112 protein-coding genes and 1 pseudogene (2 of these 113 running past the window's edge) are annotated in these 115,343 nt (G+C 49.5%); 97 read left to right on the forward strand and 16 right to left on the reverse strand.

Annotation, left to right across the window (positions count from 1 at the left end):
* From asd to helD, 20 genes are all read left to right on the forward strand, one after another.
* Positions 1-855 carry the 3' portion of an aspartate-semialdehyde dehydrogenase gene (gene asd / locus ACR9FF_RS14580; RefSeq protein ID WP_127492167.1) on the forward strand. It extends 231 nt beyond the left edge of the window, so the window shows 855 of its 1,086 coding nt (coding positions 232-1,086); the start codon falls outside the window, past its left edge; its stop codon occupies positions 853-855.
* A gap of 84 nt (positions 856-939) precedes the next feature.
* Positions 940-1,899: a D-2-hydroxyacid dehydrogenase family protein gene (locus ACR9FF_RS14585; RefSeq protein WP_435171877.1), complete on the forward strand. Its 960-nt coding sequence runs from the start codon at positions 940-942 to the stop codon at positions 1,897-1,899.
* A gap of 197 nt (positions 1,900-2,096) precedes the next feature.
* A complete protein-coding gene (locus ACR9FF_RS14590) occupies positions 2,097-2,870 on the forward strand; it encodes a gluconate 2-dehydrogenase subunit 3 family protein (protein WP_127492172.1) in 774 nt (257 codons plus the stop codon).
* A gap of 17 nt (positions 2,871-2,887) precedes the next feature.
* A complete protein-coding gene (locus ACR9FF_RS14595) occupies positions 2,888-4,609 on the forward strand; it encodes a GMC family oxidoreductase (protein WP_127492174.1) in 1,722 nt (573 codons plus the stop codon).
* The gene (tatC, locus tag ACR9FF_RS14600; protein ID WP_127492176.1) at positions 4,606-5,361 is read left to right on the forward strand and encodes a twin-arginine translocase subunit TatC; all 756 of its coding nucleotides are present in this window, start codon (positions 4,606-4,608) and stop codon (positions 5,359-5,361) included. Before ACR9FF_RS14595 ends, tatC begins: the two co-directional genes overlap by 4 nt.
* 15 nt (positions 5,362-5,376) lie before the next feature.
* Positions 5,377-5,577 carry a twin-arginine translocase TatA/TatE family subunit gene (gene tatA / locus ACR9FF_RS14605; protein WP_015844534.1) on the forward strand — a complete coding sequence of 67 codons (201 nt, stop codon included), beginning with the start codon at positions 5,377-5,379 and terminating at the stop codon, positions 5,575-5,577.
* Between the two features lie 26 nt (positions 5,578-5,603).
* Positions 5,604-6,053, forward strand: a complete 450-nt coding sequence (locus ACR9FF_RS14610) for a cupredoxin domain-containing protein (protein WP_127492178.1) — start codon at positions 5,604-5,606, stop codon at positions 6,051-6,053.
* A gap of 86 nt (positions 6,054-6,139) precedes the next feature.
* Positions 6,140-6,706 (forward strand): methylated-DNA--[protein]-cysteine S-methyltransferase, encoded by a 567-nt coding sequence (locus tag ACR9FF_RS14615; RefSeq protein ID WP_127492180.1) that lies wholly within the window; start codon positions 6,140-6,142, stop codon positions 6,704-6,706.
* Between the two features lie 32 nt (positions 6,707-6,738).
* On the forward strand, positions 6,739-7,464 hold the full coding sequence (locus tag ACR9FF_RS14620; protein ID WP_127492182.1) for a class I SAM-dependent methyltransferase: 726 nt from the start codon (positions 6,739-6,741) through the stop codon (positions 7,462-7,464).
* Positions 7,465-7,568: 104 nt separating this feature from the next.
* A complete protein-coding gene (locus tag ACR9FF_RS14625; protein WP_435171878.1) occupies positions 7,569-7,841 on the forward strand; it encodes a hypothetical protein in 273 nt (90 codons plus the stop codon).
* A 115-nt stretch (positions 7,842-7,956) separates the two neighbouring features.
* Positions 7,957-8,382 carry a DMT family transporter gene (locus tag ACR9FF_RS14630; RefSeq protein ID WP_435171879.1) on the forward strand — a complete coding sequence of 142 codons (426 nt, stop codon included), beginning with the start codon at positions 7,957-7,959 and terminating at the stop codon, positions 8,380-8,382.
* A 38-nt stretch (positions 8,383-8,420) separates the two neighbouring features.
* Complete coding sequence (locus tag ACR9FF_RS14635) at positions 8,421-9,125, forward strand: Crp/Fnr family transcriptional regulator (protein WP_435171880.1); 705 nt, start codon at positions 8,421-8,423, stop codon at positions 9,123-9,125.
* On the forward strand, positions 9,125-9,601 hold the full coding sequence (locus ACR9FF_RS14640) for a DMT family transporter (protein ID WP_435172117.1): 477 nt from the start codon (positions 9,125-9,127) through the stop codon (positions 9,599-9,601). Before ACR9FF_RS14635 ends, ACR9FF_RS14640 begins: the two co-directional genes overlap by 1 nt.
* Positions 9,588-10,043, forward strand: coding sequence for a GNAT family N-acetyltransferase (locus ACR9FF_RS14645; protein WP_435171881.1), 456 nt, complete (start codon positions 9,588-9,590; stop codon positions 10,041-10,043). Before ACR9FF_RS14640 ends, ACR9FF_RS14645 begins: the two co-directional genes overlap by 14 nt.
* A 72-nt stretch (positions 10,044-10,115) precedes the next feature.
* Positions 10,116-10,841 carry an AzlC family ABC transporter permease gene (locus ACR9FF_RS14650; RefSeq protein WP_127492191.1) on the forward strand — a complete coding sequence of 242 codons (726 nt, stop codon included), beginning with the start codon at positions 10,116-10,118 and terminating at the stop codon, positions 10,839-10,841.
* Positions 10,832-11,158 (forward strand): AzlD domain-containing protein, encoded by a 327-nt coding sequence (locus tag ACR9FF_RS14655; protein WP_127492193.1) that lies wholly within the window; start codon positions 10,832-10,834, stop codon positions 11,156-11,158. Before ACR9FF_RS14650 ends, ACR9FF_RS14655 begins: the two co-directional genes overlap by 10 nt.
* Before the next feature lie 133 nt (positions 11,159-11,291).
* Complete coding sequence (locus ACR9FF_RS14660) at positions 11,292-13,370, forward strand: transglycosylase domain-containing protein (RefSeq protein ID WP_435171882.1); 2,079 nt, start codon at positions 11,292-11,294, stop codon at positions 13,368-13,370.
* The gene (locus tag ACR9FF_RS14665; RefSeq protein ID WP_127492197.1) at positions 13,357-13,962 is read left to right on the forward strand and encodes a dienelactone hydrolase family protein; all 606 of its coding nucleotides are present in this window, start codon (positions 13,357-13,359) and stop codon (positions 13,960-13,962) included. Before ACR9FF_RS14660 ends, ACR9FF_RS14665 begins: the two co-directional genes overlap by 14 nt.
* A 285-nt stretch (positions 13,963-14,247) precedes the next feature.
* A complete protein-coding gene (locus ACR9FF_RS14670) occupies positions 14,248-15,726 on the forward strand; it encodes an Lsa family ABC-F type ribosomal protection protein (protein ID WP_435171883.1) in 1,479 nt (492 codons plus the stop codon).
* A gap of 280 nt (positions 15,727-16,006) precedes the next feature.
* Positions 16,007-18,445, forward strand: coding sequence for an RNA polymerase recycling motor HelD (gene helD / locus ACR9FF_RS14675; RefSeq protein ID WP_435171884.1), 2,439 nt, complete (start codon positions 16,007-16,009; stop codon positions 18,443-18,445).
* Here the strand turns inward: helD and ACR9FF_RS14680 are convergent.
* Complete coding sequence (locus tag ACR9FF_RS14680; RefSeq protein WP_435171885.1) at positions 18,430-19,320, reverse strand: LysR family transcriptional regulator; 891 nt, start codon at positions 19,318-19,320, stop codon at positions 18,430-18,432. The genes helD and ACR9FF_RS14680 overlap by 16 nt on opposite strands.
* A 122-nt stretch (positions 19,321-19,442) precedes the next feature.
* Between ACR9FF_RS14680 and ACR9FF_RS14685 the strand changes: the two genes are divergently transcribed.
* The 4 genes from ACR9FF_RS14685 (at position 19,443) to ACR9FF_RS14700 (ending at position 23,332) form a co-directional block, all read left to right on the forward strand.
* Positions 19,443-20,921, forward strand: coding sequence for a carboxylesterase/lipase family protein (locus tag ACR9FF_RS14685; RefSeq protein ID WP_435171886.1), 1,479 nt, complete (start codon positions 19,443-19,445; stop codon positions 20,919-20,921).
* A gap of 3 nt (positions 20,922-20,924) precedes the next feature.
* Positions 20,925-21,689, forward strand: a complete 765-nt coding sequence (locus ACR9FF_RS14690) for a sulfite exporter TauE/SafE family protein (protein ID WP_127492207.1) — start codon at positions 20,925-20,927, stop codon at positions 21,687-21,689.
* A gap of 63 nt (positions 21,690-21,752) precedes the next feature.
* Entirely contained in the window at positions 21,753-22,286 is a 534-nt protein-coding gene (locus ACR9FF_RS14695) for a cysteine hydrolase family protein (protein ID WP_435171887.1), read from the forward strand.
* Between the two features lie 80 nt (positions 22,287-22,366).
* Positions 22,367-23,332: an acetylxylan esterase gene (locus tag ACR9FF_RS14700; RefSeq protein ID WP_435171888.1), complete on the forward strand. Its 966-nt coding sequence runs from the start codon at positions 22,367-22,369 to the stop codon at positions 23,330-23,332.
* 59 nt (positions 23,333-23,391) lie between these two features.
* On the opposite strand, the gene ACR9FF_RS14705 is transcribed toward ACR9FF_RS14700, so the two are convergent.
* On the reverse strand, positions 23,392-25,143 hold the full coding sequence (locus tag ACR9FF_RS14705) for a fibronectin type III domain-containing protein (RefSeq protein WP_435171889.1): 1,752 nt from the start codon (positions 25,141-25,143) through the stop codon (positions 23,392-23,394).
* Positions 25,144-25,474: 331 nt separating this feature from the next.
* Here ACR9FF_RS14705 and ACR9FF_RS14710 point away from each other — a divergent pair, with 331 nt between their 5' ends.
* The 7 genes from ACR9FF_RS14710 (at position 25,475) to ACR9FF_RS14740 (ending at position 31,311) form a co-directional block, all read left to right on the forward strand.
* Positions 25,475-25,978: a TetR/AcrR family transcriptional regulator gene (locus ACR9FF_RS14710; RefSeq protein WP_307719630.1), complete on the forward strand. Its 504-nt coding sequence runs from the start codon at positions 25,475-25,477 to the stop codon at positions 25,976-25,978.
* Between the two features lie 138 nt (positions 25,979-26,116).
* Entirely contained in the window at positions 26,117-26,722 is a 606-nt protein-coding gene (locus tag ACR9FF_RS14715) for a pentapeptide repeat-containing protein (RefSeq protein ID WP_435171890.1), read from the forward strand.
* Between the two features lie 228 nt (positions 26,723-26,950).
* Positions 26,951-27,334 carry an Rrf2 family transcriptional regulator gene (locus ACR9FF_RS14720; protein WP_127492227.1) on the forward strand — a complete coding sequence of 128 codons (384 nt, stop codon included), beginning with the start codon at positions 26,951-26,953 and terminating at the stop codon, positions 27,332-27,334.
* A 111-nt stretch (positions 27,335-27,445) separates the two neighbouring features.
* Positions 27,446-28,357 (forward strand): NAD(P)/FAD-dependent oxidoreductase, encoded by a 912-nt coding sequence (locus ACR9FF_RS14725; protein ID WP_435172119.1) that lies wholly within the window; start codon positions 27,446-27,448, stop codon positions 28,355-28,357.
* Between the two features lie 72 nt (positions 28,358-28,429).
* Positions 28,430-29,446: an ion channel gene (locus ACR9FF_RS14730; protein ID WP_435171891.1), complete on the forward strand. Its 1,017-nt coding sequence runs from the start codon at positions 28,430-28,432 to the stop codon at positions 29,444-29,446.
* Positions 29,447-29,467: 21 nt separating this feature from the next.
* Entirely contained in the window at positions 29,468-30,094 is a 627-nt protein-coding gene (locus ACR9FF_RS14735) for a methyltransferase domain-containing protein (RefSeq protein ID WP_435171892.1), read from the forward strand.
* Between the two features lie 80 nt (positions 30,095-30,174).
* Complete coding sequence (locus tag ACR9FF_RS14740) at positions 30,175-31,311, forward strand: NAD(P)/FAD-dependent oxidoreductase (RefSeq protein WP_435171893.1); 1,137 nt, start codon at positions 30,175-30,177, stop codon at positions 31,309-31,311.
* A gap of 68 nt (positions 31,312-31,379) precedes the next feature.
* Here ACR9FF_RS14740 and ACR9FF_RS14745 read toward each other — a convergent pair whose 3' ends face one another.
* On the reverse strand, positions 31,380-32,159 hold the full coding sequence (locus ACR9FF_RS14745) for a phytanoyl-CoA dioxygenase family protein (RefSeq protein ID WP_127492235.1): 780 nt from the start codon (positions 32,157-32,159) through the stop codon (positions 31,380-31,382).
* Positions 32,160-32,287: 128 nt separating this feature from the next.
* On the opposite strand from ACR9FF_RS14745, the gene ACR9FF_RS14750 reads away from it, so the two are divergent.
* Together ACR9FF_RS14750 and ACR9FF_RS14755 are read left to right on the forward strand one after the other, a co-directional pair.
* Complete coding sequence (locus ACR9FF_RS14750; protein WP_435171894.1) at positions 32,288-33,175, forward strand: helix-turn-helix domain-containing protein; 888 nt, start codon at positions 32,288-32,290, stop codon at positions 33,173-33,175.
* A gap of 94 nt (positions 33,176-33,269) precedes the next feature.
* Complete coding sequence (locus ACR9FF_RS14755; protein WP_435171895.1) at positions 33,270-34,259, forward strand: glycoside hydrolase family 43 protein; 990 nt, start codon at positions 33,270-33,272, stop codon at positions 34,257-34,259.
* Here the strand turns inward: ACR9FF_RS14755 and ACR9FF_RS14760 are convergent.
* Positions 34,243-35,118 (reverse strand): helix-turn-helix domain-containing protein, encoded by an 876-nt coding sequence (locus ACR9FF_RS14760; protein WP_435171896.1) that lies wholly within the window; start codon positions 35,116-35,118, stop codon positions 34,243-34,245. The genes ACR9FF_RS14755 and ACR9FF_RS14760 overlap by 17 nt on opposite strands.
* Before the next feature lie 181 nt (positions 35,119-35,299).
* Between ACR9FF_RS14760 and ACR9FF_RS14765 the strand changes: the two genes are divergently transcribed.
* Positions 35,300-37,987: a family 78 glycoside hydrolase catalytic domain gene (locus ACR9FF_RS14765; RefSeq protein WP_435171897.1), complete on the forward strand. Its 2,688-nt coding sequence runs from the start codon at positions 35,300-35,302 to the stop codon at positions 37,985-37,987.
* 49 nt (positions 37,988-38,036) lie between these two features.
* Here ACR9FF_RS14765 and ACR9FF_RS14770 read toward each other — a convergent pair whose 3' ends face one another.
* Positions 38,037-39,422: a catalase gene (locus tag ACR9FF_RS14770; protein ID WP_244935521.1), complete on the reverse strand. Its 1,386-nt coding sequence runs from the start codon at positions 39,420-39,422 to the stop codon at positions 38,037-38,039.
* A gap of 247 nt (positions 39,423-39,669) precedes the next feature.
* On the opposite strand from ACR9FF_RS14770, the gene ACR9FF_RS14775 reads away from it, so the two are divergent.
* The 6 genes from ACR9FF_RS14775 (at position 39,670) to ACR9FF_RS14800 (ending at position 45,632) form a co-directional block, all read left to right on the forward strand.
* Positions 39,670-39,921 carry a YolD-like family protein gene (locus ACR9FF_RS14775; RefSeq protein WP_127492250.1) on the forward strand — a complete coding sequence of 84 codons (252 nt, stop codon included), beginning with the start codon at positions 39,670-39,672 and terminating at the stop codon, positions 39,919-39,921.
* An 18-nt stretch (positions 39,922-39,939) separates the two neighbouring features.
* Positions 39,940-40,833 carry a LysR family transcriptional regulator gene (locus ACR9FF_RS14780; RefSeq protein ID WP_127492252.1) on the forward strand — a complete coding sequence of 298 codons (894 nt, stop codon included), beginning with the start codon at positions 39,940-39,942 and terminating at the stop codon, positions 40,831-40,833.
* A gap of 166 nt (positions 40,834-40,999) precedes the next feature.
* On the forward strand, positions 41,000-42,190 hold the full coding sequence (locus ACR9FF_RS14785) for a M20 family metallopeptidase (RefSeq protein ID WP_435171898.1): 1,191 nt from the start codon (positions 41,000-41,002) through the stop codon (positions 42,188-42,190).
* The gene (locus ACR9FF_RS14790; RefSeq protein ID WP_435171899.1) at positions 42,180-43,604 is read left to right on the forward strand and encodes a YfcC family protein; all 1,425 of its coding nucleotides are present in this window, start codon (positions 42,180-42,182) and stop codon (positions 43,602-43,604) included. The genes ACR9FF_RS14785 and ACR9FF_RS14790 overlap by 11 nt, the downstream gene beginning before the upstream one ends.
* 165 nt (positions 43,605-43,769) lie before the next feature.
* On the forward strand, positions 43,770-44,918 hold the full coding sequence (dgoD, locus tag ACR9FF_RS14795) for a galactonate dehydratase (protein WP_201005308.1): 1,149 nt from the start codon (positions 43,770-43,772) through the stop codon (positions 44,916-44,918).
* Positions 44,919-44,933: 15 nt separating this feature from the next.
* Positions 44,934-45,632 (forward strand): YjjG family noncanonical pyrimidine nucleotidase, encoded by a 699-nt coding sequence (locus tag ACR9FF_RS14800; RefSeq protein WP_435171900.1) that lies wholly within the window; start codon positions 44,934-44,936, stop codon positions 45,630-45,632.
* Positions 45,633-45,691: 59 nt separating this feature from the next.
* Here ACR9FF_RS14800 and ACR9FF_RS14805 read toward each other — a convergent pair whose 3' ends face one another.
* Positions 45,692-47,410 (reverse strand): glycoside hydrolase family 2 TIM barrel-domain containing protein, encoded by a 1,719-nt coding sequence (locus tag ACR9FF_RS14805; RefSeq protein ID WP_435171901.1) that lies wholly within the window; start codon positions 47,408-47,410, stop codon positions 45,692-45,694.
* 165 nt (positions 47,411-47,575) lie between these two features.
* Between ACR9FF_RS14805 and ACR9FF_RS14810 the strand changes: the two genes are divergently transcribed.
* From ACR9FF_RS14810 to ACR9FF_RS14820, 3 genes are all read left to right on the forward strand, one after another.
* Positions 47,576-48,439, forward strand: a complete 864-nt coding sequence (locus ACR9FF_RS14810; RefSeq protein WP_127492265.1) for a helix-turn-helix transcriptional regulator — start codon at positions 47,576-47,578, stop codon at positions 48,437-48,439.
* Between the two features lie 180 nt (positions 48,440-48,619).
* Complete coding sequence (locus ACR9FF_RS14815) at positions 48,620-48,937, forward strand: transposase (protein WP_201004885.1); 318 nt, start codon at positions 48,620-48,622, stop codon at positions 48,935-48,937.
* Positions 48,934-49,812: an IS3 family transposase gene (locus tag ACR9FF_RS14820; protein WP_201005073.1), complete on the forward strand. Its 879-nt coding sequence runs from the start codon at positions 48,934-48,936 to the stop codon at positions 49,810-49,812. Before ACR9FF_RS14815 ends, ACR9FF_RS14820 begins: the two co-directional genes overlap by 4 nt.
* Positions 49,813-50,032: 220 nt before the next feature.
* Here the strand turns inward: ACR9FF_RS14820 and ACR9FF_RS14825 are convergent, their stop codons facing one another.
* Entirely contained in the window at positions 50,033-55,165 is a 5,133-nt protein-coding gene (locus ACR9FF_RS14825) for a DUF7507 domain-containing protein (RefSeq protein ID WP_435171902.1), read from the reverse strand.
* A 261-nt stretch (positions 55,166-55,426) separates the two neighbouring features.
* Between ACR9FF_RS14825 and ACR9FF_RS14830 the strand changes: the two genes are divergently transcribed.
* The 17 genes from ACR9FF_RS14830 to ACR9FF_RS14910 all read left to right on the forward strand — a co-directional run bounded on the left by ACR9FF_RS14830 (position 55,427) and on the right by ACR9FF_RS14910 (position 76,455).
* Positions 55,427-55,651 carry a hypothetical protein gene (locus ACR9FF_RS14830; protein ID WP_435171903.1) on the forward strand — a complete coding sequence of 75 codons (225 nt, stop codon included), beginning with the start codon at positions 55,427-55,429 and terminating at the stop codon, positions 55,649-55,651.
* Positions 55,652-55,786: 135 nt separating this feature from the next.
* Complete coding sequence (locus ACR9FF_RS14835) at positions 55,787-57,559, forward strand: ABC transporter substrate-binding protein (protein WP_435171904.1); 1,773 nt, start codon at positions 55,787-55,789, stop codon at positions 57,557-57,559.
* Between the two features lie 149 nt (positions 57,560-57,708).
* A complete protein-coding gene (locus ACR9FF_RS14840; RefSeq protein ID WP_435171905.1) occupies positions 57,709-58,572 on the forward strand; it encodes an imm11 family protein in 864 nt (287 codons plus the stop codon).
* A complete protein-coding gene (locus ACR9FF_RS14845; protein ID WP_435171906.1) occupies positions 58,562-59,485 on the forward strand; it encodes a YwqG family protein in 924 nt (307 codons plus the stop codon). The genes ACR9FF_RS14840 and ACR9FF_RS14845 overlap by 11 nt, the downstream gene beginning before the upstream one ends.
* Before the next feature lie 231 nt (positions 59,486-59,716).
* Positions 59,717-60,757, forward strand: a complete 1,041-nt coding sequence (locus ACR9FF_RS14850; RefSeq protein ID WP_435171907.1) for a phosphodiester glycosidase family protein — start codon at positions 59,717-59,719, stop codon at positions 60,755-60,757.
* Positions 60,758-60,911: 154 nt separating this feature from the next.
* On the forward strand, positions 60,912-61,391 hold the full coding sequence (locus tag ACR9FF_RS14855) for a DinB family protein (protein ID WP_435171908.1): 480 nt from the start codon (positions 60,912-60,914) through the stop codon (positions 61,389-61,391).
* Positions 61,392-61,606: 215 nt separating this feature from the next.
* Positions 61,607-62,713 carry a BMP family ABC transporter substrate-binding protein gene (locus ACR9FF_RS14860; protein WP_317979457.1) on the forward strand — a complete coding sequence of 369 codons (1,107 nt, stop codon included), beginning with the start codon at positions 61,607-61,609 and terminating at the stop codon, positions 62,711-62,713.
* A gap of 27 nt (positions 62,714-62,740) precedes the next feature.
* On the forward strand, positions 62,741-63,718 hold the full coding sequence (locus ACR9FF_RS14865) for a Rieske 2Fe-2S domain-containing protein (protein ID WP_435171909.1): 978 nt from the start codon (positions 62,741-62,743) through the stop codon (positions 63,716-63,718).
* Between the two features lie 138 nt (positions 63,719-63,856).
* Positions 63,857-64,885 (forward strand): ROK family protein, encoded by a 1,029-nt coding sequence (locus ACR9FF_RS14870; RefSeq protein ID WP_435171910.1) that lies wholly within the window; start codon positions 63,857-63,859, stop codon positions 64,883-64,885.
* 60 nt (positions 64,886-64,945) lie between these two features.
* Positions 64,946-66,145: an MFS transporter gene (locus tag ACR9FF_RS14875; protein ID WP_435172121.1), complete on the forward strand. Its 1,200-nt coding sequence runs from the start codon at positions 64,946-64,948 to the stop codon at positions 66,143-66,145.
* A 192-nt stretch (positions 66,146-66,337) separates the two neighbouring features.
* Entirely contained in the window at positions 66,338-67,090 is a 753-nt protein-coding gene (locus tag ACR9FF_RS14880) for a hypothetical protein (protein WP_435171911.1), read from the forward strand.
* Between the two features lie 55 nt (positions 67,091-67,145).
* Positions 67,146-68,417 (forward strand): metal-dependent hydrolase, encoded by a 1,272-nt coding sequence (locus tag ACR9FF_RS14885; RefSeq protein WP_435171912.1) that lies wholly within the window; start codon positions 67,146-67,148, stop codon positions 68,415-68,417.
* Between the two features lie 161 nt (positions 68,418-68,578).
* A complete protein-coding gene (locus tag ACR9FF_RS14890) occupies positions 68,579-70,027 on the forward strand; it encodes an SWIM zinc finger family protein (protein WP_435171913.1) in 1,449 nt (482 codons plus the stop codon).
* Positions 70,028-70,040: 13 nt separating this feature from the next.
* The gene (locus ACR9FF_RS14895) at positions 70,041-71,849 is read left to right on the forward strand and encodes a hypothetical protein (RefSeq protein ID WP_435171914.1); all 1,809 of its coding nucleotides are present in this window, start codon (positions 70,041-70,043) and stop codon (positions 71,847-71,849) included.
* Positions 71,825-72,919, forward strand: a complete 1,095-nt coding sequence (locus ACR9FF_RS14900; RefSeq protein ID WP_435171915.1) for an ATP-binding protein — start codon at positions 71,825-71,827, stop codon at positions 72,917-72,919. The genes ACR9FF_RS14895 and ACR9FF_RS14900 overlap by 25 nt, the downstream gene beginning before the upstream one ends.
* Complete coding sequence (locus ACR9FF_RS14905) at positions 72,877-75,216, forward strand: DUF5682 family protein (protein WP_435171916.1); 2,340 nt, start codon at positions 72,877-72,879, stop codon at positions 75,214-75,216. The genes ACR9FF_RS14900 and ACR9FF_RS14905 overlap by 43 nt, the downstream gene beginning before the upstream one ends.
* Positions 75,217-75,219: 3 nt before the next feature.
* Positions 75,220-76,455 carry a VWA domain-containing protein gene (locus ACR9FF_RS14910; RefSeq protein ID WP_435171917.1) on the forward strand — a complete coding sequence of 412 codons (1,236 nt, stop codon included), beginning with the start codon at positions 75,220-75,222 and terminating at the stop codon, positions 76,453-76,455.
* A gap of 91 nt (positions 76,456-76,546) precedes the next feature.
* On the opposite strand, the gene spoVB is transcribed toward ACR9FF_RS14910, so the two are convergent.
* Positions 76,547-78,094 carry a stage V sporulation protein B gene (gene spoVB / locus ACR9FF_RS14915; RefSeq protein WP_435171918.1) on the reverse strand — a complete coding sequence of 516 codons (1,548 nt, stop codon included), beginning with the start codon at positions 78,092-78,094 and terminating at the stop codon, positions 76,547-76,549.
* Between the two features lie 109 nt (positions 78,095-78,203).
* Here spoVB and ACR9FF_RS14920 point away from each other — a divergent pair, with 109 nt between their 5' ends.
* The 4 genes from ACR9FF_RS14920 to ACR9FF_RS14935 all read left to right on the forward strand — a co-directional run bounded on the left by ACR9FF_RS14920 (position 78,204) and on the right by ACR9FF_RS14935 (position 80,678).
* Positions 78,204-78,686, forward strand: coding sequence for a tetratricopeptide repeat protein (locus tag ACR9FF_RS14920; RefSeq protein ID WP_435171919.1), 483 nt, complete (start codon positions 78,204-78,206; stop codon positions 78,684-78,686).
* Between the two features lie 93 nt (positions 78,687-78,779).
* On the forward strand, positions 78,780-79,760 hold the full coding sequence (locus tag ACR9FF_RS14925) for an aldo/keto reductase (RefSeq protein WP_435171920.1): 981 nt from the start codon (positions 78,780-78,782) through the stop codon (positions 79,758-79,760).
* 125 nt (positions 79,761-79,885) lie between these two features.
* A complete protein-coding gene (locus ACR9FF_RS14930; protein WP_435171921.1) occupies positions 79,886-80,536 on the forward strand; it encodes a response regulator transcription factor in 651 nt (216 codons plus the stop codon).
* The gene (locus ACR9FF_RS14935) at positions 80,529-80,678 is read left to right on the forward strand and encodes a hypothetical protein (protein WP_435171922.1); all 150 of its coding nucleotides are present in this window, start codon (positions 80,529-80,531) and stop codon (positions 80,676-80,678) included. The genes ACR9FF_RS14930 and ACR9FF_RS14935 overlap by 8 nt, the downstream gene beginning before the upstream one ends.
* On the opposite strand, the gene ant(6) is transcribed toward ACR9FF_RS14935, so the two are convergent.
* The gene (gene ant(6) / locus ACR9FF_RS14940; RefSeq protein ID WP_435171923.1) at positions 80,648-81,514 is read right to left on the reverse strand and encodes an aminoglycoside 6-adenylyltransferase; all 867 of its coding nucleotides are present in this window, start codon (positions 81,512-81,514) and stop codon (positions 80,648-80,650) included. The genes ACR9FF_RS14935 and ant(6) overlap by 31 nt on opposite strands.
* Before the next feature lie 82 nt (positions 81,515-81,596).
* On the opposite strand from ant(6), the gene ACR9FF_RS14945 reads away from it, so the two are divergent.
* From ACR9FF_RS14945 to ACR9FF_RS14975, 7 genes and pseudogenes are all read left to right on the forward strand, one after another.
* Positions 81,597-82,379 (forward strand): hypothetical protein, encoded by a 783-nt coding sequence (locus ACR9FF_RS14945; RefSeq protein WP_435171924.1) that lies wholly within the window; start codon positions 81,597-81,599, stop codon positions 82,377-82,379.
* Positions 82,380-82,410: 31 nt separating this feature from the next.
* Positions 82,411-82,635 (forward strand): hypothetical protein, encoded by a 225-nt coding sequence (locus tag ACR9FF_RS14950; RefSeq protein ID WP_435171925.1) that lies wholly within the window; start codon positions 82,411-82,413, stop codon positions 82,633-82,635.
* A pseudogene (locus tag ACR9FF_RS14955) lies at positions 82,547-82,729 on the forward strand (SDR family oxidoreductase); the annotation flags it as partial. The gene ACR9FF_RS14950 and the pseudogene ACR9FF_RS14955, both read left to right, overlap by 89 nt.
* 297 nt (positions 82,730-83,026) lie before the next feature.
* Complete coding sequence (locus ACR9FF_RS14960; RefSeq protein WP_015844625.1) at positions 83,027-83,203, forward strand: hypothetical protein; 177 nt, start codon at positions 83,027-83,029, stop codon at positions 83,201-83,203.
* Positions 83,204-83,408: 205 nt separating this feature from the next.
* Positions 83,409-84,185 carry a DeoR/GlpR family DNA-binding transcription regulator gene (locus tag ACR9FF_RS14965; RefSeq protein WP_435171926.1) on the forward strand — a complete coding sequence of 259 codons (777 nt, stop codon included), beginning with the start codon at positions 83,409-83,411 and terminating at the stop codon, positions 84,183-84,185.
* Positions 84,178-84,987 (forward strand): Cof-type HAD-IIB family hydrolase, encoded by an 810-nt coding sequence (locus ACR9FF_RS14970; RefSeq protein WP_435171927.1) that lies wholly within the window; start codon positions 84,178-84,180, stop codon positions 84,985-84,987. The genes ACR9FF_RS14965 and ACR9FF_RS14970 overlap by 8 nt, the downstream gene beginning before the upstream one ends.
* 171 nt (positions 84,988-85,158) lie before the next feature.
* Entirely contained in the window at positions 85,159-85,527 is a 369-nt protein-coding gene (locus ACR9FF_RS14975) for a YrdB family protein (protein ID WP_435171928.1), read from the forward strand.
* 69 nt (positions 85,528-85,596) lie between these two features.
* On the opposite strand, the gene clpP is transcribed toward ACR9FF_RS14975, so the two are convergent.
* The gene (gene clpP / locus ACR9FF_RS14980) at positions 85,597-86,181 is read right to left on the reverse strand and encodes an ATP-dependent Clp endopeptidase proteolytic subunit ClpP (protein ID WP_015844630.1); all 585 of its coding nucleotides are present in this window, start codon (positions 86,179-86,181) and stop codon (positions 85,597-85,599) included.
* Positions 86,182-86,347: 166 nt separating this feature from the next.
* Here clpP and ACR9FF_RS14985 point away from each other — a divergent pair, with 166 nt between their 5' ends.
* The 4 genes from ACR9FF_RS14985 (at position 86,348) to ACR9FF_RS15000 (ending at position 90,841) form a co-directional block, all read left to right on the forward strand.
* Positions 86,348-87,067, forward strand: a complete 720-nt coding sequence (locus ACR9FF_RS14985) for an RNA polymerase sigma factor (protein WP_435171929.1) — start codon at positions 86,348-86,350, stop codon at positions 87,065-87,067.
* A 128-nt stretch (positions 87,068-87,195) separates the two neighbouring features.
* A complete protein-coding gene (locus ACR9FF_RS14990) occupies positions 87,196-88,593 on the forward strand; it encodes a spore germination protein (protein ID WP_435171930.1) in 1,398 nt (465 codons plus the stop codon).
* On the forward strand, positions 88,590-89,753 hold the full coding sequence (locus ACR9FF_RS14995) for a Ger(x)C family spore germination protein (protein WP_435171931.1): 1,164 nt from the start codon (positions 88,590-88,592) through the stop codon (positions 89,751-89,753). The genes ACR9FF_RS14990 and ACR9FF_RS14995 overlap by 4 nt, the downstream gene beginning before the upstream one ends.
* Positions 89,750-90,841, forward strand: coding sequence for a GerAB/ArcD/ProY family transporter (locus tag ACR9FF_RS15000; RefSeq protein ID WP_435171932.1), 1,092 nt, complete (start codon positions 89,750-89,752; stop codon positions 90,839-90,841). Before ACR9FF_RS14995 ends, ACR9FF_RS15000 begins: the two co-directional genes overlap by 4 nt.
* Here ACR9FF_RS15000 and ACR9FF_RS15005 read toward each other — a convergent pair whose 3' ends face one another.
* On the reverse strand, positions 90,842-91,384 hold the full coding sequence (locus tag ACR9FF_RS15005; RefSeq protein ID WP_435171933.1) for an NAD(P)H-dependent oxidoreductase: 543 nt from the start codon (positions 91,382-91,384) through the stop codon (positions 90,842-90,844). It abuts the gene before it with no gap.
* Positions 91,385-91,552: 168 nt separating this feature from the next.
* Between ACR9FF_RS15005 and ACR9FF_RS15010 the strand changes: the two genes are divergently transcribed.
* The 5 genes from ACR9FF_RS15010 to ACR9FF_RS15030 all read left to right on the forward strand — a co-directional run bounded on the left by ACR9FF_RS15010 (position 91,553) and on the right by ACR9FF_RS15030 (position 95,415).
* On the forward strand, positions 91,553-91,948 hold the full coding sequence (locus tag ACR9FF_RS15010; RefSeq protein ID WP_435171934.1) for a winged helix-turn-helix transcriptional regulator: 396 nt from the start codon (positions 91,553-91,555) through the stop codon (positions 91,946-91,948).
* A 107-nt stretch (positions 91,949-92,055) separates the two neighbouring features.
* Positions 92,056-92,529 carry a hypothetical protein gene (locus tag ACR9FF_RS15015; RefSeq protein ID WP_435171935.1) on the forward strand — a complete coding sequence of 158 codons (474 nt, stop codon included), beginning with the start codon at positions 92,056-92,058 and terminating at the stop codon, positions 92,527-92,529.
* 173 nt (positions 92,530-92,702) lie between these two features.
* A complete protein-coding gene (locus ACR9FF_RS15020; protein WP_435171936.1) occupies positions 92,703-93,401 on the forward strand; it encodes an FHA domain-containing protein in 699 nt (232 codons plus the stop codon).
* Positions 93,402-93,422: 21 nt separating this feature from the next.
* The gene (gene murA / locus ACR9FF_RS15025; RefSeq protein WP_435171937.1) at positions 93,423-94,712 is read left to right on the forward strand and encodes a UDP-N-acetylglucosamine 1-carboxyvinyltransferase; all 1,290 of its coding nucleotides are present in this window, start codon (positions 93,423-93,425) and stop codon (positions 94,710-94,712) included.
* An 82-nt stretch (positions 94,713-94,794) separates the two neighbouring features.
* The gene (locus tag ACR9FF_RS15030; RefSeq protein WP_435171938.1) at positions 94,795-95,415 is read left to right on the forward strand and encodes a hypothetical protein; all 621 of its coding nucleotides are present in this window, start codon (positions 94,795-94,797) and stop codon (positions 95,413-95,415) included.
* Between the two features lie 42 nt (positions 95,416-95,457).
* On the opposite strand, the gene ACR9FF_RS15035 is transcribed toward ACR9FF_RS15030, so the two are convergent.
* Genes ACR9FF_RS15035 through ACR9FF_RS15045 form a run of 3 tightly spaced genes read right to left on the reverse strand, consistent with a single transcriptional unit; the run spans position 95,458 to position 98,925 of the window.
* Positions 95,458-96,513 (reverse strand): Ger(x)C family spore germination protein, encoded by a 1,056-nt coding sequence (locus tag ACR9FF_RS15035; RefSeq protein WP_435171939.1) that lies wholly within the window; start codon positions 96,511-96,513, stop codon positions 95,458-95,460.
* Positions 96,510-97,604: a GerAB/ArcD/ProY family transporter gene (locus ACR9FF_RS15040; RefSeq protein WP_435171940.1), complete on the reverse strand. Its 1,095-nt coding sequence runs from the start codon at positions 97,602-97,604 to the stop codon at positions 96,510-96,512. The genes ACR9FF_RS15035 and ACR9FF_RS15040 overlap by 4 nt, the downstream gene beginning before the upstream one ends.
* Entirely contained in the window at positions 97,597-98,925 is a 1,329-nt protein-coding gene (locus tag ACR9FF_RS15045; protein ID WP_435171941.1) for a spore germination protein, read from the reverse strand. Before ACR9FF_RS15045 ends, ACR9FF_RS15040 begins: the two co-directional genes overlap by 8 nt.
* Before the next feature lie 132 nt (positions 98,926-99,057).
* On the opposite strand from ACR9FF_RS15045, the gene ACR9FF_RS15050 reads away from it, so the two are divergent.
* From ACR9FF_RS15050 to ACR9FF_RS15075, 6 genes are all read left to right on the forward strand, one after another.
* The gene (locus tag ACR9FF_RS15050; protein WP_127492349.1) at positions 99,058-99,621 is read left to right on the forward strand and encodes a TetR/AcrR family transcriptional regulator; all 564 of its coding nucleotides are present in this window, start codon (positions 99,058-99,060) and stop codon (positions 99,619-99,621) included.
* Between the two features lie 310 nt (positions 99,622-99,931).
* On the forward strand, positions 99,932-100,813 hold the full coding sequence (locus ACR9FF_RS15055) for an oxidoreductase (RefSeq protein ID WP_435171942.1): 882 nt from the start codon (positions 99,932-99,934) through the stop codon (positions 100,811-100,813).
* 50 nt (positions 100,814-100,863) lie between these two features.
* On the forward strand, positions 100,864-101,193 hold the full coding sequence (locus tag ACR9FF_RS15060) for an antibiotic biosynthesis monooxygenase family protein (RefSeq protein WP_127492353.1): 330 nt from the start codon (positions 100,864-100,866) through the stop codon (positions 101,191-101,193).
* A gap of 401 nt (positions 101,194-101,594) precedes the next feature.
* Complete coding sequence (locus tag ACR9FF_RS15065; RefSeq protein WP_201005410.1) at positions 101,595-103,133, forward strand: MDR family MFS transporter; 1,539 nt, start codon at positions 101,595-101,597, stop codon at positions 103,131-103,133.
* A 294-nt stretch (positions 103,134-103,427) separates the two neighbouring features.
* Complete coding sequence (locus ACR9FF_RS15070; RefSeq protein ID WP_435171943.1) at positions 103,428-103,568, forward strand: hypothetical protein; 141 nt, start codon at positions 103,428-103,430, stop codon at positions 103,566-103,568.
* Positions 103,569-103,695: 127 nt separating this feature from the next.
* Positions 103,696-104,613 carry a tyrosine-type recombinase/integrase gene (locus tag ACR9FF_RS15075; RefSeq protein WP_435171944.1) on the forward strand — a complete coding sequence of 306 codons (918 nt, stop codon included), beginning with the start codon at positions 103,696-103,698 and terminating at the stop codon, positions 104,611-104,613.
* Here ACR9FF_RS15075 and ACR9FF_RS15080 read toward each other — a convergent pair.
* Positions 104,610-105,251 carry a cysteine hydrolase family protein gene (locus ACR9FF_RS15080; RefSeq protein WP_435171945.1) on the reverse strand — a complete coding sequence of 214 codons (642 nt, stop codon included), beginning with the start codon at positions 105,249-105,251 and terminating at the stop codon, positions 104,610-104,612. The genes ACR9FF_RS15075 and ACR9FF_RS15080 overlap by 4 nt on opposite strands.
* A gap of 178 nt (positions 105,252-105,429) precedes the next feature.
* On the opposite strand from ACR9FF_RS15080, the gene ACR9FF_RS15085 reads away from it, so the two are divergent.
* From ACR9FF_RS15085 to ACR9FF_RS15125, 9 genes are all read left to right on the forward strand, one after another.
* Positions 105,430-106,650, forward strand: coding sequence for an NAD(P)/FAD-dependent oxidoreductase (locus tag ACR9FF_RS15085; RefSeq protein WP_435171946.1), 1,221 nt, complete (start codon positions 105,430-105,432; stop codon positions 106,648-106,650).
* 189 nt (positions 106,651-106,839) lie between these two features.
* Positions 106,840-107,559: a metal ABC transporter ATP-binding protein gene (locus tag ACR9FF_RS15090; protein WP_317979493.1), complete on the forward strand. Its 720-nt coding sequence runs from the start codon at positions 106,840-106,842 to the stop codon at positions 107,557-107,559.
* The gene (locus ACR9FF_RS15095) at positions 107,496-108,392 is read left to right on the forward strand and encodes a metal ABC transporter permease (protein WP_435172123.1); all 897 of its coding nucleotides are present in this window, start codon (positions 107,496-107,498) and stop codon (positions 108,390-108,392) included. Before ACR9FF_RS15090 ends, ACR9FF_RS15095 begins: the two co-directional genes overlap by 64 nt.
* 53 nt (positions 108,393-108,445) lie before the next feature.
* The gene (locus ACR9FF_RS15100) at positions 108,446-109,420 is read left to right on the forward strand and encodes a metal ABC transporter substrate-binding protein (RefSeq protein WP_435171947.1); all 975 of its coding nucleotides are present in this window, start codon (positions 108,446-108,448) and stop codon (positions 109,418-109,420) included.
* Positions 109,421-109,507: 87 nt separating this feature from the next.
* Positions 109,508-110,689, forward strand: a complete 1,182-nt coding sequence (locus ACR9FF_RS15105; RefSeq protein WP_127492368.1) for a GTP-binding protein — start codon at positions 109,508-109,510, stop codon at positions 110,687-110,689.
* A 129-nt stretch (positions 110,690-110,818) separates the two neighbouring features.
* Entirely contained in the window at positions 110,819-111,328 is a 510-nt protein-coding gene (locus tag ACR9FF_RS15110; RefSeq protein WP_435171948.1) for a GNAT family N-acetyltransferase, read from the forward strand.
* Positions 111,329-111,344: 16 nt separating this feature from the next.
* Positions 111,345-111,815: an SRPBCC family protein gene (locus ACR9FF_RS15115; RefSeq protein ID WP_435171949.1), complete on the forward strand. Its 471-nt coding sequence runs from the start codon at positions 111,345-111,347 to the stop codon at positions 111,813-111,815.
* An 81-nt stretch (positions 111,816-111,896) separates the two neighbouring features.
* Positions 111,897-112,919 (forward strand): AraC family transcriptional regulator ligand-binding domain-containing protein, encoded by a 1,023-nt coding sequence (locus ACR9FF_RS15120; RefSeq protein WP_435171950.1) that lies wholly within the window; start codon positions 111,897-111,899, stop codon positions 112,917-112,919.
* Between the two features lie 89 nt (positions 112,920-113,008).
* Complete coding sequence (locus tag ACR9FF_RS15125) at positions 113,009-113,803, forward strand: SDR family NAD(P)-dependent oxidoreductase (protein WP_435171951.1); 795 nt, start codon at positions 113,009-113,011, stop codon at positions 113,801-113,803.
* A 52-nt stretch (positions 113,804-113,855) separates the two neighbouring features.
* On the opposite strand, the gene ACR9FF_RS15130 is transcribed toward ACR9FF_RS15125, so the two are convergent.
* On the reverse strand, positions 113,856-114,113 hold the full coding sequence (locus ACR9FF_RS15130) for a hypothetical protein (RefSeq protein ID WP_127498925.1): 258 nt from the start codon (positions 114,111-114,113) through the stop codon (positions 113,856-113,858).
* Positions 114,114-114,365: 252 nt separating this feature from the next.
* Between ACR9FF_RS15130 and ACR9FF_RS15135 the strand changes: the two genes are divergently transcribed.
* Both ACR9FF_RS15135 and ACR9FF_RS15140 read left to right on the forward strand, forming a co-directional pair.
* Positions 114,366-114,575 (forward strand): hypothetical protein, encoded by a 210-nt coding sequence (locus ACR9FF_RS15135; RefSeq protein WP_435171952.1) that lies wholly within the window; start codon positions 114,366-114,368, stop codon positions 114,573-114,575.
* A 172-nt stretch (positions 114,576-114,747) separates the two neighbouring features.
* Positions 114,748-115,343 carry the 5' portion of a DUF4062 domain-containing protein gene (locus tag ACR9FF_RS15140; protein WP_435171953.1) on the forward strand. Its footprint extends 589 nt past the window's final position, so the window shows 596 of its 1,185 coding nt (coding positions 1-596); it begins with the start codon at positions 114,748-114,750; its stop codon lies beyond the right edge, outside the window.

The following is a 115,343-nucleotide window of genomic DNA, read 5'->3' on the forward strand; positions in this document are numbered from 1 at the left end:
GTTGCTGCTGGCGTTGATTTTGTATTCTGCGCGGTGGATATGCCTAAGAAAGAAATTCAGGCGCTCGAAGAGGCTTACGCAAAAACAGGCACGCCGGTCGTGTCCAACAACTCGGCGCATCGCTGGACGGCGGACGTTCCTATGGTTATTCCCGAGATCAATCCGGAGCATCTTGAAGTTATTGAGGCTCAAAGAAAACGTCTGGGTACAACAACCGGCTTTATCGCGGTAAAACCGAACTGCTCGATTCAAAGCTATGTACCTGCTCTTCATGCTTTGCGCGATTTCAAACCTACGACGGTTGTAGCTTCGACGTATCAAGCGATCTCCGGTGCCGGCAAGAACTTTACGGACTGGCCGGATATGCTGGATAACGTTATTCCTTACATCGGCGGCGAAGAAGAGAAGAGCGAGCAGGAGCCGCTCCGCATCTGGGGCAGCGTTGAGAACGGCGAAGTCGTGAAAGCAAGCGCTCCGCTGATCACAACGCAATGTATCCGCGTTCCCGTAACGGACGGACACCTTGCAACGGTGTTCGTGAACTTCGAGAACAAACCTTCGAAGGAAGAGATTCTTGCGCGCTGGTCCGAATACAAAGGCCGTCCGCAAGAGCTGGGTCTGCCAAGCGCGCCTAAACAATTCATTACGTACTTCGAAGAAGAGAACAGACCGCAAACGAAGCTCGACCGCGACATTGAAAAAGGCATGGGCGTATCGGCTGGCCGTCTGCGCGAAGATTCCCTGTACGATTTCAAATTCGTTGGCCTGTCGCATAACACGCTTCGCGGCGCAGCCGGCGGTGCCGTATTGATCGCCGAACTGCTCAAAGCGGAAGGCTATATTCAACCGAAATAATTGAGATGTTTGCAGCAAGCTCCCCCAGAATAGCGGGTAAGGAGCTTGCTGTTTTGCTTTCTAAGACAAGGAGGAGAACAGCAAATGAAATGTGCCGTATTGGATGATTATCAGAATGTTGCCTTGAGCATGGCCGACTGGTCGTCTGTTCAGGAGCGTGTTGAGCTGCAAGTATACAACCATCATTTCGAGGATCGGGACGAGCTTGTCTCTGCCTTGCAGGATTGCGAGATTATTGTCATCATGCGAGAAAGAACGCCATTTCGGAAGGAGCTTCTGCAGCGTCTGCCTAACCTGAAGCTTCTTGTTACCAGCGGAATGCGCAATGCATCCATTGATCTGGCCGCAGCTGCGGAACAGGGGATTACGGTATGCGGCACGAAAGGCGGAGGCGAGGGGACTACCGAACTGACCTGGGCGCTGATTCTGGGTTTAGCCAGAAAGCTGGTACTCGAGAATGAAGCGGTCCGAGACGGCGGCTGGCAGAGCACGATCGGAGTGGACCTTCATGGCAAGAGGCTCGGATTGTTGGGGCTTGGCCATATCGGAACCAACGTGGCAAGAATCGGACAAGCCTTCGGTATGGAAGTGATGGCGTGGAGCCAGAACCTGACCGCCGAGAAAGCGGCAGCAGCCGGCGTTACGCTGGCGAGCTCCAAGGAAGAGCTGCTGGAGAGCAGCGATATCGTATCCGTACACTTGGTGCTCGGAGATCGTACTCGGGGCTTGATTGGCGCGCGAGAGCTAGAGAGGATGCGGCCGACCGCTTTTCTCATTAACACCTCGCGAGGCCCTATTGTTGATCGCGATGCCTTGCTGGAAGCTCTTCGCAGCGGCACAATCGCCGGAGCCGGAATTGACGTATTCGAGCAGGAACCGCTGCCTCAAGATGATCCTTTCCGCTTGCTCCCGAACGTCCTAGCAACCCCGCATATCGGTTACGTAACGGAAGCGGCGTACCGGGGATTTTACAAAGGGATTGTAGAGGATATAGAAGCTTATTTGGCCGGCTCGCCGGTGAACGTTCTTGTACCTCGTATTTAGTGTATTTGAATATCTGTTATCTCATTAAAGCCTATCCTGTTTATCGGATAGGCTTTTTTGGTTCCCAAATAGGTTAAGGCAACCGGAGCATTCGAATGATTCTGTAGAAGCGAAGCGTTCGCTTCATGAATAATATTTCACCTATTGGAAGAAAATTAGAAAACCTACTAAATCGGGGTAGCAAGGAGAGAATGATAATGGCGAATGACAAACCGAATCAGCCGCAGGACGAATCGCGCAGAAGGTTCCTTAAATATTCCGGTACGGCTCTTGGCGGGGTCGTACTAGGCGGGGTCATCGGAGGACTTGTAGGCTCGAATCTGAAACAGACGGAGAAGGAAACAGCTCCGGAACCCGGCAAGTCGGGGACCGCACCGGAGAATAAAGACTATAACCAAGCGTTGATGTTCTTCAACCAAGATCAATTCCTCACGGCGGAAGCTGCTGCCGAAAGGCTGTTTCCAAAGGATGATCTGGGACCCGGCGCGAAAGAGCTGGGGGTTGCCTTTTTTATCGACCATCAGATGGCAAGCGCTTTTGGCACCAATGCCCGGGACTATATGCAGCCGCCCTATTACAAAGCGGAAGCCACGCAGGGCTATCAGTTGGTTTTCAAACGCAGAGAACTTATTGCGCTTGGGCTTGACGCCATGAATCAATACAGCAACACGAAATATCAGAAGCCTTTCGTGGAAATCGCGCCGGAAGAGCAGGATGCGGTATTGACCGCATTTGAGACGGATAAGACGGAGATCAAGGATGTGCCTTCCTCCAACTTTTTCGCCATGTTCCTTAATCTGACGCTTGAGGGAGCTTACGCTGACCCGCTGTACGGCGGCAACCGGAATATGGCGGGCTGGAAGATGAGGAATTTCCCTGGCAATCAAATGAGCTATACCGATTACATCGAGAAAGAAGAGTTCGTAAAACTAGAACCATTAAGCTTGCATGATCATCTTGAGCTTGGGTAGATAAGGGGTGAAGCAAAATGGCAACTAAACTTCCAAAGGTTCCCGTTGTAATTGTCGGGATGGGCTGGGTTGGCGGCATTATCGCTTCCGAGCTGACGAAAGCCGGTATTTCCGTTGTAGGTCTGGAGCGGGGCAAAAGCAGGGATACGCAGGATTATTACCATGTTCACGACGAGCTCCGCTATGCATCCCGCTATGAGCTGATGCAGGACTTGTCCAAAGAAACGGTTTCCTTCCGCAACACGATGAAAATGAGAGCATTGCCGATGCGGACGTACGGGTCGTTCTTGCTGGGCGAAGGCTTGGGCGGCGCGGGGGTTCACTGGAACGGTCAATATTACCGGTTCCTTCCATATGATTTTGAGATTTACAGCAAGACGGTTGAACGTTACGGCAAGAAGAAGATTCCGGAGAACATGACGATTCGGGACTGGGGCATCACGTATGAGGAGCTAGAACCGTATTTCGTGAAGTATGAGCAGATGGCGGGTATTTCCGGCGAAACCGAGCTGCCTCCGAATATTGGCAAAATGTCCAAGCCGTTTGCAACGGGGCCGATGAAAAAGTCTCCGGGCATGAAGCTGTTTGAGGATGCTGCCAAAAAACTGGGTTACCATCCTTACGTTATTCCTTCGGCCAATTTGTCCGAGCCATACAAAAATCCGGACGGTGTCGAAAGAGCGCCATGTCAATATTGCGGTTACTGCGAGCGGTTCGGCTGCGAATACGGTGCCAAAGCGGATCCGGTCGTTACCGTCCTGCCGGTTGCGAAGCAAACGGGCAAGCTTGATCTTCGGATGCATTCCAACGTGACCCAAATCATTCATGACGGCAAGAAAGCAACCGGCGTCACCTATGTACATACGCCAACCGGAGAAGAATACACGCAGCCTGCCGATATCGTTATTCTTGCAGGTTATCTGTTCACCAATGTCAGGCTTCTGCTGCTCTCCAAGCTAGGCAAGCCTTATAATCCAGAGACCGATACCGGCGCGGTTGGCCGGAATTATGCATATCAGGTGAACGGTGCCAGCACCAGCGCCTTCTACGAGGACCGCGAATTCAACCTGGCAATGGGGGCGGGGGCACTCGGCAGCAGCATCGATGATTTTAACGGCGATAACTTTGACCATAGCGATCTGAAGTTTTTGCACGGCGCGAATATCCGGTTCACGCAGACGGGGCTCCGGCCGATTCAGTATCAGCCGGTTCCGGCAGGTACGCCGAAGTGGGGCGCGGAGTTCAAGAAAGCGACGATCCATAATTCGAACCGCGTATTATCCGTTGCCGGACAAGGAGCAAGCATGCCGAACCGGTATCATTATCTCGATCTTGATCCGGAGTACAAGGACGCGTTCGGACAGCCGCTTATCCGAATGACCTTTGACTTCGAAGACCAGGATCGCGAGCTCGTGAAGTTTATTGCCCAGAAGACGAAGGAAATCGCGGATCAGATGGGCGGAACCAAGACGGAGATCCATGATTCGATCAAGCAATACAACATCGTTCCTTATCAGTCTACCCATAACACGGGCGGGACGATTATGGGATCCGATCCCAAGACCTCCGTCGTTAACAACTATCTGCAAATGTGGGACGCGGAAAACGTATTCATCTGCGGCGCGTCCAACTTCCCGCATAACAGCGGATACAATCCGACGGCCACCGTTGGCGCATTGGCATACCGGACGGCTGAAGGCGTGCAGAAATATTTGGATAAAGGCGGTTCACTCGTGTGAGCAATCAGAATGGCGAAGCGGCTGAGACTGTCGGCAGCGATCTGATCAGTCATCTGACCGAGCTCCGCAAACGCCTCATTTATGTGGCGGGCTGGTTCCTGGCCTCCTTGTGCGTTGGCCTCTATGCAGCGCCTAAAATTTTGACCTTCGTCAAAGGACATCTGGGTGCCATTGAAGTAGAGTGGAGCGTGTTTGCGCTTTCGGACGGAATAGCAGTGTATATGAAATGCGCGCTGCTCGTCGGGATTATACTGACGCTTCCGTTCCTCATGTACCATCTGTGGGCATTTGCAAGACCGGGCATGACGGATGCCGAAGCAAAAAGCACCCTGGTCTATGTGCCGACCTCGTCCCTGCTGTTCGTAAGCGGAGTGTTATTCGGTTATACCGTAGCTCTGCCGATGATGATCCGGTTCATGATTAAGCTGAATCAATCGATGGGAGCCCAAGAGGTATACGGGATCCAGCATTACATGTCATTTCTGATCAGCTTCCTGCTGCCTATGGGGGTTGCTTTTGAAATGCCGCTGGCAATGACTTTTCTGACCCGAATCGGGATGCTGACTCCAGGCAAAATGAAGCAGGTTCGAAAATTTGCGTATGTAGGTCTGGCGGTTGTGGGAACACTTATCTCACCTCCGGATTTTGTATCCCATTTGTCCGTGACCGTTCCACTCATTCTGCTCTTCGAGATCAGCGCATTTATCTCGGCGCGTTACTATAGGCGGAAGTTTGCCGTACAAACGACTTAATTGTGGAGGGATAACATGTTTAACAACGTAGGAATATCAGGGCTGATCATTATTCTGGCTATCGCTTTGATTGTATTTGGACCGGCAAAGCTGCCTCAGCTGGGACGTGCCTTTGGCGATACGCTGCGCGAGTTCCGGAATTCAACAAAAGGCATTGCCGATGATGAACCGGAAGTTAAATCGAACATTATCGAACTGGAACAAACTAAAAATTAATTGAAGATCAAAAGGAGACAGCTGCTATGAAGATCAATAAGCTGCTTATGATCGCTGCCCTGGCCGTAACCGTAATGGGGACGACTGCAGGCTGCGGATCAAGCTCGAAGAACAACAATAATGCCAATACAGGAGCAACCAATAACGCGGGTACAAACGCAGGTACAAACGCTGGGACCAATGCTGGCAATAATGCTGCAGGCGGCGGCGGATCTAAGGCAATTACAATCAAAGCGAAAAACTTTGAATTCGATCAGCCGGAAATTCGTGTTAAGCAAGGCGATAAAGTGACCATTACATTAAATAACGCAGAGGGCTTCCATGGCTTCGCGATTCCGGATTATAACGTCGATATCAAGGAAAATAACGGAACTGCGACATTTACAGCCGATAAAGCCGGCGAGCATGAATTCCATTGCTCGGTGGTGTGCGGCGCAGGCCACAGCAAGATGGTAGGCAAGATCATTGTTGAATAAAGGTATTGACCGAAAGCCGCGATTTCGCGGCTTTTTGTTTTGTTTGAGGAATGGTAAGATTGTTTTATTTGAATGAGGTGAATGAAATGAAGGCTTTGCAAACTACAATGGTTTATTGGGATACGCTGGTTCATCCCGTGTTACATAATCGGCCTATTTATCTGGTTGCAACGGACAACGGATTAGCGCAAGTTACTTTGCCCCATGAGTCTACAATGGAAAGAGTTGAGGCATGGGTGAAGAAAAAAATACCGAATGCGATATTGGTGCGGGATTTGGCTCAAGTAGCTCCGTACAAGCAGCAGCTTCAGGAATATTTGGACGGCAGTCGAAGGAGCTTTACGTTCGCTTTGGATTTTCGCGGCACCGCTTTTCAAAACTCCGTCTGGCAGGCTTTGTTTGAAATTCCATACGGAGAAATGAGAAGCTATGCGGAAATCGCGGAACGAGTAGGGAATCCGAAGGCTGTTCGAGCGGTAGGCACGGCAAACGGCATGAATCCCATTCCGATCGTTGTCCCCTGTCACCGGGTAATCGGCAAGAATAATACGCTAACCGGCTTCAGAGGCGGACTTCAATTGAAAGAGGAGCTGCTCCATCTGGAAGGCGTTCAAGCTTTTGTGAATAAAGGACACGAGAAATACCGCTTTTAAGAAAGCAAGGTCCAAGAGAGGATGCGTCACAAATGAATGAAAGAGTCTCGAAGGCGTTCGATCGACTGGCCATCGCGTATGAGCAATCCGTTGATCATAACAGCGGGCATAACGCCTTTTATGAACGGCCGGCGATGATGAAGCTGCTGCCGGAAGAGATGTCCGGAATGGCTGTTCTGGATGCGGGCTGTGCCGCAGGCTGGTATACATCGCAATTCGCCGAACGGGGAGCGCAAGTGACGGCTATAGATCTCAGCCCGGAGATGGTGGCGGCTTGCAGAAGAAGAGTAGGGGATAAAGCAAATGTATTGGTCTGTGAGCTTGGCAAGACGCTGCCGTTTGAGGACGAATCGTTTGACCTTATCGTCAGCTCGCTTACCCTGCATTACGTTGAAGATTGGGGAACCGTGTTCCGCGAGCTGCGGCGCGTGCTGAAGCCGGGCGGTACGTTGCAATTCTCCGTACATCATCCGTTCATGGTGTTCCGGCAGTATGATCGTACGGATTATTTCGCCCGCGAATTATTGACGGATGTATGGAATAAGAAGGAAACAGGTCCCGTAGAGGTAACCTTTTATCATAAATCGATGATGGATATTGTTAACGCAACGACGGAATATTTTACACTTGATCAAATGATCGAGCCGCAGCCGGCTAAGGAATATAGGGAGCTTCCCGGAGCCGGCGACTGGTATAAGCGCTGGTACGAACGATTAATGACTAATCCATGGTTCTTGATTATAAAAGCACGGAAATAACATTCGGTTCAAAAATTAATGTTAATCTAACATTCGATAAATACATCCTTAATACAGCTCCTTTATTATTACCGTAGTACAAAGATAAAGGAGCCGATAAAGCAATGAAAGCACAAAAAACAGAACCGGCGAGAATGCCTGAATACCGGATCAGCGAAAGCGAATCGATGCAATACAAGCTGCTTTACCAGATCCGAATGGGCAATATGAGCACAAGCGAACTGGATAAGCTGCAATTCCTTTGCAAAAGCGAGCTTCATCAGCTGCGCAGCGAACTTGATGCGATGCTGCAGGAGCTTCGCGACATGAACAAGCAAATGCAGCAGGGCAAGAATGAAAATCATAAGGAAAAAGATAAGGAAAGCATCGCTGCTTAAGAGGCAATGATGCTTTTTTTATTTGTATGGATAGATTCAGGACATATGTCCTTTTTGTTTTTACCCTCCTGTCGTTTAATTAGAAGAGCGAAATGAACGAGGAGGATGACGAGGAATGAAAGGCATATTCTATGCGGTGCTGGGCGGAGTATTTCTGACCTTGCAAGGTACGGCAAACGCAGCGATTGGCGAGCATCTTGGAACCTGGCAGGCCGCCGTGCTGACGCAAGGGACGGGTTTTGCAGCCGCTCTGCTAATCGTATGGCTGACGGGCGACCGATCGTGGAAACAGCTCAAACAGGTGAAGCTGCGCTACCGGTTTGGCGGAGCGTTTGCAGCGTTTATCATATTCAGCAATATTACGGCTTTTCATCATAACGGAGCAGCCATTACGGTATCGTCCGTGCTGATCGCCCAGATCCTCGTTACTTTGGGAATGGAGAAAGCCGGTTGGTTCGGGAATGCGGCAATCCGGTTAAGAGCGCCGCAATGGATCGGCATAGCCCTGATGATAACCGGGATCTTATGTTTATCGTTCTGACAGGATAAAATATCCATTAGAAAGGGGATGCCGTCAAGTTGAAAGAAATTTTGGATGATGCCCGGATTGATCAATATCTGGCCCAATACGCGTTAGACGATGTATTCCCAAGCTCGCTGCGGCAGCACTTGGCGTTATATCGGTTCGAACCTGGCGATACGTTATGCAAGCAAGGCGAAATACCGGAATATATCTTCTTTCTCATGCGCGGAAAAGTGAAGGTATATACCGCCTCGGCGGACGGGAAGACGCTGCTTGTTAATTTTACGTCCCCGCTTGGCGTGCTGGGCGAGATCGAGTGCCTGAATGAGCTGGAGAATTTGAATACCGTTTCGGCCGTTACGCCGGTCGAGACGGTTGCTTTTCACAAGCGTTGGCTGAAGCTGTATCGGGAAGAAGTGCCGTTCCTGCAATTTATGCTGCATCTTGTCACCGAAAAGTTTTATAACAAATCGGTGTCGCTCAGCTTCAATCTCTTATACCCGGTCGAAATCAGGCTTGCCAGTTATTTGCTGTCCGTAACGACCCCGGAGGATGCAAGGGTCAGCTCGGTTCATTTGAAGGATATGGCGAATCTCATCGGCACAAGCTACCGGCATCTGAACCGGATTATTCTTAGCTTTACCGGTGCGAACTTGATCGAGCGCAGCCGGGGCACGCTTGTCGTGAAAGACCGCAAGGGGCTTGAAGAAGCAGCCGGAAGAAATATTTACGAGAATGGAGACCGGAAGGAGCAAAAATGATGTTAACAGGCATATTACTGGCATTGATGGCGGGCTCGCTTGTCAGCGTACAGAACTTGTTTAACAATAAAGTCAATGCGGCTGCGAACTCGCATACCACGACAGCTCTGGTGCTTGGTATGGGCTTTATGGCTTCGTTAGGCATGGGGCTGATGTTTGAGGGAGCGGATCTGCTCAGCTGGAAGCCGATGCCCGTCTGGTTCTGGTTCAGCGGCTTGCTTGGGATCGGCGTTGTCACTTGCGTCGTGAAAGGGGTACGGCTCTTAGGCCCGAGCTATGGGACAACCATCGTAATGGCTTCCCAGCTGCTCTGCGCATTATGGTGGGATTCGACAGGTTGGTTTGGACTCGAGCAAGTGACCTTCACGCCACAGAAGGCAATTGGAGTTGCGGCGCTTCTGGCGGGAATTCTTTTGTTCAAGTCGAAGCCTAAAGAGAATAAACAGCTTAGAGAGGTGCGGCATGAACTATCGTAAAGCAGAGATTGAGGATATTGAGGCATTAATGTCATTGAGAAAGCAACAACTTATTGATGAAGGAATTGCTCCAGACCAAGATATCGATGAGGAGCTCCGAACTTTTTTCGCAAACAAGTTAACGGACGGTTCGCTTATGGAATGGGTTGTAGAAGCTGACTCGGAGATAGTCGCAACCGCGGCCGTGATCTTTTATGATTTTCCTCCGTCATTTACGAATAAAAGCGGTAAAAAAGCTTATATCACAAATATGTATACGGATATTCGTTATCGTGGGCACGGTATCGCAACCCAGTTGCTGAACCGTTTAGTTGAAGAAGTTAAGTCAGCAGGAGTACAGACCGTTTGGCTTGCGGCTTCACAGCTTGGAAAACCGGTTTATAAGAAATTTGGATTTCAGGAAGCTAACGATTGGATGGAAATGCATCTCAAGGAGGATTAGTGAAGCCGCGTTCCGCGGCTTCTTTTTATGCTAAGATAAGAGGATAGCTTTAATGGTAGGAGAGGGAAGTATATGCAGCAAGAGAACGTACAGCTTAGAATGGAAAGTGATGAGAACAGCTTCCTTCAAGGGGTGAAGGACTGCGTACCAACGTTATTGGGTTATTTAAGCATCGGGTTCGCGGCGGGAGTGGTTGGTCATACCTCGGGGTTAAGCGTGCTGGAGATTACCTTGATGTCGATTCTTATTTACGCAGGCTCCGCACAGTTTATCATCGCGGGAATGGTAGCCGCGCAGGGCTCCATAGCAGCAATCGTGTTTACCGTATTTATCGTTAATCTAAGGCATCTGCTGCTTAGCGCGGCATTGTCCCCCTATTTCCGTCATTTGACGGCTTTTAAGACCATGATGATAGGCACGCTCCTGACGGATGAGACGTTTGGAGTGGCGATTAACAGAGCGGCCAATACAAAAGCACTCAGCGAATCATGGATGAACGGACTAAACATAACGGCGTATCTTAATTGGATTCTTGCTACGATGGCGGGTGCATTTCTGGGGCAATGGATCACGAATCCGGAAAGGTTTGGTCTCGATTTCGCGTTGTCCGCCATGTTTATTGGACTGCTTGTTTTGCAATTATTAGGTCGTCAGAAGCTGTTCAGAGATTTAGTCGTAGTCGTAAGCGCGGTGATTATCGTTGTGGGTGCAAGCATGGTCACTTCGGGAAGCATGGCGGTTATTATCGCAACCGTAAGTGCGGCAACAATAGGAGTGTTGATTGAACGATGGAAATAAGATGGGATATTCTTGCAATTATAATAGGTGCTTCAATCGTTACTTTTCTTCCGCGGGTCCTGCCGCTTGTTGTGCTCAGTCGCTTGCAAATTCCCGATCTGGCGATGCGTTGGCTAAGCTATATCCCCGTTGCGGTTATGGCAGCCTTGTTAGGCAACGAACTGCTGATGACCGATGGCAAACTAACTTCATTGAAGGAAAACATCGAGTTATTTGCCGCTCTGCCTACCTTCCTGGTAGCCATCTTTACGCGCAGTCTTCTCGGCACAATCATCACGGGCGTAATAAGCGTTATGCTGCTTCGATTGATTATGTAGGTCTGCGTAAATCGCAGACCTTATTGCTTATTATCGTAAAATTAGGTCCTACGTACAGAAAACGGGTCTTCTCTACGAATGATTATCCAAGACAAAAGTAACGGGTTGTTGCACCAAGCTTGGAGGAATTTGTATGAGATCAGCAATTCACCATCAGAAAGCAAAAAAGCGGGGACTTTGGATGAAGCTTGTCCTTTTTATTATGATTACCGGCGTAATTATCGCTGTCATTGGAGTGGTTGCTTTTAAATTAATGGTTGCTCGGCAGGATGTATCCTTGCTGGAGGAGCCGCTGCCGGCGGCTACGATCATTTACGATCAGAACAAGGAAGAAGCGCTTCGCATTTCGCCGAAAAAAGCCGAGGCCGTCAGCTATGACAGCTTGCCGGAGGAACTGATCGAAGCGGTAGTTGCCGTAGAGGACAAACGTTTCTTCGAGCATAAAGGCACGGATTTGCAAGGGATTGGCCGGGCGATGGTAACCAATCTGACAAACGGCAAGACGGTGCAGGGGGCAAGTACCATTACCCAGCAGCTGGCGAAAAACGTTTTTCTCAGCCAGGAACGGACATGGACCCGGAAGTGGAAGGAGCTTCTGCTCGCCGAGAAAATCGAGAAGAATTACGATAAGCAGCAGATCCTAACCTTTTATTTGAACCAAATCTATTTCGGCGAAGGGGCTTGGGGGATCAAGAAGGCTTCCGAGCTGTACTTTGGCGTTCCGGTGAACGAGCTGTCGCTTACGCAATCGGCACTGCTTGCCGGGATTATCAAGGCGCCTTCGGCACTCTCGCCTTACAGCCATCCGGAGGAAGCGAAAGCGAGAAGGAACGTGGTGCTGAAGCTTATGAAGGATCAAGGCAAGATTGATCAGGCTGCATACGAGGCTTCGGTGAAGGAGCCGCTTCATATTCAAAGCTCAAAGCCAAGCAGCAGCGATGCCATTAAGTACCCTTATTTCATCGATCAGGTCATTCGCGAGGCAAGCCAGAAGTACGGACTAACGGAAAATGAAGTGCTTCACGGTGGATTCCGGATCTACACGACCATGGATACGAAGATGCAGGAAGCTGCCGAGGACGTTTATTCGCAGGACAGCCTCTTTCCGGCGAGCAGTTCGGATCAATTGATACAAAGCGGGGCCGTGCTTGTAGATCCTAAGGACGGAGGGATCCGGGCTCTTATCGGAGGCCGAGGCGAGCAGCCGTTCCGCGGCTTTAACCGTGCGGTGCAGCTGAAACGCCAGCCTGGCTCTACTATGAAGCCGATTTCGGTGTATACGCCGGCTTTGGAGCGGGGTTATACTCCGGATAGCACCTTAATGGACGAACCGGTCAATTTCGGAGGCTATCAGCCTAAAAATGCGGGCGGCAGCTATCATGGCGAAGTATCCATTTACGAAGCTTTGATTCATTCGTATAACGTGCCTGCGGTATCGCTGCTTAACGAGATGGGGATTGATGCAGGAATGGAAGCCGCCAAGCGGTTCGGCATTGAGCTTACGGATACGGACCGGACGCTGGGGCTTGCTTTAGGCGGCTTGCAGGAAGGAGTCTCGCCGCTCGCTATGGCTGAAGCTTTTGGCGTATTCGCAAATGACGGAACACGGATCCCGGCACATTCCATTTCACGGATCGATTCGGCTGAAGGGGAGACCATTGCCGAGTTCGATTCCAACGTCAGCGTGAAAGTGACGGAGCCTGCGGTTGCACGGACGATGACGGCGATGCTTGAAGGTGTCGTCAAGGAAGGCACAGGCGATGCTGCATCCCTAGGTGATCGGCCGGTAGCCGGTAAGACGGGCACAACCGAGATGCCTGGAACCGGCGGAGAAGGGATGAAGGACAATTGGTTTGTGGGGTATACGCCGCAGCTGGTTGGAGCGGTATGGCTTGGCTATGACCATACGGATACCAGCCATTACTTGACGACAACCTCGAAGGCCGCAGCAGCCGTATTCCAGAAGCTGATGAGCGAAGCTCTTCAAGACGAACCGGTCATGGCATTCGCTAACATGCCGGCGATTGCCAAGAAACCAAAAGAGACCGGAAAAGCTAAGGAAGAGAAAGAAGAGAAGAAGGACAAGGACAAAGACAAGCCAAAGCACGAAAAACCCGGGAAGGATAAGCACAAAGAGGACAAGAAAAAGGGACCGGGAGAAGAGCATCGAGGTAAGGGGAAAGGGAAAAAAGATAAAAATGACGATGATTGAGATCAAGCAGCATTCGGATAAGGCGATTATCGTAGCCCATGAAATCTACGGTTTGAACCGTCATATCTTGGCGTTGTGTGCGTCAATTGCGGCGCAGGGCTATGACGTGTATGCACCGGATTTGCTCAATCGACAGGAGCCTTATGGTTATGAGCAAGAGCAAGAGGCTTACGGATATTTTATGGAACATGTCGGATTCGATCAAGCATCCGCAGCCATACTAAGATTAGCGGGAGAGCTCAAATCGCAATATCGCCAAATATTCCTGATTGGATTCAGTATTGGTGCAACGGCATCCTGGATGTGCTGCGCCAGTCCGGACATTTCGGCAGTGGTGGGTTATTATGGCTCCAGAATTCGCAGCTATACAGAGCTCAATCCTTCCTGTCCGGTGTTGTTATTTTACCCGGAGGCCGAGCCGTCGTTTGACGTGGACCAATTAATGGCTGTTTTACGAGTTAAACCGCAGGTTCACATTCGCAAATTCAGCGGAAACCATGGCTTTGGCGATCCTTATTCGAAGCGTTACGTCCAAGCGTCGGCAGATGAAGCTTTTGGTCAAATGGTGGATTTTCTCAAATCCATTGGTTGAAAATCAAAATTGGCTATGTTAAGATACCTGTAATTTAAGGATTGGGGATGAAAAAGATATGTAGGATTTTCTTGCGACGGTATACGAGAATAAAACGAGCGATAACGATCTGTTTCGATTGTTTTATTTTTCTATGCGCAAGAGAGTTACTGCATCTTTTTCACTCAGGCGAATATTCTTGTCCACCCGTTAGATGGTAATCCAAGGGCTGGATTTGCCGTATTCATTTGAGCTGTGGGAAAGGTAACTTTCTTGCAGCTCTTTTTGATTACGGGGGGAATTCATATGTCACTGATTAATGTATCGAACCTTACGTTTGCCCATGAGGGCAGCTACGATAATATATTCGAGAATGTAAGCTTTCAGCTTGATACGAGCTGGAAGCTGGGCTTTACCGGACGAAACGGCCGGGGAAAAACGACCTTTATGAACCTGCTGCTAGGGAAATACGAATACAGCGGACATATTTCGGCCAACGTAACGTTCGAGTATTTCCCGTTCCGTGTAGAGCATCCGGAATATCTGACGACGGATGTCGTCGAGGAGATTTATCCGGATTACCAGCAATGGGAGCTTGTGCGCGAATTGACGCTGCTGCAGGTATCCGATGATGTCCTCTACCGGCCGTTTGATACGTTGTCGAACGGGGAACAGACGAAGGTGCTGCTTGCCGCCTTATTTCTGAAAGAGGATAGCTTCCTGCTGATCGACGAGCCGACCAACCATCTGGATATGAACGCGCGGAAGCTGGTCAGCCAATATCTGAACAGCAAGAGCGGATTTATTCTAGTCTCCCATGACCGCACCTTCCTTGACCATTGCGTTGACCATATTCTCTCCATCAACCGAACGAATATCGAAATTCAGAAGGGCAATTTCTCTGACTGGTGGGAGAACAAAGAACGGCAGGACCAATACGAGCTGGCGGAGAATGATAAGCTGAAGAAAGACATTAAGCGGTTGTCCGAGGCGGCGAAACGCACGAATAACTGGTCCCATGAAGTCGAGAAGACGAAGAACGGCACGAGAAATTCCGGCTCCAAGGTAGACAAAGGTTATATCGGACATAAAGCAGCCAAAATGATGAAGCGTTCTAAGTCGATGGAGCAGCGTCAACAATCGGCAATCGAAGAGAAATCCACGCTGCTGAAAAACATTGAGTCTTCCGACAGCCTGAAGCTGGAGCAGCTCGTTTACCATAAGCCTCAGCTTGTGGAGCTGGAGCGGGTCTCGGTGTACTACGGCGATAAGCAAGTATGCACGGATGTCAGCTTTACGATCGAGCAGGGGGAACGGATCGCGCTATCCGGCCGTAACGGCTCCGGCAAATCCAGTCTTCTTAAGCTGATCATCGGAGAAGACCTGTCCTATACCGGGACCTTCCGCAAGGGAAGCAACCTCAAGATTTCTTATGTCTCCCAGGATACCTCCCACTTGCGGGGCAACCTGACGGATTACGCGAGAGAGCACGGAATTGACGAAAGTCTCTTTAAGGCTATTCTGCGCAAGCTGGATTTCTCCAGAATTCAGTTCGAGAAGGATATTTCCTCCTTCAGCGGAGGCCAGAAGAAGAAGGTTTTGATTGCGAAAAGCTTAAGCGAAAAAGCTCATCTTCATATTTGGGATGAACCGCTGAACTTCATCGATGTCATCTCCCGCATGCAGATCGAAGAGCTGCTGCTGGAGCATTCGCCAACTATTTTGTTTGTCGAGCATGACCGGGCTTTCTGCGAAAATATCGCGACCAAATTCGTTGAGCTGTAATGAAAAAGAAAAGGCCGTCCTTCGGTTTCGAAGGGCGGCCTTGTTTGATGACGGATAAAAAAAAAAAGCCCCGTATGGACAACGGGACGTAATTTACGATTGCGTATCAAAAAAAATCATGCTATAGTAATAAAACCTGTGCACGATGATTTTATGTAAGGACATAGTTAGAACATCTTATCTACACTTATATAATATCATGCGGCGCATGCGGTTGTCAAATGTCAAACGTTTATTTTCGAGATTTTTTTAAAAATCGAGAAGGAGTGTGTTTATATTTATGAAACAGAATGAATGGAACCAGGAGCAAAACCGTCTAGATGAAGTGAAGGTTAAGCTTAAAGAAAAGATTGCAGAGCTCGAACCGGAAGTGGATACGCTGTACGGTCAAGCTTCGAATATACGCAGGCACTTCTGGGAGGAAGTAACCGTCAACACAAGCTCGGATGAGGATTTCGAAGAAACGTTCTTCAGCATCAATCAGCAGGCCGCGCTGTTATCGGAGCGGGAGCGAACTCACGAGAAACGGCGCCAGCAATGGAAAAGCCTGAAACGGCTTCAACAGTCTCCCTATTTCGGACGTATTGATTTTAAAGAGGACGGCTTGAATGAGGCAGAACAGGTCTATATCGGCTTGTCGTCGTTCTTGGCTTCGGACGGAATGAACTTCCTGGTCTACGATTGGCGGACGCCGATCGCCAGCCTTTATTACGATTATTCTCCGGGACCGGCTTCCTACGCTACGCCAGGCGGACAGATTAAAGGAAATATGGAGCTTAAACGGCAGTATCAGATTAAAGACGGCGAGCTGCTTAATTTCTTCGATGCCAGCGTCACGATAGGCGATTCGATGCTGCAGCAGGTGCTTGGCCAAGGCGCCAATAACCAGATGAAAAGCATCGTGGCGACGATTCAGAAGGAGCAAAACGCGATTATCCGTAATGATACCAGCCGAATGCTGATCGTGCAGGGAGTCGCCGGAAGCGGGAAAACCTCGGCAGCTCTTCAGCGGGCCGCGTATTTGCTCTATAAACATAGGGAGCGTCTGACGGCTGACCAGATCGTTCTTTTTTCGCCGAATCCAATGTTCAACAGTTACGTTTCTACCGTTCTTCCCGAGCTTGGCGAGGAAAACATGCAGCAGACGACCTTCCAGGAATATTTGGACTACTGGCTCGGAGCGGCCATGAAGCTGGAAGATCCGTTCGAGCAAATCGAATATGTGCTGACGCAGGAGTCGGCGGTCGGATACGAAGCGCGGGTTGACGGTATCCGGTACAAAGCATCCGAAGCTTTCCTGATTGCGCTGCAGAAATACGCGGGATGGTTAAGCAAGGAAGGCATGTTGTTTAAGAGTATACGTTTCCGGGACCGCGAACTGATTACCTCGAAGCAATTATACGAGCAATTTTACGGTTATGACGCGTCTGTCCGCCTGGCTAACCGGATTATCTTGCTGCAGGAATGGGTATTGAAGGAGCTGCGTAAATTCGCGCGCAACGAGCTGTCCGCGGAATGGGTCGATAAAGAGCTTGATTACCTTGATAACGAGCAATACGTGGAGGCTTACAGCGAGATCTTGAAGAAGTTCCAGCGGGACGAAGAGCTGTTTGACGTGTCCGAGCGTTATGCGAAAGCGCTGGACCGCGCCAACAAGTTTACGAATCAAGGCGAGGATCAAATCTTCGACTTCTCCGAGCAGCAGGAAGACCTGCTGCGCCAGATGATCGTGAAGGAGCATTTCAAGCCTTTGCGCCGGATGGTGAAGAAAATGAAGTTCGTGGATGTGAACGGTCTTTACGCGCAGCTGTTTGACGAAGAGGGATCGGCCTACAGCCGAATGACCGAAGGTGCCGATGTGCCTGCTAACTGGCCGGAGATTTGCAGGCAGACGAAGGAGAAGCTGGGCAACCAAGAGTTGTTTTACGAAGACGCAACCCCTTATCTGTTCTTGAAGGAATTAATTGAAGGCTCCCGGATGAATACGATTGTCCGCCATATCTTCGTGGATGAAGGCCAGGATTATTCGCCATTCCAGTATGCGTTCCTTAAGAAGCTTTTCCCGAATGCCCGCATGACCGTGCTTGGTGATTTCGGCCAGGCGATCTTTACTCAATCTTCCAAGCTGGGCGGAGGAGATTCTCCGCTGCTTAAGCTGTACGGGGAAGAGAACACCACTCTCATTCCGCTCTTGCAAAGCTACCGGTCGACGAAAGAGATCGTGGAGTTCACGCGGCTGATGCTCCCTGGCGGCGAAGAGATTATTCCGTTCGAGCGTCATGGCAAAAAGCCGTTGATTACAACGGCTGGGAGCCGCGAAGCGCTGCTTCGCCAGCTTGTTCATGATCTGGAATCGCTCAAGGCGGAAGGGAACCGTTCAATCGCCGTTATCGCGAAGAATGCAGCCGAGAGCAAGGAAGCTTACGAGGCATTAACCTCAAGCGGAATGGAAGCTATTCGCCTGGTAACGACGGAAACCTTGACCTTCGAGTCCGGAATTATGGTTATCCCGGCTTATTTGGCCAAAGGAGTGGAATTCGACGCCGTCTCAATCTACGACGCATCGTCGGAGTCTTATAACCGCGAAAGCGAAAGAAAGCTGTTCTATACGGCATGTACTCGCGCGATGCATCAGCTCCAGCTCTATATTTGCGGGGAATGGGCGCCATATCTGAATGCCGTGAGCAGAGAGCTGTATGAACTTCAGGCTTTGGAATAAGCCTCGAACAGTTCCGAGAAGTACCGGATGGTACAATCCCGAAACGATGCGGCCGCTTGAGTCAGGTACCGTCCCTTGGGCCAATGAAGCGAGATGGATCGTTCGCAGTACCCTTCCTTCAAAGGGATGGTGACCACATCGGGTCCGGTCGAACCTCCCCAGGTGATGGCCGGAAGAAAAGCAAGGCCTTGACCAGCCCGTATGAGACCGCGGACAGTAGCCGGATCGTCGCTTTCGAACTGGATGCGCGGCGTAAATCCGGTAAGCCGACAGAAGGCATCCGTTGTCTCGCGCAGCGATTTGCCGGGAGGAAGGCTGATGAATCGTTCCTCTTTCAATTCCTCCAGGCTGATCCGGTCGCACCTCGCAAGAGGATGCTCGGAAGGCAGCGCGACGACAATCTTCTCCCGCAGCAAAGCGACCGAATGGCAGCCGGGAGGAGGAACGGCGCCGTCTGACAGGCATAAATCAAAGTCAAAAGCGTGTTCGCTTGGCAACGCGTGCTGAAGCAAATGGAATTGCGTATCCGGCTTGCTTTTGCGGAATTCGGCAAGGAGACCCGGCAGGAGATGAGAGGAGACGCGTACATCCAGCGTGATGTATTCGGAAGGAGATTCAACTAGATCCTGCAGCTCCCGCTTTCCATCCTCCAAAGCTTGAAGCGCGATATCCACCTTGCTCAGAAAATGAATGCCATGCTCATTTAGCCGGATTGATTTGTTGGTGCGCTCGAACAGCTTAACTCCCAGCTCCGCTTCGAGGGAAGCGATCGTTTTGCTAAGAGCAGGCTGGGAAATATGCAAATGCCGTGCAGCTTGCGTCATATGCTGCAAACGCGCGGTTGTCTGAAAATATTTTAATTGCAGGAGCTCCATTTGACTCACCTTGTCTTTCTTATTCGTTATAACCTGTAGATTATGGTTGCTATGCCTAAATATATATTAGAGTTCATGGATTCTCAAGACTATAATGGTCACATCACAATACGGATGGGAGAATGGCTCTAGTGATTATTCAAACGTCATCTGGACACGTAAAAGGCGTTCAATTAAACGGATGTTATGTATATAGAGGAATTCCGTATGCGCAAGCTCCGGTCGGGGAGCTGAGGTTCAAGCCGCCTCAAGCCCCTCCGGCATGGGAGGGAGTTCGGGACTGCCGCTCTTTTGGGCCAATCGCCTATCAGAATGTTGACCCTAACCGTACTTTCCCGGAGCTTGCGTACTCCGAGGACTGTCTGAATCTGAATGTCTGGACGTCCGGTCCTGCGGGGCAGCTTCGTCCTGTTCTTGTTTATATCCATGGCGGGGGATTTATAGGCGGGAAGGGTGCGGACTGTGACGGCAGCCGTTATGCCGCGGAAGAAGATTTCGTATTCGTCTCGCTGAACTACCGGCTTGGAGCGCTAGGCTTTCTTGCCTTGGAAGAGATTCTTGGCGAGGAATACGTGACATCCGGAAATAACGGCATGCTGGACATTATCGCGGCGCTGCGCTGGGTGCAGAACAATATCGCTGCCTTTGGCGGCGATCCCTCCAACGTGACCGTGATGGGGAACTCCGCCGGCGCCAAGTGTACGGCAACCTTGTATACGATGAAGGCTGCCGAAGGACTGTTCCAGCGGGCGGTAGCCCAGAGCGGGGCAACTCAATCCATAAGAGACAAGAAGACGGCTGCTTTAACAGCAAGCCGACTTCTTAAGGCATTGGGGTTGAAGCCGGAAGATGCGAGGCGGCTTCTCGAATTGCCCGCAGAGCAGCTCATCCAGGCTCAAATGAAGGTAGGACCGGACACGGCGGGAAATCTTCATATGTTTGGCCCCGTTGCGGACGGGGTTCTTATTCCAATTGATCCGATCCATTATCTCCAAGAAGCAGAGAAGCTGCCGCCGCTCTTGATCGGATCAAACGAAGACGAAGCGGCAATGTTTATCTATTATGATCCGGGCTTACAGAAGCCTGATGCAGACACGTTAAGTAGACTGTTTGGCGAGAATCAGCAGGAAGTATGGCATTCCTTCTTCCGTCATTCCGAGACGTTACCCGTGGAAAAGGCATGGAGCAAAGCGTTGACCGAGCATTTGTACGCGATTGGCTGCATGCAGCTCGCGCAGGCGGTTGCGGCTTCGGGTGCTCCGGTATGGAAGTACAGGCTAACGTACGGAGGCTGGCTTGGGGCTATTCACGGTTACGAAGGCAGCTTGATTAACTATGCGGAAAACAAAGCGCGAGATCTCTCCAATGATGCAAACGATCCTTATTTCATTGCGGATGAAGCCGCAGGTCTAGCTTCCGGCATGCGCTCAGCGTGGAACGCGTTCATCCGCTGCGGTGACCCTAACACCCCTGAGCTGCCTGCGTGGCCGGAATATGGTCCTAATCAATCCGTCATGATGCTTCAACCGGATAGCTTTGTTCAAGAAAACTTAACGCCGCCAATCGGGATTTCCGTGCAGCATCAGGTTTGGAGGACGTAAGAAATGATATTTGTTGAAGTAACAGCCGCAATGCTGCTTCTGGGGTTATTGCTTGGATTCGTTGGGGCAGGTGGATCGGGTTTTATTATTGCGATATTAACGGTTGCATTCGGTTATCCGATTCATACGGCGCTTGGCACGGCTCTTGCGGCTATGTTCTTTTCTTCGTTATCCGGGTCTGTCAGCCATTATCGCGAAGGCAATATGATTCTGAAGACCGGCGCCATCGTTGGCTTGGCAGGCGCGGCAGGCGCCTGGGTCAGCTCGGGCTGGTCTTCCTTTATTCCGGAGGACAAGTTAGGCTGGATGACTTCGGGCATGCTGTTCAGCTCCGGTCTGGCTCTCTGGTTCAGAATGGTCTATCAGGCTAAGCATGGCGGGAAAAGCTCGTCCGCACAAATGAAAACCAGCGGCATGAAGTACTATGCATCTGCTGTCTCAATCGGATTAGTTACAGGGGCATTGTCCGGACTGTTCGGGATTGGCTCAACGCCCTTTATCCAGCTTGGGCTTATGCTCCTTCTTGGCATGTCCATGCGTTTCGCGGCAGGAACGACAATGCTCGTTATTATGCCAATCGCATTAGCGGGGGGAGCCGGATATTACTCTGTCGGTTATCTGGACATTCAACTGCTTATCGCCGTTGTGATCGGCACGATGCTTGGCTCTTATACCGGAGCGAAATTCACCAAACGCGTGCCGGCGGTTATGCTCAAAACCTGCATGGTGCTGACGCCAATGCTTGGCGCTGCGATTTTGCTCCTTTAAAAAGGACTCCGGAAGGGTTGCAGCGAACTCCTTATTATCCTAATGCGATTAAAGGGGGCTGAAATGCAAGTGAGCAAGGATACTGCGTTAATGGTTATCGATGTTCAGAACGGCATGTTTCTGGAGGAGTATCCCATCCACGAAGAGGAAAGGCTGTTAAACCGTATTAACCTGCTTCTCGCCAAAGCGCGGGAAAGTCAGATTCCGGTTATCTATGTGCAGCATAACGAGGAACTGGGAACACCGCTGGAGACTCATTCACCGGGATGGGAGATTCACTCCGCGGTCGCGCCGGCTTCTCAAGATCTTGTTATTCAGAAATACGTGCCGGATTCTTTCCACGAGACTAATCTTCAGGAGGAACTGACCACCAGAGGGATTAATAAGCTGGTTCTGTCCGGTCTGCAGACGGATTGTTGCATTGATGCGACATCCCGGCGAGCGGTTGAACTGGGCTACGACGTGACGGTAGTAAAGGATGCTCACAGCACATGCGGACAAGGCTCCCGCACTGCGGCGCAGATCGTTGACGAGTATAACCAGTCATTTGCCGAACGAGTAAATCTCATCGAAGCATCAGAGATTGAATTTAATTAACTCCATTAATTATAGGTTAAATTTTTAATTAACGAAGTTAATTGTTAATCACACGAATAACGAAGGAGTTTGCCGAAGAGATGGGTTATATCGAAGAAGTAACCAAGGACTTATATCATTACCTTCCTCCATTAACGGGCAAGGATGACCTCGATTCGTTCTGGAGCGCGACGGTTGAACAGGCAAAGTCAGTGCCGCTTCAGCCGGAACGGACAGAGATTAATTATTCTAGCAAGCATGTCAAGGTATATGATATCGCGTTTAACGGCTTGGATGAGACGAGAATCCGCGGCTGGCTTATTGTCCCCGCCTTTCTGAAGCAAGAAAAATATCCGTGCCTTATCCATTACCATGGCTTCTCGGGAAGCCGGGGAGAGCCTGCCGGCCATATGCATTGGGTGATGATGGGCATGGCTGTTCTTGCGGTGGACTGCAGGGACCAGGGAGGCCAGACGGGCAACAGCGCGAGCTATACGCATGGCTTCCTCTCGAATGTCGCCAGCAAAGGCGTACATAACAAATGGGAATATTATTACCGGTATGCTTATATGGACTGTCTGAAAGCTATCGATTTTGCATGCGCGCAGGCGGATATTGATGCCGACAAATTGATCATCGAAGGCGGAAGCCAAGGCGGGGCTCTCGGCATGGCAGTTGTTGCGCTGGACAACCGTCCGAAGCTCGCCATGGTGGATGTTCCGAGCAACAGCAATCTGGTAGCCCGCATTGAAGGGAATCACGGGGCGTTTGGCGCGGTAGCCGAATATTTGAAACGGCATCCGGAACAAACCGATCTTGTCATGGACAACTTAAGCTATTTCGATACGATGAATCTGGCTCATCGGATTGCTTGCCCGGTGCTGGCATCGGTTGCGTTAAAGGACGAAATCTGCCCGGCCCAAATGTATTTTGCCACCTACAATCGCATTCAAACGGAGAAAGAGATCGTCATTTATCCGTTTAACGGGCATGAAGGCGGAGGCGGCAGGCAGACCGAGGTGAAACTGGCCTATCTAGCCGAGCATTTCAGCGAATGGTTTGAATAGGGGAAAGCAAAAGGAGCTTATGACCGACGATATCTCGTTGGCATAAGTTCCTTTATGGTTTATGGCAAAGTTGCGAGATACGGCTTCACGGTTCTGGCCAATAAATAACTGCTTGATGCGTCCCAGTTAATCGACCAGGTCATCGCGCCGCGGAAATCCGGATATTTCGCAACCGGCTTATACGTGCCGCAGTCGCTTCCGGTAGCCAGACATTTAACCGCCTGGTTCACAACCGCGGGAGCGACGTAACCGCCGCCTGCCGCCGATGTCGTAGCCGGTACGCCTATACCTAGCTGCGATGGGGCAACCCATTGCAGCGTAAGGTCGGAAAGGGCGGTCAGGAAATCAACGGTGCCTTGGGAATAACATTTGCCGTCACGGCCCAGCATGCAGCCGGAGTTATAGTACTGAACATTAATGACCGAAGTGATATCCTTCAGGTTGTTATAAAGCTGCATATAAGAGGTATTCGCATTTTGCATGTCAATGGTTTGCGGCGCCATGGTCAGAACAAAGCCGGAGCCGACCTTTTGCTGAAGCTGGCGGACCGCGGAGGTGAGATTCGCTACATTCATGCCGTTCTCCAGATCGATATCGATGCCGTCGAAACCAAACTGGGTAATGAGACCGTACATGCTGTCGACAAAGTTAGTTACGTTAGGCGAAGCGTTATTCAAATTAATGTTGCCTTTCTCGCCGCCAACGGACAAAATGACTTTTTTTCCTTGCGCATGCTTTTGGCTGATATCGTTAATAAGATTGGCGTTGGTATAGCCGCCAAGCGCCGAGGACAAGCCGGAATCCACGCTGAACGTGACTCCGCCGGGTTTGGCTGAGTCCATTTCGGCAAAGGACACAACGATAATATCGTATTCGCTTGGGACATCGCCAAGCTTTACGTTAGTAGCTCCATTCACGAAGTTCTGCCAGTAGCCGGTCAAGGTATGCTTAGGCAGGCTGCCGCCGCCCGTACTGGCTGGACTTGTAGTAACGCTTAACGTGTTGCTTGCCGCGGATACATTGCCGGCCGCGTCTTTTGCTTTGACCGTAAAGCTATATGCCGTAGAAGCGGTGAGACCCGTAACCGTAGCGGCTGTGCCTGTAACGGAAAGGGCGAGCGTCGTTCCTCTATAGACATCATAGCCGGTTACGCCAACGTTATCGGTGGCAGCATTCCATGCAAGCGATACGCTGGTTGAAGAGGTTGCCGTTGAACGCAAGCTGGCAGGGGCCGAAGGGGCCGTCTGGTCGGCCGCCGGGGCTGAGGTTGTGGCACTGACCGCCGTGCTGGCTGCCGAGGCGTTGCCGGCCGCATCCTTTGCTTTTACGGTATAGGAGTAGGAAGTATTGGCGTTAAGTCCCGTATTGGTAAATGTAAGAGTGCTGCCGTTCGTGCTGCCCGCAAGGGCGGATCCGCGGTAGACATCGTAGCCTGTTACTCCGACGTTATCGGTGGATGCATTCCAGGCGATCGTAACGCTGGATGAAGTAGTCGAAGTAACCCTGACATTGCCAGGTACGGTTGGTGCAGAGGTGTCTCCACCGCCTCCGCCCTGCACAGGGCTCCATAAGGCAGGAACAACGGGCGGTTCCCAACCGGTGAGGGAGGTGTGGCTCTGAATGCATTTGTAGGTGGTGCCGTTGTATGTAACGGTGTCGTTAACGGCATAGGACACATTCGGAGCCCAGGTACCGCGGTCTGCGGCGGTTGCCGCCGCTGGAATAAACGTCAGCAGCAGGGAGAGAGCCAAAACTAAGAATAGTAGTCTGCGGGTGAAGGCTTGATGAGGGGAGCTAGCATGTTTCATCATGAATTCCTCCTATTCAAACTGAACTATCTTGCAGGACTATTATGAAATGGCAAAAGGTTTCTCTCAAGGAGGAAAAATCTGTGATCGCGGGATACAATTTCATTCGCGGAGTGACGCGATATGCTTACCCCGTATTAGCGTCAGCTCTAATTATTTGACAAGCTGTCTATTATCCGTTAGGTTTGCAACTTTTTTTCTGCCGAGATGATGCTATACTAATAGGACTGGAACTTGCGATAAACCGATAGTCATGAGGTGTAGTAGGACAATGAACGAGAATGATCTTAGAATAATAAAGACGAAGAGGGCTTTGCACGAGGGTTTGCTAGCCTTGCTTAAAAAGCAGACATTGGAGTCCATCTCCGTCTCCGTGCTGTGCCGCGAAGCCAGCGTGAATCGGGGGACCTTTTATTTGCATTACAACGATGTAGGCGCATTATTCGACGAGCATCTGAATAGCTTGCTCAAGGATCTGGAGGAGTCTTATTACGAGCCTTACCGGCATGTGAGCGAACTCAATCACAGCATGATCGATCCTGGAACCATCCGGATTTTCCACCATGTGAAGAAGTACCAGCCCTTCTATGAAATCGTGTTTGACAAAAGATCTTCCATTTCCTACTACTACTCCTTATTCGAGAAGATCAAGGCACTTATCGTTGAAAGTACGGGGCTTAGCGGACAGAGCAATGCGTTTATCGTTGCCTATCAGGTAAATGCAATCATGGGACTGCTAATTCAATGGAATGAAGAAGGCTTCAGCCAGACGCCCGAGCATATGAGCGAGCAGTTGAGTTATATTTTCAGAACGCTGTATCAAGCCCCAACCCATTAAAAAGAAACCGCGCATGCGGTTTTTTTGTTTTGCTCCGCATAGAAAAATAAATCGCTTGACTTACCGCCGCGTTCATACGGGGGCTTGACAACCGTGTGCTATAGTAAGAAGCGAATGAACGTTTCATGGGAGGAAAAAATGTTCCAATATAATGATCAAACCTATACAAGCGTTAATTTTGGCACGCAAGATTTAAGATTCGGCGAGTTGATCAATTGTACGTTCGTCCGCTGCTCGTTCGCAAGCGGTTCGCTGGAAGAACTGAGCTCCGTAAACTGCAGGTTCGTCGAATGCGATTTCCGCGGCGCTATGCTAAACGGGTCGATTCATAAGGAATCCGCGTTCGAGAATTGCAATTTCAGCGGGGCAAATCTGTTTGTCGTGAAATTTGACGCCTGCAAAATGACGGGCTCGGATTTCACCAACTCCACGATGGACGGGATCAGCATCATCCAAGGCGATTGGTCATACACCAATCTGCGTCATGTTCGGCTGGTGAAGCAGGATCTGAGGGGAATCAAGTTTCATGAGGCCGATCTGTCCGGCGCGAATTTGGAGAAAGCCGATCTTCGGGACTCCGATCTGTCGATGGCCGTGCTGGCCAAAGCGAAGCTGCAAGATACCGACGTAAGAGGGGCAAAGATGGAGGGTGTGGATTTCAAATCACTCTCGGTTGCCGGCTTGCGAATGGACCGTGAGCAAACCGTCTTATTCGCAATGTCGCATGGGGCGAAGGTAAAGTGAGGCAATTTTAGCGGGGAGAGGTAGAGATGAAGAGAACAACCATTTCAAAAATGCTCGTTATCGCCCTTGCGCTTAGTATGGCGGCCATCCTGCTAAGCGTATTTGGTTTGGGTTATTTACTCCGTACGGTTTGAAATTTGTTTGCGGGCGAATAAAAAACCGCTTGACGGTTCATTCTAATCAAAGCTATTATAGACACATTAAGTCTGTGATTAGGAGCTCATCAGCATGAAATATTCAAAAGCGACGAACTACGCCTTGCACACCATGGCCTTTCTCATTGCCGCTGCACCGGACAGACCGGTTGGGGTTCAACAGCTTGCGGATAAGCAAGGCGTATCGCCTACGTACCTTTCGAAGATTCTGACCAAGCTTGTCAAAGCGGGGTTGATTGAGTCGGCTTCCGGAGCAAATGGCGGTTACCGCGCGAGAGGGAGAAAGGAAGACATTTCTTTTCTGGACGTTATTCAAGCGATTGAAGGGACCACTTCGATCTTTGAATGCTCCCACAACGAGAATCCGGAATGCCGTATCCATCAGGTGATGCTGTCGGCTGAGGATGCCATGGATCAGCATTTGAGAAATACGAAGCTTGTGGATCTGATGAAATAAAGCCGCATTGCCTTGGCTTTTATCGAGGCAATGTCCTTTATTTATTTTAATTACGGATATTAAGAGTCTATAAAGTCTGTGAAAATCGTTAACAAGGAGGATTATTCAATGATGAGATACGATGTTGCCATTATCGGAGGCGGGCCGGCTGGCCTGAACGCGGCACTGGTGCTGGGCAGGGCAAGAAAGACGGTTGCTCTATTTGACAACGCGCAGCCAAGGAATAGAGTAACGCATGCTTCCCATGGATTTATTACGAGGGACGGGGTTAAACCTGCGGAATTCCGCCGCATTGCGTATGAAGAAGTACTTGGTTATCCGACTGTTAAGCATTGGGAGATTGCTGTGACGGATATCCGGAGGACGGAAGATGGATTCGTCATTGACACTCCGACAGGAGAAGAGGTTCAAGCGGGCAAAATTATTTTGTCGGGAGGACTAAGAGAAGAACTGCCCGAGATTAAAGATATCAAGGATTATTACGGGAAAAGCTTATTCGCTTGCCCCTTCTGCGACGGCTGGGAGTTAAGAGATCAAGCGCTGGTTATCATTTCGGATCAACCGCATGCCTTCCATAAAGTCAAGCTGCTTCAGAACTGGAGCCGCGATTGTATCATATGCACGAATGGAACAGCAGCAGCCCTGGATGCTGAACAGCGTGAGCAGCTTGCAGCCAGAGGCATCTCCGTAATCGATACGCCAATCTCGACTTTGTCCGGTAACAACGGCATGCTGGAGCGGGTTCATTTTACGGATGGTACGTCGATTAAACGCAGCGGAGGCTTCATTGATCCGGCCCAGATTCCAAACCTCGACTTTAAAAAGGCATTGGGTTACGAAACGAATGACACCGGGGCGATTATTACGAATGAGATGGGGAAAACGACTGCTGAAGACGTGTATGCCGCGGGGGATACCGCTTATGTGATGCCTTCGCAATTGATTTATGCCGCAGCTTCGGGCAGCAAGGCGGCCATGGCCGTAATGGCGGATCTCACGGAAGAGAATTGGAAGCGACTGTAAAGGTTTTTTTGTCGTCCTTGCCGAATACATTCGGGATAACAATTCCCAATTTATTCGGAGGAGGACTGCGATTTGCCTTTCTTTTTGAGGACAATGATGAAGGTGCTGCGGGTACCCAAACGAACCATCTTTATCGTGGTCATCGCCTTTGTACTCGGCAGCGCCAGCATTGCATTTGCCATAGAGCCAACAACCTTTCATACTTGGTTTAACGCGCTATATTGGGTCATGACCACGATGGCGACGGTAGGGTATGGCGATTATTTCGCCAAAACCGTATGGGGCAAAATTTTTACTTTGTTTATTTACGTGTTCGGCATCGGTCTGCTCAGCTTGGTTATCGGCAAAATTATCGATCTTTTATCAACGGTATACAAACATTGGGAGGCAGGGAAATTGAATTTTCACGGAAAAGATCACATCATCCTTATCAATTGGAGCAAGAAAGCCCAATATGCGATTGAAGAAATTTTGTCCTTCTCGCCATCCTCCCATATCGTTGTAATCGATGAATCCGACAAGCACCCGGTTATCGATCGTCAGGAGATTCATTTTATAAGCGGAGACCCTTCCTCGGAAGAGATCCTGGAGAAGGCGATGCTCAAACAGGCGAAAGCCGTTATTATATTTGCGGATACAAGGATCGACGAGCCGGCGCTTGCGGACGGCAAGACGCTCTTGATCGCTTCCAGCATTGAACGGCTCCATCCCGCCATCCATACAACGGTGGAGATTACGCAAGAGAAGAATACGAAAAATTTCCGGCATGTTCATGTCAATGATTTTGTCCTATCCTACGATGCCGTCTCCAGGCTGGCGGTCCGGGCAGCTCTTCAGCAAGGAAGCTCGGAAATTATTAACCAGTTAATCCGGCGTGAAGTGGGAGACGATATTTATGAAATTCCAGTCAGGCCGGAATGGAAAACCTATAAGGATGCCTTCCAGGGGGCATTGGAGTATGGAGCAACGCTCTTGTCCGATCGGGGGGATCTTGGCATAAACCGTAAACTAAACGATCCGATTCCGGAGGATGCCAGATTATTTGTCGTATCGGATGAGCAGACTTACCGGAGGCTGCTGGCAATCTAGAAGCTATAAGGAGATCGAGGAATGACCGAATTTTGGGAAGCAAGCTTTATGGAGAATCAGGCGATGTGGGGCTATGAGCCTTCCGACTCGTCTATCCTGACCAAGGACTTTTTCCTTGAAAAGAACGTAAAGGATATCTTGATACCCGGTATCGGGTATGGGAGAAACGCAAAAATATTTATAGACAACGGCATTCAGGTAACGGGGATCGAGATTTCCGAAACGGCCATTAACCTTGCAAAAGAAGCCGGGCTGCCCGTTCCCGTCTATCACGGTTCGGTAGAGGAAATGCCTTATGATAACCGGCTGTATGACGGGATATACAGCTACGCGCTTATTCATCTGCTAAGTCCGGAAGCGAGAGAAAAGTTTATCAAGGACTGCTATAACCAGTTAAAACCGGGCGGTTATATGGTTTTCACTACCATATCCAAGGATGCTCCGATGTACGGAAAGGGCAAGCAGCTGGATAAGGACTATTACGAGATCATGGGAGGTCTCAGGATGTTCTTTTACGATGCTGATTCGATTCGGCAAGAGTTCGGGCATTACGGGCTGTTCGAAATAACCGAAATTGGAGAGCCCAACAAACACGCTCCCGATAAACCTTCCTTCCATTTTCTAATGGTAAAATGTCAAAAACGATAATTGACGTGCGAAACGGCAGCCTTTGCTGTCGTTTTTGCGTTGCGGACCGTTATAATAGATAAGGTGGAAGGAGTGTTTTTGTGAAGGTTATCGTTATTGGAGCAGGGATTCTTGGGGCATCGACGGCTTACCAATTGGCGAAGTCCGGCGCCGAGGTTCTGATTATAGATCGCAAAGACAAAGGACAAGCTACGGATGCCGCGGCCGGCATTATCTGTCCATGGCTGTCGCAAAGACGGAATAAAGCGTGGTACGAGCTGGTCAAAGGCGGGGCGCGTTATTACCCGGCGTTAATTGCGGAATTGGAAGCAGAAGGGGAAACGGATACCGGCTACGCCCGGGTTGGGGCTCTCAGCATACATACGGATCCGGATAAAATCGAAAAAATGTCGGAGCGGGCTTACGCCAAGCGGCAAGACGCGCCTGAAATCGGCAGTATCGCTACCCTTGACGAGAAAGCAACAAGGGAACGGTTCCCGCTGCTGGCGGAAGGCTATTCTTCCGTTCACATTGGCGGAGCTGCGCGGGTGGACGGCCGGGCGCTTCGCGATGCGCTTATCCGGTCGGCGATTCGGAACGGGGCGGAATTTATTGTCGGTGACGCCAGAATGGAATACGAGATGAACAGGGTTACAGGCGTAACGATAGGATCGACTTTCTACCCGGCAGACAAGATTGTCGTTTGCGCCGGAGCTTGGGCGGGGGCTTTGCTGCAGCCTCTTGGCCTGAATTTCCAAGTCAGCTATCAAAAAGCACAAATCATGCATGTAGAGCTGCAGAACAAAGAGAATCAGACCGGAAGCTGGCCAGTTATTATGCCGCCGACGGATCAGTATCTTCTGGCCTTTGAGGAGCAAAGGATCGTCATTGGAGCGACTCACGAAAACGACATTTCCGGTTATGATACGCGGGTAACGCCCGGAGGTATGCAAGAGATATTAGATAAGGGACTTACTCTTGCCCCGGAGCTTGCAAACAGTACATTCCTGGAGATGCGCGTGGGCTTCCGGCCTTTTACGGCAGATTTTCTGCCGGTGTTTGGTGCCGTTCCGGGTTGGGATAATCTACTGACGGGCAACGGATTAGGCGCTTCCGGCCTAACGGCAGGCCCGTTTATCGGCAGCCAGCTTGCGAAGCTCGCTTTAGGGATGGAACTAGAAATTGATCCGGCTCTTTATGAGGTGCGTAAAGCATTGGGACAGCCTAGCGCTGAATAGAGGAATAGAGAAATTGAGGAATAGAGGAAAGGCAGTCCGATGGACTGCCTTTTTTTGCGATTTTATTTTTATTTCGCTTGAAGGGTATGGTTCGCGTGATATTCACGGTAGATCGGATTTTCGCCGCATATCATAAGACCTTGTCCCCAGTTGACATGCGTGTCTAAAGTTGGGACATCCATCGGATCGCGGTATTGGAACAGAACGTTGCGGCGGTTGCGGGTACTGCGGTTAACGTCCGAGCCGTGAACCGTCAAATAGTTGAAGAACAGAACGTCGCCGGCTTTGGCAGGGCAAGGCGTCGCCATCGAGATCGGATATTCCCGGTGATCGAGGTAATGGCGTCCGACATGCGGCATCATGCCGTTCTTATGCGTGCCCGGAATAACGCAGAGACAGCCGTTCTCCATATCGGCGTCATCCAGGTGAACGCTTGCCGCCAGCATGGTGTGGCTTGCATGCGGGAAGTATGGCGCGTCCTGATGCAAAGGGAAAGCGGCGCCGTTTTCAGGCGGCTTAACAAGCATTTTGCTATGGTGAAGCTGAACGTTAGGGCCAATCAATTGGGACAAAACAGCAGCCATATTCGGATGAATAGCCGCGCGCATGAATGCCGCATCATGGTATTGAACGTCATGGAAGCCTTTCAAGACAAGCTTTTTCAGCTGCTCCGGCGGAAGGTAGTCACCTTGCCAGGCTGCGTTAGAGTCAAACTTCGATTGTGCGGCACGGCTCAGAATGCCGTCAATGGCTATTCTCATGTCTTCAACCTCTTGCTGCGAGAATAAGCCTTGGACTAACAGATAGCCATTTTCTTTGTAAAATTCTACATCGTTTTGAGTAATCAATTTTATTCGCTCCTCTGCTTGATGGATTGGTAAGCGATTACTTATACTCTGATTATAGGATTGCTGGCATCGGGTGTATTTAGCTAAAAAAGCCATCCTTTTAAGAATTTACGCCAGGATGTGACAAGATGAACATAGAGGCCATTGAAAACGGCAGCCGTTTTTTGAATGAAATGCTTACGAAATGCAAGGCAAGCGGACTTGCCTTTAAAGTCCACTACTGGGACTTGCGCCCGCAGCATTACAGCAATCACATCCATAAGCATTCTTACTACGAAGTTTGCTACGTGTTGTCGGGCGTAGGCGAATACCAGGATGAGGATACCGTTTACGGACTTGAGGCGGGGACATTGTTCGTATCCCGGCCCGGTGTCTGGCATCAGATCCGAAGCGAGAACGGAATGGGGCTCATGTATGTAGCTTACGAGCTTGATCCGGAGAGTTCGCGCGAAGAAGATTTCCGCCGCTATGGCCGTAATCTGGAGACGGGCAATGTGGTATTTAAAAATGCGGACTATACAAGGTCTATCCATTACTGGCTTGGGTTGTACCATCATGCCTCATGCCAGCCATACAATGAAATCGAGGATCTGACCATGATGGCAGGCATCCTGCTCACGAGTCTGGTCCAGCCGTTTGGTCAGGAGGGCAATGTCTCCGCGCCGAGCCCAGCCAGGTCGACAGATTCAACCCGTTATGCGGTTCTGCGCCAGTCTAAGCAATACATTAGAGATAACCTCTCCCGGCCGCTTAAGATTGAGGAGGTTGCGGATTATATGAATCTGTCGACCAGGCAGTTATCCCGCTTGTTTCAGATGGACGGTGGAGATACGTTCCTGTCATATTTGCGTAATGAACGGTTAAAGCATGCGGAGATTCTATTAAAAACCTCTATTGCTTCGCTGAAGGAAATAGCGGCGGATTCCGGGTTTCAATCCGTTCATTATTTTACGAACGTATTTACGGAGCAGATGGGGATGCCGCCCGGCGAATACAGGAGACGGCATCTGGACTAAAAGTTCGAGTTAAACTTGGGTACCTTTAGAGGAATAGCCGGCATGATACAGAAATGTTCAGAGGGATTACAACCAATAGGAAGGGATTGTTGATATGAACGCGTATAACACGGCTTCAGATGTTGCAAACCCGAGTACAGGCCATTCGCTTGCCGATATTCCGGCGCATGACCCGTTTATAGTAGCGGATAAGACTACGGAAACCTATTATTTGTATACGGGCGGCGGCCCGAGAATCCATGGAATGGACCGTTATGGCGTTCTCGCATATAAAAGCAAGGATCTCTCCAAGTGGGAAGGACCATATGTGGTCTTCGCGATTCCCGAAGGAATATGGGCGAATCCGAAGCATGGCGCATGGGCGCCGGAGGTTCATGCCTATAACGGCCGATATTATCTCTTTGTTACGTTACATAATAACGACAAGAAGCTGGAAGGAGAGGGGAACGGCGGTTATCCGCTTCAATGGCGCGGCTCCGTTATCGCTGTTTCCGATTCCTTGGAGGGGCCATTCGAGATCATCAAGCGGGATGCTCCGGTTCCGCCAGAAGAGCATATGACGCTGGACGGCTCCTTGTATATAGACGAAGAAGGGAAGCCCTGGATGGTGTATTGCCATGAGTGGGTGCAGACGGCGGATGGAACCGTTGAGGCCGTGCGGTTAACCGATGATCTATCCGATCGGGCATCGGATCCAATCCATCTGTTTAACGGCTCGGACGCTCCGTGGGATAATGGCGAGCATAAGGATGGCGGGGCGCCGTCTGTTTATGTGACCGACGGCTGCCAGCTGTACCGGACGAAGGAGAACCGGCTCGTCATGTTATGGTCGACTTACGATAAAGGCAGCTATGTCCAGACGATTGCAAGATCGGCAACCGGCAAGCTGGAAGGACCGTGGGAGCAGCTGGAGCCGCTTGTTTTCGACGACAGCGGACATGGCATGTTCTTCCAGACCTTTGACGGGGAATGGAAGCTGATCCTTCACTCTCCGTTCAAGATGCCCGATTCCCGCTGCAAGCTGTATGATGCGGTGGATGATGGGGATACGTTCCGGATTAAGCAGCTTACTTATTCAACATAGCATCGCGATACTGCCGGGGGGTAACCCCGGTTTTTTTCTTGAACAAACGGTAGAAGAACTTTAGGTCCGCATAACCGACGATACCCGCGATCTCTTCAACGCTGCCGTGACCGGCGGTTAAGAGGCGGCATGCGGCATCCATGCGGATGCTCTGCACGTATTCGATCAGGCTCATCCCGGTATGGCGGCGGAACAGGCGGCTGAACTGCCTTTCGCTAAGCCTGGCTTGGGCCGCGAGTTCGCCTAGCTTAAGCTCAGACGAATAATTCCGGTCAATATAAGCGATGGCTTCGTCCACGCTTAACCATTGCGGCCGGTCGCCGGCCGGGGCAATGATATGCTGCTTATGCCGATAGAGTCCCGTTAATATCCGCATAACGAGAGAGGCAAGCACAACCATATATGCCGGCGGCTTGGCGGCAAACTCCTGATAGAGCTCGCGGAACATCGCATGATACTCTCCCGTGGAATCCTTGACCGAGAACCAGGATAGACTCTCATCCGAGAAACAGTCTAAAATTTCAGCGGCATAAGGGAAGCCATCCCGCAATTCGCTCATGAAAGATGCCGGCAGCAAACAGTTGTAGACGATTAGAGGCCGGTCTTTTTTAGGCGTTTTCGGCCGGAAGACATGGCTTTGCCCGACGGGGATAAAGAACAATGTTCCATGCTCAACCGGAACGGCTTCGCCGGCAATATAATGAACGCCGGCACCTTCGCTGACGTACGTAATCTCGACAAATTCATGCGAATGCTCATCCATGTCAAAGCTTTCGTAGGCGCGGTTTACGTAGAGCGGTACGCCGGGCTCGAAAAAAGACGCGGCTGACATCACATAGGAGCTTCGTTTGATGCTCATCGTCCATACTCCTTTCAGCGACTAAAGCTATTTGTCTCTATCGTACGAAACCGTTTGCAAGATGTCCAGATCCACCCATGAAATTGTCCGGATCATCCCCTGAATGTGGATCTCTCTTGCCATACAATCAAGTTAATGATGCTGCATGGCATACAAGATTGCCGGAAGGGGAAATTCGTATATGACTTTGTTGCAAGTAAACCATTTGCGTTGTGAATATCAGCATAATCCAATCGGACTCGGAGCGATATCGCCGCGCCTCAGCTGGCAGCTTCAATCCGCTGACGTCCATGTGATGCAGGTCGCTTATCAGATTCAGGTATCCTGCGGTTTGGTAGGATTTGATGAGCTGGAGCTGGTCTGGGACACAGGCCGCGTGGAATCGGAGCAATCGACGCTGATCGAATACGGCGGGCATTCGCTGCAGGCTAGAGGCCGTTACTATTACCGGGTGAAGGTATGGGATAACAAAGGCAACGAATCGGAATGGAGCGACACTGCATATTGGGAAATGGGCCTTCTCCAAACCTCGGATTGGGAGGCGTCCTGGATTACGCCAGATGCGACGGCTATCGATCCGCAGTCGGAGGAGATTTTTATGCTCCGCAAAAGCTTTGCGGCACGCCATAACATCAGCCGCGCAACCTTGTACGCGACTTCGCTTGGACTATACGAATTGGAGCTGAACGGCAACCGAGTTGGCGATTGGGAATATACGCCGGGGTGGACGAGTTACTCCAGCAGACTCCAAGTACAGGCTTATGATGTGACGCAGCAGCTTGCGGCAGGGAGCAATGCAATCGGTGCTTCACTCGCGAACGGATGGTACAAAGGCGACTTGGCTTGGAACAATCAGAAAAGCATTTACGGCAACATTCGCGCTTTGCTCCTTCAGCTTCATATCGACTATGACGATGGAACGGCGGAAGTAGTCGCCAGCGACGCGTCTTGGCACGCGGCTACCGGTCCGATCCTCATGTCAGAGCTGTATCATGGCGAAACCTACGATGCCCGGTTGGAAATTCAGGGCTGGTCGGAGCCAGACTTCGATGATCATTCCTGGGCTGGCGTAACGGAGCTTGCCCAATCGAAGGATATCCTGGTCATGCAGGAAAACGAACCCGTCCGCATAACCGAGAAGCTAAAGCCTATCGCGCTTATTCATACCCCTTCCGGCGAAACGGTGCTGGATATGGGCCAAAACATGGTCGGACGCCTGCATTTCCGCATCGAGCTGCCGGCAGGTACGGAGCTGTCGATTCAGCATGCCGAGGTGCTGGACCGGGAGGGCAACTTCTATATCGGCAATTTGCGCAAAGCGAAGCAGACGGTTCGATATATTTGCAAAGGCGGAGAAGAGGAATACGAGCCGCATTTCTCGTTCCAAGGCTTCCGTTACGTGAAAATTATGGGCTGGCCGAAGGATGCCGCGCTGAACCTGGATCAATTCACCGGACATGTCCTTCATACGGATATGGAGGCTTCGGGTGCTTTCGAGTGCTCTCATCCTCTGTTAAACAAGCTTCAGCAAAATATTATCTGGGGACAACGCGGCAATTTCCTCGATGTTCCGACGGACTGCCCGCAGCGCGATGAACGGCTTGGCTGGACGGGCGACGCTCAAGTCTTTATCCGTACGGCCGCATTCAATTATGGCGTGGCTCCGTTTTTCGCCAAATGGCTTCGCGACCTGAAGGCAGACCAGCGCAGTGACGGGGGAGTGCCGTTCGTTATCCCTCATGTGCTGGACGAGAATTCTCATTCTTCCGCAGCTTGGGGCGATGCCGCGGTGATCTGTCCATGGACGGTGTACCTCAGTTACGGAGACAAGCGCGTGCTTGAAGAGCAATATGACAGCATGAAGGCGTGGGTCGAGTACATTCGCAAGCAAGGCAGCGACGAATACCTCTGGAATACCGGCTTCCACTTCGGAGATTGGCTGGGCTTGGACGCCAAGGAAGGGGATTATGTCGGAGCAACGCCTAGAGATCTGATTGCAACCTGCTATTATGCCTACTCTACGGAACTCTTCGTCAAAACCGCCGAAGTGCTCGGCCGCACGGACGATGCGGAGCATTACCGCGAGCTGTACAACCAGATTGTATCAGCCTTCGAGCGTGAATTCCTTACGCCTAACGGAAGGCTTGCCGCTCATACGCAGACCGCTCACGTTCTGCCGTTGATGTTTGGACTTGTCAAAGGCTCGGTGCGAGATCGGCTGGCCAAAACGCTGGCGGACTACGTAACGGAGCAAAAGTTCCATCTAACGACCGGTTTTGTAGGAACGCCTTACTTAAGTCATGTTCTGTCGGAGAACGGCTATCACGATGTGGCGGTTAAGCTGGTGCAGCAGGAGGACTATCCGTCCTGGCTCTATTCCATTCACCAAGGGGCAACTACGATTTGGGAGCATTGGGATGGCATTAAAGCGGACGGTTCCTTCTGGAGTGACGATATGAACTCCTATAACCATTATGCTTACGGCTCTATCGGCGAATGGCTGTACAGGGTTGTAGCCGGACTTGATCTGGATGAATCTCAGCCGGGCTATAAGCGCATTATTTTCCGTCCGCGCACGGATTCTGGCCTTACTTACGCCAAAGCCTCCTATAAATCCGTTTATGGATTGATCCGTAGCGGATGGAGTACGGGCGTGGACGGGGCTGTGAGCTACGAGTTTGAGCTTCCTCCCAACACGACGGCGGAAGTGAGATTGCAAGGTGCGCTGCCTGATGCCATCTCGGTTAATGGCGCCGATCTTAGCTTGGCTCCCGGCGTTATCGGTTTCCGGGAGGAAGGCGGATTGCTAGTGCTTTCCCTTGGGTCAGGAACCTACCGTATTTATGCCTCAGCCAAAGTAACCGCGTGAAAAACAAAACCGTTCCCTTTTTCCGGGAACGGTTTTTTGCATGTAAACGTCAGCTTTTCTGAGCGTGAATTTGCTTGGCGACGCGTTCACCTAATTCGGTTGAAGCTTTGCTTAAATAACCGAGTACAATGGCTTGGGTTTCCTCGCATGCCGCGGAGAGATCGCCGGCCAGATTTTTGACGAGATGATCCTTCTGTACAGGCTGCAGACGATCGTAATATTGACCCGCTTGCGTGAAATCATCGGACTTTGGAATGTCGGACCTCACAAGATGCCCTTCCACGTACCGTCCGTTGCCGCTAGTCTGCATGGAGCCCGGAGTCCAGTTCGCCTGATGATTGACCGGCACCTTGCGGAAGTCCGGCCCGATCCGGTGACGCTGCGAATCTGCGTATATATTCGAACGTCCTTGCAGCATTTTATCATCCGACAGCTCGGCGCCATCCAGCAGATTGGATGGAGAGAAGGCAAGCTTCTCCACCTGCTCCTGATAATCGTCCGGATTCTGGTTGAGGACAAGCTTGCCGACCGGCAGAAGCGGGAACTGATCCTCATCCCAAATTTTCGTATCGTCGAGCGGATCATAAGGAAGGCTCCCCTCATCCGAAGGATCCATCAGCTGGACGTATAAGCCGTACTCTACCGTTTTTCCGCAAGCAAGCGTATCGTACAGATCCTGACCGGCGTAATCGGGATTCTTGCAGCTTAGTTCCGCAGATTCCTCGGCGTCTATGGTCTCGACACCGGCATAAGGAATCCAGTGGTATTTAACATAGGTTCGGACGCCCTGCGCATTCCTCCAGACGTACGTATTAACGCTATGCCCGGGAATATGGCGGAGACTCTTGACCGTTCCGGCATCGGAATACAGCCATACGATAAAATGAGTGGATTCCGGCGCTCTTGCGATAAAGCTCCAGAACCTCTCTGGGTCAATTAAATTATTGATAGGCGAAGGCAAGAAAGCCTGTATGGATTCCGGAAAACGAATAGGGTCTCTGATCAGAAAGACGGGAATATGATTGAAAACCAGGTCGAAGACACCTTCGTCCGTATAAAATTTGGTCGCGAATCCGCGTACATTGCGGGATGTATCCGGGGTTCCCTTATTGCTGACTGCAAGGGAGAACCTGACCGTAACGGGGACCTGATGGCCAGGCCTTTGCAAGAAACACAGCTTCGTATGGGCGGCCATGGAATTTACGGTCTGAAAGTAGCCAAAAGCGCCCCAGCCTTTGACATGTACGGGTCTTTCGAGAATTTTGTTATGTATAAAGGTCTCCATTGTCTCATGCAGCACGCTGTCTTGTTCGAGAATGGGGCCGCGAGCGCCTACGGTTTGCGAATGGAGAGCGGCCGGACTGTCAATCGCGCTCCATTGCGATGGCGATAAACCATGGTGATGCTCTTTTTTAGCTGATTTCTGCTTAGGCATCGGGGCATTATTCTCCGGAAAACCTTGATTATTGTCCATCTATATACCTCCTTCATCAATCTCTTGCCACCTTTATGTCTATTCTCGCGAGCGAAGTAAAATGCGTTTGGAATATGGCCTATTATTCAATCCTATCGGACGGAGGCCGGATGGAAGATTTTTTTCACCCCAATCGGACATTAAATCTTCCGGGATATGTTATGATTGGACAACAAGAGGAAAGGCTTAATGGAGGTAATAGACAAATATGGCGAAAGCAAAAGTGCCAAAGCGTCCAACGAGGGACGAGTTTGTACTGGAAGAGATAGGGAATCAGTTAAGCGAAGCTTTCTATGAAACGTCCACGATCGTCCTTACCGTATGGGGCAGGGAAGAACCTGTTCAAGGCGTTATTACGGCGATGGATTCAAGGACGGGCAAAGTCCATATCGAGACGTCATCGGGATTGGATAAAGTCCCGTTTATGGATATTATGAATGTCAGCTATCCGAGGAATTAAAAAGGAGCTCGTTAAGGATTGGACGATAAAGACACGGTTATTCTGCAATACGTAGCCGAGGAACAAAGCTTGACGAAAGCGGCGGAAAAGCTCTATATGACGCAGCCTGCCTTAACGTACCGGATTCAGCAGATGGAGCGGGAATTCGGCGTTCCGCTTATTGTCAAGCATACAAAAGGAACGTATTTGACGCCGGAAGGCGAGGCTCTGGCCTCCTTTGCCAAGAAGATGCGCGACGAGATGGCAGCGATGAAAGATTATCTTCTTAACATGAGGAGTCACGTAAAAGGCACGCTTCGTCTCGGAGTAGCCAGTTATTACGGCTTATACAAGCTGCCGCCTCTGCTTAGGATGTTCAAGGATCTGTACCCCGAAGTGCAATTCCACGTCACCTGCGCTTTAAGCTCGGAGATTCTCGATTTGTTAACCGAGCAGGAGATTCATATAGGAATCGTGCGCGGAAATTACCAGTGGCAGGAAGCGAAGGAGCTGCTTCATGACGAGCCCATCTGCCTGATTTCCCGTGAGCCTATCCATCTTGACCGGCTTCCGGAGCTGCCTCATATCCATTACAGCGAACCCAAGTCCAAGACGGTGCGCGCATCCGCGTCCACATTGGGCAATACCATTCGGGAATGGTGGCATGAGCATTATCAGGTTCCTCCGAACATAGCCATGCAGGTCGATGCCTACGAGACTTGCAAGGAAATGGTCAAGCAAGGGCTTGGCTATTCCATTGTACCCGGCGTATTCGTTTCACCGGAGGATGGTTTATATTCGCTGGAATTAAAGCAGAAGAACGGAGAGCCGATCCGCAGAAACACATGGATGTTATACCGGAATCAGACGCGCGAGCTGGCAATCGTGGATAGATTCGTTGATTTTATGACAAGCGAGCATACACGCACATGAGGTCCTGCATGAGAGCATGCAGGGCTTTTTCATGTTCCCATGACCCATAAAAAAAGTTATGCGCTTCCCCAAAAAACAATTAATTGTACTTATCTGGCCGGTTTCCTTATTATTTGATACATATTGATGCATAAATATACGGCATTTTAGGATAGGTGGGAACTTGATGGGCAACAAAGATTCCAAACGACGGATTGCGCAGGCGGTAGATTCGCTTGACGCGCAGCTGCGTGAGCTGTCTCTTCGCATTCATGCGAATCCGGAACTTAGCTTCCACGAGCATAAAGCGCAGCAATGGCTCACGGAGCCGCTGATGGAAGCGGGCTTTGCGGTGGAAAAAGGGATTTCGGGTCTTGAGACTTCGTTCCGCGCAACTTGGGAAGGGGCAGCAGGCGGACCAACAATAGCGCTGCTGGCCGAATACGATGCGCTTCCGGGACTTGGCCATGGCTGCGGCCATAGCTTGATCGGAACGGCTGCGGTTGGCGCCGCCCTCGCGCTTAAACGTACTTTCCCGGAGCTGCCCGGCAAAATCATCGTGCTTGGCACGCCTGCCGAAGAGGAAGGCGGCGGCAAAATCATCATGTGCAACGACGGAGTATTTGATGAAGTTGACGCGGCGATGATGGTTCATCCGCAGAACAAAACGATGGTGCTTCGAGGCGCGCTTGCGTGCGTGGATGCCACGTTTACGTTCCACGGAAAACAGGCCCATGCCTCCTCCTCGCCGGAAAAAGGAATCAGCGCGCTTGACGCTCTAGTGAACGCCTATGTGGCAATCAATTCCTTGCGCCAGTTTATGAAGGAGGATGTCCGGATTCACGGCATTATAACGAAGGGCGGGGACGCGCCTAACGTTGTGCCCGAGCTGACCGAAATGGTGTTTATTTTGCGGGCATCCACCGTGCAGGAGCTGGAGACGGTCCGGGAAAAGGTATACCGCGCCGTCCGCTGCGCGGCTGAAGGCGTAGGGGCAACGGTCGACATTAAGGAAGGTCTGATTTATGCGGAGCGGAACAATAATAAAGAATTGGCAGGCTTATTCGCACGCAATCTGGAGGAAGAGCTTGGCCTTGAGGTAAACGATCCCCCGCAGAAGGGCGGCGTTGGTTCCTCGGACATTGGCAATGTCAGTCAAATGACCGCTGTTATCCATCCTTATATCCGGCTTGGAGAAGCAACGACGCATACGCCGGAATTCGCGCGTCTCGCCGGCTCGGAGGAAGGAATGATTCAGCTGAACCAATCGGCGAAAGCTCTGGCTATGACCGCTTACGATCTTTGTTCGGACCGTGATGCATTAAGGCTTGTCCGCAAAGAGTTCGAGGAATGGAGCAATTCTAAAAATGGGGGATAAGACAATGAAAGACCCGACTAAACCGGCATCCCGGCTATGGTTTAAAATGCCTCATACGTATGTCATTCTTATTTTTCTCGTATTTGTCGCTGCCGCTTTGACTTACGTGGTTCCGTCAGGCGAGTTCGAACGGGCCGAAGATCAGGCAACGGGCAAAACGCTTGTTGTGCCGAATTCCTATCACGAAGTCGATGCCAGCCCCGTAAGCTTGGTAAGCATCCCGAAAGCCATCGTTCACGGACTAGTGGATTCCGCTGACGTCGTCTTTTTCATCCTTATTATTGGCGGCACGTTCGAGATCATCTCTTCTACGGGGACAATCGAAGCCATTACGGGCAGGGTTGCCAAAAACTTCGCCAATAAAGGCAGATGGGTTATCCCGATCTTAATTATGCTGTTCTCGGTTGCCGGATTTACGATGGGCATGTCGACGGAAGTTATGGTCTTCGTGCCAATCGGTATTGCCGTTGCAAGAGCGCTTGGGTTTGATGCGCTTACCGGGACGGCGATGGTCTCGCTTGGTGCCGCGAGCGGGTTTACCGCAGGCATTCTGAATCCGTTTAACGTGGGACTGGCGCAAGCCATTGCCGAGGTTCCGTTATTCTCCGGGGCATGGCTGCGGATTATCCTTCTCCTCTGCCTCATTACGGTAACAAGCTTGTATATTGTCCGTTATGCGGGCAAGGTTCGTTCGAATCCGGAGAAAAGCCTCGTTCGCGATCTCGAAAAGGAAGTCGTGACGAAAGAGCTTGATCTGAACAAGCTTCCCTGCATGCAGCTTAAGCATTATCTGACATTGGCAGTTGTCATCATTGGTTTCGCTACTCTGATCTGGGGAGTATCGAAGAAGGACTGGTGGATGGAGGAGCTTGCCGCCTTGTTCTTGACGATGGGGGTCGTGAGCGGATTTTGCGCGGGATACGGACCAAGCCGGGTTGCTTCTGAATTCGTAAAAGGCGCGAAGGCGATCACATACGGAGCGTTAATTATCGGTTTTGCCCGGGGCATTATGGTTGTATTGGATCAAGGCAGCGTTATCGATTCCATTGTATACGGCTTATCCACTCTGGTTGGCGAGCTGCCGGGTCCGGTGCAGGTGCTGGGCATGTACTTGTTCCAGAACGTTATGAACATCTTTATTACATCGGGCACCGGGATGGCCGTAACTACGATGCCTATCATGGTGCCGCTGGCGGATCTCATCGGAGTAACGCGTCAGACGACCGTGCTTGCCTTCCAGCTTGGCGACGGATTCTCGAATATGATCCTGCCAACCTCTTCGGCACTCATGGGGAGTCTGGCGGTGTCCGGCATTCCGTATCAGAAGTGGGTAAAATTCTTCTGGCCGCTGATGTGCATGTGGATCGTAATCGGAGCGGTTCTGATGGTTATTGCCCATATGATTCATTATTAAACGTGAAACGTGCCGTCCTCTTGGACGAGCACGTTTTTCTTTTTGGCTCAGGGGGGAAATGCCGTACCGGCGAAGAATAAGTTACGGGAATTGTTTTTTTGATTCATGTGACCGCTTTCAGAACTGCTTTATTTCAATCACTCACTCACTTTCCGGGAGGACATTATGAAAATCCAAAGCTATGAATTGTTCCAAGTTCCGCCGCGTTGGCTGTTCCTGAAGATTGAAACGGATGAAGGCATTACGGGATGGGGCGAACCTATCGTGGAAGGACGCGCCGAAACGGTAAAAGCTTGCGTTCACGAGCTGATGGAATATTTGATCGGCAAGGATCCGATGCGAATTGAAGATCATTGGTCGATGATGTATCGTTCGGGATTTTACCGGGGAGGCCCAATTCTGATGAGCGCGATCTCGGGAATTGACCAAGCCCTGTGGGATATAAAAGGGAAATTCTATAACGCTCCAATCTATCAGCTGCTGGGCGGCGCCTGCCGCGATACCATGCGCGTATATTCCTGGATTGGCGGAGACCGTCCGGCCGAGGTGGCCGAGGAAGCGAGAAGAATCGTTGCCGCCGGATTTACCGCAGTGAAGATGAATGGCACGGAAGAGCTTCAATACATTGATTCTTACGACAAAATCGATGAGGCCGTTGCCCGAATCGCAGCCGTACGCGATGCGGTAGGGTCATCCATTGGGATCGGAATCGACTTCCATGGGCGCGTCCATAAGCCAATGGCCAAGATTTTGGCCAAAGAACTTGAGCCTTATCGCCCGATGTTTATAGAGGAGCCGGTATTGCCGGAAAATAACGAAGCTCTTAAGGAGCTAACCAAGCATACGTCTATTCCGATTGCGACCGGCGAGCGGATGTTCTCGCGCTGGGACTTCAAGCAACTGCTCAGCGATGGGGCGGTGGATATTATCCAGCCGGATTTGTCGCATGCAGGCGGAATTACCGAATGCAAAAAGATCGCCTCGATGGCGGAGGCCTACGATGTGGCGCTCGCGCCGCACTGTCCGCTTGGACCAATCGCTCTGGCCGCTTGCCTGCAGGTGGATGCGACCTCCCATAACGCTTTTATTCAAGAGCAAAGCCTTGGCATTCATTATAACGAGACCGGAGATTTGCTGGATTATCTGAAGGATCCTGCCGTATTCGACTATCAAGATGGGCATGTGACCATCCCGCAAGGCCCGGGCCTCGGAATCGAAATTAACGAGGAGCATGTCAGACAAATGGCTGCGGTCGGGCATAACTGGAGAAATCCGGTGTGGCGCCACCGTGACGGCAGTATTGCGGAATGGTAGAATGGGGAACCCGTTATGTATAAAGCGATTATTTTCGATCTGGACAACACCTTGCTGGACTATACGTATAGCGAAGCGGAATGCATGAGACGAACGGTCCGCGAACATAACCTGAACCTGGATAATGAAGCGAGCTGGAATGCATTCTGGCCAGCGTACCTCGGACATAACTTCAAGCATTGGATGGATTTTGTTCATAAGCGCGGGTCTCATCAAACCATTGAGGATGTTCTTATTCATTCGTTCCGAGATACGATTAGTCTTCAAGATTCTGCCTATGAGAAGCTGTCTGCTACCTATTGGCATCATTTTTGCAATACTTGCTATTTTGAGCCTGGAGCCGAAGAACTGCTTCAACAGGTTCAGGCGACGCATAAGCTGGGCATTATCTCCAATGGATTAGGCCTGGCGCAACGCAAGAGACTTGCCGCCGGTCAAATCTACGAGAAATTTCATTCCATCATCGTATCGGATGAAGCGGGCGTACGGAAACCTGGAAAAGAAATCTTTGATCTGTCTCTTGAGGAGCTAAAGCTGTCAAACAGCGAGGTTCTCTTTGTGGGAGATTCGTTAAGCGATGATTATCACGGAGCCCAAAACGCTGGAATCGACTTCTGCTTCTACAATCGCAGGGCAGTATCCGTTTCGGACGAGATTAAACCCACCTATGCCATTGAGTCGCTTAAGGAGCTTATTTCGGTGATTCAAAGCTAAGAAGGAGTATGGCATAATAGACAGCAAAAGAGACAGCTCCGGCTGTCTCTTTTTGCTGTCTATTGATCCTGCTCACTCCAAGCCCGGTAGATGCGGCGCACTTCGCGGAAGGACTGCTTCGGCTTGCGGTATTCGTTAACCAGCCCTTTGTTATTGAAGCTGCGTGCCCGGTCGCGGAAATGTCTGCCGCTGCTCTTCAGATCACCGCGGATATCCGCAAACTGCCAGATATAAGTGCCTCCTATGCGAGGATCCTCTCTGAAAATGCCTAGCGCCTCGGTGACGATATGCGCCTGGTAATCCTCGCTGAACAGCCTTGGCTCCCAGCCGACATCACCAAATATCCCGGCTCCGCCGAATTCGGTCATCAGGATCGGCTTATCTCCCGCACCCAACTGTTCCGCCCGTTTATGGAATTGTTGAAGCATCTCCCTAAAGCCTTCAACTTGGCCTTCATACCAGCCGTAATATTTGTTGATGCCAATGACGTCAAACAGCGGAAGCAGGACATCCTCGAGCGGATGCATGGTGGCATAGGTCACAAGCCTGCTGGAATCCAGCTTCCTCACGAGCTCGACCATCCTCTTCGTCAACTCGTAAGCGTCTTGCGTTCTTGTATCAATCTCGTTATGAACGGACCAGAATACAACCGAAGGGTGATGGATATGCATATGGACCATCTCTTCCAACATCGACAACGCACGCTCCTGAAAGAGAGGTTCGCAGACGGTCTCATTGGGAAGAGCAGCTCCCCAGATCGGAATCTCGCTCCAGAAAACAATCCCGTTCTCGTCCAATAAGTCCAACCAATATGGGCTTTGAGGATAATGGGAGCCGCGTACCGTATTGCAGCCAAGCTCAATAATGATATCCAGATCCTTCTGCATGAGCTTGGGAGGGAAGGCGAAGCCCCATTCCGGATGCTCCTCATGCCGGTTAACGCCTCTAAGGTAGACGGGAGAGCCATTGATTAGTACGCGGTGATCCTTTGTTTCGATTTTGCGGAAGCCGATCCGTTCATATTTGTCGTCATGTTCAATGGCAGCCCGGAAAAGATAGAGCTCCGGCTGACCAGGGTTCCACAACCGGACGTCATTCCATCGGAATTCGAATTGAAGCTCTTTCGTTTGACCGGCTCCCACATGTACTTGTTCAGAACGGATGACTTGATCGTCTACGGATAGGGTGAAAAGTGCGGCTCCATCGGCTTGCGAGAGCGAATTAAAACGCACTTGAAACTTAACGTCTGCTGCAGCCCCATCCAGCTCATAGTTAATTGCGAATTTATCGATATAAATATCCGGTAAGGTCTGAAGCTCAACCGAGCGGATAATACCGCCGTAATGGAACCAGTCCACCACTTCGGTCGGAATAGTCAGGCGGTCGAGCGTGCTGTCTGCCCGGACAATCAGCTCATGCTCTCCGGCAGGAAGGGAAGGGAGGATAAATTCGAACGGCGTATACCCGCCATAATGGTAACCAAGATGTTGTCCATCGAGATAGACATCGGCATGGCCTAATACGGCATGGAAAATAAGCCGGACATGCCGGGTATCTTCGGTCCGCAGCTTTTTCCTGTACCAGGCGATGCCCTCGTAATCATACAAATGAAGTTCGTTATTCCAGCAGGAAGGCACATAGAGAGATTTCTCGGCATGTGGAAATCGCTCGAACCACTTCTCTTGCCGTCCCTTATTTTCAGGATCTCTTATAAAGTCCCAAGGCCCGTCTAACAGCTTGGTTTTACGAATATGATGCTCCGGAAAAGTACGAATCAATGCGGATCCTCCTTAAGCTTCAGCTATTCATAGCCGGCGTGGTAATCGTCTGATAATATGGTTAATATAGCATGACGGCCCGGGCAGCTGAATGGAAGAAACCGATATTCGCATGTCATTTTCGAGCCTGTTTATTTACTGAACGATTCCAGGAGGTAATGCAAGATGGCAGACCTTAGCCAAGCTACCAAACATCTTGTTGTCCATATTCATCTCATTCTCGATAAATCAACGTATCCCGGCTGGAAGGATATTCGCAACCTTGTGAATGTCCATAGCTTCTATTGGATTCATGAGGGGAGAGGGACCTTCCTGACGAACATCGAGCATCAGGTGGAGGCAGGCATGCTAGCGTACTTGAGACCGGGATTGGAAATGTCCATGCGTTCGGATCCGGAGGCGCCGCTTCGCATGACCATGGTGTTGTTCGATTGCGCGGAGCTAGTCTACGAGGCGGTATGGAAGAATGCGATGCCGGTTGGCAAACTGAGCCTCCCTTTTCTAAGTCGATACGGAGATCCGCAAGCCGAAGAGCTTGGCGCGTGTTTCCGTGAAATCAATCGGAGCTGGACTGCCCGAGTAACAGACGGCTCTAGCGTTCCTGAATCTCGGCTGCTTCTGTTACTGAACAAATTGCAGCACAGCAAGGCGCCGGATTGGAATATCGAAGAGTCGGGCGTATTTGCTTCGTATGAGAAGATAAAACAAACCTTGGAGAGCAGCTACAAAGAAAATTTGCGAATTGAACAATTGGCCCACACGCACAGCATTTCTCCTTCGTATCTTCGCAAGATGTTCCTGAAGCATACGGGTATGGGACCCAAACAATATTTGGATCATATACGCAACCGTCAGGCATGCGGCTATCTCGTCTTTACCGATTATCCCGTCAATCAAGTGGCAAAGCTGTGCGGGTATTACGAGGAATATCATTTCAGCAAAATGTTCAAACAGCATAATGGCATGTCGCCCAGCAAATATCGGATAACGAAGAGGGCGGAGACCGGTACGAACAATGAAGAAACGTAACCGGTAGTTTGTGTTTGGAAAGTCATCCAATTAGCGGCGTTATGATCTCTAACGAAACTGGATATCCTTATTTGCTCAAATGCGGCCGCCTCTGGAATCTAACGAAACGTCTGCAACTAGAATGGAAAGTGGACACCCGTTAAGAGAATTACCATAATGGTCTTAACAGGAGGTGTTCACATGGGTGAGCAACGGCAAAGGTACACAGAGGAGTTCAAGCGTGAGACCGTAAAGTTTGTCCAGGAACAGACGAAATCAATTGGGGATATTGCTCTAGATCTCAACATTCCATCGAGTACACTTCACCAGTGGATGGGAAAGTATCGTACTTTCGAGAACGAGCCAATTGGGAACATGGATAAGATACGGCAACTTGAACAGCAACTCCGTGAAAAGGAACGAGAGCTCGTGGAGAAAGATCGCCGCATTGCTGACGTTGAAGAGGAGTTAGCTATTGTAAAAAAGGCAGTGCACATCTTCAGCAAGCCAAAGAATTGAGATTCCAGTTCGTTGAAGACAATCGCTCGGAGTTTTCTGTGGAGAAGATGTGCAAAGTTATGGGTATTTCGACGAGCGGGTACTACAAATGGAGAACAGCAGAACCAAGTCCACAGCAGCTTGAAAAGGTAAAAATCCAAGAGCGTATCCTCTTTCACTTCCATGACAGCAATGAGCGCTATGGAAGTCCCAAAATCACTCATTTACTTCACCAAGAAAAGCTATTGCCAACAGAGCGTACAGTGAGCAAGTACATGGCTGAGCTGGGGCTTCGTTCTTGTGTCTCCAAAAAGTATAAGGTGCAAACGACAGACTCTAATCACGATTATGCCGTGGCACCAAATACGCTCAATCAACAGTTTGAGACGCCAAAGCCTAATCAGGTTTGGGTAGCAGACATTACGTATATCGCTTGCAGGGAAGGGCGTCTGTACTTGGCAAGTATCATGGATCTCTGTACGCGAGAAATTGTAGGATGGCGCCTAGGAAGCCGTATGCAAACGGAGTTGGTTTTAGGTGCCCTCGAAGATGCAGAACAAGCGAAGAAGCCGAAAAAAGACCTTATCCATCACTCTGATCGTGGCTCCCAATATGCTTCAAAAGAGTATCGTGACAAGCTAGTAGAGTACGGGATGCAAGCAAGTATGAGCCGGAGAGGTAACTGCTACGACAATGCCAGCATGGAGTCCTTTCACAGCATTCTGAAAAAGGAACTGATCTACTGCAATCCAACCTTTAGAACGAAACAACAAGCACACCAAGAAATTTACCGCTACATTGAGTTCTTCTACAATCGCAAACGAATTCACGGCTCGCTTGGTTACATGTCGCCAGTTCGTTTTGCAGCTCAATTCAAGCAAGCAGAGGCAGCATAATTACACTAACTCAGTGTCCACTTTCTTGACAGAGGTCCAGTCATATCGTTATTTGCCCTTTTTCAGGCATTATCATGCTGATAATCGGTAAATAGCGCTACCAGGTTTCGTTATAATTTCCACACCGCCTATTTCAAGTAAATAGCGATATGTAGTTTCGTTAGCCGTTGTTCAAAAAAAGAACGCCATCAGTATTATGACCTGACGGCGCCACAGACTCTTACTCTTCCTCTTGCTCCACGCGCAGAACAAGCAGATTGGAACGAATGGTAAGCCTCTTCAATAAATCATCGATTCTAAAGCTGACGGAGGCTTGGTTCTCGACCTGCTCATCCGGCGGCAGAAGGGACTGCTCGGCTATGAATCTGACGGTCAGCGACTGGCCGGGAGACAGATTGCCAAGCGGTATGCCTTGTGCCGGATCCGCTCCGCTTACGTTCCTGCCGTTAATATCCACGCTGCCCGGAACAAATAAGGTTCCCGCTTGCAGCACATCGTGAAGGACCGCATCATTAATCGGCAGATCGCTCACATTAGCCACAGTTATTGTAAATCTAACCTTATCGCCTACAAAAATCGTAGGAGAATCGGCGCTTTTCGTTACGACAAGCGGTGGTCCGATGACCCGAAGGACCGCGTCGGCGCGTACCAGGCCGATTTGGGACGATTCCGCCAGTATCGTATTCACAATCGGCGTGCCCGGCACCGCGTTGTCCGGAACGGTGAACGGGATAATAAGCGACAATGCTTCGCCAACGTCCTGCGAGACGACGGTAGCAAAGATGCCAAGCAACGGATCGGAAACACGGATGTTCGTTAGCGGAACGTTACCCGTGTTTTGACCGCGCATTCGGAAGAAGACGGTTTCTCCAGGCAACGCGATTGGTGGAAATACGGTCTTCGTGACCTCCAGTCTTGGATCCGCCGGGATGGTCACATTGGCGGATGCGTTAACGGGAGGTGTCTCATTCGAACTTAGAACGGCCGTGTTGGCTAGAACGGTTCCGCCGCGAGTACCTGCAGGAATGGTAAATGTCCGGGATAGCTGAATAGTGAATCCGGGCGGAATTGTATCCGCAGTCTCGTCAATTCCCAGTAATTCATCCATGAACCGCAAATTAGTAAGCGAAGTGTTTGAATTGTTTTGGATAAGGAAGGTGAAGGTTACCGTATCTCCGGCTAAAGCGACAGAGGGCTCGACGTTTTTGGTCAGGTTAAGAACAAATTCAGGCTGCACGGTAAGTGTTGCGGTCGACGAAGTCTCTCCCGTCTCTGTTGACGTCGCGGTTGCCGTATTGGTAAGAATGGTTCCCGCCTGGACGATAGGCACGATAAACGGAAGCGGAATGGTATAGACCGAGCCAACGGGCAAAGCTGGAATAACCGAATTTAGTCCAAGAGCAGCATCCGTCACGATGACGTTGGTTAATTCCACATTTCCCGTATTCTGAACGCGAATGATGGCTGTTACTGTCTGACCCGGGGGTGCCTCGGCCGGCTCAAAAACTTTGCTGATTTGAAGCAATGCGGTTGGATCTACAGTTACCGTAGAAGTGCCTTCTTCAGGATTGGACTGATCGGAGGTGGCAACGGCGGTATTCACAATAACTGTACCCGGCAGGATGCTTGACGGCACAACGTAAAGGAACACAAGCGTCCGGCTCTCGCCGGGGTTAAGCGTACCGATATCGCTGGCCACGCCAATGGTATCATCCCTGAGTTCAACACCCGTCAATACAACCGTCCCCGCATTAGCAACCGTAATCGTATAGGTAACGGTGCCGCCGGGAGCAACAATTTCCCTGTCCGGTGTTTTGGTAACGGTCATAACCGGAGGCAACGGGTCTACAAGCACATTTGCTGTGGTATCTATCGTATCGGTCTGATCGGAAGCGGCTGTGCTTCGATTTTGAATAACCGTTCCTATTGGCGTGCCAACCGGAATGACGAAGGATGGCGTAAACGATTGAGAGGCTCCTATTCCGAGAGTTGGAATAACCGAACTTAAGCCCAGCAAAGCATCCTGAACAATAACGTTGGTGAGCGGAACATTGCCGGTATTCGTAACCGTAATGGTGTAGGTGACAGTAGCACCTGGCAGCGCGTTTTCCACGCTTGGCGTCTTCGTAATCGAGAGCTCGGGAACTCCCACTACCGTTACGATGACCGATTCTTCCTGAGGAGGGGTTTCCGTTGAAGTAACAATAACCGTGTTATTAATGATTGTTCCGGCTGCGGCAGTAGGAGGTATCGTGAACGGGACATTCTCGATGACGGATACGCCAGGCTCAAGTGCGGCAATCGTATTGATGTAGCCAAGAAGAGGATCGTTAATAACGACATTGGTCAGCGCTGTATTTCCGGTATTGGTCACGGTGAACGTAAAAAAGACCGTACTGCCAGCAATTGCTTGGGTCTGGTCAACTGATTTATTAATTGCGATAGAAGGCTCAGGAATTAATATATCCAAAGAAGCTTCATCGATGTCCGTTACCGTTAATGTCTCAAATGTACCCGATACGGCAGCTGTATTTACGATTGGATTTACGGACAAATCCGGGACGATAAACGGGAAGCTGACCGTTCTTTGCTCTCCAATCGCCAAAGTGCCGATCACTTCGTCTAGTCCAATCAAAGGATCTGTTAACCGAACATCGGAAAGAACCGTATTTCCATTATTTGCAATGACCAAAGTGTACGTAACTTGATCCCCTCGCGCAGCCTGCGGAGGTGAAACCGATTTGGTGAGAGAGATAGCGGGCTGTCCCAGCACTTTTACAACGGCATCCGACTGGGCGGGTCCAATCTGGTCCGTCGTAACGGATGCGACATTCACTATGGTCTCGCCCTGCAGGGCATTAGCCGGAATGACAAAAGGAACAGTAACGATGATCGAGTCTCCGGGATCTATCGCCTCGTAGATCTGGTCAACATTCAGTACGGGATCGGTGATGCGGATATTCGTGAGTCTATCATTCCCCGCATTCGTTACGTTTATCGTATAGAGTACGGTTTCTCCCGGAGCCGCAACCTGAGGATTAACCGATTTGACCAGATAAATTTCCAGAATCGGAGGAACGACGATCGTTGCGGTATCGGATACAGGTGGCGCTTCATTGGAAGTAGCAACCGTCAGGTTGTTGAAGACGGTGCCTGCTAAAGTGCCGGCAGGAACAAGGAACGGTACATTATAGGAGCGGGATTCCCCGGCAGCAAGCGATGGGATTACATCCGTAAAGCCAACAAGATCATCCTTAACGATAACATTGGTTACGGGAGCATTGGATAAGTTGGCGACGGTAATCCGATAGGTAACCGTGTCGCCGGGAGGAACGGTAAGACGGTCAGGCGATTTAGTAATAGATAACTGGTAATCAGGCAGCACGATCACTTCGGCTTGATCCTGAACCGGGAGGGTTTGATCCGATATCGCAAATACCGTGTTCACGATAACGGAGCCCGCTGGCGTTCCGGGCGGAACAACGTATGTGGCATGCAGCTCCACGGTCGATTCGGGAGGAAGGAAAGAGATGATATCGACCAGGCCAAGAAGCGAGTCTTCAATACGAACGTTTGTTAGCGGAAACGGCGCCGGATTTTTGATCGAGAAGGTATAGGTGATGACCTGCCCCGGTAATGCTTCCGTAGGCTCAGCGGTTTTGTTAATAAAGATTTCAATAGCTTTCTGGACAAAAACAATATAGTCCTCTACTTCCCCGTCGGTTGCCGGCCCTAAGCTTCTGGTGTCCGCAAGCTGTCCCGGCGGATTCGCATTCACCAGCGTATCGGTTGTTAAACGCAGTCTAACAAAAGTATGGTCCAGGAAGGGCGTCACGCCAAAGGCAGGAAAGAAATGAAGCTCATAGGTTTGAGTGCCGGGAATCGAAGGAATCGTCAATACGGGAGAAGCCTCATCTACTTGGAAAATGCCATCGCCGTTAAAATCTACCCACGCATACAGATTTGCCGATGTACCTGTCGTATTCGTCACGGTCACCGGAAAGGAATAAAATCCTATATTTACAATCAATGGCGGCAGGGGAATGGCGAGACCATCGTCTTGGATGCCTTGCGTCAAGTCATCCCCGGTTGCGTCAAAATTCTGATGAGCATCGGTCTCCGCCGTAACTCTCGTGCCAAGAAACAGATTATTAACGAGACCGTGGCGGGGGCCATCGGAGGAAAGCAGCGTAGAATAATTGTCCGGCCCATTGCCCGAAGCAACATCCGGCGCATCGCCAAAGTCCAGATTAATAGTTGCTAGAGCGCACATCGTGGCATCGTTTAAGGAGGAAGAGACCGTTGAAGAAAAGCGGCTTGCGGCAGCTGTATTCCCCGATATGGTGTAACGGTATATAGTGCCGTCGTTATTCGAAATGGCATAAATTGTGCCTGTTGCATCTAGAGCAACCGCACCAAAAGGTCCCGTATTTAAAGGAGTAGTTGTAATATTCGTGATTGTGCCCGTATTGGGAACAATCCGCTGCATGAGCCCGGTTGGCGTAATAGCGTACAGGTTACCGTCCTGCTGCCGATATACCCAGTCGCTGGAGTTGAGCGCACGGCTTAAGGCAACTCCAAAGTTGCTGGTCTGCTCCAAAAAGCCGTTAGCCGGATTGACCAGCTTCATGAACGTCGAGGAATTCGGGCGAAGATCAATGACATAAAATCTCGTTTCATTATTAACAAACAAATAAAGGAATCCATTCAGGTCAAATGTTCCGACATTGTAAGTGTCTGCCGGTAGGCCAGGCGGAAGGGGAGACAGGGTGATGACATTTCCGTTGTTGTCTACGCGGAGGATACGGTTATTTAATTGATCATAGCCATAGATGTAATTATCAATCGTATTATAGCCAATGCCGTTAATATCGACAGGCGGACTGACGGTTCCTTGGACGACGGCTGTGCCCGTAACGATATTAATGTTGTACCAGACAGAAGGACGGCCGGAGAATTGAATCATGCTTGTGGTGCAACCCAGCGGGTTATTAATCGTGTCATGACTGAAATTGTTGCCGCTAAGTACGGCGTTTCCCGTAACCTGTGCCGCCGTAACGGTTAACGTTATTTTGCGTGGTCCATTGGACATGGTAAAACCTGCAGGCTGGGAAAAAGCAACCGGGGGACAGGTGGCCCCGGGATTGCCGACGGTCTCATACACCGTATACGTACCCGCTGCCAAGATCGAAAAGCTGTAGTTCCCGGCCGCATCGGTTTGAACGGAAGTGCAAGTGCTGCCGGTACTGCTGAACAGCACGACAAATGCACCCGGTATTCCGGGCTCTCCAGCAGTAAATACTCCGTCATGGTTCACATCGTTAAAAACGATTCCCGTAATTGTAGCTGGCATTGCGAGTGTGGATACCTCCTTTTTTGGGGGATGGCAAGTTATCTTTCAAGCAGCATTGTATATAAATATTCTTTAAGCCTGACCGATAGAAGAATTTCCGACAGGGATCTTGCTTGTCCGATTGCAGTCGACTTTCGAGGATCATAATGTGGAAATTAAAGGAAGTTGATTGCCGATTGCCGAATATAGTGTGAAGAGAGTAAGCCGGAGGGCAGGCGTTTATAGAGGTGCTGCATTTACCAATGAAGGGGATGATCAAAGATGAAGGAGAAGGAAGAAAGGGAGAAAGAGGAATCATCTGCTTCTTCCACCGTAGTAAATTTTAATGAAGCTACGGATCATTATCAGAAGATTATGGGGGTTCCGAGCCAACGGGCGGACTTAAAAAGCATGCCAAAGGCATTGCGGTGGTTCTCTTATTTTTTCTACACGGTTATTGTTCTTGGCGCCATACTTTTTCTAGTATCCTGGTTCATTCATAGGTAATTATTTTAAGCGGAGCTGCGAGGCTCCTCTTTTTTATGTAAGAGGTGTAAATTTTCATGCTACCCAAACGCATGGAAGAAGTGTATACTTGCCCCAACTTCTTATCCTGGATAAAAGCTAGGGAGGACTGCAGACATGTTGCTGGATGAGAGATATCTTACGTTATATGAACGCTTTGGAGGCGGGGCGGGGCCTATCGAGGTTACTCTTGAGGAATTATCCGAATTGTTATACTGCACGCCGCGCAATGCCAAGCTTATTCTGAAAAAGCTGCAAAGCGAACAGCTGATTGAGTGGCTTCCGGGAGTCGGCAGAGGCCACCGGTCCAGAATCGCATTTCATGCCGCCAAAGAACCTTATTTATTGGAGTTTGCCGCCCATACAGCGGAACAAGGAGATTACAAGCGGGCTTTCGATCTAATTACACAATACGGCAACGGTACGAATGCCCGAAACAAGTTTTTGGAATGGTTAGACAATCAGTTCGGCTACAAAAAAGAAGAGACCGGTGAAGGGGAGCAATGTCGGGATTCACTAATCTTCCCCGTTTTAAAAGCACCCGTGACGCTTGATCCGGCCGATCTGCTTTATTCCTTTGATTCCCACCTGACTCGCCAGATTTTTGACCGGCTGTTAAGGTTTGACGAGCAATTGGAGAAGATTGTGCCGATGCTTGCCCATTCGTGGAGTTCAAATCCGGATGCCACGGAGTGGACGTTTTATCTCCGTAAAGGCGTTCGCTTCCATAACGGCCAGGAGCTTACCTCCAGGGACGTACAGTTTACTATGCAGCGACTTCAGGGGGAAACGGCGAACAGCTGGTTGTTGCGCGAGGTTAAAAGCATAGAGGCAATTGGTTCTCGCGTGCTGCGGATTAAGCTGAACCGGGTGAACCGGATCTTCGACCGATTTATGTGTTCGGCAGCCGCAGGTATTCTTCCGTTCGAATTTGCGGGCATGGATGAGGAGAAGTTTTGGGATCAACCGGTTGGGACGGGGCCTTTCCAGCTTGCGAAGTGGATGAACGGTCGAATTAGGCTGAATGCCTATGATGCTTACTTTCAAGGCAGACCTTATCTGGATGAAGTGGAAGTCGTTATCATGCCGGAGGACTGCAGTCAAGAGCTTGATAAGCTTGCGAAGGTGCATCATAGTCTGGATACGATGAGGATGGACCGGGAAAGCACGCAGGAAGAGTGGCAGGAGCTCGAGAAGATCTGCCAGGGCTGCGTTCTTCTGAATTGGAACGTTGCTGCCCAAGGGCCGCAGCAGTCCGAGTCCTTCCGCCAGGCCGTACGCCGGATGTTGCACCCGCAGGAGATGATCGATGAGCTCGGCGGCGAAAGGGCGTTCCCCGCGTTTGGCTTTAGGCCGCAGCAGAATGATTCGCTGGAGCTTGAGCCAATCCAGCCTGAGCGGATTCGCACTCTTTTGCGTGAATCGGGTTACGGCGGAGACATGTTACGCTTTGCTTTTCATCCGAAGTACGAGGAGGACGGCGCTTGGGTCATGAACCGTTTGGCCGATTGGGGAATTCAGACGGAGAAGCTGCCTTACGATTGTTTAATGCAAGCCGACTTCTGTATTACCGGGCTCGTATTTCCGGAGGATGAAGTTTGCGAAATCGAGGCTTACGAGCATCGAGATTGTGTGATGAAGAACTTTTTTGACTCGGAGAGGACAGAGTGGATAATCGGCCGGATCGATCTGGCTGTAGCAGTCGATTCCTTGAATGAACGACGCCGTGTGCTCAAAGAAATAGAAGAGCGACTCCGTGAGGAAGCGGTGGTATCCTTCCTGCACCACAGACGATTAAGCACGTATTTGCATCCTTCCGTACGAGGTGTGAACCTGAACCCATTGGGCTGGATTGACTTCAAAGATGTTTGGCTGGAGGAGCATGACTAATAGATTTTGGATAACGGCAGCCGGCAAGCTGCCGTTTCGCGTTATTCCAGCATTCACAACTGCTGATTCCGGCAGGGATATAATGTTAAACATTCCATCATCCGATACTAATTAGAGTGTTTGATTAAATAATCGGGAGTGTTTTAACTTTGAAGATTTGGCTGTTAGATTATCATCCATCCTATAATCACTTTAGAATTAACAACATGGATGATTATGATCGATTAACATTTAATGGAACACCATTAAGCGAGCAATGGAAAGCTCCGGAAGTTATTTTCCATGAAAATGGGAAACCAAGTGACATTATGGGTTGTCATAAGGGGGCTCTCCTTATAAATCAACGAGCAAAGAACGTATTCAAATCAACCACTCATTCCGGAGAAATAGAGTTCCTTCCTTTTGAATTTGATGGAGTTACTTATTACTTCATGCACGTACTTAATCACGTATCCTGCATTGACGCCGAAAATAGTCTGATTAAGAGGTTAAACGGAAGCAACATTATTTCGGAATACACGGAGTATGCCTTTTACGAGGAGCTTGTTAAGCCGCATCACATTATGCGCGTGAAATTCCACGAGGGAGATAGAGTCGTCAATTATCCTTTTGTGAGCGACCATATTTATGATGCTATTATCAATTCGGAGCTGAAAGGTTATCAGCTTATCGAGATTTGGGACTCTGCCTTCAGTTGGCAGGACAAACAGAAGAAGTTTGAAGCGATGGTCCAGCAAAGCAATCTGGAACGTATAAAGACGTTTAATTATTCAACAGCCAGAAAATATGCGGAGAAAAGAAAAATTACCGCATATAGTGATCGATGGGCAATAAAATTGGATGATCAAGGGCGTTTTCAACTTGGCGAGCTTCTCCTTGACGGAACCTACTCATGGATATATCCGGTCTTTATTCCCCCTGTGTTGCTTGGGCAGGTATGGGGAATCAAAGAGCCAATTCAGAGTGGGATATTGAATAGGTTTGTGAGGACGATATTTAAAAATGAAAAATAAGGCTATGAGGTTTTTCGCCATTGTTGTTATAGGAACGATCATGATTTTTTCAGTGGCATCATGTTCAAAGGGAGATGCAGAGAGTGACTCCAGCTATATGACTCAAAACGATGAGAAGTTCAAACCAACTTTAGATGAAATTGGCTTATTGGCAGACCAAGCGGGTTTAGGTTCATACTGGGATACCATTAAGCAACAAATTAGACCAGGGTTTTATATGGTACCTAAAATTGTAGATGAAGAACAGATCGGTATCGGCACCAGTAAAATCGGCGGGCATCCGGATGTGCCGGCTTCATTCATTTGGCCTTCTTGGAAAGGGCATCCCATGTCCTTTTTGGCACAAATCAATTTGGAAGAGTTTCCTATGGCATCCGTGAATCCAGAATATCCCGTAAGCGGAATTCTGTATTTCTTTTACGTCTATGATTATGAATTGTGGTATGATAACCCGAAATTTGATTCTCAAAAAAAGAAAAACAATCTGGTTTTTTATACTGCGGATACTTCGCAATTAATAAGAATGAATCCACCTGATGCATTAACGGATGAACAGGTATTCAAGTCGGGAATTATCGAGAAAAAACTAGAATTAACGATCCCGGATGGGGATTACTTGCAACAAAATAAGATTCTTAAAAAGAAAGATGTTCTGGACAAGTATTCGCTTATTTTTAAGTCTAAGTTTCAAGAAACGTATGATGTCGGAATTGGTTATCGTTTTTTAGGGCATATGACAGCCCTGCAATACGGAGGTTATCCTAAGAAGGATATTTTATTATTTCAGGCGGATTCGAACCAAGATGTCGGAATGGAATGGGACTTGTCCGGACTTCTATACTTCTTTATTAATGAGGATGACTTCAAAAAATTGTCATTCAAAAACGTCTATACGGAACGGGTAGGAACATAAAGCTGTTACGCTAAGCAGTCTCGAAACGCGAGGCCGCTTTTTTTATGGGAAAATTTACAACAAAAAAATTGCAAAAAACTGCACTTATTTATCGATTTGTTACGTCTGATAGATGTGGATGTCATCGTCATGGTTGTACTGATAATATTTACTTCTAGTATTTACGCTGCTGTTGCATTTATAATGGGCTATCATCGATAGGGTGAAGTCCGCAAAGAAAGGATGGAACTTGTGAAGAAATTTTTTGGTATTGTAGGTGTCTTTATTCTCGTTTGGGCGATTATCTCGGGTATCTTTATGTTCTTTACAGATTCCGGATATCGTCTTCGGGCGATGGCGGCGGAGACCATTTTATCGTCACAACACCGGCAGTGGGCGAAGTACACTTTTTTACCCCAAAGTGACTTGGACGCTATGCTGGAAAATATAAATAATCCGAATTACGTAAACAGCGCGTCGGGATCGGGCAATTTAGGCGGCATGGTGAACGTTAAGTCCGATAAGGATTTGTATGTGCACGTGGAGTCGATTGAGAGTTACACTAATCCCACGCATTATTACAAAGGAAAAGTCATTACGATCTCCAATCCGAATCGGGTAAAGCTCGTTAGCTCAAAGCTGAGTGACCATGGCGAACAAATCTTTGTTATCGCGAAGCGGGCCAAAGCCCTTGCCGCCATTAACGCGAGTGGTTTTGTCGACTTGGATGGGCATGGCAACGGCGGAGCTTCTACCGGTGTCGTTATTGAAGACGGCGTTATCAAAAGCCAGAATAAGAATACAAAAGAATTTGTTGCCGGCATAACGAAAGATGGCGTCATGATTACGGGCAAGTACAGCGCGAATGAGCTGGTTAACCTAGGGGTACAATATGCAGCAGGCTTCAAGCCGCAGCTTATCGTAAACGGCCAAAAAATGGTTGAAGGCGACGGCGGATGGGGCTGGGGGCCGCGTACGGCGATTGGACAAAAAGCCGACGGCAGCATCATCTTTGTCGTGATTGACGGCCGTCAAACCCGTTCCGTTGGCGCTAGCATCAAAGAAGTACAGGATTTGCTCTACGAGCGTGGAGCGGTAAATGCCATGTGCATGGATGGCGGTTCTTCCTCTTCGATGTATTTTAACGGCGATAACATTACGATTCCTTCTTCCCGCAATAATATTCCCCGTTATCTGCCGAATATCTGGGCTTTGATTCCGCAAGCCGGCGATACTCTTCACGTTGACGTGGATGGTAAAGACGTCTCTTCGCTTGAAGGACTGGGCTTGTAAGGTATAGCGTAAAACCTCTTGATGGAATGGCGACATTCCTTCGGGAGGTTTTTTTATTATCAAAATTCTTGAAGTTAACCATCGAATACTCTCCATAATGCTCTTGAGCGATAGTTGATATAATGGAGCAACTACGGAAAAAGGGGCGATATAGATGATAACGAAAACCGCCGCGAAACTTGAAAGATACGTGGAATCGGTACCCTTGCAATTAAGAGCATGGTCTGAGGAGAGAATGGCAACGTCGCGAGCCCTTGGCAAATGGTCCAGTCTGCAAATTCTCGGACATCTGTGCGATTCGGCGTTCAACAACTGCAGAAGGATCGTTGAGGCTCCGACTGCCGCAGGACTATACGTTATTACTCCATATAACCAGGACAAATGGGTTGAAGCGCAGCAGTATGCATCGGCGCCGGCAGAAGAAATTATCGCCTTATGGGAAAGCCTGAACAGATCGATGGTGAGAGTGATTTCGGCAGTCCCCGTTGATACGTTAACTACATGCCATATCCAACTGCCTAACGGCGAGAAGCATACGCTGGAATGGCTGATAAAAGATTACTTAGAGCATTTAGAGCATCATCTCAAGCAAATCTCTCCGATTTTATTGTTAGGGGAACTCCTCATACCATGAGGAGTTTTTTTATGCAAACCAAGAGAGTTATCGTACATAACCTGACGTGGATTTTATGGGAATGTGCACCAAGCACAATTTAACGAACCTCTTTTAGTATCTCAACTATATTTGATGTCAGTAATATTGACGTGGATATAACGATGACCTATATTACCTCTAAGCTTTCCGAAATTAGGTTGCATTCGTTCGGCAAATTGGGGGAGGGTCTTGGCATGAAGAAGCTCATTATGGTGGCAGCGGCAGCATTGCTTGTCTTTACGGCTGCTTGCTCGAAGGAAACAAAGACGAATTCAACGGACGCGGGTGCTGTCGCAAGCGGTGACCAGACTAAGCCTAGAGTCGCTTTTGTCTACCTTGGCGTTCCGGGGGACGGAGGCTGGACTTACGAGCATGATCAAGGCCGCAAGATGATGGAGAAAGAGCTTGGCCTTACGGCAACTACGGTTGAGAACGTACCGGAAGGGGCAGACGCGGAGCGCGTATTCGAAGAGCTTGCCGAGAAGAACGATATTATTTTTGGCACAAGCTTTGGCTACATGGATGCGATGGTTGCCGTAGCCAAGAAGCATCCCAATGTGAAATTTCTTCACGCAAGCGGCTACAAAACAGCCGACAATCTTGGCACCTACCTGGGCAAGGAATACCAAAGCGCTTATCTCGTTGGGATGGCGGCAGGCAAAATGACGAAAAACAATCATCTCGGCTATGTCGGGGCTTACCCGATTCCGGAGGTCATCTATACGATCAACGCGTTTGCGCTAGGCGTACAAAGCGTTAACCCGGAAGCGAAGGTAGATGTCGTGTGGAGCAATACTTGGTTTGATCCAACAGCCGAGCGTCAGGCGGCAACAAGCTTGCTCGACAAAGGCGTAGACGTCTTGGCCGCTTACCAGGATTCGCCGGCAAGCATTCAAGCTGCTGCCGAACGCGGGGTATGGGGAATCGGCAATGACTCGGATATGAGCAAATACGCGCCGGATTATTATATATCCAATCCGAAGTGGAACTGGGGCCCTTATTACGTGCAGACGGTAAAAGCCATTATGGATGGCACTTGGAAGTCCGAAAGCTATTTCGGTTCCATGAAGGACGGCATTACGGATATCGCGCCGTTCGGCAAGAACGTGCCGCAGGATGTCAAAGATCTGGTCGAAGCGAAGAAAAAAGAGATTCTGGAAGGAAGCTTCGATGTATTTAACGGACCTATCGCCGATCAGAGCGGAACGGAGAAAGTGCCGCAAGGCAAAGAGATGACCGTAGACGAGATTTTGAACATGAATTGGTTCGTCAAAGGCATTGAAGGGACCATACCGCAATAGTCCAAGACAGAAGGGGAAGTGGCCGGCATGATTAGAAAAGATCCTGTACTCGAGCATGAATGGCATCCTGTAGCGATTGCCGCCGATGTCAGCGACACTCCCAAGCAGGTCATTGTTCTGGGAGAGAAGGTTGTCATTTTCCGCACGAAGCAAGGCGTTAAAGCCATGAAAGACCTTTGTATTCACCGCGGTGTCCCGCTGTCGCTTGGCCGCGTGGATAATGACGAGATCGTCTGCGCTTACCATGGGTGGCGGTATGACGGCGAAGGGCGATGCGTCTGCATCCCGGCCCTGCCTAAGTCGCAGTCGATCCCGCTCAAAGCGAAAACGCAAACTTATTTATGTCAGGAACGGTACGGTTTTGTCTGGGTCTGCCTAGGAGAGCCAAGAGAGGATTACCCGCCGCTTGAAGGGAAAATAGAGGAGGGGCTTCTGCCGATCTGGATGGGACCTTATCCGGTTCAAGCATCAGCCCCTCGTGTCATCGAGAATTTCCTGGATGTCTCGCATCTGATGTTTGTGCATGAAGGGCTGCTTGGCGACAGCGAATTTGCCGAGATTAATGACTATAACGTACATCAGGTGGATGGAGCGCTAGTGACGGATGAGATTGTCGTCTACCAGCCCGACCCGGATGGACGCGGGATTGGCGTCGACAACCGGTATATCTATGAGATCTATACGCCATGCTGCGTCAAGCTGGTGAAGGGCAGCGAAGGCTCTGACGAGATCTTTCATCTGTTCCTGATCGTACTGCCGGAGACTGAAACGACTTGCACGGCGTTTATGCTGCAGCTCCGCAACTATGCGCCGGACGTTCCGGATCAGGTATTTATCGATTTCCAGAATACGCTGCTCGAGCAGGACAAACGAATTGTCGAGGAGCAAAAGCCGGAGCTGCTGCCGCTCGATCTGCAGGCGGAGCTGCATCTCAAATGCGACCGCGTCGCCATCGCTTACCGGCGCAGATTGAAAGAGCTGGGAGTAACGATCGGAACCGAATAAGATACGTAAGACGAAAAACCGCGTACCGCGGTTTTTTATTTTGTCTTCCTATATTCCCTGTTGACTTATGGGTCAGAGGACTTTATACTCCACTTATTAAAAATGTTTTAAAAAGTATTTGCTAAAAGGAGTGAGAGCATGTCATCTCACACGCATAATACGATTCAAGTGAAAAAGATGAACGTGGAACTGGTCAAAAACGCTTTGAAGGCGCAAGGGATTGCGACAAAAGCATCGATTGCCGGACTAACCAAGCTTAGCGTGGCTACCTGCGGGACGATTCTGAATGAGCTGCTTGCCATCGGCGAGATCATTGAACTTGAGCCGGATGGGGCAAATGGCGGGAGACCTGCCAAACAATACAGATACAACGCCAATTTTGGCTGCGTCATTTGTCTGCTTGTCAGGACGGAAGGCGGCATTCATTCTGTCAGCTACAGCATAGTGAATTTACTTGGCGAGACGATCAGCGAGACGGCATTGGAGCTGCCTCGCATCGACACGGATTTTATTGATCGGTTAATTGAAGGCCTAATCAACGACAATGAGAATGTGCAGGCCATCGGTATCGGTATACCCGGCGTTGTTCACCGGGGAGTGATAGGCGTATGCGATGTGCCTGCACTTGCCGGACAGCCTGTGGGACCTTATCTGGAAGACAAGTACGGGATCCCGATTACGATCGAGAATGACATGAACATGACGGTCTACGGCTTCTACCATCTTCAAAATTTTGAAGAAGACAAGACGTTTGCCGTGGTGACTTTTCCGAAGAATCATTTTCCGGGAGCCGGCTTTATCGTGGACGGCCGGATTTTGTCGGGCAACACGACATTTGGCGGCGAGGTATCGTTCCTGCCATTCGGCATCGCGCGAGAGGAGCAGCTGAGGCAGCTGCATACGGAGGAAGGCTTTATCCGGCTGGCGGTTATGACGCTAACCTCGATTATTGCCATCATTAATCCGGTAACCATCGCGATAACGGGCGAGCTGCCGCGCGAGTCGCAGCTGAAGGATCTGCAGGAGGGTTGTCTGAAGGATATTCCTCAGGAGCATATGCCGCAGCTGATTATGCAGAACAACACGCATCGGGAGTACATGACGGGACTTGTAACGGCTACGCTGGAAAGTCTTACGTACCGGCTGCAGCTCACGGAGAAAAGATAACAGATTAGGAGCACGCGAAGAGTGGAAAAAAGTATAGGCAAGTTCAACAAGATTTACGCCATGCAGCTGGCAACCATATTTATCGGATTCATTATTTTCGGGTTTTCGGAAAATATTAAGGGTCCGGCTATACCGCGCATTCAATTCGACTTTATGCTGAATGAGTCCCAGCTTGGAACCTTATTATCCTTAAACGCTTTGGGTTATTTGATAGCCTGTTCGTTTACCGCCTATTTGACGAAAATATGGGGAATTAAATGGGTTACCGTTGCCGCATTCGCTTCAATGGCGTTTTCCGGCATTCTTATCTTCTTCTCCCATCATTACTCGATGTTCTCGGCTTCGTATTTCCTTATGTATATCGGCAACGGGATGCTGGAGATTGGTCTTGCTATTCTAAGCGCCCGGATTTTCGTTAGAAATACCGGCACCATGATGAACATGACGCATGGCTTCTACGGCTTAAGCTCTACGGTTGCGCCGCTTATCGCAACCGGCCTGATGAAATTGACGATTGCCGGGCATACGCTGGACTGGCGCGGAATGTACCTGGCGATGCTAATGTTGTCGGTGATCCCGATTCTTATCGCCATGTTCAATACATTCCCGGGGGATGATATCTCGCATGAAGACCGCGTTCCTCTAAAGACCTTGCTAAGAGACCGGGTACTATGGCTAATGGTGCTTGTCCTGACGTTTGGCGTTGTTTCGGAGCTTGCCGTTGGCGGCTGGCTTGTTAACTTCCTGGAGAAGGCATATAACTGGGATACCGTAAATGCTTCCGGCATGTTGTCTATTTTCTTCTTATGCTTTGCGCTGGCCAGGCTGCTGCTTGGTCCGCTGACGGACCGGATAGGCTTCGTCCTATCTCTCATCATCTTTTCCGGGTTCTCGGCTTTATGCACCTTTGCCGCAATAGCAGGCGGCGAGAGTGTTGCGTTCCTGTTTGCAGCTTCCGGCATCGGCATTGCGATGATCTATCCGACCGTAATGGCGTTTATCGCAAAGCGCTATCCGAAAGGCAGCGATACGGCGATCACCTTTACCGTCACCATGATGGGCTTAGGCAGCGTAATCGGCAATTATCTGATTGGCGGTGTTACGGAGCTTGTCAAGCATATAGTCGGAGAAAATTCGCCGAACAGCTTGCTTCGCGGCCTTCAAGCCGGTTACGGATTCATTGGCTTATGCGCGGCATTATGCGCAATTACCGGAATTATTCTCTATATTCATTTGTCCAAAAGGAAAGAAATCATTTAAGATAGAAAAGTTAAAATAGAAAAGTTAAAATAGGAAATTTAAGATACAAACGCCAATCTCCAAGCCATGAGGGCAGGAGATTGGCGTTATTTTATGAATGGCATTTTACGATTCGAATAAATTTCAATCTTCTACGCAAGATCAAGATAAGAGAAGCGAGTGACTCCAAAGAGAGGAAGGTGATATGGAAGCATGCTTATCAATTCGAATTTTGAAAAGTACGAAGCATTTATTCGCGGATTGCCGCTCAAGCCCCGATACTCGCCGGATGACTTGCTGGTTCCGGAATTAAACGTGTTACGGGAAGGGCCAATAGAGATGTATTATGCTCCGCACAACGATTACTGCAATCCCACAGCCCAAATCATGATCGTAGGCCTCACTCCAGGCTGGAATCAAATGGAGATCGCGATACGAACAGCGAAGCTGGCTATGCTCGAGAACAAATCCGCGCAAGAAATATGCAAAGAAGCGAAAAAAGCTGCGCGATTTGCCGGGTCCATGCGAAGCAACCTGATCCACATGCTGAATGAATTGAAGTTGCATGCGTATTTCGGACTTGCGGACAGCAAAGCATTGTTTGAAGACGGTTCCCCGCTGCTTCAAACAACTTCCTTGCTTCGTTATCCCGTCTTTGTGAACAAGAAAAATTACAGCGGCCATAACCCCGAGCTTTCCAAAAACGCCTTGCTATATAGCTATGCATATCAACTAATGAACAGTGAGCTTCACGCCTTGTGCCATACTGCGCTTATTATTCCGTTAGGAAAAGCGGTGGAAACGGTATTCATGCGATTGCTTAGCGAAAAAAAGATCAGCGAGGAACAAATCTTATGGGGATTTCCTCACCCATCCGGCGCGAACGGTAATCGTCAACGACAATTCGGGCAGTCAAAAATGGAGATGGAGAAGATCCTTAGAAACTTTGCATCCTTGCAACAATAGCTCCCATTCATTCGTTTACATATTTAGGAAGACATTCGGATAATGGGGGAGTATTTTGGATCTAATCTTACATACGTTCATTCATGCCGCAGCAGGTGCCAGTACCTCGTATTTGTTCGGCAGAGCATTCACGGATTCGATTGGCAGGCGTTCCCTATTGCTCCTGTTTGGTGCGATTACAGGACTGGCGCCTGATTTCACGAAGTTTTTTGGCGATTTGTTCTTTCACTCCGTCTTTCTGATCCCGCTCATCGGTTGGATCACGGCTTACTTTTTTTCCAAGCTCCAAAAGGAATTCCCGTTCTCGCGGATGTGGCTGACGTTTATGATTAGTGCCGGAACTCATTTGTTGATCGATTATATCGGCAACGGGGTAGCTTTGTTTTATCCGCTCATTGAACATGAATACGAATTTAGCGTTATCGATCGGGATGATCCGTTTGTTTTATTCCCGATGCTGCTATCCGTTATTATCGGGCTATGGTTCCGGAAGGGCAGGTATTTAGTGCTTGCGGGCGTTCTGACATCCATCGTCTATATCGGAACGTTGACCTATTCCAAGATAAGCCTGGAACACAGCTTGGAGGAAAGGTATAAACAAGATCATATGGAGTCCTTGCTGACCTACCCGGATCCTTCGGGCAGGCAATGGAGGTTTATGCTTCGGACGGAGTCGGCTGCCGTGTTTGGCCGCGCATCCCTATTGGGGAACCGGATTGAAGTTGACAATGAATCCAGCTTCGGCAATCTGCGCGCGGAGAAAGCAGAGGCCGACGCTTCGTCCGTAACGGTATCCGGAACGATGACGCTATCCAGAAACGATATGTATACGATTATGCTCAAGCCTTATTACATCGATATCGAGCTGGTTAACGGGACATATTCCGAAGATTGGTCTCCGGGACCGTTCATGGGACCGAATTGGAGCGGAGAATTTCATCTCGTGTTGCGGGATGACATCGGCAATGAGCTGAACCGGGTCGCTTTAAATGACTTCTATACGGATCCGCTGCTGTTCAACTCTACATTTGATCTATCGTTCGATGATTATAACGGGGATGGAAACCCTGATTTTACGATAGGGCAGTATGGAACAAGCAACGGGAATTACTACAAGCTATTTACTCTGACCGGCAGCAACGAATTTAAGGAATTAGACGCGGGAGGAAGGGATGGCATGTTTATTAGTGCGGATGACTCCATGTATTCCACTCATTTGAAGAGGATTGGCGATTCTTCGTTCCAAACCGATTACTATGATAATTCTACGGGGCAACACGTGAAAAGCACCTATACATGGGCTGGAGAAGGATTTGTGAAACAGTGAGAGATTGGGAGGCATATCAATGCCTCCTTTTTTTCGGGCGGAGAATGCTCTATCATAATTGAAATCATAGGCTCATACATTAGTTGGTGGTTTCCTCAAACAGGAAATGGAGCCCATTTTGTCGAAGTTAATAGCATTCTTTAAAGTCTGAGAGGTAGATTATGACGTCATTAACGGAAGCTTATGTGGATAGCTTGGCTCCCAATGCGGGAGCGATGAAGAACGGCCGGGATCTGGTCAAAAAGAACAGCTTCCCGGTGCTCCGCAGAACGGAAGACGGGACCCTGCTGTTTGGGGAATGCAAAGGAAGCGGCAAGGAACCGTACCGCTGCTCGGTTGATTTTGTTCAGGCGGATAGTCCGGTGTCGCGCTGCTCTTGTCCAAGCCGGCAGTTCCCCTGCAAGCATACGCTTGGTTTAATGTATGCCTATGCGCTTGGTAAGCCGTTTGAACAAGCAGAGCTGCCTCCGGATATCGCGGAGAAACGGGGCAAAGCGGAAAAGCGGGAAGAGAAGAAGAAAGAAACCGAAGCAGCAGTGGCAAGCGGTGCGGCACCAGCCAAACGCAAGGTTAACAAGTCGGCGCTGGCCAAAAAAATCAATGCACAGCTGGAAGGCCTTCAGCTATTGGAGAAAATGGTGCTGCAAACCGTTCAAGGCGGACTCGGCAGCTTGAGCAAGAAGAATATCCAGCTCCTCGAGGATCAAGCGAAGGAACTTGGCAATTACTATATTCCCGGCGTTCAGGCGGAGTTGAGAGAGCTCATCCTGCTATTTGACGAGGAATCGAACCGTGAAGCGGTTTATTCCAAGGCGATCGAGCAGCTGATCCGTATCCATTCGTTGGCGAAGAAGGGAAAAGCTTATCTGGAGCGGCGTTTAGCGGAACCGGATATGCCGTTAGACACGGAATCAACGCTTGAGGAACAGCTTGGCCACGCTTGGCAGTTAGCCGAACTGAAAGAGTATGGCCGCGTGCGGCAAGCATCCGAGCTGCTGCAGCTTTCCTTTTTGTCGTATACCGATCAGGCAAGAGGAGAGTACGTGGATGCCGGTTGGTGGGCAGACCTGCAGGACGGGAAGGTTCATGCCACCCGCAATCTCCGCCCGTTCCGGGCGGCCAAGCAGCTTAAAGAAGAGGATACCGTGCACGCCGTTGTGCAAACGGATGAGCTGTACCAGTATCCGGGCGAGATCAATGCCCGCGTAAGGTGGGATAAGGGACTGTTCCGCGAGGCTGCCGTTCAGGACTACAAGGCGGTAAAGGAAGCGGCGAACGGTTCATTCCCTGAGGTGATTAAACAAGTGAAGAACATCATTAAGAATCCTCTCGTTAACCGCAATCCGGTTGTGCTAATCGCCTATCATACCATCGAGAAGTCCGGAGAAGGTTACTTGTTCCGGGATAAGCAAGGCAAGCCGATTCCGATGACATCGGAAATGATCGCTACGCCTGCGCGACTCGAGACGATTGTGCCGTTATTGCAAGAAGAGGAGCTGCGGGACCAAGCTGCGCTGGTCATGTTCCGGCATGACGTGGACAGCGGACGTCTGTCGGCGCAGCCGATGAGCATCATCACGGATAGCCGGATTATTCGGCTGTTGTACTAGAGGAGTGACTACCATGAGCGTAGATTTGTTGCTTGACCTTCAAGTTGAGGTGCGAAGATTGTTTATTGCCGGCAGCAGCCTGGCCGAGGGGGATATACGGTTATCGAAGCTGCTTCCTTCCTTGCAGAAAGCCGGGGAAGCCGCACCCGTATTCAAACGATTGGCAGATACAACGGAGGGACTTATTCAAGCTCCTCGTGCCGAAAGCGCTTTGAAGCTGCTGGAGCTGGCCACACTGCTCAGCGCCGTCCTGCATACGCAGGGCAAAACCGATGTTGCGGGAGAGACTCAGCCTGTGAGCAGCGCTGGACTGTCACTTCCTACGGAGGTGACCTTCCGGAGATTGCATCCGCTGCTCGAGGCCTTAACGACGAAGGGCTCGGGCAGGCTGGAGCAGATCCGTCAGGCTTATGAAGACCGGAGCTTCCTCGATCTTCGGGCTTTGCCCGCTTTATGCAGCGCGCTGGACGATGTTTATTCCGAAATTCCGGAATTCATTCAGCTGAAAATACTGCCGGAGTTCGGGCAAGCGGCTGTCCCTTTGCTTCAGAGCCAGCTAAATCTACAGGGCGGCAAAGGAGATGCGAGGCGTCTTCAGCTGCTTCATCTTCTGCAAGGCGAGTCCGCGCTGGAGCTCATACATGAAGCCGGCGCATCGGGCGCGCCTGAATTGAAAATTGCGGCTATCGAGCTGCTGAGCGGCTACGAAGGTCAAGAGGGCTTCCTGCTTGAGCAAAGCCGGGAAAAAAGAAAAGAAGTACGCGAAGCGGCTTATTACGCTCTGGCGCGGCTCGCATCCATTCCTTGCCAGGACCGCTTGTTTGAGGCTGTTGCATCCAAGGATGCGGAGCTTGTTATTTACCCGATCCGCAAATGTTCGGCGCTTACGCTTCATAAGCGAATCATCGCGCATGCGGAGGAACAGCTGGACCGTTATTCGGCAAGCGAAGGCAAAGCGAGAGAAGCTGCATTGCAGCAGCTCCATATCGATCTGCGCTGCTTGAACAGCCATGCGCATGAACTCGCCGAGATAGCCTTCCCGATGCTTGGCAGACTGATGGCAACCGATGAATTTATGACCGCCGACGCGGGCGTCGTGCAGGACACGGCGGCAGAGCTTCTGCTGGCGCTGGAATCGGAGCCCTCCGACCGGTTCGCGATTGGTCTGCATTCCGCCTATAAAGGCAAATTTATCGGATACAGCTTCCGCGCTGCCTTTAGGCAATTATCCCCGGCAGAGCTCTTCGACCGGTATGCGGATGCCATCAAGGGACGTTCAGCGTCCGCAAAGCTGCTGCAGCAAGCGATTCAGCAAATCGTTCACGAGCAGCTGGCAGGCAGTGACGAACGCGCCGAAGCCGTTCCGGAAGAGGCTTGGGATCGCCGCTGGGTCAAAGCGCTCGCCGGTCAGGACTTGACGGATCTGGTCTGCGCATTTGCGCATCAGAATGACCGGGACGTGACGTCCTATCTTGTTTCGAAGCTGAAGGACGGCTCAAGAGTTAACGACTACCGTACGCAAAATGTACTGCTGACGTTATTCCGCGTTGGGTTCAAGGAAGCGCCCGAGCTCTTCATGGGGCTGCTTGAGAACAAAACCTCCCGCAGCTTCTATTACATAGACTGGCGGATGAAGCAGCTGTTTGCCTCGATGCAGAAGGCTTATGCGCCTCGTCTTCGCGCTTTTGCGGAAGCACTTGCGTACGAATCGGTTAAAAATGAATTGCTGGAGATTGTTGAGGCATTGGAAGCGATGCCAGGCGATCAGGCAGGGGAGAGTGGAAAAGGAGTATGGCAATGGATCAAAAACAAAATGTATTAAGATTGCCGGCGGAGCAGCTGTATGCGCATGAGCTGGAAGCGCTGAAAGTGGCCGATAAAAATAACGAAAAGCCTGCTGGCTGGCAGCTTTCTCCCAAAGCGGTGCTTACCTTTATTACGGGCGGCCAGGCTGGCAAAACCACGATTACTCCGAAATACATCGGCAATAAACGTCTGGTCGAGATGGCGATTGCCACTCTTTTGACGGACCGGGCGCTGCTTTTGATCGGCGAGCCGGGAACGGCAAAATCCTGGCTGTCGGAAAATTTGACCGCTGCCATCCACGGAGACTCGTCCAAGGTTGTGCAGGGAACGGCAGGCACAAGCGAGGAGCATGTCCGTTATTCCTGGAACTATGCGCTTCTGCTTGCGCAGGGTCCGTCGGATCAAGCGCTGATCCGCAGCCCGATTCTTCGTGCCATGGAAGGCGGAGGAATCGCCCGCTTTGAAGAAATTTCCCGCTGCGCGTCCGAAGTGCAAGACGCTTTGATCTCTATCCTCTCGGAGAAGACAATAGCCATACCCGAGCTTGGCAGGGAGGTGCCTGCTGAACGCGGCTTCTCCATTATTGCGACCGCAAATACAAGAGACCGGGGCGTAAACGAGATGTCGGCTGCCTTGAAGCGGCGCTTCAATATTTTGGTGCTGCCGGCACCTTCTAGCCTGGATACCGAGATCGATATCGTGCGCCGCAGGGTAAGCGAAATATCCGCGAACTACGAGCTGCGCGCCTCGCAGCCGGACGACGAAGCGATTCGCAAGGTCGTGACGATTTTCCGCGAGCTTCGCAGCGGCCTGACGCTCGACGGCAAAGAGAAGGTGAAGTCGCCAAGCGGCGTAATCTCGACAGCCGAAGCGATCTCGTTGCTTACGGGCAGCATGGCGCTTGCCGGAAGCTTCGGCACCGGAGAATTGACCGACGAGGATATTGCAGCCGGGCTGCAAGGGGCAATCGTAAAGGATGACGCGAAGGATCAGCAGGTATGGAAGGAATATCTCGATAACGTGATGAAAAAAAGGGGGGCGTCATGGCGAAGCCTGTACAACGCGTGCGCGGAGATGAACGGTTGAGCGGACCGCATTATTTCGGCATCAGGCACTTGTCGCCGGCAGGCTCCTATCATCTCCTCGCCCTGCTCGGGGAGGTGAAGCCGACCGCGGTATTAATCGAGGGTCCCAGCGACGCGGGGATTCTGGCCGAGCAATTGACCGCCCGCGGCGTAGTTCCGCCGGTGGCGATGCTTGCCTATACGGACCGTCTGCCCGTTCGTACGCTTCTGTACCCGTTCGCCGACTATTCCCCCGAATATCAGGCTCTGCTGTGGGCTAGAAACCATAACTGCCATTCGGAATTTATCGATCTGCCGACGGAGGTATCCCTTGCCCTTGCCGACGCAAGAAGGGATACGGCACCCGATCTGTCGGACGGCAGCGTTCAGGAAGCCGAGACCCCTGCCGATCTCTATGGCAGAATTGCCGAGTTGTCCGGCGAACCGGATTACGAAGCGTATTGGGAACGGCATTTCGAGCATCGTTTGCAGCCGGACAGCTACCGCAGCGCGATCCGAACGTATGCGGAGGAGATGAGGGAGCTAACGGACCGGGACGAACGGAAATTGACTCCGCGAGGTTACGCCTATAACGAGATCCGGGAAGCCTTCATGCGCCGAAAAATTCTGGATACGATTAAAGCCGGTCATGAGCCGGATAAGATCGTAGTGGTCAGCGGCGCCCATCACACATCAGCCCTCACCTTGGATTTGCCTGCTATGACGGATACCGAGCTCAAGAAGCTGCCCCGCGTACCGTCCAAGATGACGTTAATGCCTTATTCCTACTATAAATTATCCTCGCATTCCGGCTATGGGGCAGGGAATCAGGCTCCTGCCTATTATTCTCTGCTGTGGCAATGCATGAAGCAAGGGAAGATGAAGGAATTGCCGGCCTTGTATCTGTCCTCCGTCGCCATGCAAATGCGGGAGCTAGGAACATGGCGTTCGACGGCTTCGGTCATCGAGGCTGTGAGAATGGCAGATGCGCTGGCGTATATGCATGACGGCGTGCTGCCGACCTGGAAGGACTTGCGGGACGCGGCCACTGTCCTTTTTGGCTTTGGAGAATTGTCATCCGTCGCAGAAGCGCTTGCGAGAGTGGATATCGGAACGGTAATCGGCAGCTTGCCGGAAGGCGTAAGCCAGACACCTGTCCAGGATGATTTGAATCGCGAGCTCAAACGGCTGAAGCTGGATAAATACAAGACGCTTGTTGCCGCCGGCCTGGAACTGGATCTAAGAGAAAACAGGCGGGTGAAATCCGAGGAATCCGCTTTCCTTGATTTGAACCGATCGGTTTTCCTGCACCGGCTTGCCGTGCTGGGAATCCGTTTTGCCCGCAAGCAGCGGGTTACTCAGGCGGACGCGACCTGGGCGGAGCATTGGGTGCTGCAATGGTCGCCGGAAGCCGAGATCGAGACGGTCGAATCTACCTTAAAAGGAGAAACGGTTGAGCTTGCGGCCGCTTACGTCATTCATGAAGAGCTGCTGGCTTGCACGAACATCGCCGAGGCAGCCAAGCTGATCCGCAAATCTTGCGAATGTGGGCTGCCGCAGGTGATGGGGCAGGCGACCGGCGCTTTGCAGCGGCTTGCCGTTGACGCTGGCAGCTTCGAGCAAATTGCCGAAACGGTGCAAGAGCTGTCCATCCTGCTGCAGTACGGCTCCATCCGCCGGATCGAGACGGAGACTTTGGTGCCCATAATGCAGCAGCTGTTCCTGCGAGGCACCCTTATGCTGCAGGATGCCGCCGGCTGCAATGACGACGCGGCGGCAGCGATGGTAACCGCTATTCAAGCGATGGATGCAGCGGCGGAAGAGCATTACCAGCTCGTGGACGGATCGCTTTGGATGAACAAGCTGAAGGAGCTTGCGGCCAGGGATGACCGCAACGCGAAGCTGTCCGGGTTCGCCTTTGCGATCGTGCTCGAGAAGAATGAAGCCGGCGAAGAGGAATGCGCGAGGGAAGTGTCGCGCCGTCTGTCGCCGGGTATTCCGGCGGACATTGGTTCCGGCTGGTTCGAAGGCATGTCGATGCGCAACCGTTACGCGTTATTGTCGAGAGATTATTTATGGCGGCAGCTGGATGAATACGTGAATTCGCTGGAGGAAGAGCCGTTCAAGCGCTCGCTGGTGTTTCTGCGGCGCGCATTCGGCGGCTTCGAACCGAGGGAGAAAGCGGCGATTGCCGAGCTGCTGGGCGATTTGTGGGGAAGCGGAGCGGAACCAACCGGCGAAGCCCTTCAACGTCCGCTTAACGAAGAAGAGAAGGAGCGGCTGGATGAACTTAACGATTTTGACTTTGGAGATATTTAGCCTATGACGACCATGGATCCGGAACAAGTCAGACGCTGGAGGCTTATATTAGGAGCTTCTGCCGAACAAAAGCTGCAGGGAGCAGGCGGTCCGCAAGGTAGACCTCTATTAAACGATGAGGATATGCTAATGGATGAAGCCCTGGCGGCTATTTACGAAGGAGAAGGGACGGGGTCAGGAGCCGGGCTTAGCGGCCAAGGCAGCGGCAATGCTTCCAAATCCCGATCTGCCGGATTGGGGGCGTCGTCCCCCAGGTTAGCCAAATGGCTTGGCGATGTGCGGCATTTTTTCCCGCCTGATGTTGTGTCCGTCATTCAGGCCGATGCCGTAGAACGCAAGGGGCTTACCCAGCTGCTATTCGAACCGGAGCTGCTGTCCCAGGTTAAACCCGATATCGGGATGGTCGCAACTTTAATGTCGCTTCGCGGCCAAATTCCGGAGCGCACGAAAGAGACCGCGCGGACACTCGTGTGGGAAGTCGTGGACGATATCATGAAGCGCCTCGAGCAGGATCTTACCCGTGCGGTTACCGGCGCTTTGAACCGGAGGCAGCATTCTCCGCTGCCTTCCTTGAGCGGTCTTGACTGGGGGGCAACCATTCGCAAGAACCTGAAGCATTACGATCAAGAACGCGGGCTGCTTATCCCGGAGAAGGTCTACTTCTTCGACCGCGCGCGGAAAAGCAAGGAATGGACCGTCATTCTCGATATCGACCAGAGCGGCTCGATGGCCAATTCCGTCATCTATGCATCGCTTGTTGGTTCCATCTTTGCGAGCATGCCTTCTCTGGAGACAAAGGTGGTTGCCTTTGATACCGAGGTGGTGGATTTAAGCGAGCAGTGTGCGAGCGATCCGGTGGATATGCTGTTCGGCATTCAGTTTGGCGGCGGGACCGATATCAATAAGTCGCTCCAATATTGCGAGCCGTTTATAACCGAACCGAAGAAGTCGATCTTTATTCTCGTCTCCGACTTGTATGAAGGCGGCAACCGGACCGAAATGATCCGGCGCTTGAAGGAGATGCATGAGTCCGGCGTAAAAACCGTCTGTCTGCTCGCCTTGTCGGATGACGGCGTACCGTCCTATGACGAATCGGTCGCGAAAAAGCTGGCGCAATACGGCATTCCTTGCTTTGGCTGCACGCCGGATAAACTGGCTGAGCTGATCGAAGGCGCTTTGAAGGGAATGGACCTTCAGCAGCTAGCCGACCGGATGGGGCAATCGGCAAAAGGAAAATAAAGATACGAAGAAAAAAAGCCTGCAGCTCGACTGCAGGCTTTTTCATGCCCATTCATTTTAGTTTACATAATATTAATTACGGTAACTGAAGTTACGGCAACGGAATTGTTCGCCTAAAGCTTTTCCAATTAATCGTATTCGTCAGCATAAGGGTTATGAAATAGAAGAGAGTGGAGACAACGATGGAGGCTACCATGCTCCATAACATCGGCCAGCCTTCGTAGGTGAAGAACGCCATGGACCAGCGGCCGAAGAGCGCCATGAGCACCATGCACAAGCCTACCTTAATGTAAGGCTCTACCGGCCAATAAAAGCCGATCGAGCTGGAGATGGAGAAGAAATTAAGCATCATCTGCAGAACCATGCCGATCCCGATGCCAAACGCAACTCCAACAATGCCGAATTGGCTGCCGAATACAAAGATGGAGACGGCTTTGAAGGCGGTGGAGATGATAAAGTTCCATAAGGCGGCGTTCGTCCGGCCAAGTCCCAGAAGAATGGCATGAAGCGGTGCGTCAAAATAATGGAAGAAGAACATCGGAGCCAAGATCTGCAGCAGCATTCCCGCATCGGGAGCCCCGTAAATGACGGATGTTAGCGGCGTTGCCCACTGAAATAAAATAACGGTTGCCGGAGCGCCGATCAAAAGGCCTACAATCATGGCTTGGTTCATCCGTTCGTGTATGAGCAAAGTGTTCTTGCTGACCGCCGCTTCGCTGATGGCAGGAACTAGTGCGGTTGAGAGAGAATTGGTTATAAAGCTGGGCATAAACAGCAAGGGAAATGTGTAACCAGCCAGCAAACCGAACTGTTTGGTCGCCATAGCCGTGCCGATACCGGCCATCGCAAGACTGGTTGTAATAAGCAGCGGTTGAAAGGCGCTGTATAACGAGTGAATAACGCCTTGACCTGCCGTTGGCATTCCTAGGTTAAGCAGCTCGTTAAGCGTGCTTCTTCCGTGCTTGAGATGGTTCCTCCACGTTTCTCCCGCGGCTTTCCGCTCGCCGTAAAGCTTATAGCTGGCAGCGAGAAAGAGAAGACTGATCATCTCGCTAATGACGGAAGCGGCCATAGCGCCTGCCGCCGCATAAGCCACGCCATAAGGCAGAAGCAAGTGGACGAGCGCCAATACGCAGGCGATTTGCACCGTATGCTCAAGGACATCGGATGCGGCAATCGCCTTCATCTGCTGCATGCCGCGGAAATAGCCTTTCAAGACGGCGGAGATCGCTACGATCGGAGCAATTGGCGTGATGGCGAGCATCGCTAGATAAGCTCGCTGGTCGCTTAACAGAATCGAAGAAATCCACTCCGAGAAAATAAGCGAGAAGGTCGTCAGCGATATGCTGAGTACGGATGTGATCGCAAGAGAGACATTCAGTATCCTCCTTATCTTAGCGCGGTCGCCTTGCTCATTGGCTTCGGCGACCAGCTTGGAGATGGCAACGGGAAGTCCAAGCTCCGTAATCGTAATGACCAGCGGAACAAGCGGATGCGCCATCATAAGAAGACCAATGCCTTCCGCGCCAAGCGCTCGGGCGATGTACATGCCGCTGATAAAGCCGAGAATCCGGTTAATGAAAGCGGCGGCCGACAAGACTAACGTACCTTTTACGAATGATGATTTAGGATGTGCCATACTTTCCTCCTGAAAAAACGCTTGAATACTTAAGTGTATTCACCGTTTGAAAAAGCATGCGAACAAGCTGCTTGCATGGCGGGAGGCTTTTTCGGAAGGAGCCATAACATTGAATGAATTGGAAATCGCCATACAACTAAGAGAATCGGGACAATTAGAGGAATCCAGATCCATGCTGCTGGCGCTCACTGAACGATATCCCGCCAATCCGTCCGTCTGGTATCAATGCGCGTGGGTGCATGATTCGATGGGACTCGAGAGGGAAGCCGTTCCTTTTTATCAAAAATCAATAGAGCTTGGCCTTAGCGGAGAGGACCGGCAAGGCGCTTATTTGGGACTGGGAAGCACTTACCGGACATTGGGCATGTACGCCCAGGCCCGATCGATTTTCCGGGAAGCGATAGACGAATATCCGGATAACCGGGAGTTCCAGGTCTTTTATGCCATGGTGCTTTATAACCTTGAGGAGCATAACGCGGCTATGGAAATCTTGCTGAAGCAGCTAGCAGAGACAAGCGGAGACCAAGGTATACAATCCTATCGAAAAGCGTTACTGTTCTATGCGGATAAATTAGACCAGAGGTGGGATTAGGGAATACGCAATCGAATTGCCAGACGTGCCTTGACTTGGAGTTAACTCCAAGTGAGATAATAGGATCGACTAAAAGGAAAGCAGGGGATATGGATGGAATACGTGAAATTGGGGAATACAGGATTGGATGTTTCACGCCTTTGTCTTGGCTGCATGAGCTTTGGTGACGTAGAACGCTGGAATCATCCGTGGATACTTGATGAGGAGAACAGCCGGCCAATTATTAAGAAAGCTTTGGATTTGGGAATCAATTTTTTTGATACGGCGAATGCTTATTCGACTGGTGCAAGCGAAGAAATTGTCGGTCGCGCCTTGAAGGATTACGCCAACCGGGATGAAGTCGTGATTGCATCGAAAGTATTCTTCCGCATGCAGCCGGGCCCGAACGGCGCGGGTCTATCCCGTAAAGCGATTATGAACGAAATCGATAACAGCCTGAAGCGGTTGGGAACCGATTACGTGGACTTGTATCAGATTCACCGCTGGGATTACAATACGCCGATTGAAGAGACAATGGAAGCTTTGCATGACGTAGTGAAGGCAGGCAAGGCTAGATACATAGGAGCTTCCGCCATGTATGCCTGGCAGTTCCAGAAAGCTCTGCATGTTGCGGAGCGGAATGGCTGGACCCGCTTTGTCGCGATGCAGAATCATCTTAACCTCATGTACAGAGAGGAAGAACGCGAGATGATGCCGCTGCTTAAAGAGGAGAAGATTGGCGCAATTCCGTATAGTCCTCTTGCCTCCGGCCGATTGGTTCGCGACTGGGGTACCGTTACGCACCGTTCCGAAACCGATCAGGCTCAAAAAATGAAGTATGAAGCATTCGCCGAGCAGGATCGCGTCATTGCCGAGCGGGTTGCGGAGATTGCGGAGCAACGCGGCGTTCCCCGTGTTCAGGTTGCCCTGGCATGGCTGCTGCAAAAGGAACAGGTAACGGCGCCGATTATCGGCGTAACAAGCATGGCTCAGCTCGAGGAAACGATCGGATCGATCGAGCTGACGTTAACGCCGGACGAGATTAAGTACCTGGAGGAACGGTATGTTCCTCACCGCGTTGTTGGCGCCTTGTAAGTGTAAAGGAAAAAAGCTGGCTCCTTGTCGGAGCCAGCTTTTTTTGCGTGATTATTTTGCCGTTAATAGCTTTGAAAATAAAGCCGATGAATGGGCAAGACTGATATTTGGAGAGTTGGTGACGTATGAACTTGCTGCTGGCCGATGACGAGCCGATGATGCTGCAGATATTAAAAGATTATTTTATTAAAGAGGGATTTAACGTGCTGACAGCCGGGGATGGCGAAGAAGCGCTGGAATTGTTTTACGAGCATTGGGTGGATATTGCCGTATTGGACTGGATGATGCCGAAGGTGAGCGGGGTAGAGGTATGCAAGGAAATCAAAAAGGTCAGCCGGACCAAGGTGTTGCTTCTGACGGACCAAGGCGATTCGGAAGATGAACTTTATGCCCTAAATGCCGGTGCGGATGACTATGTAAGCAAGCCTTTTGAGCCCAAAGTGCTGATTACCCATGCTTGTAAATTGTTGAATTGGGCCTCTCAACTGCGTTCGGGCGATCTGGTGGTAGATATGGAAGCTCAGAAAATATACCTTGACGGCAGCGATGTGCAGGCAACCTCGAAGGAGTTCCAATTAATAAAGTATCTCATCCAGAACAAGGGTCAGATCGTTCCCCGGAAAATGCTGCTGGATCAGGTATGGGGAGTCGACTACCACGGGGATGGCCGGATAGTGGATACCCATATTCGCAGGCTGCGGGAAAAAATCGGGGAGATCCGGATTAAGACGTTCAGAGGCTTAGGGTATAGTCTAGAAGTGCATCCGGATGAGTAAGCTCAGCTATAAGCTGATCTCCTATTCAAAGGCGATTCAAGCCTATGCGGCGGGTATTCAGGACGGTCATGCGAATTACGGACATGTGGCGCAGGATGGAAAGGTGGAGTTTTATTTTTCATTAGGTGTGATGGATTTATAAATCTCCCCCGTGTAAGCAGATATAGCTTCGTCATAATCCGGGTAGGGGTAACCGAGAGCAGCAGCTACGGACATCGAGTATTTGCGAAATAACGAATAACATGTAAATAAAGAATTCCACATATCCGGATAGCTGCTTTGAGAATAAGTTGTAAGGAGAGCTAACCAATCATCTGCCGGGAGATACCGGTTAATGAACTTGTAGTTTTTCCCTGCGCTAAACGTATAGCCACGTTCAAAGCCAATCTGCCAGGCCATCATTCTGAGCAGATTAGGCCGAGCAATCTCATGAAGATGATCGGCGGCAAATAAAATCTCCCTTCGCGCCAGCCCTTTTACGATGTAAGTGGAGACCATCCAAAATTCATTGCAGCAATCGTCAAATTCCCTTGCCGTCGGCCGTTTAATCCAATATTGCTGGTCTGTTGCAATGACATCGGCTCCGATGCGTTTATCCTTATCGAGCAGTACCTCGACCAAGCCATCGCTTTTGGCAAAATACTCGTCCAATTCTTCAAGGGGAATCAAAGTGAGGTCTAGCTTATTCCCATCCTCAAATAGAATGAGATAAGAGAACCAATTGCCAAGCTCCGACGGGAATAATTCCATGTCTTCGGGCTTTTGCATTAGAAGGCGTTTGCCGAAGGTATCCAGCCATTGGTCATTCTCCTTAAACGCATCCATGTCCGTTACAAAGAAGGAAATATCATAATCTTGAAACGAATCAGGGGGAATGTTCTTGTTCGTTCGGGAGCCTTCCAGCGTAGCTGCCCGGATCGTTTCATGATTTTTTGCAAAATCCAAAAGCATCCGCCTCATATCCTGTTCACTTCTCATCCGTCTATCTTCCTTTCTTCAAGGGTTATCGCATAAAATAATAATGACTGGGAAACTCGGGAAAAGGGTGGTGGGGACGACCATGAAGATCCAGATCCGGAACCTGAACAGCAGCTCGACGCCAACGATTTTCCATCAGTATTCGATGATCGACTCCATTCGAGATTTCAACCTAACCATTGAACCCGGCAAAATCTACGGTTTAGTTGGATCCTTTGGCAGCGGAGGTTGGCTCCTCAGTTATTTTTTAGCCGGAAAAGAAGAACTGTTGTCGGAATGCCTGGATATGTCCCACTCGATCATAACCTTGGATGATCATCCCGTAAACAATGATGTCTTGAAGCGTATTTCTTGTTATGTTGGCGAAGGGGTCGCCGAGTTTCCGTATCGCAGCTTTAAGACCTATCCCGGTCCTTTCACATGGAAAATAAAAGGAGTACGGTCGGTCGCCGACCAAATTAAAGAGGGGATCAAGCGGAGCGGGAATCCGTTATCCCTGGAGCAAATCGCCCTGTTGTTCGAGTTAACCGGAATGGATAAACCAAAGCGCTATCAGGGCCGAATTTATCGTCCTCTTGAATTCAACAGCGGCGAGCGATGGAGAGCTTCCATGGCGATCGGTTATGCTTTTCAAAAAAAGCTGTATTGCGTTCCTTGGATCGAACCCCATGGACTCTTCTATATTCTAGGGCAGCTTGGAAGAAAACTGCTCGGTATCCTAAGAGAATCCGGTGCGTCGGTGATCATCCCCGTAAGCGATGAAAAATATATTGAAGGTCTAGCCGATGAGATTGTTTATTTGAAGCCCTATGACTTATGGAAAGACAATAAAACGGATGAAAATGCCATTCGTTTATCGGAATGATCATAAAGCCGCACGGGAAGTGCGGCTTATTTTGCATCCTACCGCTCGGCATCTATTCTTCGTGCTGCTCGTATTTCCGCCGCAGCATCAGAACCGCCATCCGGGATTCGAATATCCGATGATTCCGCGCCCCTTATCGGATAATCCGTATTATAAAGGAAGCGGGAAGCCCGTTAATCCCTTGTGCATTTACGGCAGAAGAGGTAACAACATTCGCTACCGACGTTCCCTTAAGACGTCCGGGGCAGCCGTTTGAGCTTGCTCCAACTTACGTGCTGCTGGCATCCGACGATTCTTCCTACATATCGGGACAGGTGTACTTCGTTAATGGCGGCTCGATTATGACATAGACCGGCTTGTTGGATGTGTATCAATGAGGATAATAGAAGCTCCTCTCCTTGACGGAGGGGAGGTTTTGAAATTTAGCGAGAATGAAGATTTACTGGATAATCTTCGTCTGAGTGTTACAGCAAATCGATTTTTAGTGAAAAACAATAGGAATCAACTCCCATGGTTCATCGGTTAATGAATAACTTTATAGACGGAATAATTGTATAAAGGTTTACATTCGAAAAAATAAGGAAAAAAAATCCTCCTTTGTGTTAAGCTTGAAACATCATAAGTATAGAAAACCAGGAGGATCATAAATGTCTAGTGAAAGCGTCTTTTCCATGTTTGCTATTCTGCCAATGATTTTAGTAGTTGTATATGGGTTGTTTATCCTTATGGGGTTATACGCTCTTTATCTTATTATTAAATTCTTGATTCGGGGTATTGCGGCGTTAGATATCTATCTGGACGAAAAGCGAAACGGAAGATTTTGATAGGATGAAGGTTACATAACATTAAATTTAGACAGGCAACGGCCGAACAATCGGCTGTTGTCTTTTTTTTGCGCAAACATAAGTCATTGTCGTGCATTTTGAACAAAATGTTGCATAAATGAAGATTAAAGCATACAATAACTTAAACAATGTTGCACAACGGCTTAGGTATTTGAGAAAATCCGGAAGAGGTGGTAAAGGGGTTATGTTTCAGGAAGAACGAATCAATGCCATTATGGAGCATTTGAATCAGCACAAGCGGATCGATATTAAAGACATGTGCCAGAAGTTCGACGTATCCCGCGATACGGCACGCCGGGATCTGCTGAGGATGGAGGAGCTTGGTCTTATTCTCAGAACGCATGGGGGAGCGGTACTGCCGAAGAAGTCGAGGGAGGTGTTCGAGTATAAGGATCGCCTTGTCAAAGATTCTGACGTTAAGCGCGATATCGGACGCCTTGCCGCATCGCTTGTAAAAGATGGAGACTATATTATGATGGACGCTTCAACTACCGTACAGTTCACCGCCGAGCACATTACCGCGGAACGAGTGGTTGCCGTTACGAACTCCATTGACATTGCAGATGCCTTGTCGCGGAAAAAGGCCTTAAGGACGTATCTGCTCGGCGGGGAGTTGAATATCAAACACCGCTTCCTGTATGGCCAGGCGACGATTGATAATTTGGCTAATTACCAGGTGGACAAATTGTTCCTTGGAGCATGCGGAATAACGGAAAACGGTTTATCCTATCCCGATGTGGAGGATGGGGTGGTTAAACGCGAGATGATCAAGAAGGCGAATCAGGTTATTCTTTTGGCTGACCATACGAAATTCGGCGAACAGATGTTTTATAAAATCGGGGGCTTAGACGCCATCGATCTCCTGATTACGGATCAACAGCCTGACCGGGATATGATGGAGAAGCTTGCGGAGCATCATGTAGAACTACGCGTCGTATCGGAGGAGGATTTAGATGATTAAACTTATTGTCAGTGATTTGGATGGCACGCTGCTGGATAAAAGCAAACAAATTAACGAGCGGGATCGCAGCGCGGTAAGAAAAGCTTATGAAAGCGGGCTCGATTTATGTATCGCGTCCGGCCGGATGAATGCCGAGATTACCGTCATTATGCGCCCATTTCCGAACAACTATCATGCCGTTGGTCAAAACGGGGCAACCGTCCGGCTGAATAACGAGCGTCTGCTTGGAGCGATAGATTTTGCGCCCGAATTATCCTTGCGGCTGCTTCAAGCGGTCCCTCGCGAGGAATTCATAAGCTTCGTTCATTGCACGGACGACTCCTACTATGCGCGGGTGGATAATGAAGTTTCCCGTTCCGTGGAGAACCGCATTATGTCGGAAAGCTCTACTCATCACAAGTTGGAGGAAGCTCTGGCAAACGATGAGTTCCGTTGCAGCAAGCTTGCTTGTTTCGGAGAATTAGGCAAGCTGAGCAAGCTGGAAGCCCAATTGAACCGCCAATTCCCCGGACAGATCGAGACTTTTATCAGCGATAAAGATTGTTTGGATATTATGCCGCTTAACGTCTCCAAAGGTACGGGGATATCGCTTCTCATTCGGGAATTGGCAATTGCTCCGCATGAAATCGCATGCATCGGAGACTCGTTTAACGATCTTTCGATGTTTGCTTTAACCCCGCACAGCTTTGCAATGGTCGAAAGCCATGATGAAATCCGCGAGCAGGCGAGTACGGTTGTCCATTCCGTTGCTGAAGCTATCGAGCATATCATTGCTTACAATGCCATGTCGGTGGCGAACTAAGTTCTTGACCGGGTTGGATTGATCTATGTTAAAAGCACCAACTCTATAAGCCTGCTGATCATGAAATGCCGCATAATGCGGTTTTTTTGTTCCAATTTTGCGTACAGATGTTAGAATGGCAATAGCGTATGGAAAAACTAGGTAGTCTTGTTGCGAAAAGGTGGGGATGGGATGAAAGGACCGGGTACGGGCATTTTGCTTACGGTATTTTTTCTGCTTGAGCTTGCCGCATTTGTCGTGTTTGGTTATTGGGGGTATCAGCTGCAGTCCGTAAAAATGATAAGTATTCTATTGGCAGCGGCGTTTCCTCTTGTTCTGGCGGTTCTCTGGGGGATGTTTCTCTCGCCAAAAGCATCTGTGGCCATTTTCTCCTACCCGGTAAGGACAGCCCTGAAACTTGTCGTCTTCGTTGCAGTTTCAGCTGCATTATACTCAACCGGGCACGAGAAGCTGGGTCTTGCATTTCTAATCGTTGGCATCGTTATCATTGCAGCCGTCTTTCTTTTGAATTTGCATAAGGTGGATGCCAAGAAGGGATAAGAACTTTGTTTTCCTTATAAATTAGGACGATAAAAGAGGCTGCCACAGAAGGCAGCCTCTTCCTAGTCCTCAAACCGTATGGACGACCTGATCGATAATCCCGTAGTCAAGCGCTTCTTGGGCGGAGAGAAAATAATCGCGGTCCATGTCCTTCTCGATTTTCTCGAGCGGCTGACCGGTACGGTCGGCAGCGATCCGATTCAAGCGGGCTCTCGTATCGAGGATCCGCTTCGCGCTGATCGCGATATCGCTGGCTTGGCCCTGGGCGCCGCCATGCGGCTGGTGGATCATGACCTCGCTGCTCGGCAGGGCAAACCGTTTGCCTTTAGCGCCGCTTAGAAGCAGAATAGCAGCGAAGGATGCCGCCATTCCTACGCAAATCGTATGAACCTCGGGTTTTATATACTGCATCGTATCATAGATCGCAAAGCCAGCCGTTGTTGAGCCTCCGGGAGAATTAATGTACAGGCTGATTTCCTTATCCGGATCCTCGGCGGCAAGAAATAACAGCTGTGCTACGATACTGTTCGCAACCTGGTCGTCGATGGCTGAGCCAAGGAAGACAATCCGGTCCTTCAAAAGCCGCGAATAAATATCATAGGAACGTTCTCCGCGATTGGACTGTTCAACCACATAGGGGATAAAGCTGCTCATCGTAATCCCTCTTTCCTTTGTTTGATCTCTTACAATTCGGCAAACGAAAAGGGGATACGAAAGGATACGCCGTAAAATTTATTTTGCTGTTGCGTATCTTTTTCGCAGGCTCACTCGTTTACTGAATTAAGGATGCGTATAATAGGAAAAAGCGGAGGTGTCCGATATGACTGAAGCAACAATGGATAATGAACATATAGAATTGAAACGCCTGCAACAAGTGCTCGGCCGCTATTGCCTGACTTTAACCAAATCCCGGGTCGAAGCAGAGGATTTATCGCAGGATACATGGATTAAGGTCATGGATTCGGCGCAGCTGACGGAGCATGCCAATCCTGAAGCTTATTTGCTTCGAATTGCCCGTAATAACTGGATTGACCGGGTAAGACGCCAGTCGAGCCATGCACGGATGTTGGAATCCGTTCGGGGATCAGCGGTTTATCATACCATGCCGGACGAAAGCCGAATCGGAACCGAAGTAGTTATGCAGGCGCTTATGACTTTCCTGTCTCCGCTTCAGAGGGCGGTCTTTCTGCTGAGGGACGTTATGGGGTACTCGGCTCAGGAAACGGCATTACGATTAGGACTAACTCCAGGCGCGGTAAAAGCAGCTTTGCATCGGGCCCGCGCGGCATTACCGCAGGTTAGACAGGCGGTTGAAGCAGGTTCGCTGCCTGTTCCGAAGGACGAGGGGCTGCGGGATGTCTTGCGCGCGCTTGCTATTGCTTATGAAGGCGGCGATATTGGAGCGATGCTTACGCTCGTGCAGCAAGGAGAGCTGGAACCGGGGCCGGCAATCGCGGCGCTGCAAGGCAGAAGACTTCGGGCAGCCTCGAATCAAGCTCGCCGTGGAGATTCCGTACCGTCGATGATGCTGGCCGCTTGATGAAATATACAAATGCATACACGAGAGAGCACTGCCGTTACAGGCAGTGCTTCTTTTTTTGCTCGCGAATAACGCAATCCGAATTAGCTAAAAATATCCACGAGATCAGGAAAGGAGTGGTAAATGCGATGGAGCCGCTTAATCCAGTGAATGTGAGCGCGAACATAAAAGATAACGAAACTGTGCTCCGCAGCATTTTCCATCACTGCGCCGATATCGTATTTCGGCCGCTTAATCTTCCTGACCGTTCGGGCATCTTGCTTGTCTATATCGACGAATTGACCGACACAAACAAATTAGAGCAGATTATTTCTACCTGCATGATGAATGACGATTATAGCCGATTGACGCAGTACGCGATAGTTCATAGCTATTCTGAGACTGTAGCCAAAGTACTTAAAGGCAGTACGGCTATCTTTATGAACGGGCTGCCTGTTGCTTATATGGCTGACCTCACTGCCTTCAAGCAGCGTTCCATCGACGAGCCTTCCAATGAGGCTTCCATCCGCGGACCAAGAGAAGGGTTTACGGAAGATCTGAAAACCAATCTAAGCATGATCCGGAGAAAAATCAGTCACTCCAGGCTGAAATTCGAAAGCTACCATGCCGGAGAACTGTCCAATACGGAGTTTATTGTTGCTTATATAGAGGGTTGCGTGAAGCCGGAGCTGCTCCAGGAGGTGAAAAGCAGGCTTGAATCCTTCCACACCGATCAATTGCTGGATTCCAGTTATATCGAAGAGTTTATTGAAGATAAACCGTTATCGCTATTCCCGCAGATTCGAAACACGGAACGTCCGGATACCGTCTGCTCCAGCTTGTTGGAAGGAAAAGTAGCTATTATTGTAGACGGTTCTCCGAACGCGCTTATTCTCCCGATGACGTTCTGGTCGGGGTTCCAAGCGGCGGAAGACCATTACGAGCGATTCTTGTACGTCTCCGCGGTAAGAATGCTGCGGATGCTGCTTGCCGTAATGTCATGCCTGCTGCCGTCCTTGTATGTTGCCCTTACAACCTTTCATCCGCAAATGATACCGCTGAATCTCATGCTCAGTATCTCGGCAGCCAGGGAAGGCATTCCGTTTCCGACCGTTATCGAAACCTTGCTTATGGAGATCATGTTTGAAGGCCTCAGGGAAGCGGGGCTTCGGTTACCCAAAGCCATTGGTTCGGCCGTCAGTATCGTGGGCGCGCTTGTTATCGGGGAAGCCGCGGTACAGGCGGGATTTATTTCCGCGCCAATCGTTATGATCGTTGCGGGCACGGGAATTGCCTCGTTCGCTTTTCCTAGCTATAGCCTGGCTCTGCCATTCCGGATTCTCCGGTTTCCGCTATTAATCTTAGGCGGTTTTCTCGGTTTATACGGTGTCGCGATCGGGATCATGATTATCGCGATTCATCTTGTAACCCTGAAATCGTTCGGAACGCCTTATCTAAAACCAACGGCACCAATCTTGCCGAATTTCTGGAAGGATACGCTGGTACGCATGAATAAACGTTTCGTTCCGGCACAACGCAGAAAATGAAAATATTCAGGTGTTTCATCATTTGTTCTCTTTGCTCGCTGCTGCTCACGGGTTGCTGGGACAGGAATGAAATAAACGAATATGCCTTCTGGATCGGTACCGCTCTTGATGTAACCGAATCGGGAAAGCTGGAGAAAAGCGCTCAAATCGCCATTCCTGCCGAGTTCAAGACGCTAAAGGGAAGCGGGGGGAAAGGGGAGAGGGCCAACATTGTCGTATCGGCAACGGGCAGCTCCATTGTTGATTTGATTCAACAAATCCAGGAAAAACTGCCCCGCCGGATTTTTTTGGGACATCGCCGATCTATTTTTATTGGGGAAAAGCTGGCTCATAACGGGCTGGTGGATATTATGGATCAGTTTACCCGAAATCCGGATACCCGGATGCGTACCGATATTTTCGTGGTTAACGAAGGCAAGGGCAAGGACGCTTTAACGATCAACAGTCCCTTCAACCAGTTTTCGGCGATTGTGGCGGTGCATCAAGACCGTTATTGCCGGCTGGGCGATACGTCCTTGCGGGATTTCCTGCTGGATGCGGGGAGGGACGGCATCAGACCTTCCATGCCGATGATCGATATTGCTCCGGTGAACAAGCTGGAGGAGAACAAAATTATTGAAGTAAGGGCTGTCGCTATTTTTAACAAGGATTTAAAAATGGTCGGGAAAGTCCGGGACAGGGAATCCCTCGAACTGTTTTGGGTAAAAGGCGTGCTCAAGAATCAGTACGTTTCAGAAGTCATCGAGAAAGGTAGCATCTCCTTGTATGTATCCAATCTGAAAAGAAAGTTCAGTACCACTATCGAAGGGGATAAGCTTAAGGTACGCGTGAAATTGATAGGGAATGCCAGGGTTGTGGAAAACAACACGCCTATTGATCTTTCCGTATCCTCCCAGCGTATTCATACGGAACGGAAGTTTAATAAGATCAAAGCCCAACAAATTGAGGCCACTATCAGAAAAATACAAACGGAATACGGTCAAGATGTATTCGGCTTCGGAGAAGAGTTTCACCGGGAACATCCAAAGCAATGGAAACAGCTTAAAGCTCAATGGGATCAAAAATTCCCGACTATAGAGGTTGCCGTTGATGTCGGAATTAAAATTCAGAGCACGGGGGATATTCGCAAGCGTATCCCTAGAATAGGAGCAAGAGAGTGAAGATTTCGTCTTGGCAGTTATTTTGGATTTTGACGACTCTGGAGATTTCCATGAGCATATGGTTAACGGTATCTCCTACGATTGAAATTGCCAGACAGGACGCCTGGATCTCGCTTGTCGTAGCGGGAATTATCGGACTCGCCCTGTCGTGGGTCTTAGTTAAAGTCAGTCAGAGACACGCTTCGCAAACCTTGATAGAATTTGCGCAGACTTTATTCGGCAAATGGCTAGGCAAACTAATCGGCGTGCTGTACTTGCTGGTCTGGTATTCCGTGTGTGCGGATATCCTTCGCATTTTTTCCTTGTTTATCAAGCAGGTTCTGTTTCACGATACGCCAATGTGGATAATTTCCATGCTAATGATGATCGCCATGGCGTACATCGCTTTGGTTGGAAGCGTAGAGGCAATTGCCCGGTTCAGCGAGATGGCCGGGCCGCTTCTATTGCTCGGCATTCTCATTACCTTTATACTCAATATTTCCAATCTACATATGACGCTTATGCTGCCGGTCTTTATGGATACGGGCGTGATGTCCATATTGAAGGGATCTTTCGTAAATGCCTCTTTCCTCGGTGAATCCATGATGATTATGATGCTGATTCCTTTTGTCGCCAATCCGAAAAAGATCCTCAAACCCGTGATTTTGGCCATTTGCATCGCATCTATGCTGGCCATTATTACGGCCGTTATGGTGGTTTCCACGTTTGGCATTCAAATCGGATCCACCTTGTATTTTCCGTATTTCAGCATGGTGAGGTTTATTAATTACCTGGATTTTATTCAAAACATGGATGTATGGATTGTTTTTATTTGGATCTTCAGCGTATTCGTTAAGCTGTCTATCTATCTCTTCATTAATAGTTACGGAACAGCCCAAATATTAGGAGTTAAGAAGTGGCGGAAAATGATTGCGTTTACGGCTCCCGTTATTTTCGTGGCCACCTTAACTCCGGCCAATCTTTTTGGTTTGCTTGATTTCGCGAACTTTGTTTGGATCAGGTTAATCTTCCCGATATTTATCGTGGGCTTCCCGATTGTCTTCCTGCTCGCGAGCATGATCCGCAAACGAATGCTTGCCGCCTCCTGATTAATGCGTAAGCACGGGCATAGGAGTTCGAATATACTCCGCATAACGTTGAGCTTCCTGCCTGAGCCGTTCCTCCGTTGAAGCATTCGCGTCGTAACAGACAAACGCGGGCAGATAGGTGCCGCCGCATTTGGTAATGGTACGCTCAATCGGACGCAAAAGCTCGCTGACAGTGAACTGATTGTCTCCGCCTGAGCGGTAGGACTTATCCGTCCCGCCGGTTGTCGTCGCGACAAGAAACTCTTTGCCAACCAGCCGGTTGCCTCCCGGGCCATAGGCCCAGCCTGGTATCATCACATCATCGAACCATTGTTTCAATAATGGCGGACAGCTGTACCAATAGAAGGGAAACTGCAGAATAATACGGTCGTAACGCAGCAGAAGCTCTTGCTCCTTCTCCATATCTATGTTCCAATCCGGATAGAGCTCATACAGCTTGTGAATATGAATATCTTCTTGAATCTTGTTTAGCCCTTGCAATAAAGCCTTGTTGGCCCTAGAGGCAGTCAGCTCGGGATGGGCAACGATGACCAAAATGTTCATGGGTATCTTCCTTTCAAGTGGAGTATCCCCATTATTGAGCATGAAGGCGAAGCTGAAAAGTACGCTCTTTTTCCGTACTTAGTACGGTTTACCGTACCGTATTGCCGTTGCGTAAGGCTCTGCTATAATAAATACCATCTGAGAGCTATGCGGAAACGGAGGAGAACAATGAACCAGGACAGCCAAAGGCCTGCCTCCACGGAAGGAATAATCGCTACCCTTCAAGCTATAGGAGGGAAGTGGAAGCCGTTGATTCTGTTTATTTTGTTGTACGAAGGTACGAAGAGGTTCGGAGAGCTGAGGCGGATGCTTCCGAATGTGACGCAAGGGATGCTGACTAATCAGCTTCGGGAAATGGAAAGGGACGGCCTTATTGTTCGGAAGGTGTATCAGGAGGTTCCTCCCAAAGTGGAGTATCAATTATCCGAGCATGGGGAGTCTCTTGGATCCGTATTGACCGATATGTGCGGTTGGGGCTTCAAGCATCTGGCCTTTATGAATGAGCTTAAGGAAGAGGAGCAGCCGAACGAGCTGCCTTCGCATGTATCGCAAGCGGATACCTGACGGTATTCGTTTTTTTATTTATGGGGAGGATATGCGGGTATCGCGTGGAATTTATTGGATGGGACAAATGGCTAAAATCAGTTACGCATCATAGAGGAGGAACGGCATTGAGTGTTACGCATTCCGTGAAAAACCCAACCCGGTTAAAAAATATGATCGTCTTTTCAGTTGCAAGTCTGATTTGGTTGTTGATCATTATCCATAACTGGAGGGACTATTCAAGTAGAGGCAAGACGGAGTTACTTATCTTCGATTCGAACTCTCTCATATTCCTAGTGTATATCGTTCTCTTAATTTTAACCGTAATTAGAGCTTTAAGAAAACCTACTGAGCTATCTATACATGAAAATGCGATTCAGGTGAACGGGCATACCATAGCAGCTCGTGATATAAAAGTAATCATGAAAATGGGCTATTTCAATCCGGTAATAGGCGTTAAACCAAAAGGGAAATGGATTGTGCCCCTTCCATTGTGCTTCAGTTTCGCCGTGAATGAAGATCAGGGTATAATGGATGTGAAGGAATGGGCGGCAGCTAACAACATAAAGATGGTCAATAAAGATTTTATGTCGTGGTTGTAAGAATTAGAGTCGCTCGGCAGCGGCTCTTTTTTTGCTTCACTGACTCCTGCATCATTACTGAAAAATAAGCGGGGCGTCAGTGTGGGGAGGTTTTAATCATCCCCGGTTTGAGTTACGATATCTAATGGAGTCACTACCGATGGCAGACCGCCATCCCATACGGAGGAACACAAGTGGAAAACTTTGCATGCTTATATATTATTCGCGGTGAGCCCTACAAGTCGGGAACCATCGTGAATTTGGAAGAGAACGAAACGACGGTTGGCCGCTTATCCAATCAGTTGACTCCGGATATAGCCTTTACCAATCCGTTTATTTCAAGGCAGCATATCGTCATACGGAAAGAAAACGATAAAGCCGTGCTGTACGATAAAGGAAGCCTGCACGGAACGGAGATCAACGGGGAACGCGTGAAGCCGCACCGTCCGTATCCTTTGAACAATTTCGACATTATCAAGCTTGCGAACGGAATGAGCGTCCTTCACTTTTCCTATGTGTTCGCCGATCAGACGCTGGAGCTTGAGCCCCTTAGCATTACGAGAAAACTGGAAATTCCGGGCATGCCGCTTACGATTCATTGGGAGAAGCGGGAATGCGTAGTGGAAGGGCAGCGTATCGCGATGTCGGAAAAAGAATATCTGCTGATTCGTCTCCTTCACGAGAACGCCAATCGGCTTGTACCGCTTGAAGTCATTAAAGCTACGGTATGGCCTGAACGGCTTGCAGGAGAAGAAGGTATCCCGGATGTAACGCTGGATGAATTAAACGCGCTGATCTACCGGGTACGCAAAAAATACGGCAAAGACACCTTCCTGATAAGCGCAGTGCGCGGCAGCGGCTACGTACTCGAATCGGAGATTGTATCTTCCTGACGAAAGTAGGAGAATTCCTTCATGAAATATATACAGACAGAGTATTCAGGACCGCTAAACGGAAAAGTACATATTCCTGGAGCGAAAAACAGTTCTCTTGCGCTGCTTGCCGCAGCTTGCTTGGCGGATGACATCGTTACGCTCGAGGGAATTCCCCTCATTGATGATATACGGATGATTGAAGGAATAAGCCAGGATATCGGAATGGAGCTGAAGCAAGAAGGAGGGGTAATGATTCTTGATCCCCGCTGGATTCACAGCGCCGTTATCGATCCGGGCAAATCCTCGAGCTACCGGGCATCGTATTATTTTGCCGGTGCCTTGCTGGCTAAGTTCGGCAGAGTAACGATCGGATTCCCGGGAGGCGATAATTTCGTCTCCAGACCGATTGATCAGCATATAAAAGTGTTCCAGGCGCTTGGCGCCCAGGTTCACATGTTCCAGGATTACTACGTTGTCGAAGGCACGGAGCTTAAAGGCGCGGACATCTATTTCGATATGGTTACGTCAGGCGCAACGATTAACGCAATACTTGCAGCTTCCCGGGCAAAAGGGCGCACGATTCTGCACAATGCGGCCGTAGATCCGGAGGTTGTGGATACGGCGGCGTTCCTGAATCGGCTAGGCGCGAAAATTTACGGTGCGGGGACGAATCGAATCCGGATCGAAGGCGTGTCTTACTTAAATGGGGGAAGGCATACGGTAATTCCCGACCGCTTAATTGCCGGAGCCTTTCTGATGGCTGCCGGGATCAACGGAGGATTGGTTACCGTCGAGGATGTCATTCCCGAACATCTTGGATCATGCCTATCCAAGCTGGAAGAAATAGGGCTTGAAATCGAATGCGGCGAGAACCATATTACGGCTTACAGTTCCGGCCCTTTAAGAGCAACGCGAATCCGGACAGGCATGTATCCCGGTTTTGCAACGGATCTGCAGCAGCCAATGACGGCACTTCTTCTGCAAGCCAAAGGCAAGAGCATCATTACGGAACGCGTTTACCCCATGAGGTTCGCCCATGTCCCGCAGTTAAGGCGGCTTGGAGCGGAGATCGAGATTCGGAAGGAAAGCGCGTTTATCCGCGGAGGAAACCCGCTGCAAGGCGGGTGGGTGCACGCAACCGATGTGCGCGCCGGTACTTGCCTGCTGCTGGCCGGTTTAGCTGCGGAAGGAATCACCAGCATTACGGGTGTTGAGCATATCGAACGGGGCTACGAAGACGTAATTGGCAGCTTCCGTGCAATCGGGGCGAAGCTTTCCATTCATGACCGGCCGGATACGATAATGACCGAAGACAGAATTCTGAGCTAATAAACGACAACACAGAAGCCTCTAACGAAATTGAGTTAGAGGCTTTTTAGTACGAGCTACAGACCAAGAGGAGTGGATGAGAATGGGTTCCCGAATGATGCATTATTGTATTACGTCCGAAATCAATAAACAAATTTATTCCTCGCAAGAATCCCGCATTCATCTGGGAGGTCTAGCTCCCGATTTAACGCATCCCGTTCATGCGCCTAAATCAGTCACTCATTTTGTGCGTATCAACAGTGAAGGCAAGAAGAAGACGGATTACGAGTTTTTTGCTCAGAAATTCAGCGGATACTTTGATGATTCTTTTTATGTCGGATATTTAAGCCATCTAGTGGCCGATCACATTTGGTACGAGAAAATGTACTTGAAGTTAATCAAGGCTCTTCCGGAGGAAGAGAGACAAGCCGCAATAGACAAGGGCTACCGTGATTTTAGAAGACTTAACAAGCTACTGCTTCGCGATTATCCATTATCACCTCCCACGGAAGTCCCGCTTATTGACAATGTTAAGATCGACGGCTTGTATCCGGAGTATTTGCCGGTTATAGCGGACCAGCTTCATAACGACTTCCATATCGAAGAGTCTTTTAGCCCGGACGATCTTGAAATCTATAACCTCGACGAGATTCTGGAATATATCCGGTTATCCATTAAGGAAACACTCGCGGTTCTCCATGCTAAAGCACTAATTCAAAGATAATAAACAGCCGCGTTAAGCCGTACCGAGTTCGAACGGTACGGTTTAACGCAGCTTGAGATTGCCCGTATTCCGGATCGTGGTTGTAACCTCAAGATTGATTTTGGCCTCGGGCAGATATTTAGTGCGCCATTGCGCCAGCTCCGTTCGGGGAAGATCATCCCGGTAGTGCTGGCCGATACCGAAGATATCGGCGTTGGCGAGCTGGACTTTTCGGAAAATTTGATCCATTACGCGTCGTAAAAGGATTTGGAGCTCCGTCTTGATGACTTCTACGGATGGATTTCCTATTACGTCCAGAATAATCACTTTCAGTTTGAGTTCGCTATTCAGAACGGGTTTGCCGCTGACGAATTTGCTCTCGTTGTGAATTCGGCTGCTTACAATCTGAACGGTAGCTTTGCCGATGACCTCGATTTTTCCGTCAAGGCTATTCCCGTCGTATACGTTATAGAGAAGGGTCTGTTCATTATTGAGACGGGCTACCATTTTCCCATTTTTGAGGATGCCGGAGCCCATGCTTTGGATAGCCGTGGATTCGCCGGATTTGATAATGGGGAGAACGACATCATTGGTATAGGAATGGATGCTTCTAAACACCTTCCATACCGGCGTATGGGCGATTTCGGGATTCCAGCCTGAATTTTTCTGGAAGAAATCGTAAATTTCTTTGCCGTCGCCATTATTAATATCGTTAATCCCTTTGAAAAACCGATCCAAAGGCTCATCGCAAATGACAAACATCGTCTTTGGGGAAATGTGACGCGAACGAATCGTGCTGGCGGTAATCTCGCTTAAACCTTGCGTGGCGAAGGCCTTATCCACGATAAGAACCTTTAAGTGCAGCAAGTCTACCTGGTCCTCCAGATTCATGCTTATTTTATTGACGGCCGCGCTAATGGAATTCCCTTTGGCGCTTATGATTTGAATGCCTTCGTTTTTCTCTGTGACCTTGGGAATGTCCAGGAATACTTCATAGTTGCCTTGCTGATAAGATATCCCCATCGCGATTGGTAACGCCCGGTGGTTAATATCCTTGTTATCCCAGCACCCACCAAGCATGATTGCGAGAAATAGGCCGATTACAATTCGAAGTTTCATGTTTTTCTCAACTCGACTTTTGATTTCTTTGCATGGACCCACCCGGTAATAAGAAGCAAAATAGGCGTTGCAATCGCTACGTACAATCGTAGTGACGTATTCCATTGAAACAGCTTGTCCGTCGTCTTCCAATCCGGAATGCAAAGACAAACGAGAAATACGACCACGATTAATCCCGGAACCAAATAGTTGGGGCTGATATCCTTCATGCCAAGCCTGATCACGCATAGAATCTGCCAGAACGTAAGGCTGATGAAGAACATCCCGAACGCAACGAGACTCAGCAGCAGGAATACATTGATACGGTCAAACATGAGCCAGTTAATCTCAATGGTATCGACAATGAAGAGATAGGGGAATTGAAGCTGACGAGTCGTTTCTTCCCCTAGCGTCAGCACCGGCACATAAACGGCAATCAGATAAGCGGGCAGCAGGATCAAGCTCCCCGCATAAATCGCTCTTGATTTGAATTCCGCGTAAGATGGGAGGAAGCCAAGCAATAAAAAGCCGCCTGTATAAGCAAATAAGCTTTTATAGAAAGCAGAATGCGCGAGAAACGAGAATGCCCCATGAGCAGGCCAAAGCGGGAATAAATAATGCCAATCTATATTTTGAAAGGAGGTAGCCATTACAAAAACAACGGGAACAACGAACAAGAAACTTAACAGGACGGATAATCGGAGCAAGCCGCCAATTTGTCCATGAAGAACCATAAACCCGGGAACCGAAAGAAAGAGAAGCATCAGGATCCACAAAGGGGTGTTGGACAAAATCGCGATCGACAGCACTTCGGAAAATGCCCGAACCGCCAATACGATAATCCATGACATATAGAACAGGGCAGGCAGCAAGACGACCCAAGCGAAAAATTTATTTTTATTCATGAGGATATTGACGATATTCTGGCCCTTGAAATAATTTAAAGCCTTCAGATAAACGGCAATGATCGCAAGGTGAAACAAGAAGCCGAAGAGAACCGGCATCCAGTGGGCTTCGTTTGTGCTCTCGATCACATCTATCGGATAAAGAAAAAAGATCAGCCCCAAATGGGACACAACGTAGGTTGCGGTTACTTGCAGGTTCTTAGACATTTTTCTCCCCTCTTGCCCGAAACAGCTGAAGATAAGGAACTCCTAGCGTGCGTATGCCGGCTATATAAGCACATAAGATCAAGAGTCCCGATAATAGACCGAGCACTCCCAAAAACGCGGACATGAATAACAGCAAATATTTGAACAGCCGCAGGGAGTATGTGTTCTGGAAGCCTACCACGGCAGCATTAGCAATCGTGGTGGCAGCAAGAATGATAATAAGCAGATTGCTAACCAGCTTGGCATCCACGACGGCTTGCCCGAGCACGATACCGCCTACCATCGTAATGGTTGGACCGATGCTGCCAGGCAGGCGAATAATGGCTTCCATAATCAATTCCAGAATGCATAAGAGCAGAAGGGCCTCAATAATAGCCGGATACGGCACGTCAAGCCGGCTTCTGGCGATGGAATGAGCCAATTCAAACCGCAATACGTCAGGATTGACCGATACAAGGGCGACATACAGCCCGGGCAAAATTAAGGTGAGTAACGTTCCAATAAAGCGCAAACTTCTAAGCAGCCAGGAATATATCGGAGGATGGTTCATATCATCCTCCGATATAAAGAAATCCGAAAAAATGCTTGGCAATGCGATGGAAAAAGGCACTCTTTCTATGAATAGAACAGCCTTTCCGTTTTTCAATGCTCTGACGGCATTTTGGGGCAGCTCATAGGCCATATAATGATTGACCAAAGAATATTTGGAAAGTTTCAGGATATGAGCAAACTCCTCCAGATTAGAAATTTCGGTTTTGTGGTGAGCTTCAAGCTTCTGAGTTAAATTGTCCAGTAGGATCGGATCAATCTCGTTATCGATGTAACATAGAATCACTTTGCTTTTTACGTGTCCGCCAAAATGAAAAGCTTGGATTTTCAGATCGGGGCAGTTCAAATGACTCCTTAGAAGAACAATATTAGCTTCCAGGTCTTCGTTAAAAGCGCTTGTCGCACCCCCGATGCTATTCTCCATCGTAGGCATCGAGATGGGGCGGCTGTTCGGTTGAGGAATCGGATAGATACCGACTGCGATTCCAGAAGTGTCATGAACGGCTACAAGCATCCCGTCCATGATTTGCGAGATGATGGAATCGGGTTGAAGTGAAATCTTGTTGCCAAGACCGATAAGTACCTCTGTCAGTTCAAGCTTGCCGATAGAAGCCGTGAGCAGCGGGTCCCGAACCATATAGATGGTTTGCGGGAAATTGATCAGAGATTTCAAGCCCGCGAAAGTGAAGATCTCGGAAGCGATTTGAAGTTTCTGGTTCACGTAATCCGGGTAGGAAGAAAAGTGGCTGTTTACTTCATCCATGGCTGCCATACATACAATCTCCTCGAGTAGTATAAGGTCAAAGTTATTATGCCCTAATTTTCCATTGTTACTCTAAGATGAAGCCGTATCCTTGACATCCTGCTCACAATCATACTAATGTTATTGCAAGAGGTGGAAGACATGAGCAAGAAGCAGGATATTATGGCGGCAACGCTCGACTTGATTCATGAAGAGGGGCTGCAATCCGTTACTTTTTCAAAATTGTTCAAGCGTGCCAATGTCGGAGCGGGAACGATCTATAATTATTTCGCGAATAAAGAAGAGCTTGTTAATGCGGTATACAAGGAAGCTCGCATTCTTATGGGCGAGTATTTGCTTCAAGGCTATAACCCGGAAGCGAGCCTGTATGAACGGTTCAAGTGCTTGCAATTGAACCGGCTGAACTTCGGGATTCGGTATCCGAAGGAATTTTTGTTTATCGACAGTTTTTCGTTCTCCCCGTATATTTCGCCCGAGCTGCGCAACATGGAGGATGCCCGCCATTCCAGCGAGGTCGTACTTTCGTTAATTGTGGAGGGGCAGAAGCAGGGAATTATTAAGGAAATGGATTCGCATCTGTGCCATCAGCTTATTCACGGTATTATATCGTCTATTCTGAAGGGCTATTATATTGATAAATACCCTTTGAATGAAGTTCAGGTTCAACAAATTTTGGAAGCGTCATGGAAGGCCATATTAGTGTAGAAACAGCCATTTGGATTGCGTTTGGATCCGGGGCTGTTTTTTATTATGCTTAAATTGGAATATATATTCCGATTTTGATTCAAGATAACAACCATTCTGATGTTGTTTCTTGATTTGAATAAGATGGTTTTTCTGCATTACTGGAACATTGAGAAAGGGAAAAGAGCCATAAAATAAAGGTGAAATGGACTTGTTAATATTGGATTGGAATAAACATTCCGAAAAACTATTGATTTCGCATGCAAGAAGGACTATACTTGCAGTGGAATGAATATTCCAAATCACATTACTTATTCAGGAGGTATTTTATATGTCTAAAGTATGGTTCATTACGGGAAGCTCCCGTGGATTCGGTCGTAGTCTGGCCGAGGCTGTCTTGGCGAATGGAGATCAGCTGGTGGCAACGGCTCGCAGACCGGAACAGCTTGCCGATCTCGAAGCGCGTTTCGGAAACCGGGTCCGTCTTGTGCCATTGGACGTTACGAGCTATGAGCAGGCTGAAGCTGCTATCCGGACCGCCGTTGAAGCGTTCGGGCGATTGGATGTCGTGGTCAATAATGCGGGCTACGGCAACGTTTCCTCTATAGAAGAAACGCCGATGGAGGATTTTCGAGCCCAAGTGGAAACAAACCTATGGGGTGTCGTTCATGTAACCAAAGCCGCTCTGCCGGTGCTGAGAGAACAGGGACATGGCCATATCGTTCAATTCTCGTCCATTGGAGGCCGTACGGGTGCGCCTGGTCTTGGACCTTATCAAATGTCCAAATGGGCAGTAGAGGGTTTTTCCGAAGTATTAGCCAAAGAAGTTAATCCTCTTGGCATTAAGGTTACGCTAATTGAACCAGGCGGTTTCCGTACCGACTGGGCTGGATCGTCCATGCAGCATATCGAACCCCGAAACGAGTACAGTGACACGGTTGGCGGTCTGCTGAAGCATTTGCGCGATGTGACCGGCAAGGAGAACGGTGATCCGGAAAAAGCGGCTCAAGCTATTCTTGCCATCGCCAGCGAAGAGAATCCGCCTCTCCGGCTGCTTCTTGGCAGCGATGCTGTAGCCATCGCCAATGCAGTGGATACGGGCAAACTGGCCGAGACAAAACGCTGGGAAAAGCTCAGTGTATCAACCGACTACGAAGCCAAAGAGCTGGATCCGCAAGTTACCCGTATGTATGACGAGTTTGATAAACAGTAATATTCGTAATGATCATTGCAGATAATAATCAAAGAAAAGGAGTGTTATGCATGACTCATATTTCGGCAGATCATCCTGTCTTAACCTTTATTAACGTGTTTACGGTTAAACCAGAGAATCAGGACCGTCTTGTTGAGCTTCTAACGAGTGCAACGGATGTTTCCGTCCGCTATGCTGCCGGCTTTATCTCATCCAGCCTGCATCGGAGCACGGATGGAACGAAAGTAACGATGTATGCGCAGTGGAGAAGCCTGGAGGATTATCAGGCGATGAGGGATGATCCCAAGCCTCTTCCGTATTTGCAGGAAGCATTAAAGATTGCAACGTTCGAACCAGGGATGTACGAAGTTGTCAAAACTTTTGAACCCGTTCAAGCATAATGGATTAAACCCCAAGGAGAAATCTCCTTGGGGTTTAATTTGTTTACATAAAATTTATTACGTAAACAACTGGGAATAGAAATTTAAAGGAGTAAAATGGCAGGGAAGAGCTTTAGAAAAAAGGATTGACACGGGAACACCTGTTCTTTAAGATATGAATGTATGTTTTCCAATTCCTTGAAGGATGAACGGAAAGATAGGCTGATGGAAATTATATTTAAAGCGGATTCAAAATTCTGGACTATGCAATGAAACAATGTTATGTTACGATGTCATCGTAGGAAGTCATAATTTTGTCTCGTTTTTCTACCGTTCTTAGCGGTTTGGAGACATTTGAACGAAACATTGTTTTGACGGAAATGAAAAAGATCTCATGTTAGGGAAGAAAGGTTGCGTGTAAAGTGGCAGCAAACAAAAAGAGCAACGTAGGGCTTGTAATCGCTGGTCTGTTGCTTAGCATTCTGATGGCGTCGATGGATAATACGATCGTCGCTACGGCGATGGGGAATATCGTCGCCGAACTAGGCGGACTCGACAAGTTCGTATGGGTTACGTCCGCTTATATGGTGGCGGAAATGGCAGGGATGCCGATCTTCGGCAAGCTGTCCGACATGTATGGCCGGAAACGGTTCTTCCTATTCGGCATTATTATGTTTATGGCAGGTTCCGTATTATGCGGAACAGCCAGCTCGATCACCGAGCTCGCACTATTCCGCGCGGTTCAAGGGATCGGGGCGGGGGCTATGATGCCCGTTGCGTTTACGATTATGTTTGACGCCGTGCCTTTGGAAAGCCGGGGCAAAATGGGCGGCATGTTCGGAGCGGTATTCGGGATGTCTTCCATCTTCGGGCCGCTGATCGGTGCGTATATTACGGACAACTTCGCATGGGAATGGGTATTCTACATCAATCTTCCGCTTGGCATTATCGCGCTTTGCATGATTGGTTTCTTCTATAAGGAATCGATGGAGCATTCGAAGCAGCCAATCGACTGGTATGGAGCGGCTACATTGATCGGTGCCATAGTCTGCCTGATGTTCGCGCTTGAGCTTGGCGGCAAGACATACGCCTGGGATTCCGTTCAAATTCTTGGCATGTTTGCAGGCTTTGCCGTCCTGCTTGTTACCTTCCTGATCGTAGAGACGAAGGTTAAAGAGCCCATTATCTCTTATGCCCTATTTAAGAACCGGTTGTATTCGACCAGTATCTTAAGCGCATTGTTCAGCGGCGCAGCGTTTATTGTCGCTTCCGTATTTATCCCGATCTTTATTCAAGGGGTACTCGGCGGCTCGGCAACAAACTCGGGGCTGGTCTTGCTGCCGATGATGCTTGGCACGGTAGTAACCGCTACTTCCGGGGGTTTCCTGATGACCAAGATACCGTACCGCAACATTATGGTGGCGACGTTTATTATTCTGGTTATCGGGTCCATCCTGACAACTACGCTTACAGCGGATTCATCCCGGTTTATCGTGACCATCTATATGATTCTGATTGGTCTTGGCATTGGCGCGTCCTTCTCGGTACTCGGTAACACAGCCATTCACGGATTACCTGCCAGACAGCGGGGGACGGCAAGCTCGACGCTTAACTTCATTCGTTCACTTGGGATGACAATCGGTATTACGATTTACGGGATTATACAAAGCAATCTGTTTACGAGCAAAATGACCGATGCCTTTGCAGCCGGCGGTCAAGCCGCTCCGGAAGGCGGCATGCAATTCAAAGATCCGCGCGAGATTCTGACGCCGGAAGCCCGGGATCAGATTCCAGCTGAGGTATTGGACAAAATCGTCCATTCTTTGGCCGATTCGATCGTAGGGACCTTCGCATGGGCAATTATTCCGGCTGTGCTCGCTTTGATCGTATCGTTCTTTATGGGTCGCAGCAAGCTTGATCCTAATGCGGATATGGAACAGCAAAGCTATGGCGGACATTAATTTATAGTTTGAGAAGTAGGCAGTCGCAGATGCGGCTGCCTTTTTAGTGCGCATTCCTAGTTTAACCAGTTAAGTTAACATAAAATACATTACGTAATCTTTGAAGCTGTAAAGTTAAAACAACAGCGGTATATGGCATGACTTTTGGCATAGAAGCATGAAAATCTTCATGGTTAAGATGCAATGGGAATACTTTTTATCATTCGCGTTCATTACTTCTCGCAGATTCGGTTGAATATGCTTGTTGTTATACTGATCACAAGAAAAGATGCTTCAACGAAAAGGGAGGAACGGATGATGAGATTGAGAGTGTTTTTTGAATCTATGGTGGAGAAATTAATGGCAAAGCTGAATCAACCTCTGAAAGGAAACTCCGAGCAAACGATTGGCGATCTGATTTATGATTCCTCCATTTATATGGATGGAGATTGTTAAAGGCTAGAAGCTAGAAGTAGAGCATCTATTTCCCCGATTTCATGCTATAATAAAGTGCGCAAAATCAGGGTTTTGCGCACTTTCGCTTGAGAGCCATTTTTTTATACATAAGGTAGGGGAATGCCGGTTGAAAAAGCAGCATGAATTGGAATATTTATACAGTAAGCTCACGCAAGCCTTTCGCATTTGGATGAAGCAAGCCGGTTATACGGATACGACGCAAAAAGAATATATGAGAGAGGCTTATGCCTATTTGGAATCTCTCGAAGGGGCAGCCGCCGAACAAGCCGGAAAGATGCATGTTATTTCGTTTCTTATATCGAAGCAGCGGGGAGCAGGTGACCGTGCGAGGAACCGGACGTTATCGGCGATTCGATCTTTCTATACGGCGTTGATTGATTTCGAGATGGCTACCCGCAATCCCGCAATGGAAGTTAAGAAATCGAAGACGGAAAAAAACAAGAAGCCGGTCTATCTCGAGGAGGATGAGCTTGCAGCAAGCTTGTCCTGTATCGAAGGGAGATACCGCGCTCGTAATGTGGCCATTTTTCTGCTGATGAGTTACTGCGGTCTCCGGGTTGGCGAGGTTCACCGTTTGAACCGGAACGACTTTAACCCGGTGAGAGGAACGATTGAGGTATTCGGCAAAGGACGGAAGTGGAATGAGATTCCGGTGCCGGAAGAGCTGGCTGCCGTTCTTTCGGAAGTGGCTCAGGACCGTATCACGCCTTATAAAGAGCAGGAGGATGCTTTCTTCGTCTCGCAGAAGGGAAGAAGATTGTCGATCCGCCAAATTCAGAAGATTGCCGGTCAAACCTTTGAGGCGTTCAAAAGCATTAATCCCCATGCGGCGAACAAAAAGCTCTCCTGCCACAAATTACGTCATACCTTTGCTACTATTCTGCTAAAGAATGGAGTAGATATCCGTGTAGTGAAGGAGCTGCTTGGACATGCCTCCATTGAAACAACGATGATATATACCCACGTGAACGACGATCAGAAGAAAGAAGCGATGGCGACGATCCGGCTGCCGGTTAACCTTTAATTTTGCATTTGCAGCTGTGGAGCGGTGGCGTGGTGCTGCCAGTAGTTAATGACGTCTTTTGTAGTTGCGGCCATGCCGAAATACGTATCAACGGTCTTAACCGTCATGTCATGCTCTTCCTGGGAAAAGGCCGCGCAGGCATCTTTCATAAGAATGATATGGTAATCCTTCATAAACCCGTCTCTTGCGGTGGATTCGACGCAAAGATTCGTACTTACGCCCGTCATAACAAGAGTTTCAATCTTTAAGGTCTGCAGGACGGACTCCAGGCGGGTATGAATAAAGCCGCTATACCGGTGTTTTTTTACGATAATGTCATTCTCAGTTGGAGAGACATTGAAAAACTCGGCGCCCCAGCTTCCGGTATGGCAAATCGGATTCACGCCATCCTCGAAGCGTGACACCCATACCTCGGAGTCCGTCGCTTTTTCGTGATTCGTCTGCAGGAAGATGACGGGGATTCCATGCTTCCGGGCAGATTCCAGTAAGGCTTGCAAGTCGGGTATCATTTTTCCGGCGGCGCTTACGTCAATACCGGTTTTGGCGATAGCTCCATCAGGGTGGCAGTAATCGTTCTGGACATCCACTACAATAACGGCCGTATTTTTCCGATTAAGTCTTTGCTTTAACTTATCCATAGCTCACACACCTGCTTCTCATTTTTGGATAAATTAGTTTTCCGGGGAAAGAGCATTTCTATCCATTCTCATACAGAACACTTTAAGAAAGAGCCGCCGTTCAGCGGCTCTTTGCCTATTAAGAACATGACTTCCGGGAAATAATAATTTCCAGTCTAATCGAAATAGGGGGAACTTCATGAATTTACAATCGGGTACGTATTATTGGCCAACAACCTTGCCGGATGCCCCGGCTTATCCGTCGATTCAAGAGGATACGGAATGCGATGTTGCGATTATTGGGGGAGGGAGCTCGGCGGCGCAATGCGCATATTATCTGGCTGAACGGGGATTAAAAACCGTTGTGCTGGAAAAAGGGAGGATTGGCGCAGGCAGCACAAGCACCAATACGGCCATTATTCAATATTCGGGGGAAAAGATGTTTACTTCTCTCGTCAACACCTTTGGAGAAAAATATATTGCGGAGCATCTAACGCTATTGAAGCAAGCGATTGACGATATTGAAGAGGCCTCCCGGCGCGTACAACTGGATTGTGAATTCCGTAGGCGCGATACGCTTTATTCCGCGAGCTGTCCCGAGGATGTTGACCGTTTGCGGAACGAATATGAATTTATCAAGCGCCATGGCGGGGAAGTGGATTTCTGGACGAAAGTAAAGATTGAAGCCCATTATCCGTTCAGCCGGGAAGCGGCGATCTACTCATACGGGGACGGTGAGCTGAACCCGTATAAATTCACTCATGCCTTATTCCAGTATGCTGCAGAACGGGGAGTTAAGGTGTATGAGCATTCGGAAATGAACGGTCATCACTATGACGGAGATCTTCAGCGCATGATGATTTCCACCAAAAACGGTTATAACGTTCAAGCGCGACATGTTATTTTTGCCGCGGGATACGAGAATATGGATATTCGCAAAGAGAAGCAAGCTTCGTTCGTAAGTACCTATACGGTAACGACGCAGCCGGTAGCCGACTTCTCCACCTGGCATGAACGGACGTTGCTGTGGGAGACGGCACGGCCCTATATTTACATCCGCACAACGGCAGATAACCGCGTAATTATAGGAGGTCTCGACGAAAATACGATGTATCCGGACGACAGAGACAGCAAGCTGATTCATAAAACTTCTATGCTGATAGAGGAATTTAACCGCAGATTCCCGGCAATTCCCGTGGAGTCAGCTTATTCCTGTGCGGCATTTTATGGAGGAATGGTCGATGGTCTCCCTATCATAGGGAAGTACGAGGAATTCCCGAAATGCTACTTCTTGCTCGCGTACGGCGACAATGGGGCGGTATACAGTCAGCTTTTGTCCAAAATCATCGTACAGGAGATTGCGGAGGGGCATAGTCCGGATATGGAACGTTATTTGCAAGATCGGCCGCTTATTAAATAATAGCGCATCATAAAGAAGCAGAACTTTTCTTAATCGTAATGTTGACGATTAAGAAAAGTTCTGTTATTCTGCTTATACGTAATGATTACGTTCAACACTCGCTGTTGAACTTTTTATTTCTACTTTAATCGTAATAATTACGAAATAATGCGCAGATGTATGTTTGGATACATAGAAAGGATGATTATATTGCTGCTTGCCTCTCTTCAGGACGTGACCTTTGGGTACGGAGACGTTCCTTGCCTGGAAATGGCCAACATCGAGGTTCACTCGGGAGAATTCATTGCGGTTACCGGTCAGAACGGTGCCTCCAAATCGACCTTGCTTAAGCTTGCTTTACGGCTGCTACACCCTTGGCAGGGGAAGGTGAACTTATCGCCTACGAATGTTAATGGCGACAAGCTTGCTGTGGCGTATGTGCCGCAGCAGATTGCTGCATTCAATAGCGGATTTCCTAGTCAAGTGACCGAGTTTGTACGTTCCGGCCTTTACTCGCAAAGACTGAATTGGTTCAGGAGGCTAAGCCCGGACGCCAAGCAAGCCGCGGACGAAGCGATGAAAAGCATGGGCGTATGGGAGCTCCGCAATCGCCGGATCGGAGAGCTATCGGGAGGGCAGAAGCAGCGTATTTGCATAGCCAGGGCGCTCGCTATGTCGCCTGATTTGTTTGTGCTCGATGAGCCGACAACCGGCATGGATAAAGAAAGCCGGAAAGATTTCTACAAGCTTATGAGGGAGCAGATCGATCAACACGGCAAAACGGTCGTTATCGTTACTCATAACCTGACTGAGCTGGACGGCATGCTGGACCGTATTATTTCGCTCGAGAGAAGAGAGGAAGGAGGCTGGAAATGCTGCACTACGACTTCATGCAGCGGGCATTTTTCGCCGGCGGAATCATTGCGTTAATCGCTTCGGCGCTTGGCGTATATTTGCTGCTGAGAAGGCAGGCCTTAATGGCCGACATGCTCTCACATGTATCTCTTGCTGGAGTTGCTGCAGGTACATACCTCGGAATTAATCCGTCCCTGGCGGGGTTTGTCGTAGCTGTCCTTGGCGCAATTACGGTGGAGTATGTCCGTAAAGCCTACAAAACATATAGTGAGCTTTCCGTAGCCATTATTATGGTGGGAGGTCTCTCTTTGGCTGTCATTCTGATGACGATGAATAAGTCGGTTAACAAAAGCTTCTCCTCTTATTTGTTTGGTTCCGTAGTTGCCGTCAACCGGACGGAGCTTATGATTATGCTCGCAGCCGCACTTATTGGCGCTTTATTTTTCTTCCTGCTGCGAAGACCGCTTTATATGGTTTCCTTCGATGAGGAATCAGCGAGAACAAGCGGCATACCCGTACAGTGGATTTCCTTCGGATTCAGCATCGTTACAGGCATGATCGTAGCTGCAGCAATGCCGATTGTTGGCGTACTTCTCGTGTCGGCGCTTATTATATTGCCGGCAGCCCTGTCCGTCCGAATCTCGTCAAGCTTCGCCACGGCGATCCTTATATCGATGGGCATCGGTCTAACCGGTACGTTTATGGGCTTAACCGCTTCTTATGAGCTTAGCACGCCGCCCGGAGGCACGATCGCTTTTGTTCTTTTGTTGTTTTTAGTGGCAGGTTTAGGACTGAAAAAGCTGTTTGCGCTTGGATCAAAGAGATCCGGCAGGCTGGTTATGCGTCCGGAAACGCCCGTATCCCGACGCCATAGAGCAGCGGATAACGAACATTGGTCTTCATCCTAATTCCCATGTAATTAGGAAGAGATATAAATCAAATCTGGAGGTACTTTTTTATTATGAAATCCTGGTTGAAAAAATCGATCGTGCTTGGAGCAGGTTTATCCTTAATCCTGGCCGGATGCGGCAATCAAACGAAAGAAGCAGCAAGTAACGAAGGCAAGCTGAAGGTGGTTACAACCTTTTACCCGATGTATGAATTCAGCAAGCAGGTGGCAGGTGACCATGCGGAGGTTGTCGCCCTTATCCCTTCCGGAACCGAGCCGCATGACTGGGAGCCAAGCGCCAAGGATATGGCAGCCATTAAAGACGCGGATGTATTCGTTTATAACGGAATCGTTGAGGGCTGGGTTGACAGTGCTTTATCCAGTGCGGCGAATGAGCAGCGTGTAGTCGTGGAAGCGAGCATGGGCATTACTTTAATGGAAGGAGAAGAGCATGACCATGAGCATGGGGAAGAAGATCACGGGCATGGCGAAGAGGAGGAGCATTCTCATGAAGAAGAGTCGCCTCTGGATCCCCATGTTTGGCTTGATCCGGTACTTGCCCAGCAAGAGGTAAGGGCGATCCAGGCCGCATTGGAGCAGGCGGATCCCGGCAATAAAGAGGATTACAAGAAAAATGCGGATGAATATATCGCAAAGTTACAGGAGCTGGATCTTGCCTTCAAGGATGCATTAACAAACGCCAAGCATAAAGAGTTTGTCACTCAGCATGCGGCATTTGGTTATTTGGCTAAGCAATACGGACTCACTCAAATTCCGATTTCCGGACTATCGCCCGAGCAAGAGCCTTCTCCGGATGAGATGGCGGAGGTTGTTGAATTCGCGAAGGAGCATCAGGTTCAGACGATTTTCTTCGAAACGCTTGTTGATCCGAAGGTCGCTCAAGTTGTAGCTGACGAGATTGGCGCGGCAACGGCAGTGCTTAACCCGTTGGAAGGGCTGACCGCGGAAGATATCAAGAACAACCTGGACTACATCGGCGTCATGACCAATAATCTTGAGGCATTAAAGAAAGCATTAAACGAATAATTCGAAGAAGAAGTAAGCACGCTGGACATAACTCCGGCTTTTTCTTCCGAATTTAATCGTAATAATTACGTAATAGGAGATGATGACATGAACAAAATACCCGTAACCGTGCTAAGCGGCTACTTGGGAGCCGGCAAGACAACGGTACTCAATCACGTGCTGAATAACCGTGAAGGAATGAAGGTTGCCGTAATCGTGAACGATTTAAGCGAGGTAAATATCGATGCGGGCCTTATAAAAGAGGGAGGTGGTCTCTCGCGTACCGATGAGAAGCTGGTGGAAATGTCGAATGGCTGTATCTGCTGTACGCTTCGGGAGGATTTACTCCGCGAGGTGGAGCGATTAGCATTGGATGGACGCTTCGATTACATATTAATTGAGTCGACCGGCGTAGGCGAGCCTGTTCCCGTCGCTCAAACCTTTACTTATATAGATGAAGAGCAAGGAATCGATTTATCCCGTTTCTGCCAGCTTGATTGCATGGTAACGGTTGTGGACGCTAACCGGTTCTGGCATGATTTCTCCTCCGGTGAGTCGCTGCTCGCACGCAGTCAGGCTGTAGGAGATGACGATACGCGGGAAGTCGTGGATCTGTTAATCGACCAGATCGAATTCTGCGATGTATTGCTGCTCAACAAATGCGACATGATCGAAGAGGATGAGCTAGTTGAATTGGAAGGCGTGCTAAGAAAGCTGCAGCCTCGTGCCAAGCTGATTCGAACCGTTAATGGCCAAGTTAATCCGGCAGAGATTTTAAATACAGGTTTGTTCGACTTTGATGAAGCAAGCCAATCTGCCGGCTGGGTGAAGGAGCTGTCGAAATCCGAGCATACGCCGGAAACGGAGGAGTACGGAATCTCTTCCTTCGTCTATGAGCGCGTCAAGCCGTTTCATCCCGGAAGATTGAAGAAATGGCTGAAAAACTGGCCGGAGGAGGTAGTGAGGGCCAAAGGGGTCATGTGGGTCGCTTCCAGGAACAACATTGGCCAAAATATAAGCCAGGCTGGCCCATCCATTCAATTTGGCCCATCCGGTTATTGGATTGCAACGCTGCCGCAAGCGGAACAGGAGATGTACCTCCAAGAGTATCCGGAGCTGCGGGACAGCTGGTCTCCAGAGTATGGGGACCGTATCAATAAAGTCGTGTTTATTGGCATTAAGATGGACCGGGAATCCATAAACGAAACACTAGACGCCTGTCTGTTAACGGAAGCGGAGATGCGGGAAGATTGGTCCCGATTCAAGGATACGCTGCCGGATATCCATTAGATCAGAGGAAAGACAGCCATAGGGCTGTCTTTTTTTTGTATCAAACCAGCAACTACGATTGGAGAACGCATGAATTTGAAGAGTGGATAGGTTAAAATGGAAGGATAACGCGAAAAGGCAGGTACTTAGATGAAGATAGAATTTACGAAGGTCCATACTGCAGATCAGATAACGCTTGTTGCCCGCCTGGCGGGGCAAATCTGGCGTGAGCATTACGTATCCATGATTACCATCGAGCAGATTGACTATATGATCGAGAAGTTTCAATCCGTATCCGCGATTACCGATCAGATTCGAAATCAAGGATACGAATATTACTTGCTGCAGCAACAAGACGGCTCTGCAGCCGGCTATTTGTCCATTCGAGCAGATAACGGGAAGCTGTTCTTAAGCAAGTTTTACGTATCGAAGGAACACCGCGGCCGCGGCTATGCCAGTCAAGCCATGGCATTTATTGAGCAGCTGTGCAAAGAACGCGGATTAAGCCATATTTGGCTGACGGTTAATCGGGATAACGCATCCAGTATCGCGGTTTACGAGAAAAAAGGCTTCGTTAACGTGCGTGAGCAAGTAGCGGACATTGGCAATGGCTACGTTATGGACGATTTCATTATGGAAAAGGAAATTGCATTCGTGTAAGATCGGAGGTTTTCACTTGCCCGTTATCGTACAAACTCTTGTTATTCATGCGCCAATTGAAATTTGCTTTGATCTTTCCCGCAGCATTGAGATTCATATGGAGTCCACTTCTCAAACCAAGGAACGAGCGGTGAGAGGCCGGACAAGCGGGTTAATCGAACGAGGGGAGACCGTCACCTGGGAAGCTACTCATTTTGGCGTCCGCCAGCAGCTTACGGCAGTGATTTCGGAATACGAGCGCCCATACCGGTTTGTGGATGAAATGGTCAGCGGCGCTTTTAAACGATTCAGGCATGAGCATCGATTTGAAGAGCGTGATGGCGGAACGCTTATGACGGATATTTTCGACTATACCTCACCGCTTGGGCCGCTTGGCAGGATAGCGGATGTCCTATTTTTACGCTCATATATGGAACGATTTCTAAAGCAACGGAACGAGTGCATCAAACGGCAAGCCGAAAAACATTGGAATCAGAAAATAAGGTAACAGAAAATAAGGTAACAGAAAATATATTATGTTAACTAATGAGTGATGCGAATATAGAAACCCATAAGGGGGATACGCAACATGGCATCTCATGACCGGATTAAAATCCCGCCGGGATTCTGGATCGGCTTGCGCGAAATAGGCTTTTCCGTGCAAGAGATTGCGGCTAAGGCGCAGCTGACCTTAGACCAAATCGAGAAGCCGGAAGGGGTTACTCCGACGCAATATTTCGCGATATGGCAGGCGTATTCCGAGCTTGTTGGCGACATATCCAAGGCGGTTGTTAAGCTTTCAACCGCATACGAAACAACGCAATACCCGCCGTCTATGCTGGCCACCTACCATGCCCGGAACTATCGTGATGCCCTAAATCGCATGGCAAAATATAAGCGGCTTTGTCCACCCGAAAGTCTGCAGATCTCGGAAGAGGGTGATAACTGCCATATTCAGCTTAGCTGGTCAGATCAACAGCAGCCCGGTCCGCCAATGCTTGTGGCGATTACGTTAGCGACGCTTGTGGAACTTGGCCGGAGAGGAACGGGCCGGCAGATTAACGCCAAGCTTGTTGAGTTTTCTTTTCCGCTTAACGATGACGGTACGCTTGAGGCTTATTTTGGCTGTCCTGTCCGTTTTGGCGCGGAACATGATCGATTGACGCTGAGTCGCAGCGATTTGGATTGGCCATTTCTCTCTTATAACGAAGAATTGCTCGAGATTCTGACGCCTGCGCTGGAGCGCACTTTAGATGAACGGAAAAACCGGTTCTCCCTTGTTCAAATCATCGAAAGAATAATTAAACGCGATCTGGCAGGCAGTCGTCCTGATATGCTGATCATCGCCAGGGATCTGGGCATGAGCGAGCGAACGCTTCAGCGCAGGCTTTCGCAGGAAGGGACAAGCTTTAAGAAAATTTTGTCTCGTGTCAGACATGAAATGGCGTTGGCTTACTTGAAGGATTCTACCCTTGAGATTCATGAAGTAGCCTTTTTAATCGGATATGAAGATCAGAACTCGTTCTACCGGGCATTTCGCTTATGGGAAGGGGAGACTCCGGCGAATTGGCGTGGCCGGCATGCCGATGCCTCCTGTTCCTTGGCGCGTTAAGCAAGAAGATTGGCGCGGGGGACTAGTTACCTATCCCTCCGGACAAGGTAGTATATTCTCTATCCCAAGCAACAAAGGAGACAGAGAATATGGATATGCGATTAACGAACAAGACTGCGTTGGTGACAGGTTCAAACAAGGGAATTGGCAAAGCCATTGCTATAGAGCTGGCAAGGGAAGGCGTTCATGTGTTGATTAACGGCCGTAACGTAGAAGAGACAGAGAAAACCGTACAAGAGATTAAAGCGTTATTCCCTGCAACCACTCCGCAAAACGCGGCAGCCGATCTTACGGATAGGAAGCAGCTGGAAGCCTTGTTTGAGAAGCACCGGGAAGCGGATATTCTAGTGAACAATGCGGGTATTTACGAAATAATGGCTTACCAAGACGTCAGTCATGAAGTCTGGGAGCGATACTTCCATACGAATGTGCTCGCAGCCCATGATTTATGCAAGCACTATATGCCTAAAATGCTGAGCAACGGCTTTGGCCGCATTCTTTTTATTGCAAGCGAAGAAGCGCTTATGCCGTCAGGTCAAATGCCGCAATATGCGGTGACCAAATCGATGTTATTGTCCTTATCCAAAAGCTTATCCAAACTAACCGTAGGCACGGAAGTAACGGTGAATTCCATTATGCCGGGACCAACCCTTTCGGAAAACGTCTATCAGATTATCGAGCATCTGTATTCGGACGAGGACATCCCGTTTGCGGAAAAAGAGAAAAGATTCATGGCCGCAAATCTTCCCCAATCGGAAATTCAGAGATTCATCAGGCCAAGCGAGATTGGCAGATTAGCTGCTTTCGTCTGCAGCCCGGATGCTTCTGCGTTTAAGGGTTCGCCTATCCGGATGGATGGGGGAATGGTTCCGACTATTTTCTAATACGAATAACGAAAAACGGCTACCGCAAGCGAATGCTTGGGCAGCCGTTTTTTTATGCTTTCGGTTCGCTAATATTATACTTGGCTTTCTCTTCATCGCTTAACGTATAGAAATGCGTCACGCTGCGGAGAAACGTTGTCCCGTCCGCGATTTTGACCATATCGTCATTGTAGGCAATGATCGGAAGAGGCGGTCTTAACCGCATCCGGTCCTGATAGACGATAACAGGCTCCTTGGAAGCCATCACTTTCCGGATCTCTTCATCCGTTTTCAGCTCATTTGCAGCTGTAATGTGAGGGGTTTCAATCATGGATAATTATCCTCCTAAAAGTTTACTTCGCAAGCCTTCCTCGCAACATCGGCTAATCAGACATTGAATACTAGCATGTCCCTTTGACGGTAAGAACATTCCTGAATTTCCTGAATGACGGAAAACGTCTCGGCGGCAAGCTCCACGCTTAACGTTGCGACGACTTCGGGTTGGGTGAACGTGCACGGTTCGTATTAACGCTCCGGCTAATACGTCCAAGGTCCGCGTCTATATGTACGTACCGTATTCGGAATGAAGGATCCCAGTTATCTCATTCTGCCGCTTGCCGTTATTTTTATCATTAGCGCATGGAATACCTATATTAACACCGTTTATGTCGGCGAAATTATTCAGAAGGTATGGGAGAAAGCTTCATCTTTTTATCTGATCATTGTCCCGGTTCTGTTATTTGGTCTTGGATTTGTGCGTCAAAAATGGAAAGCAGCGCACCAAACCTCTTAATTGGATCGTAAAATATGCAGCCGAGCCTATCGGACGATTGCTTGAATGATATCCCGGCATTGTTTGGTCTTGCGGAGGGGTAGGAACAGGTACGGGGACTCTATTAGTTAACCATACTCTATATGGTATAATAGAGGAATATTTCCTATCTTAACGAGGAGCCTTTGAACTGATGCCTAATCTTACAAAGCTATTTATCAGCTCCGTTGCTCAGGATGCACTGACACCGCTAAGAAACCGGACATTTGATGAATTTACCTTGCTGGGCCACCAGCCGGAGATGTATGAGCGAACTTTCGGGCCGTGGCCAATGGATGTGAGCGGGGTAGAGCACTGCTTGAACAAGGTCAGGGAATCCGATATTTTTTGCTTGTTCCTTTATAATAAAGGCGGCAGTATGACCGATACCGGCTATACGGTCACTCATCGGGAGTTCTTAACGGCTCTTAACGCAGGAAAAACGTTATTTCTCTATGCGGAGCCTACCATTACGAAGAAGTACTTTATGTCCGTTCGCCGGGTCGTGTACAGCTTTATCGAACGATACAGGCAAAGTCATCGCAGAGAGCCGTCCAATCGCGAGTTAATGGATCATCTCGAGCTGACAGCGGAAGCTCAGCCCTCTGAAATTCCAAGCAAATACGAAGTGGAGCCGTATATTTGGGTCATGCTTTATGACATTATCGACAGACACGGTAAATATATGCTGGACATGCCAATTGGAGTAGGCATTGATTGGAAGCCGGTTCTTAGCGATATATTAAGAGA

Source organism: Paenibacillus glycanilyticus (genome assembly GCF_051200795.1).
GTDB lineage: Bacteria > Bacillota > Bacilli > Paenibacillales > Paenibacillaceae > Pristimantibacillus > Pristimantibacillus glycanilyticus.

Coding starts and splice junctions, on each gene's coding strand:
- ACR9FF_RS15055 (WP_435171942.1), top strand. CDS start 99,932: ATGTCTAAAGTATGGTTCATTACGGGAAGCTCCCGTGGATTCGGTCGT.
- ACR9FF_RS14875 (WP_435172121.1), top strand. CDS start 64,946: ATGCAGCTGGCAACCATATTTATCGGATTCATTATTTTCGGGTTTTCG.
- helD (WP_435171884.1), top strand. CDS start 16,007: ATGAAACAGAATGAATGGAACCAGGAGCAAAACCGTCTAGATGAAGTG.
- ACR9FF_RS14975 (WP_435171928.1), top strand. CDS start 85,159: ATGAAAGGACCGGGTACGGGCATTTTGCTTACGGTATTTTTTCTGCTT.
- ACR9FF_RS14610 (WP_127492178.1), top strand. CDS start 5,604: ATGAAGATCAATAAGCTGCTTATGATCGCTGCCCTGGCCGTAACCGTA.
- ACR9FF_RS14685 (WP_435171886.1), top strand. CDS start 19,443: ATGGCTCTAGTGATTATTCAAACGTCATCTGGACACGTAAAAGGCGTT.
- ACR9FF_RS14790 (WP_435171899.1), top strand. CDS start 42,180: ATGGGGGATAAGACAATGAAAGACCCGACTAAACCGGCATCCCGGCTA.
- ACR9FF_RS14750 (WP_435171894.1), top strand. CDS start 32,288: ATGAACATAGAGGCCATTGAAAACGGCAGCCGTTTTTTGAATGAAATG.
- ACR9FF_RS14620 (WP_127492182.1), top strand. CDS start 6,739: ATGAATGAAAGAGTCTCGAAGGCGTTCGATCGACTGGCCATCGCGTAT.
- ACR9FF_RS14645 (WP_435171881.1), top strand. CDS start 9,588: ATGAACTATCGTAAAGCAGAGATTGAGGATATTGAGGCATTAATGTCA.
- ACR9FF_RS14905 (WP_435171916.1), top strand. CDS start 72,877: ATGGCGAAGCCTGTACAACGCGTGCGCGGAGATGAACGGTTGAGCGGA.
- ACR9FF_RS14760 (WP_435171896.1), bottom strand. CDS start 35,118: ATGAGCATCAAACGAAGCTCCTATGTGATGTCAGCCGCGTCTTTTTTC.
- ACR9FF_RS15080 (WP_435171945.1), bottom strand. CDS start 105,251: ATGGATAAGTTAAAGCAAAGACTTAATCGGAAAAATACGGCCGTTATT.
- ACR9FF_RS14725 (WP_435172119.1), top strand. CDS start 27,446: ATGAGATACGATGTTGCCATTATCGGAGGCGGGCCGGCTGGCCTGAAC.
- ACR9FF_RS15105 (WP_127492368.1), top strand. CDS start 109,508: ATGAACAAAATACCCGTAACCGTGCTAAGCGGCTACTTGGGAGCCGGC.
- ACR9FF_RS14655 (WP_127492193.1), top strand. CDS start 10,832: ATGGAAATAAGATGGGATATTCTTGCAATTATAATAGGTGCTTCAATC.
- clpP (WP_015844630.1), bottom strand. CDS start 86,181: ATGAGCAGCTTTATCCCCTATGTGGTTGAACAGTCCAATCGCGGAGAA.
- ACR9FF_RS15050 (WP_127492349.1), top strand. CDS start 99,058: ATGAGCAAGAAGCAGGATATTATGGCGGCAACGCTCGACTTGATTCAT.
- dgoD (WP_201005308.1), top strand. CDS start 43,770: ATGAAAATCCAAAGCTATGAATTGTTCCAAGTTCCGCCGCGTTGGCTG.
- ACR9FF_RS15125 (WP_435171951.1), top strand. CDS start 113,009: ATGGATATGCGATTAACGAACAAGACTGCGTTGGTGACAGGTTCAAAC.
- ACR9FF_RS14890 (WP_435171913.1), top strand. CDS start 68,579: ATGACGTCATTAACGGAAGCTTATGTGGATAGCTTGGCTCCCAATGCG.
- ACR9FF_RS14755 (WP_435171895.1), top strand. CDS start 33,270: ATGAACGCGTATAACACGGCTTCAGATGTTGCAAACCCGAGTACAGGC.
- ACR9FF_RS14945 (WP_435171924.1), top strand. CDS start 81,597: ATGAAGATCCAGATCCGGAACCTGAACAGCAGCTCGACGCCAACGATT.
- spoVB (WP_435171918.1), bottom strand. CDS start 78,094: ATGGCACATCCTAAATCATCATTCGTAAAAGGTACGTTAGTCTTGTCG.
- ACR9FF_RS15060 (WP_127492353.1), top strand. CDS start 100,864: ATGACTCATATTTCGGCAGATCATCCTGTCTTAACCTTTATTAACGTG.
- ACR9FF_RS14930 (WP_435171921.1), top strand. CDS start 79,886: ATGAACTTGCTGCTGGCCGATGACGAGCCGATGATGCTGCAGATATTA.
- ACR9FF_RS14695 (WP_435171887.1), top strand. CDS start 21,753: ATGCAAGTGAGCAAGGATACTGCGTTAATGGTTATCGATGTTCAGAAC.
- ACR9FF_RS14935 (WP_435171922.1), top strand. CDS start 80,529: ATGAGTAAGCTCAGCTATAAGCTGATCTCCTATTCAAAGGCGATTCAA.
- murA (WP_435171937.1), top strand. CDS start 93,423: ATGAAATATATACAGACAGAGTATTCAGGACCGCTAAACGGAAAAGTA.
- ACR9FF_RS14670 (WP_435171883.1), top strand. CDS start 14,248: ATGTCACTGATTAATGTATCGAACCTTACGTTTGCCCATGAGGGCAGC.
- ACR9FF_RS14835 (WP_435171904.1), top strand. CDS start 55,787: ATGTTGCTGGATGAGAGATATCTTACGTTATATGAACGCTTTGGAGGC.
- ACR9FF_RS14690 (WP_127492207.1), top strand. CDS start 20,925: ATGATATTTGTTGAAGTAACAGCCGCAATGCTGCTTCTGGGGTTATTG.
- ACR9FF_RS15010 (WP_435171934.1), top strand. CDS start 91,553: ATGAACCAGGACAGCCAAAGGCCTGCCTCCACGGAAGGAATAATCGCT.
- ACR9FF_RS14995 (WP_435171931.1), top strand. CDS start 88,590: ATGAAAATATTCAGGTGTTTCATCATTTGTTCTCTTTGCTCGCTGCTG.
- ACR9FF_RS14595 (WP_127492174.1), top strand. CDS start 2,888: ATGGCAACTAAACTTCCAAAGGTTCCCGTTGTAATTGTCGGGATGGGC.
- ACR9FF_RS14865 (WP_435171909.1), top strand. CDS start 62,741: ATGATTAGAAAAGATCCTGTACTCGAGCATGAATGGCATCCTGTAGCG.
- ACR9FF_RS14705 (WP_435171889.1), bottom strand. CDS start 25,143: ATGATGAAACATGCTAGCTCCCCTCATCAAGCCTTCACCCGCAGACTA.
- ACR9FF_RS14720 (WP_127492227.1), top strand. CDS start 26,951: ATGAAATATTCAAAAGCGACGAACTACGCCTTGCACACCATGGCCTTT.
- ACR9FF_RS14910 (WP_435171917.1), top strand. CDS start 75,220: ATGACGACCATGGATCCGGAACAAGTCAGACGCTGGAGGCTTATATTA.
- ACR9FF_RS14810 (WP_127492265.1), top strand. CDS start 47,576: ATGGCAGACCTTAGCCAAGCTACCAAACATCTTGTTGTCCATATTCAT.
- ACR9FF_RS14715 (WP_435171890.1), top strand. CDS start 26,117: ATGTTCCAATATAATGATCAAACCTATACAAGCGTTAATTTTGGCACG.
- ACR9FF_RS14650 (WP_127492191.1), top strand. CDS start 10,116: ATGCAGCAAGAGAACGTACAGCTTAGAATGGAAAGTGATGAGAACAGC.
- ACR9FF_RS14830 (WP_435171903.1), top strand. CDS start 55,427: ATGAAGGAGAAGGAAGAAAGGGAGAAAGAGGAATCATCTGCTTCTTCC.
- ACR9FF_RS14925 (WP_435171920.1), top strand. CDS start 78,780: ATGGAATACGTGAAATTGGGGAATACAGGATTGGATGTTTCACGCCTT.
- ACR9FF_RS14880 (WP_435171911.1), top strand. CDS start 66,338: ATGCTTATCAATTCGAATTTTGAAAAGTACGAAGCATTTATTCGCGGA.
- ACR9FF_RS15100 (WP_435171947.1), top strand. CDS start 108,446: ATGAAATCCTGGTTGAAAAAATCGATCGTGCTTGGAGCAGGTTTATCC.
- ACR9FF_RS14900 (WP_435171915.1), top strand. CDS start 71,825: ATGGATCAAAAACAAAATGTATTAAGATTGCCGGCGGAGCAGCTGTAT.
- ACR9FF_RS14765 (WP_435171897.1), top strand. CDS start 35,300: ATGACTTTGTTGCAAGTAAACCATTTGCGTTGTGAATATCAGCATAAT.
- ACR9FF_RS15110 (WP_435171948.1), top strand. CDS start 110,819: ATGAAGATAGAATTTACGAAGGTCCATACTGCAGATCAGATAACGCTT.
- ACR9FF_RS15135 (WP_435171952.1), top strand. CDS start 114,366: ATGAAGGATCCCAGTTATCTCATTCTGCCGCTTGCCGTTATTTTTATC.
- ACR9FF_RS14770 (WP_244935521.1), bottom strand. CDS start 39,422: ATGCCTAAGCAGAAATCAGCTAAAAAAGAGCATCACCATGGTTTATCG.
- ACR9FF_RS15040 (WP_435171940.1), bottom strand. CDS start 97,604: ATGTCTAAGAACCTGCAAGTAACCGCAACCTACGTTGTGTCCCATTTG.
- ACR9FF_RS14785 (WP_435171898.1), top strand. CDS start 41,000: ATGGGCAACAAAGATTCCAAACGACGGATTGCGCAGGCGGTAGATTCG.
- ACR9FF_RS14630 (WP_435171879.1), top strand. CDS start 7,957: ATGAAAGGCATATTCTATGCGGTGCTGGGCGGAGTATTTCTGACCTTG.
- ACR9FF_RS14775 (WP_127492250.1), top strand. CDS start 39,670: ATGGCGAAAGCAAAAGTGCCAAAGCGTCCAACGAGGGACGAGTTTGTA.
- tatA (WP_015844534.1), top strand. CDS start 5,377: ATGTTTAACAACGTAGGAATATCAGGGCTGATCATTATTCTGGCTATC.
- ACR9FF_RS14590 (WP_127492172.1), top strand. CDS start 2,097: ATGGCGAATGACAAACCGAATCAGCCGCAGGACGAATCGCGCAGAAGG.
- ACR9FF_RS14965 (WP_435171926.1), top strand. CDS start 83,409: ATGTTTCAGGAAGAACGAATCAATGCCATTATGGAGCATTTGAATCAG.
- ACR9FF_RS15030 (WP_435171938.1), top strand. CDS start 94,795: ATGGGTTCCCGAATGATGCATTATTGTATTACGTCCGAAATCAATAAA.
- ACR9FF_RS14615 (WP_127492180.1), top strand. CDS start 6,140: ATGAAGGCTTTGCAAACTACAATGGTTTATTGGGATACGCTGGTTCAT.
- ACR9FF_RS14960 (WP_015844625.1), top strand. CDS start 83,027: ATGTCTAGTGAAAGCGTCTTTTCCATGTTTGCTATTCTGCCAATGATT.
- ACR9FF_RS14700 (WP_435171888.1), top strand. CDS start 22,367: ATGGGTTATATCGAAGAAGTAACCAAGGACTTATATCATTACCTTCCT.
- ACR9FF_RS14855 (WP_435171908.1), top strand. CDS start 60,912: ATGATAACGAAAACCGCCGCGAAACTTGAAAGATACGTGGAATCGGTA.
- ACR9FF_RS14990 (WP_435171930.1), top strand. CDS start 87,196: ATGGAGCCGCTTAATCCAGTGAATGTGAGCGCGAACATAAAAGATAAC.
- ACR9FF_RS15130 (WP_127498925.1), bottom strand. CDS start 114,113: ATGATTGAAACCCCTCACATTACAGCTGCAAATGAGCTGAAAACGGAT.
- ACR9FF_RS15005 (WP_435171933.1), bottom strand. CDS start 91,384: ATGAACATTTTGGTCATCGTTGCCCATCCCGAGCTGACTGCCTCTAGG.
- ACR9FF_RS15045 (WP_435171941.1), bottom strand. CDS start 98,925: ATGGCAGCCATGGATGAAGTAAACAGCCACTTTTCTTCCTACCCGGAT.
- ACR9FF_RS14845 (WP_435171906.1), top strand. CDS start 58,562: ATGAAAAATAAGGCTATGAGGTTTTTCGCCATTGTTGTTATAGGAACG.
- ACR9FF_RS15035 (WP_435171939.1), bottom strand. CDS start 96,513: ATGAAACTTCGAATTGTAATCGGCCTATTTCTCGCAATCATGCTTGGT.
- ACR9FF_RS14665 (WP_127492197.1), top strand. CDS start 13,357: ATGACGATGATTGAGATCAAGCAGCATTCGGATAAGGCGATTATCGTA.
- ACR9FF_RS14800 (WP_435171900.1), top strand. CDS start 44,934: ATGTATAAAGCGATTATTTTCGATCTGGACAACACCTTGCTGGACTAT.
- ACR9FF_RS14585 (WP_435171877.1), top strand. CDS start 940: ATGAAATGTGCCGTATTGGATGATTATCAGAATGTTGCCTTGAGCATG.
- ACR9FF_RS14870 (WP_435171910.1), top strand. CDS start 63,857: ATGTCATCTCACACGCATAATACGATTCAAGTGAAAAAGATGAACGTG.
- ACR9FF_RS14625 (WP_435171878.1), top strand. CDS start 7,569: ATGAAAGCACAAAAAACAGAACCGGCGAGAATGCCTGAATACCGGATC.
- ACR9FF_RS14970 (WP_435171927.1), top strand. CDS start 84,178: ATGATTAAACTTATTGTCAGTGATTTGGATGGCACGCTGCTGGATAAA.
- ACR9FF_RS14985 (WP_435171929.1), top strand. CDS start 86,348: ATGACTGAAGCAACAATGGATAATGAACATATAGAATTGAAACGCCTG.
- ACR9FF_RS15085 (WP_435171946.1), top strand. CDS start 105,430: ATGAATTTACAATCGGGTACGTATTATTGGCCAACAACCTTGCCGGAT.
- ACR9FF_RS15070 (WP_435171943.1), top strand. CDS start 103,428: ATGATGAGATTGAGAGTGTTTTTTGAATCTATGGTGGAGAAATTAATG.
- ACR9FF_RS14860 (WP_317979457.1), top strand. CDS start 61,607: ATGAAGAAGCTCATTATGGTGGCAGCGGCAGCATTGCTTGTCTTTACG.
- ACR9FF_RS14660 (WP_435171882.1), top strand. CDS start 11,292: ATGAGATCAGCAATTCACCATCAGAAAGCAAAAAAGCGGGGACTTTGG.
- ACR9FF_RS14680 (WP_435171885.1), bottom strand. CDS start 19,320: ATGGAGCTCCTGCAATTAAAATATTTTCAGACAACCGCGCGTTTGCAG.
- ACR9FF_RS14825 (WP_435171902.1), bottom strand. CDS start 55,165: ATGCCAGCTACAATTACGGGAATCGTTTTTAACGATGTGAACCATGAC.
- ACR9FF_RS14640 (WP_435172117.1), top strand. CDS start 9,125: ATGTTAACAGGCATATTACTGGCATTGATGGCGGGCTCGCTTGTCAGC.
- ACR9FF_RS15120 (WP_435171950.1), top strand. CDS start 111,897: ATGGCATCTCATGACCGGATTAAAATCCCGCCGGGATTCTGGATCGGC.
- ACR9FF_RS14735 (WP_435171892.1), top strand. CDS start 29,468: ATGACCGAATTTTGGGAAGCAAGCTTTATGGAGAATCAGGCGATGTGG.
- ACR9FF_RS14895 (WP_435171914.1), top strand. CDS start 70,041: ATGAGCGTAGATTTGTTGCTTGACCTTCAAGTTGAGGTGCGAAGATTG.
- ACR9FF_RS14815 (WP_201004885.1), top strand. CDS start 48,620: ATGGGTGAGCAACGGCAAAGGTACACAGAGGAGTTCAAGCGTGAGACC.